This window comes from Streptomyces sp. NTD91 (genome assembly GCF_059510455.1).
The window spans coordinates 1-112673 of sequence record NZ_JCAJZW010000015.1 but is presented as its reverse complement, the minus strand read 5'-3'; the positions used below and the strand labels follow the sequence as shown (position 1 = coordinate 112673).

At 72.1% G+C, this 112673-nt stretch carries 103 protein-coding genes and 6 pseudogenes (1 of these 109 running past the window's edge); 56 read left to right on the top strand and 53 right to left on the bottom strand.

The features are described 5' to 3' along the window. From AC5WRT_RS17985 to AC5WRT_RS17970, 4 genes are all read right to left on the bottom strand, one after another. Window positions 1–243, bottom strand: partial view of an ABC transporter permease gene (locus tag AC5WRT_RS17985; protein ID WP_496094464.1) — the beginning only. Its footprint begins 588 nt before the window's first position; the window shows 243 of its 831 coding nt (coding positions 1–243); it begins with the start codon at window positions 241–243; its stop codon lies beyond the left edge, outside the window. Next, window positions 240–1025, bottom strand: coding sequence for an ABC transporter permease (locus AC5WRT_RS17980; protein ID WP_496094463.1), 786 nt, complete (start codon window positions 1023–1025; stop codon window positions 240–242). The genes AC5WRT_RS17985 and AC5WRT_RS17980 overlap by 4 nt, the downstream gene beginning before the upstream one ends. Beyond that, window positions 1022–1993 carry an ABC transporter substrate-binding protein gene (locus AC5WRT_RS17975; protein ID WP_496094462.1) on the bottom strand — a complete coding sequence of 324 codons (972 nt, stop codon included), beginning with the start codon at window positions 1991–1993 and terminating at the stop codon, window positions 1022–1024. Before AC5WRT_RS17975 ends, AC5WRT_RS17980 begins: the two co-directional genes overlap by 4 nt. Window positions 1994–2274: 281 nt before the next feature. After that, entirely contained in the window at window positions 2275–3282 is a 1008-nt protein-coding gene (locus AC5WRT_RS17970; protein WP_496094461.1) for a Ppx/GppA family phosphatase, read from the bottom strand. A 337-nt stretch (window positions 3283–3619) separates the two neighbouring features. On the opposite strand from AC5WRT_RS17970, the gene AC5WRT_RS17965 reads away from it, so the two are divergent. The 6 genes from AC5WRT_RS17965 to AC5WRT_RS17940 all read left to right on the top strand — a co-directional run bounded on the left by AC5WRT_RS17965 (window position 3620) and on the right by AC5WRT_RS17940 (window position 9193). Next, a complete protein-coding gene (locus AC5WRT_RS17965; protein WP_496094460.1) occupies window positions 3620–4792 on the top strand; it encodes an FAD-dependent oxidoreductase in 1173 nt (390 codons plus the stop codon). Further along, window positions 4789–5097 carry a hypothetical protein gene (locus AC5WRT_RS17960; protein WP_496100388.1) on the top strand — a complete coding sequence of 103 codons (309 nt, stop codon included), beginning with the start codon at window positions 4789–4791 and terminating at the stop codon, window positions 5095–5097. The genes AC5WRT_RS17965 and AC5WRT_RS17960 overlap by 4 nt, the downstream gene beginning before the upstream one ends. A gap of 136 nt (window positions 5098–5233) precedes the next feature. Continuing rightward, a complete protein-coding gene (locus AC5WRT_RS17955; RefSeq protein ID WP_496094511.1) occupies window positions 5234–5668 on the top strand; it encodes a hypothetical protein in 435 nt (144 codons plus the stop codon). Then, window positions 5614–6054 (top strand): Orn/Lys/Arg family decarboxylase, encoded by a 441-nt coding sequence (locus AC5WRT_RS17950; protein WP_496094459.1) that lies wholly within the window; start codon window positions 5614–5616, stop codon window positions 6052–6054. The genes AC5WRT_RS17955 and AC5WRT_RS17950 overlap by 55 nt, the downstream gene beginning before the upstream one ends. A gap of 479 nt (window positions 6055–6533) precedes the next feature. After that, complete coding sequence (locus AC5WRT_RS17945) at window positions 6534–8813, top strand: catalase (RefSeq protein ID WP_496100387.1); 2280 nt, start codon at window positions 6534–6536, stop codon at window positions 8811–8813. Window positions 8814–8953: 140 nt separating this feature from the next. Beyond that, window positions 8954–9193: a chaplin gene (locus AC5WRT_RS17940; RefSeq protein WP_496094457.1), complete on the top strand. Its 240-nt coding sequence runs from the start codon at window positions 8954–8956 to the stop codon at window positions 9191–9193. A gap of 59 nt (window positions 9194–9252) precedes the next feature. On the opposite strand, the gene AC5WRT_RS17935 is transcribed toward AC5WRT_RS17940, so the two are convergent. The 3 genes from AC5WRT_RS17935 to ku all read right to left on the bottom strand — a co-directional run bounded on the left by AC5WRT_RS17935 (window position 9253) and on the right by ku (window position 13027). Next, complete coding sequence (locus tag AC5WRT_RS17935; protein ID WP_496094456.1) at window positions 9253–10008, bottom strand: class I SAM-dependent methyltransferase; 756 nt, start codon at window positions 10006–10008, stop codon at window positions 9253–9255. A gap of 459 nt (window positions 10009–10467) precedes the next feature. After that, on the bottom strand, window positions 10468–11634 hold the full coding sequence (locus AC5WRT_RS17930) for an acyltransferase family protein (protein WP_496094455.1): 1167 nt from the start codon (window positions 11632–11634) through the stop codon (window positions 10468–10470). A gap of 400 nt (window positions 11635–12034) precedes the next feature. Further along, window positions 12035–13027, bottom strand: a complete 993-nt coding sequence (gene ku, locus AC5WRT_RS17925; protein ID WP_496094454.1) for a non-homologous end joining protein Ku — start codon at window positions 13025–13027, stop codon at window positions 12035–12037. A 725-nt stretch (window positions 13028–13752) separates the two neighbouring features. Here ku and AC5WRT_RS17920 point away from each other — a divergent pair. Continuing rightward, complete coding sequence (locus AC5WRT_RS17920; RefSeq protein ID WP_496094453.1) at window positions 13753–14190, top strand: Fur family transcriptional regulator; 438 nt, start codon at window positions 13753–13755, stop codon at window positions 14188–14190. A gap of 33 nt (window positions 14191–14223) precedes the next feature. Beyond that, window positions 14224–16455, top strand: coding sequence for a catalase/peroxidase HPI (katG, locus tag AC5WRT_RS17915; RefSeq protein ID WP_496100386.1), 2232 nt, complete (start codon window positions 14224–14226; stop codon window positions 16453–16455). 291 nt (window positions 16456–16746) lie between these two features. Here the strand turns inward: katG and AC5WRT_RS17910 are convergent, their stop codons facing one another. Both AC5WRT_RS17910 and AC5WRT_RS17905 read right to left on the bottom strand, forming a co-directional pair. Then, window positions 16747–17730 carry a zinc-dependent alcohol dehydrogenase family protein gene (locus tag AC5WRT_RS17910; protein ID WP_496094451.1) on the bottom strand — a complete coding sequence of 328 codons (984 nt, stop codon included), beginning with the start codon at window positions 17728–17730 and terminating at the stop codon, window positions 16747–16749. A 62-nt stretch (window positions 17731–17792) separates the two neighbouring features. Beyond that, window positions 17793–18365: a TetR/AcrR family transcriptional regulator gene (locus tag AC5WRT_RS17905; RefSeq protein WP_496094450.1), complete on the bottom strand. Its 573-nt coding sequence runs from the start codon at window positions 18363–18365 to the stop codon at window positions 17793–17795. A gap of 115 nt (window positions 18366–18480) precedes the next feature. On the opposite strand from AC5WRT_RS17905, the gene AC5WRT_RS17900 reads away from it, so the two are divergent. Beyond that, window positions 18481–18714 carry a hypothetical protein gene (locus tag AC5WRT_RS17900; RefSeq protein WP_496100385.1) on the top strand — a complete coding sequence of 78 codons (234 nt, stop codon included), beginning with the start codon at window positions 18481–18483 and terminating at the stop codon, window positions 18712–18714. Between the two features lie 484 nt (window positions 18715–19198). On the opposite strand, the gene sigJ is transcribed toward AC5WRT_RS17900, so the two are convergent. After that, the gene (gene sigJ, locus AC5WRT_RS17895; protein ID WP_496094448.1) at window positions 19199–20158 is read right to left on the bottom strand and encodes an RNA polymerase sigma factor SigJ; all 960 of its coding nucleotides are present in this window, start codon (window positions 20156–20158) and stop codon (window positions 19199–19201) included. Between the two features lie 168 nt (window positions 20159–20326). On the opposite strand from sigJ, the gene AC5WRT_RS17890 reads away from it, so the two are divergent. Continuing rightward, window positions 20327–21019, top strand: coding sequence for an NAD(P)-dependent oxidoreductase (locus tag AC5WRT_RS17890; protein WP_496100384.1), 693 nt, complete (start codon window positions 20327–20329; stop codon window positions 21017–21019). A gap of 10 nt (window positions 21020–21029) precedes the next feature. Here AC5WRT_RS17890 and AC5WRT_RS17885 read toward each other — a convergent pair whose 3' ends face one another. Further along, complete coding sequence (locus AC5WRT_RS17885) at window positions 21030–21419, bottom strand: VOC family protein (RefSeq protein ID WP_496094504.1); 390 nt, start codon at window positions 21417–21419, stop codon at window positions 21030–21032. A 657-nt stretch (window positions 21420–22076) separates the two neighbouring features. Here AC5WRT_RS17885 and AC5WRT_RS17880 point away from each other — a divergent pair. Next, entirely contained in the window at window positions 22077–22259 is a 183-nt protein-coding gene (locus AC5WRT_RS17880; protein ID WP_496094446.1) for a hypothetical protein, read from the top strand. Window positions 22260–22331: 72 nt separating this feature from the next. Then, window positions 22332–23222 (top strand): SDR family oxidoreductase, encoded by an 891-nt coding sequence (locus AC5WRT_RS17875; RefSeq protein ID WP_496100383.1) that lies wholly within the window; start codon window positions 22332–22334, stop codon window positions 23220–23222. A 2-nt stretch (window positions 23223–23224) separates the two neighbouring features. On the opposite strand, the gene AC5WRT_RS17870 is transcribed toward AC5WRT_RS17875, so the two are convergent. The 7 genes from AC5WRT_RS17870 to AC5WRT_RS17840 form a co-directional block, all read right to left on the bottom strand. Beyond that, window positions 23225–24778 carry a N,N-dimethylformamidase beta subunit family domain-containing protein gene (locus AC5WRT_RS17870; RefSeq protein ID WP_496100382.1) on the bottom strand — a complete coding sequence of 518 codons (1554 nt, stop codon included), beginning with the start codon at window positions 24776–24778 and terminating at the stop codon, window positions 23225–23227. A 176-nt stretch (window positions 24779–24954) separates the two neighbouring features. After that, a complete protein-coding gene (locus AC5WRT_RS17865; RefSeq protein ID WP_496100381.1) occupies window positions 24955–25953 on the bottom strand; it encodes a hypothetical protein in 999 nt (332 codons plus the stop codon). Window positions 25954–26176: 223 nt separating this feature from the next. Continuing rightward, window positions 26177–27991, bottom strand: coding sequence for a phospholipase C (locus AC5WRT_RS17860; protein WP_496094442.1), 1815 nt, complete (start codon window positions 27989–27991; stop codon window positions 26177–26179). Window positions 27992–28193: 202 nt separating this feature from the next. Beyond that, the gene (gene efeB, locus AC5WRT_RS17855) at window positions 28194–29426 is read right to left on the bottom strand and encodes an iron uptake transporter deferrochelatase/peroxidase subunit (protein WP_496100398.1); all 1233 of its coding nucleotides are present in this window, start codon (window positions 29424–29426) and stop codon (window positions 28194–28196) included. Window positions 29427–29458: 32 nt separating this feature from the next. Beyond that, window positions 29459–30667, bottom strand: a complete 1209-nt coding sequence (locus AC5WRT_RS17850) for an EfeM/EfeO family lipoprotein (protein ID WP_496094441.1) — start codon at window positions 30665–30667, stop codon at window positions 29459–29461. 216 nt (window positions 30668–30883) lie between these two features. Beyond that, window positions 30884–31654, bottom strand: a complete 771-nt coding sequence (locus AC5WRT_RS17845; protein ID WP_496094440.1) for a polysaccharide deacetylase family protein — start codon at window positions 31652–31654, stop codon at window positions 30884–30886. Between the two features lie 216 nt (window positions 31655–31870). Further along, on the bottom strand, window positions 31871–32662 hold the full coding sequence (locus tag AC5WRT_RS17840; RefSeq protein WP_496094439.1) for an SDR family NAD(P)-dependent oxidoreductase: 792 nt from the start codon (window positions 32660–32662) through the stop codon (window positions 31871–31873). A 96-nt stretch (window positions 32663–32758) separates the two neighbouring features. Here AC5WRT_RS17840 and AC5WRT_RS17835 point away from each other — a divergent pair, with 96 nt between their 5' ends. Then, window positions 32759–33370, top strand: a complete 612-nt coding sequence (locus AC5WRT_RS17835) for a TetR/AcrR family transcriptional regulator (RefSeq protein ID WP_496100380.1) — start codon at window positions 32759–32761, stop codon at window positions 33368–33370. A 125-nt stretch (window positions 33371–33495) separates the two neighbouring features. Here the strand turns inward: AC5WRT_RS17835 and AC5WRT_RS17830 are convergent, their stop codons facing one another. After that, on the bottom strand, window positions 33496–35562 hold the full coding sequence (locus AC5WRT_RS17830; RefSeq protein ID WP_496094437.1) for a SpoIIE family protein phosphatase: 2067 nt from the start codon (window positions 35560–35562) through the stop codon (window positions 33496–33498). Window positions 35563–35663: 101 nt separating this feature from the next. Between AC5WRT_RS17830 and AC5WRT_RS17825 the strand changes: the two are divergent. Together AC5WRT_RS17825 and AC5WRT_RS17820 are read left to right on the top strand one after the other, a co-directional pair. Continuing rightward, a pseudogene (locus tag AC5WRT_RS17825) lies at window positions 35664–36434 on the top strand (ATP-binding protein); the annotation flags it as partial. Window positions 36435–36521: 87 nt separating this feature from the next. Further along, window positions 36522–37328 carry a maleylpyruvate isomerase family mycothiol-dependent enzyme gene (locus tag AC5WRT_RS17820; RefSeq protein ID WP_496094436.1) on the top strand — a complete coding sequence of 269 codons (807 nt, stop codon included), beginning with the start codon at window positions 36522–36524 and terminating at the stop codon, window positions 37326–37328. Window positions 37329–37340: 12 nt separating this feature from the next. Here AC5WRT_RS17820 and AC5WRT_RS17815 read toward each other — a convergent pair whose 3' ends face one another. Further along, the gene (locus AC5WRT_RS17815) at window positions 37341–38435 is read right to left on the bottom strand and encodes a PP2C family protein-serine/threonine phosphatase (RefSeq protein ID WP_496094502.1); all 1095 of its coding nucleotides are present in this window, start codon (window positions 38433–38435) and stop codon (window positions 37341–37343) included. Window positions 38436–38640: 205 nt separating this feature from the next. Between AC5WRT_RS17815 and AC5WRT_RS17810 the strand changes: the two genes are divergently transcribed. After that, the gene (locus AC5WRT_RS17810; protein WP_496100379.1) at window positions 38641–39213 is read left to right on the top strand and encodes a hypothetical protein; all 573 of its coding nucleotides are present in this window, start codon (window positions 38641–38643) and stop codon (window positions 39211–39213) included. A gap of 56 nt (window positions 39214–39269) precedes the next feature. Here AC5WRT_RS17810 and AC5WRT_RS17805 read toward each other — a convergent pair whose 3' ends face one another. Next, entirely contained in the window at window positions 39270–42185 is a 2916-nt protein-coding gene (locus AC5WRT_RS17805; RefSeq protein ID WP_496100378.1) for a lectin, read from the bottom strand. A 268-nt stretch (window positions 42186–42453) separates the two neighbouring features. Here AC5WRT_RS17805 and AC5WRT_RS17800 point away from each other — a divergent pair, with 268 nt between their 5' ends. Both AC5WRT_RS17800 and AC5WRT_RS17795 read left to right on the top strand, forming a co-directional pair. Then, on the top strand, window positions 42454–42870 hold the full coding sequence (locus AC5WRT_RS17800; RefSeq protein WP_496094433.1) for an arabinofuranosidase catalytic domain-containing protein: 417 nt from the start codon (window positions 42454–42456) through the stop codon (window positions 42868–42870). Beyond that, a complete protein-coding gene (locus tag AC5WRT_RS17795; protein WP_496094432.1) occupies window positions 42789–43481 on the top strand; it encodes an arabinofuranosidase catalytic domain-containing protein in 693 nt (230 codons plus the stop codon). The genes AC5WRT_RS17800 and AC5WRT_RS17795 overlap by 82 nt, the downstream gene beginning before the upstream one ends. On the opposite strand, the gene AC5WRT_RS17790 is transcribed toward AC5WRT_RS17795, so the two are convergent. Together AC5WRT_RS17790 and AC5WRT_RS17785 are read right to left on the bottom strand one after the other, a co-directional pair. Further along, a complete protein-coding gene (locus AC5WRT_RS17790) occupies window positions 43391–45037 on the bottom strand; it encodes an APC family permease (protein WP_496094431.1) in 1647 nt (548 codons plus the stop codon). The genes AC5WRT_RS17795 and AC5WRT_RS17790 overlap by 91 nt on opposite strands. Before the next feature lie 142 nt (window positions 45038–45179). Beyond that, window positions 45180–46184 (bottom strand): trypsin-like serine peptidase, encoded by a 1005-nt coding sequence (locus AC5WRT_RS17785; protein ID WP_496094430.1) that lies wholly within the window; start codon window positions 46182–46184, stop codon window positions 45180–45182. Window positions 46185–46657: 473 nt separating this feature from the next. Here AC5WRT_RS17785 and AC5WRT_RS17780 point away from each other — a divergent pair, with 473 nt between their 5' ends. Then, the gene (locus tag AC5WRT_RS17780) at window positions 46658–46957 is read left to right on the top strand and encodes a hypothetical protein (RefSeq protein ID WP_496094429.1); all 300 of its coding nucleotides are present in this window, start codon (window positions 46658–46660) and stop codon (window positions 46955–46957) included. 488 nt (window positions 46958–47445) lie between these two features. Here AC5WRT_RS17780 and AC5WRT_RS17775 read toward each other — a convergent pair whose 3' ends face one another. The 3 genes from AC5WRT_RS17775 to AC5WRT_RS17765 form a co-directional block, all read right to left on the bottom strand. Next, window positions 47446–47577, bottom strand: coding sequence for a hypothetical protein (locus AC5WRT_RS17775; RefSeq protein WP_496094428.1), 132 nt, complete (start codon window positions 47575–47577; stop codon window positions 47446–47448). After that, window positions 47574–48404 (bottom strand): tetratricopeptide repeat protein, encoded by an 831-nt coding sequence (locus tag AC5WRT_RS17770; protein WP_496094427.1) that lies wholly within the window; start codon window positions 48402–48404, stop codon window positions 47574–47576. Before AC5WRT_RS17770 ends, AC5WRT_RS17775 begins: the two co-directional genes overlap by 4 nt. A gap of 80 nt (window positions 48405–48484) precedes the next feature. Beyond that, on the bottom strand, window positions 48485–49123 hold the full coding sequence (locus AC5WRT_RS17765; RefSeq protein ID WP_496100377.1) for a TetR/AcrR family transcriptional regulator: 639 nt from the start codon (window positions 49121–49123) through the stop codon (window positions 48485–48487). Window positions 49124–49283: 160 nt separating this feature from the next. Between AC5WRT_RS17765 and AC5WRT_RS17760 the strand changes: the two genes are divergently transcribed. Next, complete coding sequence (locus AC5WRT_RS17760; RefSeq protein WP_496100376.1) at window positions 49284–50312, top strand: aldo/keto reductase; 1029 nt, start codon at window positions 49284–49286, stop codon at window positions 50310–50312. 61 nt (window positions 50313–50373) lie between these two features. Continuing rightward, window positions 50374–50655, top strand: a pseudogene (locus AC5WRT_RS17755) (LLM class flavin-dependent oxidoreductase); the annotation flags it as partial. A 16-nt stretch (window positions 50656–50671) separates the two neighbouring features. Here the strand turns inward: AC5WRT_RS17755 and AC5WRT_RS17750 are convergent. From AC5WRT_RS17750 to AC5WRT_RS17720, 7 genes are all read right to left on the bottom strand, one after another. After that, entirely contained in the window at window positions 50672–51553 is an 882-nt protein-coding gene (locus tag AC5WRT_RS17750; RefSeq protein WP_496100375.1) for a DMT family transporter, read from the bottom strand. Window positions 51554–52006: 453 nt separating this feature from the next. Further along, on the bottom strand, window positions 52007–52288 hold the full coding sequence (locus AC5WRT_RS17745) for a hypothetical protein (protein ID WP_496094423.1): 282 nt from the start codon (window positions 52286–52288) through the stop codon (window positions 52007–52009). Between the two features lie 103 nt (window positions 52289–52391). Next, window positions 52392–52973 (bottom strand): maleylpyruvate isomerase N-terminal domain-containing protein, encoded by a 582-nt coding sequence (locus tag AC5WRT_RS17740; protein ID WP_496094501.1) that lies wholly within the window; start codon window positions 52971–52973, stop codon window positions 52392–52394. A gap of 323 nt (window positions 52974–53296) precedes the next feature. Further along, window positions 53297–54112, bottom strand: a complete 816-nt coding sequence (locus tag AC5WRT_RS17735; protein ID WP_496094422.1) for an ABC transporter permease — start codon at window positions 54110–54112, stop codon at window positions 53297–53299. A gap of 21 nt (window positions 54113–54133) precedes the next feature. After that, window positions 54134–55027 (bottom strand): ABC transporter permease, encoded by an 894-nt coding sequence (locus AC5WRT_RS17730; protein WP_496094421.1) that lies wholly within the window; start codon window positions 55025–55027, stop codon window positions 54134–54136. A 3-nt stretch (window positions 55028–55030) separates the two neighbouring features. After that, entirely contained in the window at window positions 55031–56227 is a 1197-nt protein-coding gene (locus tag AC5WRT_RS17725) for an ABC transporter substrate-binding protein (RefSeq protein WP_496094420.1), read from the bottom strand. 35 nt (window positions 56228–56262) lie between these two features. Continuing rightward, window positions 56263–57294, bottom strand: a complete 1032-nt coding sequence (locus AC5WRT_RS17720) for an ABC transporter ATP-binding protein (RefSeq protein ID WP_496094419.1) — start codon at window positions 57292–57294, stop codon at window positions 56263–56265. A 100-nt stretch (window positions 57295–57394) separates the two neighbouring features. Here AC5WRT_RS17720 and AC5WRT_RS17715 point away from each other — a divergent pair, with 100 nt between their 5' ends. Together AC5WRT_RS17715 and AC5WRT_RS17710 are read left to right on the top strand one after the other, a co-directional pair. Continuing rightward, the gene (locus AC5WRT_RS17715) at window positions 57395–58153 is read left to right on the top strand and encodes a FadR/GntR family transcriptional regulator (RefSeq protein ID WP_496094418.1); all 759 of its coding nucleotides are present in this window, start codon (window positions 57395–57397) and stop codon (window positions 58151–58153) included. 38 nt (window positions 58154–58191) lie between these two features. Next, entirely contained in the window at window positions 58192–58953 is a 762-nt protein-coding gene (locus tag AC5WRT_RS17710; protein WP_496094500.1) for a PDC sensor domain-containing protein, read from the top strand. Window positions 58954–59330: 377 nt separating this feature from the next. Here the strand turns inward: AC5WRT_RS17710 and AC5WRT_RS17705 are convergent, their stop codons facing one another. Both AC5WRT_RS17705 and AC5WRT_RS17700 read right to left on the bottom strand, forming a co-directional pair. Further along, window positions 59331–60119 carry a thioesterase family protein gene (locus AC5WRT_RS17705; RefSeq protein ID WP_496100374.1) on the bottom strand — a complete coding sequence of 263 codons (789 nt, stop codon included), beginning with the start codon at window positions 60117–60119 and terminating at the stop codon, window positions 59331–59333. A 191-nt stretch (window positions 60120–60310) separates the two neighbouring features. Further along, window positions 60311–60961 (bottom strand): FMN-dependent NADH-azoreductase, encoded by a 651-nt coding sequence (locus AC5WRT_RS17700; RefSeq protein ID WP_496094416.1) that lies wholly within the window; start codon window positions 60959–60961, stop codon window positions 60311–60313. A gap of 99 nt (window positions 60962–61060) precedes the next feature. Here AC5WRT_RS17700 and AC5WRT_RS17695 point away from each other — a divergent pair, with 99 nt between their 5' ends. Further along, on the top strand, window positions 61061–61453 hold the full coding sequence (locus AC5WRT_RS17695) for a winged helix-turn-helix transcriptional regulator (RefSeq protein WP_496094415.1): 393 nt from the start codon (window positions 61061–61063) through the stop codon (window positions 61451–61453). Window positions 61454–61945: 492 nt separating this feature from the next. Here AC5WRT_RS17695 and AC5WRT_RS17690 read toward each other — a convergent pair whose 3' ends face one another. Further along, complete coding sequence (locus AC5WRT_RS17690) at window positions 61946–63424, bottom strand: glutamate-cysteine ligase family protein (RefSeq protein WP_496094414.1); 1479 nt, start codon at window positions 63422–63424, stop codon at window positions 61946–61948. 182 nt (window positions 63425–63606) lie between these two features. Then, a complete protein-coding gene (locus AC5WRT_RS17685; protein WP_496094413.1) occupies window positions 63607–64404 on the bottom strand; it encodes an SAM-dependent methyltransferase in 798 nt (265 codons plus the stop codon). A gap of 983 nt (window positions 64405–65387) precedes the next feature. On the opposite strand from AC5WRT_RS17685, the gene AC5WRT_RS17680 reads away from it, so the two are divergent. Both AC5WRT_RS17680 and AC5WRT_RS17675 read left to right on the top strand, forming a co-directional pair. Next, window positions 65388–66377: a pyridoxal-phosphate dependent enzyme gene (locus tag AC5WRT_RS17680; RefSeq protein ID WP_496094412.1), complete on the top strand. Its 990-nt coding sequence runs from the start codon at window positions 65388–65390 to the stop codon at window positions 66375–66377. Window positions 66378–66558: 181 nt separating this feature from the next. Continuing rightward, window positions 66559–68010, top strand: a complete 1452-nt coding sequence (locus AC5WRT_RS17675) for a WGR domain-containing protein (RefSeq protein WP_496100373.1) — start codon at window positions 66559–66561, stop codon at window positions 68008–68010. 430 nt (window positions 68011–68440) lie between these two features. On the opposite strand, the gene AC5WRT_RS17670 is transcribed toward AC5WRT_RS17675, so the two are convergent. Together AC5WRT_RS17670 and AC5WRT_RS17665 are read right to left on the bottom strand one after the other, a co-directional pair. Further along, entirely contained in the window at window positions 68441–70021 is a 1581-nt protein-coding gene (locus AC5WRT_RS17670; RefSeq protein ID WP_496100372.1) for a glycerol-3-phosphate dehydrogenase/oxidase, read from the bottom strand. Continuing rightward, window positions 70018–70617, bottom strand: a complete 600-nt coding sequence (locus AC5WRT_RS17665) for a TetR/AcrR family transcriptional regulator (protein ID WP_496094409.1) — start codon at window positions 70615–70617, stop codon at window positions 70018–70020. The genes AC5WRT_RS17670 and AC5WRT_RS17665 overlap by 4 nt, the downstream gene beginning before the upstream one ends. Window positions 70618–70736: 119 nt before the next feature. On the opposite strand from AC5WRT_RS17665, the gene AC5WRT_RS17660 reads away from it, so the two are divergent. From AC5WRT_RS17660 to fdhD, 5 genes are all read left to right on the top strand, one after another. Then, entirely contained in the window at window positions 70737–72329 is a 1593-nt protein-coding gene (locus AC5WRT_RS17660) for an FAD-binding oxidoreductase (protein WP_496094408.1), read from the top strand. A 52-nt stretch (window positions 72330–72381) separates the two neighbouring features. Next, window positions 72382–73263 (top strand): diacylglycerol kinase family protein, encoded by an 882-nt coding sequence (locus AC5WRT_RS17655; RefSeq protein ID WP_496100371.1) that lies wholly within the window; start codon window positions 72382–72384, stop codon window positions 73261–73263. Window positions 73264–73392: 129 nt separating this feature from the next. Beyond that, the gene (locus tag AC5WRT_RS17650) at window positions 73393–73767 is read left to right on the top strand and encodes an NUDIX hydrolase (protein ID WP_496094406.1); all 375 of its coding nucleotides are present in this window, start codon (window positions 73393–73395) and stop codon (window positions 73765–73767) included. A 419-nt stretch (window positions 73768–74186) separates the two neighbouring features. Next, window positions 74187–76487 carry an FdhF/YdeP family oxidoreductase gene (locus AC5WRT_RS17645; protein WP_496094405.1) on the top strand — a complete coding sequence of 767 codons (2301 nt, stop codon included), beginning with the start codon at window positions 74187–74189 and terminating at the stop codon, window positions 76485–76487. 34 nt (window positions 76488–76521) lie between these two features. After that, window positions 76522–77358 carry a formate dehydrogenase accessory sulfurtransferase FdhD gene (gene fdhD / locus AC5WRT_RS17640; protein ID WP_496094404.1) on the top strand — a complete coding sequence of 279 codons (837 nt, stop codon included), beginning with the start codon at window positions 76522–76524 and terminating at the stop codon, window positions 77356–77358. A 13-nt stretch (window positions 77359–77371) separates the two neighbouring features. On the opposite strand, the gene AC5WRT_RS17635 is transcribed toward fdhD, so the two are convergent. Beyond that, window positions 77372–78298 (bottom strand): LysR family transcriptional regulator, encoded by a 927-nt coding sequence (locus AC5WRT_RS17635; RefSeq protein WP_496100370.1) that lies wholly within the window; start codon window positions 78296–78298, stop codon window positions 77372–77374. Window positions 78299–78499: 201 nt separating this feature from the next. On the opposite strand from AC5WRT_RS17635, the gene AC5WRT_RS17630 reads away from it, so the two are divergent. Beyond that, entirely contained in the window at window positions 78500–81004 is a 2505-nt protein-coding gene (locus tag AC5WRT_RS17630; RefSeq protein ID WP_496094402.1) for an ATP-dependent Clp protease ATP-binding subunit, read from the top strand. 11 nt (window positions 81005–81015) lie between these two features. Here the strand turns inward: AC5WRT_RS17630 and AC5WRT_RS17625 are convergent, their stop codons facing one another. Further along, window positions 81016–81492 (bottom strand): GreA/GreB family elongation factor, encoded by a 477-nt coding sequence (locus tag AC5WRT_RS17625; protein ID WP_496094401.1) that lies wholly within the window; start codon window positions 81490–81492, stop codon window positions 81016–81018. Between the two features lie 61 nt (window positions 81493–81553). On the opposite strand from AC5WRT_RS17625, the gene AC5WRT_RS17620 reads away from it, so the two are divergent. After that, a complete protein-coding gene (locus tag AC5WRT_RS17620) occupies window positions 81554–81763 on the top strand; it encodes a hypothetical protein (RefSeq protein ID WP_496094400.1) in 210 nt (69 codons plus the stop codon). Between the two features lie 270 nt (window positions 81764–82033). Here AC5WRT_RS17620 and AC5WRT_RS17615 read toward each other — a convergent pair whose 3' ends face one another. Then, a complete protein-coding gene (locus AC5WRT_RS17615) occupies window positions 82034–82639 on the bottom strand; it encodes a YdeI/OmpD-associated family protein (RefSeq protein ID WP_496094399.1) in 606 nt (201 codons plus the stop codon). A gap of 490 nt (window positions 82640–83129) precedes the next feature. Next, window positions 83130–83732, bottom strand: coding sequence for a TetR/AcrR family transcriptional regulator (locus AC5WRT_RS17610; protein ID WP_496100369.1), 603 nt, complete (start codon window positions 83730–83732; stop codon window positions 83130–83132). Between the two features lie 79 nt (window positions 83733–83811). Between AC5WRT_RS17610 and AC5WRT_RS17605 the strand changes: the two genes are divergently transcribed. Beyond that, window positions 83812–84654, top strand: a complete 843-nt coding sequence (locus AC5WRT_RS17605) for an NAD(P)H-binding protein (protein ID WP_496094397.1) — start codon at window positions 83812–83814, stop codon at window positions 84652–84654. A 330-nt stretch (window positions 84655–84984) separates the two neighbouring features. Here AC5WRT_RS17605 and AC5WRT_RS17600 read toward each other — a convergent pair whose 3' ends face one another. Continuing rightward, window positions 84985–85734 (bottom strand): SDR family oxidoreductase, encoded by a 750-nt coding sequence (locus tag AC5WRT_RS17600; protein ID WP_496094396.1) that lies wholly within the window; start codon window positions 85732–85734, stop codon window positions 84985–84987. Window positions 85735–85790: 56 nt separating this feature from the next. Here AC5WRT_RS17600 and AC5WRT_RS17595 point away from each other — a divergent pair, with 56 nt between their 5' ends. Next, window positions 85791–86252 carry a hypothetical protein gene (locus tag AC5WRT_RS17595; protein ID WP_496094395.1) on the top strand — a complete coding sequence of 154 codons (462 nt, stop codon included), beginning with the start codon at window positions 85791–85793 and terminating at the stop codon, window positions 86250–86252. On the opposite strand, the gene AC5WRT_RS17590 is transcribed toward AC5WRT_RS17595, so the two are convergent. Next, a complete protein-coding gene (locus AC5WRT_RS17590) occupies window positions 86212–86736 on the bottom strand; it encodes a GNAT family N-acetyltransferase (RefSeq protein ID WP_496094394.1) in 525 nt (174 codons plus the stop codon). The genes AC5WRT_RS17595 and AC5WRT_RS17590 overlap by 41 nt on opposite strands. 88 nt (window positions 86737–86824) lie before the next feature. Here AC5WRT_RS17590 and AC5WRT_RS17585 point away from each other — a divergent pair, with 88 nt between their 5' ends. Then, a complete protein-coding gene (locus tag AC5WRT_RS17585; RefSeq protein WP_496094393.1) occupies window positions 86825–87781 on the top strand; it encodes a hypothetical protein in 957 nt (318 codons plus the stop codon). 148 nt (window positions 87782–87929) lie between these two features. On the opposite strand, the gene AC5WRT_RS17580 is transcribed toward AC5WRT_RS17585, so the two are convergent. The 5 genes from AC5WRT_RS17580 to AC5WRT_RS17560 all read right to left on the bottom strand — a co-directional run bounded on the left by AC5WRT_RS17580 (window position 87930) and on the right by AC5WRT_RS17560 (window position 91427). Continuing rightward, window positions 87930–88610 (bottom strand): hypothetical protein, encoded by a 681-nt coding sequence (locus AC5WRT_RS17580; RefSeq protein WP_496094392.1) that lies wholly within the window; start codon window positions 88608–88610, stop codon window positions 87930–87932. Window positions 88611–89216: 606 nt separating this feature from the next. Beyond that, window positions 89217–89669, bottom strand: a complete 453-nt coding sequence (locus tag AC5WRT_RS17575) for a hypothetical protein (RefSeq protein WP_496094391.1) — start codon at window positions 89667–89669, stop codon at window positions 89217–89219. 497 nt (window positions 89670–90166) lie between these two features. Continuing rightward, window positions 90167–90565, bottom strand: a complete 399-nt coding sequence (locus tag AC5WRT_RS17570) for an ACT domain-containing protein (RefSeq protein ID WP_496094390.1) — start codon at window positions 90563–90565, stop codon at window positions 90167–90169. Continuing rightward, the gene (locus AC5WRT_RS17565) at window positions 90562–91182 is read right to left on the bottom strand and encodes an erythromycin esterase family protein (RefSeq protein ID WP_496094389.1); all 621 of its coding nucleotides are present in this window, start codon (window positions 91180–91182) and stop codon (window positions 90562–90564) included. Before AC5WRT_RS17565 ends, AC5WRT_RS17570 begins: the two co-directional genes overlap by 4 nt. Beyond that, window positions 91077–91427, bottom strand: a complete 351-nt coding sequence (locus AC5WRT_RS17560; protein ID WP_496100402.1) for a hypothetical protein — start codon at window positions 91425–91427, stop codon at window positions 91077–91079. The genes AC5WRT_RS17565 and AC5WRT_RS17560 overlap by 106 nt, the downstream gene beginning before the upstream one ends. Before the next feature lie 306 nt (window positions 91428–91733). Between AC5WRT_RS17560 and AC5WRT_RS17555 the strand changes: the two genes are divergently transcribed. After that, window positions 91734–92018: a DUF1540 domain-containing protein gene (locus AC5WRT_RS17555; RefSeq protein ID WP_496094388.1), complete on the top strand. Its 285-nt coding sequence runs from the start codon at window positions 91734–91736 to the stop codon at window positions 92016–92018. A gap of 201 nt (window positions 92019–92219) precedes the next feature. Further along, complete coding sequence (coaD, locus tag AC5WRT_RS17550; RefSeq protein ID WP_496094387.1) at window positions 92220–92732, top strand: pantetheine-phosphate adenylyltransferase; 513 nt, start codon at window positions 92220–92222, stop codon at window positions 92730–92732. Here the strand turns inward: coaD and AC5WRT_RS17545 are convergent. After that, window positions 92705–92833 (bottom strand): annotated as a pseudogene (locus AC5WRT_RS17545) (IS5/IS1182 family transposase); the annotation flags it as partial. The gene coaD and the pseudogene AC5WRT_RS17545 sit on opposite strands and share 28 nt — an antisense overlap. Before the next feature lie 4 nt (window positions 92834–92837). On the opposite strand from AC5WRT_RS17545, the pseudogene AC5WRT_RS17540 reads away from it, so the two are divergent. Beyond that, window positions 92838–92944: pseudogene (locus tag AC5WRT_RS17540) on the top strand (IS5/IS1182 family transposase); the annotation flags it as partial. A 240-nt stretch (window positions 92945–93184) separates the two neighbouring features. Here AC5WRT_RS17540 and AC5WRT_RS17535 read toward each other — a convergent pair. Next, window positions 93185–94108 carry an SDR family oxidoreductase gene (locus AC5WRT_RS17535; RefSeq protein ID WP_496094386.1) on the bottom strand — a complete coding sequence of 308 codons (924 nt, stop codon included), beginning with the start codon at window positions 94106–94108 and terminating at the stop codon, window positions 93185–93187. Window positions 94109–94191: 83 nt separating this feature from the next. Here AC5WRT_RS17535 and AC5WRT_RS17530 point away from each other — a divergent pair, with 83 nt between their 5' ends. The 16 genes and pseudogenes from AC5WRT_RS17530 to AC5WRT_RS17455 all read left to right on the top strand — a co-directional run bounded on the left by AC5WRT_RS17530 (window position 94192) and on the right by AC5WRT_RS17455 (window position 110265). Beyond that, window positions 94192–94758: a TetR/AcrR family transcriptional regulator gene (locus tag AC5WRT_RS17530; RefSeq protein ID WP_496094385.1), complete on the top strand. Its 567-nt coding sequence runs from the start codon at window positions 94192–94194 to the stop codon at window positions 94756–94758. 261 nt (window positions 94759–95019) lie between these two features. Then, the gene (locus tag AC5WRT_RS17525; protein ID WP_496100368.1) at window positions 95020–96678 is read left to right on the top strand and encodes a penicillin-binding transpeptidase domain-containing protein; all 1659 of its coding nucleotides are present in this window, start codon (window positions 95020–95022) and stop codon (window positions 96676–96678) included. A 186-nt stretch (window positions 96679–96864) separates the two neighbouring features. Continuing rightward, window positions 96865–97083: pseudogene (locus AC5WRT_RS17520) on the top strand (LLM class F420-dependent oxidoreductase); the annotation flags it as partial. Between the two features lie 208 nt (window positions 97084–97291). Further along, entirely contained in the window at window positions 97292–98746 is a 1455-nt protein-coding gene (argG, locus tag AC5WRT_RS17515) for an argininosuccinate synthase (protein WP_496094383.1), read from the top strand. A gap of 95 nt (window positions 98747–98841) precedes the next feature. Continuing rightward, a complete protein-coding gene (locus tag AC5WRT_RS17510; RefSeq protein WP_496094382.1) occupies window positions 98842–99798 on the top strand; it encodes a GlxA family transcriptional regulator in 957 nt (318 codons plus the stop codon). A gap of 115 nt (window positions 99799–99913) precedes the next feature. Next, window positions 99914–100912, top strand: a complete 999-nt coding sequence (gene gap / locus AC5WRT_RS17505) for a type I glyceraldehyde-3-phosphate dehydrogenase (protein WP_496094381.1) — start codon at window positions 99914–99916, stop codon at window positions 100910–100912. A gap of 127 nt (window positions 100913–101039) precedes the next feature. After that, window positions 101040–102115: pseudogene (locus AC5WRT_RS17500) on the top strand (fatty acid desaturase family protein). 124 nt (window positions 102116–102239) lie between these two features. After that, on the top strand, window positions 102240–102404 hold the full coding sequence (gene rpmG, locus AC5WRT_RS17495; RefSeq protein WP_496094380.1) for a 50S ribosomal protein L33: 165 nt from the start codon (window positions 102240–102242) through the stop codon (window positions 102402–102404). Window positions 102405–102469: 65 nt separating this feature from the next. Beyond that, window positions 102470–102592, top strand: a complete 123-nt coding sequence (locus AC5WRT_RS17490; protein WP_496094379.1) for a ribosomal protein bL36 — start codon at window positions 102470–102472, stop codon at window positions 102590–102592. A 173-nt stretch (window positions 102593–102765) separates the two neighbouring features. After that, window positions 102766–103713: a polysaccharide deacetylase family protein gene (locus tag AC5WRT_RS17485; RefSeq protein WP_496100367.1), complete on the top strand. Its 948-nt coding sequence runs from the start codon at window positions 102766–102768 to the stop codon at window positions 103711–103713. Window positions 103714–103827: 114 nt separating this feature from the next. Beyond that, a complete protein-coding gene (locus tag AC5WRT_RS17480; RefSeq protein WP_496100366.1) occupies window positions 103828–105279 on the top strand; it encodes a purine-cytosine permease family protein in 1452 nt (483 codons plus the stop codon). A 239-nt stretch (window positions 105280–105518) separates the two neighbouring features. Then, window positions 105519–106181: an acetate uptake transporter gene (locus AC5WRT_RS17475; protein WP_496094376.1), complete on the top strand. Its 663-nt coding sequence runs from the start codon at window positions 105519–105521 to the stop codon at window positions 106179–106181. Window positions 106182–106282: 101 nt separating this feature from the next. Next, window positions 106283–107020: a hypothetical protein gene (locus AC5WRT_RS17470; protein WP_496094375.1), complete on the top strand. Its 738-nt coding sequence runs from the start codon at window positions 106283–106285 to the stop codon at window positions 107018–107020. Window positions 107021–107219: 199 nt separating this feature from the next. Beyond that, window positions 107220–108209, top strand: coding sequence for an RNA polymerase sigma-70 factor (locus AC5WRT_RS17465; RefSeq protein ID WP_496100365.1), 990 nt, complete (start codon window positions 107220–107222; stop codon window positions 108207–108209). Further along, complete coding sequence (locus AC5WRT_RS17460; RefSeq protein ID WP_496094373.1) at window positions 108206–108787, top strand: NADPH-dependent FMN reductase; 582 nt, start codon at window positions 108206–108208, stop codon at window positions 108785–108787. Before AC5WRT_RS17465 ends, AC5WRT_RS17460 begins: the two co-directional genes overlap by 4 nt. A gap of 899 nt (window positions 108788–109686) precedes the next feature. Further along, window positions 109687–110265 carry a helix-turn-helix transcriptional regulator gene (locus AC5WRT_RS17455; RefSeq protein ID WP_445412319.1) on the top strand — a complete coding sequence of 193 codons (579 nt, stop codon included), beginning with the start codon at window positions 109687–109689 and terminating at the stop codon, window positions 110263–110265. A 251-nt stretch (window positions 110266–110516) separates the two neighbouring features. Here AC5WRT_RS17455 and AC5WRT_RS17450 read toward each other — a convergent pair whose 3' ends face one another. Next, window positions 110517–110810, bottom strand: a complete 294-nt coding sequence (locus tag AC5WRT_RS17450; RefSeq protein WP_496094372.1) for an Rv0250c family protein — start codon at window positions 110808–110810, stop codon at window positions 110517–110519. A 388-nt stretch (window positions 110811–111198) separates the two neighbouring features. Between AC5WRT_RS17450 and AC5WRT_RS17445 the strand changes: the two genes are divergently transcribed. After that, on the top strand, window positions 111199–112673 hold a 1475-nt coding region (locus AC5WRT_RS17445; RefSeq protein ID WP_496100364.1), incomplete at its 3' end, for a beta-ketoacyl synthase N-terminal-like domain-containing protein.

The following is a 112673-nucleotide window of genomic DNA, read 5'->3' as shown; positions in this document are numbered from 1 at the left end:
CAGGCTCGGCAGGATGGTGTCGACGGCGGCCGGGGTGAGGAACAGATGACCGGCGGGCCCGGAGAACCACAGGGCGCATGCGTGCCGGGCGATCCGCAGCGGCGGCGGGAAGTAGACGCTGCCCCGCGCCCGTGCGGCCAGTTCCCAGCAGGCCACGGCGCCGAGCAGCACCGCCCAGCGCAGCAGGAAGGGCACGGCGGTGGCGCGGGGCGGGCCGGAGGCTTCGCCCCGGGTCCGGGTCATGGGCGGCTCCGCTGTGGCCGGGGTTCCTGCGCCCAGGCGAACAACCGCCGTTCGGCGCCGACCAGTACGCCGTTGATCACCAGCCCGAGCGCGCCCGCCCACACCACCCCGGCCAGCACGTCCCGAGTGCCGTCCGTCTCCGTCTGGGCCTGGGCGATGAAGATGCCGAGACCCTGGCCGAAGCCGGAGAGGATCTCCGTCGCCACGGCCAGGATCAGGGCCACCGCGGCCGAGATCCGCACACCGGCGGCGATGAACGGGGCCGTGGCCGGCAACTCCACCCGCAGCAGCACCGCGAGCCGTCCGAACCCGAAGGCACGCAGGGTGTCCTTGGCCAGCGGATCGGTCTCACCGATGCCGTGGACGGTGTTGAACAGCACCGGCCACAGCGCGGCGTACGCGATGAGCGTCACCTCGGTGCGGGTGCCCGAGCCGAGCAGCAGCGACACCAGCGGGATCAGCGCCACGGACGGCAGGGGCCGCAGGAACTCGACCACCGCGCGCACGGCGGCCTCGACGACCGGCACCGCGCCCAGCAGCAGCCCGAGCGGCACGGCGATGGCACAGGCGAGGACGAGGCCCAGCGCCCATGCCCGCAGGGTCACCCCCACCGCGCCGAGGAACGCCGGGTCGCCGGCCAGCCGGGCGGCGCGGGCGACGACTTGGGAGGCGGGCGGCAGATAGCTCCGCCGTACGATCCCGGCCCGGGCGACCGCCTCGCAGACCCCGAACGCCCCCGCCGCGCCGAGCAGGCCCAGCAGCATCTCCTGACGCCGTGTCATGGCACCAGCAGAGGAGCCGGATCGATGTCCTTCGTCAGCAGCCCCTGAGCGCGCATCAGCCGGACGAGCCGGCGCAGGGCGGACGGGTCGGCGGACGCCGGGTAGGCGGGCAGATGGATCGACCTGGCCTGGTCGGCGGTCACCTTGGTGTACTTCGGCAGCTCGCCGCGGACCACCGCCGGATCGTCGGCGGCGAGCTCGGAGGCCGCCTCGACGGCGCGCCGGAAGCCCGCGGCGGCCTTCGGGTTCTTCTTCACGAAGTCGGCGGTGGTGACGTACCCGCTGGCGGGCAGGCCGCGCGCGGGACCCGACCCGCCGTCCAGCAGCACCCGTGCGCCCAGCTCGCCCTGGACGGCGGTGTCGAAGGGCTCGACCACGTGGGCCGCGTCCACCTGGCCCTTCTGCAGGGCCGGGCCCATCTGCGGGAAGAGTATCTGCCGGTAGACGGGTCGTCCGGCGTGCCGGGCGCCGAGGATCGCGTTCAGGGTCAGCGACTGGATGTTGTTCAGGACGGCGACCGCGACCTTCTTGCCCGCAAGGTCCGCGGGTGACTTCAGGGCGGAGTCCTTGGGTACCAGGACGTCCATCATGTGTGGGGCGATCCGGACGCCTTCGGCGAGGATGCGCAGGTCCAGGGTGCCCTTCTCGTACGCCTGGAAGTAGGTGACGTAGTTCGCGCTCGCGATCACGTTCACCTGGCCCCTGAGCAGCGCGGGCAACGCCTGGATGCTCTGCTGCACGGGCTGGATGCGTACGTCCAGGCCCTCCTTGGCGAACAGCCCGCGGTCCCGGGCCAGATAGAGGGCGGCGGAGTCGGTGAGCGGCAGCGCCGCGACGGTCAGTCGCGTGCGTCCGTCAGGCGAGTGCGAGGCGCCGCCGCTGTCGCAGCCCGCGAGGAGCAGCGCCGCGGCGACGACGAGGGCGGCCAGCCGCTTCGTTCCCGGTCGTGATCGGCGTAATGAAGGCATACGGGGATGACTACCCTGCATTTGTCATGATCGCTACAGACCGAGGGGTGATGTTCCCGGGGCTGCACCCGGCGGCCTCCTCGGACACGCGAACCGGGCGCCGGGCAAGGAGCTTCGGGGCCGGCGTGTGGCTCGGCGGGGCACGGGAATCGTGCGGCCCGGCGAGAATGGGTGCGCGGGTGGCGATGCGGTCGGTCCGCCCGCCCCGCCTCCCCAGCCCCACCGCCGACCCGCCGCAGACCGCAGAACCCGGACGGCGGACCGCCGCTGGTGACGCTGCGTCAGGCCCGTGGGCTCGCTATGCGGAGGGTCGTCGCTGCGGACGGCACCGCCGGGTCGGTGGCGTCGATGACGTCCGTCCACCAGTCCGCGCCGTCCTCGATGTAGCGCAGCAGCACGCCCTCGCGGATCGCCCACGGGCAGACCACGACCCCGCGCAGCCCCATGAGCTTCAGCGCGGTGTGTCCCACGACCGCCCCGGCCAGGCTCTGCTCCGCGCGCGGCGCGGAGATCCCCGGCAGCTGGGTGCGCTCGGCGGCGGGCAGCGCGGCGAGGGTGCGGACGGCCTCGCGCAGGTCCCGGCAGCGCATCTCCCGCCGTACGAACGGGCCGTGCCGCCCGGGCGCCGCCCCGCACAGGCGGCCCAGCTGCTGGAACGTACGGGAGGTGACGGCGGCGGTGCGCGGCCGCTCCCAGCGGATCCGCGAGGCCACGTCCCGCAGCTCGTGGCGGATGCGGCGGCGCAGCTCCTTCAGTTCCTCCCGTCCCGGGGGGTCCTGGGCGCCGAAGTACTCCTGGGTGAGCCGCCGCGCGCCGAGCGGCAGGGACGCGGCGAAGTCGGGCAACCGGCCCCGGCCGAAGGCCACCTCCAGCGAACCGCCGCCGATGTCGAGCACGGCGAGCGGGCCGGCGTGCCAGCCGAGCCAGCGCCGGGCGGCCAGGAACGTCAGCTCCGCCTCGGTCTCACCCGGCAGGGTGCACATGCGGATCCCCGTTCCGGCCGCCACCCGACGCAGCAGATCCTGCCGGTTCGGGGCCCCGCGCACCACGGCGGTGGCGAAGGCCATGGGGCCGGACGCATGCCAACGCCGGGCGGTGGCCGCCGCCGCGGCCACCGCCTTCACCAGTCCCTCGACCGCATCGTCGGCGATCGTGCCGTCCGGACCGACGTGTTCGGACAGGCGCAGCTTCCACTTGACGGTGTGCACCGGCAGCGGAACGCCACCCTCCACATCCGCGATCACCAGCCTCACCGTGTTCGACCCGGCATCCAGCACGCTCACCCGCATGGCCGGGAAGTACCCAATTCACCGGCGGTCACCCGTCACACAGGGGGGCGCGCCTGTACACGGCAGCCCTGAGGGAGGCCCCCATGGGAACGGTCTGCGGGGCAGTCGGTGCCGGACCGGCGGCGAGCGGCGCGCGGGCCGGGTCCGTTTCCCGGCGCTCCCGGGCACCACCGTGAGCGACGGTTCCTCCGTCCGGCACCCCCCTCGGTACGGGGCCGCGCCCTGTCCGGATCTCGGCGCCCGGCCCGCCCGCCGAGCCCGCCCCTGGCCTTAGATGAGCACGACCGGACGGACAGGGCCGGACGGGCACGGACGTGGGCGGCACGAGGAGTGGGACGTGAGCGGGACAGGTGCGACGAGGGTACTGGTGATCGGCGGCGGCATCGCGGGGACCGCGGCCGCGCTCGGGCTGCACAAGGCCGGACACGACGTCACCGTGTACGAGGCACACCCCGACTCCGGCGAGGACATCGGGGCGTTCCTGACCCTGGCGAGCAACGGCATGCGCGCCCTGGCCCAGCTCGACGCCACGGACGCCGTCACCGCCGTCGGTTTTCCGCTGACTTCGCTGCGACTGCTCGACAGCGACGGCACCGAGCTGACGCACGCGCCGCTCGGCGAGGTCACCGACCCCGACCTGCGCTACCGCTGTCTGCGCCGCGGCGAGCTGAACGCGGCTCTGCAGGGCGAGGCGGTCCGGCGCGGCATCCGGCTGCGCCACGGCGCCCGCCTGGTCGGCGTCACGGACGGCCCGCTCGGCGTCACCGCCCGGTTCGCCGACGGCGGCACCGCCCACGCGGACCTGCTGCTCGGCGCCGACGGGCTGAACTCCACGGTGCGCCGCAGCCTCACCGCCGGTGCCCGGCCCAGGTACGCGGGCCAGCGGATCTTCTACGGCTACTCGGGCGTCGCCGACGGCACCGGTGTGATCACCTTCGTCCGGGGCGCCGAGACCACCTTCGGGTACACGGCGTCTCCGGCCGGGCAGACGTACTGGTTCGCCCGCGTGAGCACGGAACCCCTGCCCGCCGGCGGCTCCGCGCGCCGCGCCGCGTGGCGTGAGGAACTGCTGCCGCTGCTGCGCAAGGACTGCGCACCCGCCGCGGACGTCGTCGCCGCCTCCCAGGGTGCCGTCATGGTCACCGACGCCACCGAGATGCCGCTCGGCGCACTGTGGCACAGGGGGCGCATCCTTCTCATCGGGGACGCCGCCCACGCGGCCTCCCCGGCCACCGGCCAGGGAGCCTCGATGGCCCTGGAGGACGCCGTGGTCCTCGCGAAGGCGCTGCGCGACCTGCCCGATGCCGAGGCCGCGTTCGCCGCGTACGAACGGCATCGCCGCCCCCGGGTGGAGCACAACATCACCGTCAGCGGCGGCCTCTCCCGCGGCACCCGGAACCCGGCCCGTCCCGCTCCCGCCGTGGCCCGTCCCGCGGAACCGGACGAGGCGCTCGTCCACCAACTGGCCTGGGAAAGCCCGCTGCCTGCGGCCCCGCCCGAGCAGCCGTGACACCGGGCGCCGACGCGGACGTACGCGCGAAGGTGCAAGAGGCGGTCGGCGCCGAGCACGCCTTCTTCTCGACCTGCGGCAGCTCTCTGTCCGTGAAGACCGCGATGCTCTCGGTCGCGGGTCCCGGGGAGAAGTTGCTGGTCTCCCACAATGCGCACAAGTCCGTCGTCGCGGCGGTGATCATCAACGGCCGATCTGGGTGCACCCGAAGTTCGACACCGAACGGCACCTGGCCCATCCGCCGGAGCCCGACGACGTCCGCGACCGGCTGCGCGAGCACCCCGACGCCAAGGGCATGCTGCTGATCACGCCCACCGACTGGGGCACCCGCGCCGACATCCGGGGGGTCGCCGACGCCTGTCACGCCCACGACGTACCGCTCATCGTGGACGAGGCCCGGGGGCCCATCTGCCCTTCCACCCGGACCTGCCCACCTGGGGCATGGACGCCGACGCCGATCTGGTCGTCACCAGTGTGCACGGCGGGGCCGTCGAGCAGAGCTCGGTCCTCCACCTGCAGCACGACCGGGTGGCACCCGAGGTGCTCAAACAGCGCGAGGACCTGCTCGGCACCACCAGCGCCTCCTCGCTGGTGTACGGCGCCCTGGACGGCTGGCGGCGGCAGATGGCCGAGCACGGCCACGAGCTGCTGGAGACGGCCGTCCACCGGGCCGAGCGGATCCGCGCCGAGCTGCGGGAGCTGCCGGGGCTGCGGATCATGGGCGGCGAGATCGTCGCGGAGGGGCCGGCGGCCGAGTTCGACCCCCTGAAGATCGTGATCGACGTCCGGGACCTCGGCCTCAGCGGCATGCAGGCGACCGAATGGCTGCGGGCGCACCGGCCGTCGACGTGGGCGGCTCGGACAGCTGCCGGCTGAACGGCTCCATCACCCACGCGGACGACGACGAGACCGAGAAGGTCCTCCTGGACGCCATGCGGTCCCTGGTGGAGGACGCCGCGTCGATCGAGCACCGGCCCGCCGTGCGGCTGCCCGAGCCCCGGACGCTCGAACTTCAGCAGGCGGTCCTGCCCCGTGAGGCGTTCTTCGGGCCCGCCGAGCAGGTGCCCGCCGCTCGGGCCGTGGGCCGGATCTCCGCCGAGATGATCAGCCCCTATCCACCCGGCGTGCCCGTGGTGGCACCGGGCGAGGTGATCACCGGGGACGTGCTGGACTTCCTGCGCAGCGGGGTGGAGCACGGCTTCCTCATCTCCGACGCGGCGGCCCCCTCGCTGAAGACCCTGCGCGTCACGGCCCGCCCGTGACGCGACACCGCCGGTGACCGGAGCCGCCCCTGTCCGGTCGCGCCCGTGACCGACTCCGCGGCCGTCCGTCTCGGACTGCGGCTGACCGGCGCAGCGCCTAGGGTGGCGGGTGTGGGCGGGCGTACGTCGCCTGCCCGGGTCAAGAAGCCGGCCCGCCGACGAAGACACCCTCGGCAGGGGGCACTTGGCCCTGCGCGACGGTCCCCGGGTCCGGACGGCACGTCCGGCGGGCCTTTCGTCCCGGCAAGTCGATGGGAGACGGCCCGACTTCACCCCGACCGGAAATCCGCCCGATTCCCGGTTTCGGACACCCCGGCCCGGGGACCTCGTTACGAGGGCCCGCGTCGACCTCTTTCAGATCCTTTCCTCCGGTGTGTTCGTGTTGTCGGCCGTATGCCCCGGGCGTGGCCACCGCGCGTCGGACGCCCCGCTTCGCCGGTGCCGGGCCCGCCCCCGTGACCAGCGAAGGAAGAGCAGCGATGAGCGAGAGCAACCCCCTGAAGCGAGCGGCGGACAAGGCGGTGGATGCCCTGCGCGGCGACGGCGCGGGTCCGCAGGACGGCATCCCCGGCAAGCCCGGACCCGAAACGCCGTCGGTCGCCGAGCCCACCGAACCCCATGAGCCGCTCCCGCCCAAGCCCGACCAGACCGGCCCGGAGACCGTCTCGCCCACCGGCCGGCCCACCGGCGCCGACCAGGCGTGGATGGCGCAGAGCGGCAGCCATCTGACCAACGCCCAGGGCACCCGGCTGTACGACACCGATCACTCCCTGAAGGCGGGGCCTCGCGGTCCGGTGCTGCTGCAGGACCACCACCTGCGCGAAAAGGTCATGCACTTCGACCACGAACGCATCCCCGAGCGCGTGGTCCACGCCCGGGGCGCCGGCGCTCACGGGGTGTTCCGCAGTTACGGCACGGCCGCGAACGTGACCAAGGCGGCCTTCCTCGCCGAGGGCGTGCAGACGCCGGTTTTCGTCCGCTTCTCCACCGTGCTCGGCTCCCGTGGCTCCTCCGACACCGTCCGGGACACCCGTGGCTTCGCGACGAAGTTCTACACCGGCGAGGGCGTCTTCGACCTCGTCGGCAACAACATCCCGGTCTTCTTCATCCAGGACGCGATCAAGTTCCCGGACGTCGTGCACGCCGCCAAACCGCACCCGGACCGGGAGATCCCGCAGGCCCAGAGTGCCCACGACACCTTCTGGGACTTCGTCACCCTGCACACCGAGGCCACGCACCACACCCTGTGGAACATGTCCGACCGGGGCATCCCTCGCTCGTACCGCACCATGGAGGGCTTCGGGATCCACACCTTCCGGCTGGTCGACGCCGACGGTGGGACCACCCTGGTGAAGTTCCACTGGAAACCGAAGCTGGGCGTGCACTCGCTGGTCTGGGAGGAGGCGCAGATCGTCAACGGCGTCGACCCGGACTTCCACCGGCGGGACCTCGCCGACGCGATCGAGGCGGGCGCTTACCCCGAGTGGGAGTTCGGCATCCAGACCTTCCCCGACACCCCCGACCAGACGTTCGAGGGCATCGACCTGCTGGACCCGACGAACATCGTCCCCGAGGAACTGGCCCCCGTGCAGCCCGTCGGACTGCTCACCCTCAACCGCAACCCGGCGAACTTCTTCGCCGAGACCGAGCAGGTCGCCTTCCACCCCGGCCACCTCGTCCCCGGCATCGACATCACCGACGACCCGCTGCTCGCCGGGCGCCTCTTCTCGTACCTGGACACCCAGATCACCCGGCTGGCCGGACCCAACTTCGCGCAGATCCCCATCAACCGGCCGCACGCACCTGTCAACGACATGACCCGCGACGGCTTCCACCAGGACGCCGTGCACCGGGGCGTGGCCCCCTACCGCCCCAACTCCCTCGACGGCGGCTGCCCGTTCACGGCCGGCGCCGCCGACGGCGCGTTCATCGAGGCGCCGGTGCGGGTGCCGGAGGCGACGAAGGTCCGCGAGGCGCCGGCATCGTTCGACGACCACTTCAGCCAGCCGCGCCGGTTCTGGCTCAGCATGAGCCCGGTGGAGCGCGAGCACATCATCGGCGCCTACACCTTCGAACTCGGCAAATGCTACGAACAGGCCATCAAGGAACGCGGGTTGCAGGTCCTGGCGAACATCGACCCGGAGCTGTGCGCGAGCGTCGCCACCGGACTCGGCCTGCCCGCCCCTGCCCCCACCGTGCCCCTCGCCGACGTCGAGCCCAGCCCCGCGCTGTCCCAGGTGGGCCGCACCTGGCCCACCGACGGCCGGATCATCGGCATCGTCACCGGCCCCGACGGCGACCTCGACGGCGTACAGGCGGCACGCCAGGAGGTGCTGGACGGCGGGATGGTCCCGCTCGTCGTCGCGCCGACGGGCGGCACCCTCGGCTCCGGCACGGACGCGCTCACCGTCCAGCGGACGTACGCCACGGCCCGGTCCGTGGAGTTCGACGCGGTGCTGGTGGCGGGCACCCCGGGGATCGGGGTCGACGCCCACGGCGCGCGTGACGCCAAGGCGGCCCTGCCCGGCGACGGGGACGGCACGCCCGACCCGCGGGTGGGGCTGCTGCTGGCGGAGGCGTACCGGCACGGCAAGGCCATCGGCGCCGCCAAGGGCGGAGAGGTCGCGCTGGAGGCGGCCGGCATCCCCCTCGACGCGCCCGGTGTGATCGCCGGCGACGGCGCCACCACGGTCCTCCAGCAGCTCACCCGGCTGCTCGGCTCGCACCGGGTCTGGGACCGCTTCCCCTCCACCGCCTGAGGGCCGCACAGGGCGAAGCACGCGAAGGGAGCGTCGAGCACGCCGTTCGGCGCAGGTCCCGAACGGCGTACTCGGAGAGGCGTACGGCGCGAGGCACGGCTGTGATGAAAGAGTCCCTCCGTCAACCAGTGAGGCAGATCATGCTTCTTCGCAGTTTCGCCACAACGGCCGTGCTCGCCGGGGTTCTTGCCGTGGGAGGCTCGGCGACCGCCTTCGCGGCCGACCCGAACCCGGTCGGTGTCGCCGACAACAGCCCCGGTTTCCTGTCGGGCAACGTCATCCAGGTGCCGGTCGACATCCCGGTCGCTGCGTGCGGTGACAGCATCGACCTCGTCGGGCTGCTCAACCCGGCCGTCGGCAACACCTGCACCAGCCGGTGACGCGGCGCACGCCGTCCGGGCGCCGGCTCCCGCACCACGGGAGCCGGCGCGCGACCGTGTCACCGGCAGCCCGGGCGGCGGAACAGGGCGGTCCAGAGGAAGTCCTGGCCGAACAGCGGGGAGTCCGCCGGCTCCGGCCGCATCGCGCGTGTTTCGACCTCCTGCAGCCCGCGGAAGATCCGGCGCAGTGACTCGGGGGTGTAGGCGAGGCCGCCGTGCGGGCCGGGATCGCGGTAGAAGGCCGCGTCGGAGAGTTCGGAGCCCATCCGGCCGGCGGCGAAGCAGGTCAGCGCGAAGTGCCCGCCGGGCGCCAGCACCCGCTCCAGCAGCGCGAGATGGCTGACGCGGCGGTGCGGTGGCAGATGGTGGAAGCAGCCGGAGTCGTAGACGAGGTCGTACGGGCCGCACAGCCGGGCGGCGCTCTCCGTGGCCGGGGCGAAGGCGTCGCCGCAGTGGAACCGCAGCGCGCCCGCAAAGTCCCCGGCCTCCCGCGCGCGTTCCTCGCCCCAGGCGATGGCGGTCGGGGAGAGATCGACGGCGTCCACCTCGAAACCCCGCGCGGCCAGGTGCAGGGCATTGCGGCCCGGGCCGCAGCCCAGGTCGAGGGCCCGCCCCGGCACGATCAGGCCGCGGTCCAGGTAGGACACCAGGTTCTCGTCCGGTTTCGCCGCGAAGAACGGCACCGCCCTGTCCCGGTCCGCGTAGAAGCCGTCCCACCACCGCGCCGCGCCCGGCGTCCAGCGGTCGGTCTCCGGTGCGAACAGTCCGTCCAGAAGCCGAAGCACGTCTTCCACCGTGCGGATGTGCCGGTCCATCCCGCCCCCTTTCCACCTGCGCAGAGCCTAGGGCCTTGTCCGACCGTTCCCGTCTGCCGTGCGACGCCCTGCACGCTCCCCCACTGCCTCAAGGGCGCGGGAGGTGCCGCCACTCGCCGCACCGGCCCCGGACCCAGGTACGTCCGGTACGAGGGCCTGGGGCCGGTATGCCGAGGGCACGCACCTGACGCCGCGCGGCGGCCCTTCGGGCAACGACGCGGATGGTCGGACGGGCCCTCCAGGGGCGGGGGCTGCGGAACGCCAGGCCGCGCTGCCGGGACCGAAGGCACCGGCGGGCCTGCGAACGGACGGGGAAGGGGAGTCGGCCCGGTTTCCCCTCCCCGGCCGGCCGGAAGGCCTCCGGGCGTCCGCAGACCGCCGGCCCGGGGCCCGGGGGATCGAGCCGAGGGCGGTTTTCCGACCGTTTTCCGGGCACGTCCGCCCGAGGCCGCGGACGGCTCACTCCCCGGCCGCGGCCGGGGCCTCCTGGCGGGCCTGCGCCTGGTCCGGGCTCGTCGCCGGGCGGCGGAGCGGGCGCAGCAACAGGCGCCTCGCCGGACGCTCCACCGCCTCGTACAGGAGCCACGACAGTCCCAGCGACACCGTGAACACGGTCGCGGTGACCGCGATCCCCGCAAGCGGCCCGAAGTGCGGCTTCGTCCCGAGCAGCGCCGTGGCGGACCGGATCACGAGCAGATGGACCATGTAGAAGGCGAACGACAACTCGCCGAGTCGCACCAGCCGCCGGCGCCGCCACAGCGAGGGCAGGCCGTGCAGGTCCGCCATGGCCGCGGCCGGGATGAGCAGCGTGAACCCGGCGATGGTGCACATGGTGGCGGAGTAGCCGGGAGCGGCCTCGGGGACGAGGAAGTAACCGATGATCGCCAGGGCGAGCGAGGCCTCAAGACCGGGCCCTCGCCACCGGCCGAGCAGCACCAGCCGCGCGCTGACCGCGCCGAGGACGAACTCGGGCAGCCGCGCCGCCGGGAACGAGTACAGCGCGTACGTCCACCAGTGATGCGCGTCCGCCCGGGCCAGCACCGGGATCGCCGCAACCGACAGAGCGCCGAGCACGACCGAACCGCGCGCCCCGAGCCGGCGCAGCAGCAGGAACAGCAGCGGGAAGGCGGCGTAGAAGAACGCCTCACAGGCGAGGGACCAGCTGACCGGGTTCAGTGTCTGCCACCAGGGGCGCCACCAGGAGTGCAGCAGCAGCGCGTTGGACAGCGCCTGCTTCGGCGTCGGCCTCGGCTGGTTCGCCAGCGTGTACGCCATGCCCAGCGCGAGGACCAGGGTGACCAGGTGCACAGGGTAGATGCGCGCGATGCGCCGTCTCCAGAAGGCGAGTGCGCGGTCGCGGGGCCGCGCCGACCAGGTCAGGACGAATCCGGACAGCACGAAGAAGAACGACACTCCGGTGGCGCCGGCGCCGAATCCCCAGGAGACGAGCCGGCCACCGGTGCCTCCGAAGTAGCCGAAGTTGTTCACGTGGAGTCCGAACACCAGCAACGCCGCCATCCACCGCAGTCCCGTCAGGGACGGCAGTGAGGGCCGGGCGGAGGCCGGTGGGTCGCCGGTACGGGTGGGCGGCGTCGTCCGGAGCGTCCGGGTCGTCGCCGTGGTCATCGAATCACCTGCCGCAGAGGGTTGGCGTGGGGCATGAAGGGGTACCTTGCCCGTTCACCCCTGTTCCATCACGCCACATGGCAAACATCACACTCGCTACCGAACGAGGGACCACCGCGTATGCCACGGACTGCCGGACCGGGTGCACCAAGACGAGTGACCCGCGCCCATCGCATTGATCACCCGTGTCCCGAAAACGTACGGGGCACGGCCTGGGCGGTCAGTCTCCCGATGCTTGCCGTCGGGTCGGCCCCGGACGGGTGGACGGAGTGCGGCGACGGGGACCGGTCCTACGGCCGGGGAGCGGGAACTGCAGTGCCGAGTGACCCAGTTGGACCCGGGGCTGATCGCGCGCGGAACAAGCGGCCCGCCCCCGGCCTGAGTACCGCCGCTTCGAAACTCAAGCCGCCTTCCCCGCAAGCGCCTTGACGAGCTGATCACGCGTCATCTTCGACCGGCCCGCCACGCCGGCCGCGCTCGCCCGCTTCTGCAGCTCCGTCTTCGACAGGGACGCCAGGTCCTCGGAGCCCTTCCGGTGGGTGGCTTCCTTCCTGCCGCCGGCCCGCTTCCTGTCGGCGGCCGCTTTCCCGTCACCGCCCTTGCGGCCCCGGGCCCGGCTCTGGTCGACGCTGCGGCTGAGCGCCTCCATGAGGTCGATGACGTTGGTCGCCTCCGGCGGCTCCGCTTCGCCGACGACCTCCTCGCCCTTCCGCTTCGCGGCGACGAGCTGCACGACGCGTTCCTCGTAGGTGTCGTGGTAGTCGCCGGGGTTCCACTCGACGGCGAGCGCGTCGATCAGCTGCTCGGCCGTCCGCAGCTCCTTGCTGTCGCTCTTCGGGCGCCGCTCCGGCAGGTCGGGCACCGCGGAGGCGGGGTCGCGCACCTCGTCGGCCCAGTGCAGGGTGTGCAGGACGAGGACGCCCGGCTGCGCCCGCAACGCGGTCAGGTACTCCTTGCCGCGCATGGTGAGCGTGGCGATCCCGGCCTTGTCCGCGCGGTCCAGCGCCGCCCGCATCAGCTCGTACACCTTCACGTACTCCTTGCCGCGCGGGCCGACGTAGTACGTGCGGTCGAAGTACACGGGCTCGACCTCGTGCAGGTCGACGAACCCTGCCAGCTCGATCACCTTCGACCGCCCGGGTGCGATCTCCTCCAGCTCCTCCGGCTCCACGACGACGTACTCGCCCTCGTCGACCTCGTAACCCTTGACGATCTTGTCCGGGGCGACCTCCTTGCCGGTGCGCTCGTTGACCCGCTTGTTGCGGATCCGGTCCGAACTGCCGCGCTGGAGCTGGTGGAAGTGCACGGTGTGGTCCTCGGTGGCGGTGTACAGCCCTACCGGCAGCGTGACCAGCCCGAAGGTCAGCACGCCGGTCCAGATCGGTCTCGCCATGACTCCTCGCCTCCCGTACCGAGGGTGGCTCCGGGATCCCGGGGGACCCTGAGGCGCTCGGTGCGCTCTGCTGCTTCAGTGGCCCGCTTCCCGTGTCCCCACCTCGCGCGGGATGTCCCACGAGACACCGCCGTTCAGTGCCTTGTGGGTGATGTCGATGCCGGTCTCGGCGCGGCCCGGTGGCGTGCAGGGGGCGAACCTTCCGGCACGGTGGGGCCGGCCCGGTCACGAGGCGCCGTCTTCCGGTGCGCCTGCCGTCCGCCCCCGACGTCGTCGACCGGCGGCGAGGGCCGCCGTCCGTGCCCGTCCCCGCGGACCGGCAGGCCCGATCTCCGTCCGCCACCGCCCAGGCGCACCCGTTCGAAGGACCGTCCGGCTTGCCGTACCGCTCTCGTTGGTCCTGGGACACATGATGCGGGCATGCCCCGGATCCACCGCCGGCCGGCCTCGCGATCGCCCGCCGAACCGCACCGCGTACCGCCCGCCGTGTCCCTGACCGAGGGGCCCGCGGGACCGGCCGGCCGCCGAACGGCCCGCACCGGGCCCGCCGGGAGGAGCCCGGCCGTGGCATCACCGGTCCGAGCCGCAGGAAGGCCGGCGAGCGGCCAGGTGCGGGGCCGGCGTCCTCGGGGTGGCGTGGAGGCGGACGGGGGCGGCGTGACACAGACAAAAATGCATCGTTCGTTTTCTTGAACCGCTCGTGTTTATGAGGGTAGGTTCGCCCCATGACCGCCTCCCCGACCCCGACCACCGCCGAGGAGCTCCGCGGTGCCGGCCTGCGCGTGACGGCAGCCCGCGTCGCGTTGCTGGAGACCGTCCGGGCGGGCGACCACCTCGGCGTCGAGGCGATCGCCTCCGGGGTCCGTGCCCGCGTGGGCCACATCTCCGTGCAAGCCGTCTACGAAGCCCTGCACGCCCTCACCGCGACGGGACTCCTCCGCCGTATCGAGCCGGCCGGTCACCCGGCCCGGTACGAGGGGCGTGTGGGCGACAACCACCACCACATCGTGTGCCGGTCCTGCGGGGCCGTCGCCGACGTCGACTGCGCGGTCGGCGACGCGCCCTGCCTGACCGCCTCCGACGACCGCGGCTTCGCCATCGACGAGGCCGAGGTCGTCTACTGGGGCCTGTGCCCCGACTGTTCCACCGGCCGCAGTTCCTGAGCACCGAGTTCCGCACAGTTCGGAAGGATTGCCATGACTGAGAACCACGACGCGATCGTCACAGACGCGAAGGCGGAGGGGGCGAGCGGCGGCTGCCCCGTCGCGCACGACCGGGCCCTGCACCCCACCCAGGGCGGTGGCAACCGCCAGTGGTGGCCGGAGCGGCTCAACCTGAAGATCCTTGCCAAGAACCCGCCCGTGACGAACCCGCTCGGTGAGGAGTTCGACTACGCCGAGGCCTTCCGGAGCCTCGACCTTCCGGCCCTGAAGCGGGACATCGCCGAGGCGCTCACCACCTCGCAGGACTGGTGGCCGGCCGACTTCGGCAACTACGGCCCGCTGATCATCCGGATGGCCTGGCACAGCGCCGGCACCTACCGCATCAGCGACGGCCGCGGCGGCGCCGGCGCCGGCCAGCAGCGCTTCGCCCCGCTGAACAGCTGGCCGGACAACGTCAACCTGGACAAGGCCCGCCGTCTGCTGTGGCCGGTGAAGAAGAAGTACGGCCAGAGGATCTCCTGGGCCGACCTGATGATCCTCGCGGGCAACGTGGCGCTTGAGTCGATGGGCTTCAAGACCTTCGGCTTCGGGGGCGGCCGCGAGGACGTCTGGGAGCCGGAGGAGGACGTCTACTGGGGCCCGGAGACCCAGTGGCTGGACGACAGGCGCTACACCGGCGACCGCGAGCTGGAGAACCCGCTCGGCGCCGTCCAGATGGGCCTCATCTACGTCAACCCCGAGGGTCCGAACGGCGACCCGGACCCGCTGGCCGCGGCCCGCGACATCCGCGAGACGTTCCGCCGTATGGCCATGAACGACGAGGAGACCGTCGCGCTGATCGCCGGCGGCCACACCTTCGGCAAGACCCACGGCGCCGGCCCCGCCGACGCTGTCGGCGCCGACCCCGAGGCCGCCGGCTTCGAGGAACAGGGCCTCGGCTGGAAGAGCACCTACGGCACCGGCAAGGGCGCGGACGCCATCGGCTCCGGCCTCGAGGTCACCTGGACGAACACGCCCACCCAGTGGAGCAACAATTTCTTCCGCATCCTGTTCGAATACGAGTGGGAGCTGACCGAGTCCCCGGCCGGCGCCAAGCAGTGGCGGCCGAAGGACGGCGCGGGTGAGGGAACCGTCCCGCACGCCCACGACTCCTCGAAGAAGATCGCCCCGGGCATGCTCACGACCGACCTGGCGCTGCGTTTCGACCCGATCTACGAGCCGATCTCCCGCCGCTTCTACGAGCACCCGGAGGAGTTCGCGGACGCGTTCGCCCGCGCCTGGTACAAGCTCACCCACCGTGACATGGGCCCGAAGCCGCTGTACCTCGGCCCCGAGGTCCCGCAGGAGACCCTGATCTGGCAGGACCCGCTGCCGGAGCGCGAGGGCGAGCTGATCGACGACGCGGACATCGCGGCCCTCAAGACCAAGCTGCTCGACTCGGGCCTCACCGTGTCCCAGCTAGTCTCCACCGCCTGGGCGTCCGCCTCCACCTTCCGCGGCAGCGACAAGCGCGGCGGCGCCAACGGCGCTCGCATCCGCCTCGCCCCGCAGAGCGGCTGGGAGGTCAACGAACCCGATCAGCTGGCGCAGGTGCTGCGTGCCCTGGAGGGCATCCAGCGGGACTTCGACACCTCCTCCGGCGCCAAGAAGGTTTCCCTGGCCGACCTGATCGTGCTCGGCGGTGTCGCCGCGGTCGAGAAGGCCGCCAAGGAGGCCGGCTTCGAGGTCGCGGTGCCCTTCACCCCGGGCCGTGTGGACGCCGACGAGGAGCACACCGACGCCGAGTCCTTCGATGCGCTGGAGCCGACCGCGGACGGCTTCCGCAACTACCTCGGCAAGGGCAACCGCCTGCAGGCCGAGTACCTGCTGGTCGACAAGGCGAACCTGCTGAGCCTGAGCGCTCCCGAGATGACGGTGCTCGTCGGTGGGCTGCGCGTCCTCGGTGCCAACCACCAGCAGTCGCAGCTCGGCGTCTTCACCAAGACGCCCGGTGTCCTCACCAACGACTTCTTCGTCAACCTGCTCGACATGGGCACCACGTGGAAGTCGACCTCCGAGGACAAGACCACCTTCGAGGGCCGTGACGCCGTCACGGGCGAGCTGAAGTGGGCCGGCAGCCGCGCCGACCTCGTCTTCGGCTCCAACTCCGAGCTGCGCGCCGTCGCAGAGGTGTACGCCGGCGACGACGCGAAGGAGAAGTTCGTGAAGGACTTCGTCGCCGCCTGGGACAAGGTCATGAACCTGGACCGGTTCGACCTGGTCTGAGCACGGCCGCAAGGGCGTCCGCCCCGACCCGCCCGGGTCGGGGCGGACGCCTTCGTCGTAACGGCGCAGGTCCGCAGGCGCGTCACGCCGTGGGTCAGTGACCGAACACCGCCGCACCGGTTCGGGTACGGGTCGTCCAGGTCGCCGGACGGGGCGCCCTTCGCGGGCACCGGCGTGCCGCCCGCGAGGAGCGGCGTGCCCGGCTTGTCTCTCGGCGCCGGTGCCTGCGCCGGCCGGCCCGCCGGCTGCGAGACGGGCGCGTTGCAGGACATGGCGTGAACGCCGCGCGGTTCAGCCGACGTCGATCACGACCTTGCCCTGCGCGGTGCCGCGCTCCACGGCCGCGTGGGCGTCGGCCACGTCGGCGAGGGTGAAGCGCCGCGGGTCGAGCAGGGGCTTGAGCGCCCCCGCCTCGGCGAGCGCGGCCGCCTCGCGCATGATCTCACCGTGGTGCTCCCGGCCGCGCCCGGTCAGCAGGGGCAGCAGGGTGAAGACGCCGGAGTAGGTCGCCCCCCGGAAGGAGAGTGGCGCGATGCTGTGGGTCCCCCAGCCCAGCGCGCTCACGACGTGACCGGTGTAGGTGCGCACCGCCGTGAAGGAGGCGTCGAGCACGGAACCGCCGACGGTGTCGAAGACGACGTCGAAGCCCTCGCCGCCGGTGTGCTCGGCGACGTACTCCGCCACGGGAGTGCCGGTGTGGTCGATCGGGACGGCTCCCAGGCCTTCGACGACCTTCAGGCGCGCAGGCGAGGCGGTGGCGAAGACCTCGGCGCCGCGGGCACGGGCGATCTGCACGGCGACCTGGCCGATGCCGCCGGCCCCGCCGTGGACGAGGACCTTCTGTCCCGCATGGACACCGGCCCGGTCGACCAGGCCCTCCCAGGCAGTGATGAAGACCAGGGGGAGGGCCGCGGCCTCGCGCATGGTGAGCGCGGCCGGCTTGCGGGCGATCAGGCGGGCGTCGACGGCCGCGTACTCGGCGAGCGAGCCCTGCACGTCGCCGACGCCACCGGTCATGCCGAAGACCTCGTCGCCTGGCACGAAGTCGTGGACGCCGGGTCCCACTTCCTCGACCACGCCTGCCAGATCCAGGCCGAGGACGGCCGGCAGGGTGCGCTCGGCGTGGGCTGCCTTACCGGCCCGGATCTTGGTGTCGAGAGGGTTGACGCCGCTGGCCTCGACCTTGACCATTACCTGGCCCGGGCCGGCGGTGGGCTTGTCGATCTCGCCGAGGACGAGCGGGGTGTCGAATTCCTCGAGAATCACTGCACGCATGACTGCGCCTCTTTTCCTGTTGTGCTGGGGGTGGGGTCGGCGCAGCAGTGCACCGGGTGCGCTCAGGTGTGGGCGGCGACGAGCAGGCGCGCCGCGGCCTTCGCCTCCTCCACGACGGTGCGGTCCTGGAGCAGGCGTCCCGAGGCCAGGGCGCCGTCGATCAGCAGTCCGATGTGCCGGGCGAGGGCGCCGGGGGCGTTTGCGCCGGCCCGCTCACTCAGCTCGGCCAGCCATGCCTGGCGGCGCTGCGTGTGCTGCACGGTGATGGCCCGGGCCTCCGAGTCGAGGTCCGCCTCGACCGCGGCACTGACGAACGGGCAGCCGAAGAAGCCGTGCCGGTCGAAGGCACCCGTGAGCGCGTCGAACAGTCCGACGAGCTGCTCGCGAGGGTCGTCCCCGCTCCGTGCGGCGGCGTCCTGCAGCTGTGCCGTCCAGGAGTCGTCCGTCCTGCGCAGGTACGCCGCGACGAGTTCCTCCTTCGTGCGGAAGTGCGCGTACAGCGTCGACTTGGCGACGCCCGACGCCGCGATCACCTGGTCGATGCCGACTCCGCGCAGCCCGTTCGCGTAGAGCAGCTCGGCCGCCGCCGTGAGGATCCTCTCCTCGGACCTCGTCTTCCTGATCCGCGTTGCCATTCACGCACCTCCTTAATCAAACATACTAGTCTGTCTGATTAAGAGCTCGGTTCGGGCCTGCCCGTTCCCGGACGAGGTCCAGGAGGAGGTCCTCGGCGCCGACCCCGACGCCCGCGTGACCGGCGTGACGGCGCCGACGGGGACGACGGAGAAGGCGCCGGGCAGGCCGCAGCGACCCGAGGCGCTCGCGCAGCAAGGCCAGCCCGGGCTCGTCGACGGCAGCGAAGCGGCGCAGGAAGTCGCTGCGGTCCCGGGCCGGCTCGGGAGGGAGGTCAAGCGCGCGCAGCAGCGTGCCGACGGCGTGGACAGCTCCGGTCATCGGGACGAGCAGCCGGCAGTCAGTGGGTGACATGGCGAGGTCCTCCCGTGGCGGTCGTGCGTGGTGGGGTACGCGAGGAGCCTGCCGCCACACAGGCGGTTCGGGCCGTCGACAGCTCGGTCCGCGGTCGGAACGCGTGCAAAAGGTCGTCGTGGTGAGCGGATCCGGCGTCCGGGTCCACAGCTGTGGCGGCCGGTGCTGCGGTTCTCATCCACACGGACAGTCGTCTTCGGCGGCAAGGCGGTGACGCCGTAGCCACCGGGCCGTTCGCGGGCGGGACACCGTTCCACCGGCGTCCCGCCCTTCGGACGACGACGGCAACGCGACGACAGGTCCTAGTAGAGCGTGTTTCGAAAGTGGCGTCGTCCGCCCGGAGGGCGGGGTCCGCGGCGTCTGGTGCGGTGCATCGCAAGGCGGAGGGTCGTCCTCGTACCGGGCGTACGTGGACGATCCGACAACGCGGCGAGGTGCCGTGCCAGGCGTCGCGGACCAGACGGGACTTTCGAAACACGCCCTAGACCTGCGGACGCGGCTCGTCCGGCTCCAGCGTCGCGAGCTTGTCCGGGTTCGTCACGAGGTAGACCTCGCTGACCCGCTCGCCGTCCGGGTCGAGGTCCATGACCATCACCGCGTGCGGCGAGCCGTCCTCGAACACCACCACCGCCGCGTCCCCGTTGACGTCCCGGTGCTGGAACTCCAGCCCCGCCGCCGAGCGCGCGGCGTAGCCGGTCAGCGCCCGCGCCACCTTCTCCCGGCCGCGGATCGGACGCGGCGCCGCCTGCGCCTTGCCGCCGCCGTCCGTCCACAGGGTCGCCTCCGGCGCCAGGATCTCCAGCAGTGCCCCGAGATCACCGCCGAGCGCCGCGGCCACGAACCGCTCCGTCGCCTGCCGCCGGACCCGGGGATGGGCCCGATAGCGGGGGCGCCGGGCCCGCACATGGGATCGCGCGCGGTGCGCCAACTGCCGTACGGCCGCCGGGCTGCGACCGAGGATGTCCGCGATCTCCGTGTGCGCGTAGCCGAACACCTCGTGCAGCACGAACACCGCCCGCTCCAGCGGCGTCAAGGTCTCCAGCACGACCAGCATCGCCAGGGACACCGACTCGGCGCGCACCGCGCCCTCGGATGCGTCCTCGCCCGATACCGGTCCGGGAGGTCCGTCCGTGAGCAGGGGCTCCGGCAGCCACGGCCCGACGTACGTCTCACGCCGCCGGGCGATCCGCGTCCGCCGCGCGAGCGCGTGCCGCACGGTGATCCGCACCAGATACGCCCGCGGATGCTCGATCTCCGCCGCCTGCCCCGCGTCCCCTGCGCTCGACCGCCCCGCCCAGGACAGCCAGGTCTCCTGCAGCACGTCCTCGGTGTCGGTGACGGAGCCCAGCATGTTGTACGCCACCGCGAACAGCAGTTCGCGGTGGTCGAGGAACGCCCGCGTGGCGGCGTCCGTCCCCGCCGGCGTCCGGTTGTCGGCCATGGCCTCTCCTCACGACGTCTCCCCATCCAGAGGGGCCGCAGCCCCGGAGTGTGACATCGGGGGCCGGTGTGTGCCGTATGTCTCATCCTGCGCCCGCGCTGTCACATCCGAAGCCGCCCCGGCCCTCTCGGTCCACGGCAGCAGCACCACGCAACGAAGGAGCAGCCCATGCGACTCGTCGTCTTCGGCGCCAACGGGCCGACCGGACGGCAGGTCACCGAGCAGGCGACCGCCGCCGGCCACACCGTCACGGCCGTGACCCGCCACCCCGACGCCTTCCCGCTCGCCGGCCCGCGGCTGCGGGTCGCGGCGGCCGACGTCCTCGACGGGGCGGCCGTCGACACAGCCGTGGCCGGTCACGACGCGGTGATCTCCACGCTCGGCGTCCCCTACGGCCGGGCCCCCGTCACCGTCTACTCGACGGGACTCACCCATATCGGCCGGGCCATGACCCGGCACGGCCTGCGGCGCCTGGTGTGCGTGACCTCCACCGTGCTGTTCGACGTGCCCGCACCCGGCGAGGGGTTCCTGTTCCGGAAGGTGATGGAGCCCTTCTTCGTCCGGATCGTCGGGCGCACGGTCTACGACGACATGCGCCGCATGGAGGAGATCGTGCGCACCGGCGGCCTCGACTGGACCGTCCTCAGGCCGGCCGGCCTCTTCGACGCGGACAAGGTCAGCGACTACCGGTTGCACCCCGGCCGGCTGCCCGGACGCTTCACCTCCCGGGCCGACCTCGCGCACGCGCTCGTGCGCGAGGCCGTCACCGAGGGGCATCCGCGCGCCTTCCTCGACGTGCGCACCACCGAGGGCACCCCGCGCATGGTGGACGTCATCCGGAAGGAGGGCTTCGGCAGGTGAGGCCCGTCGCCTACACGGGCCACCCGCCGTAGGGAACGGTGATCAGTTCCATGGCGTGGCCCACCGGATCCAGGAAGTAGACGCCGCGGCCGCCGTCGTTGTGGTTGATCGTGCCGGGCTGCTTCTGGTGCGGGTCGGCCCAGTGCGCCATTCCGCGCTCGACGATCTTCGCGTACGCGGCGTCGAACTCCTCCTCGGAGATCAGGAACGCGTAGTGCTGCGGGGTGATCCGGTCCTCGGGGATGCTGGCGAAGTCCAGGGTGACTCCGTTGCCGAGGGCGACCGCGACGAACGGGCCCCACTCCCCGGTGATCTCGAGGCCGAGCAACTCGCTGAGGAACTCGGCGGACTCGCGGTTGTCCCGGGCATGGACGATGGTGTGGTTCAGCTCGACGGACAAGGAATGCCTCCAGGGCATGTCCCGGCGCCTCCATGCCTCACCCGGCCGGTGACCGGCACGCGACGCCGTGAACGATCATAGGGACGGACGGAGCGACATGTCGACGAGTACCCCGTCCGCTCAGCCGGCCGTGTCCTCGTCCGCGGCACACGCCTTCCGGTCCGCGCCGCCGGGAAGGCCGGTGACCAGCCCGACGAGGCGGTGGCAACGGCTGCTGACGGCTTCCTGACGCACCGCCGGCGAGCGCCGTCGGACGCCTCGGTGCGCCTCGTGCCCGCCGGTGACCGGCAGCGGCACCGGGGGCTGCGCGAGTTGGCCGCCGGGTAGCCGCACCGTGCCGGGGCGACGCGGCCGGCGGCGGACTCACCTGTGGCGACCGCCGCGTGGCCGGCGCACCCCTCCAGCGCGGGCACCGGCGCCAGACCCGGCCGGTGTGCCGCGGCGCCCTTCGGCGTCCCGGCCGTCGCCGGCACGGCCCGGACGCCGAAGGGCGCGACGGGCCGGTACGAGCCGGGCACGAGCCGCGTTCGTCGAGGGCGCGGAGGGGTCCGGAAGGGCGGGTTTCCCCGTACCGCCAGTAATATGATCACCTTGCTTCGGGTGTACCAGTCAGTCAACTTGGTGTGTCTCAGGACGCGCCGTGCCCGGAGAGTGTCCATGTCCTCTGTCAATGACGCGCTGGACGACGCGCGCCTCGCCTACGAGCAGCACGTGCGGACGTGCCGCCAGTGCCATGCCGACGGCGCCGCCTGCGCCGTGGCCAAGCATCTCCTGCGGATCTACAACAACGCCCGCCGGAACCACATGCGGTCGGGAGGGCGGCACGCGGAGCCCAGCTGAAGGGGCTTTTCGGCCCGGGTGATCCGGGAACCCGGTCGCCGTCCCGTCCCCACCGAGACGCAGGAGGCCACCGTGACGGACCAGCACGGTGACCGGCCGAACCCGGTCACCCAGTACCCCCGACCCGAGTTCCCGTCCCAGGACCAGCCGCATCCGGGCTGGACCGGCCCGATGGACCCACCGCCCGACCACGGCGAGGACTCCTACCGTGGATCGGGCCGACTGGACGGCCGCAAGACCCTGATCACGGGCGCGGACTCCGGGATCGGACGGGCGGTGGCGCTGGCCTTCGCCCGTGAGGGTGCCGATGTGCTGTTCACCCACCTCGCCGAGGAGGAGGAAGAGGCCCGTGAGACGTCCCGGCTGGTGGAGGACGCCGGCGGCAAGGCGGTCGCCGTCCCGTGCGACATCCGCGAGGAGGCCAACTGCCGGGCGCTGATCGAGCGGGCGGTCGCCGAGTTCGGCCGCATCGACGTCCTCGTGAACAACGCCGCCTACCAGATGTCCCAGCCGGACGGCATCGAGGCGATCAGCACCGCGCAGTTCGACCGGGTCGTGCGGACGAACCTGTACGGCATGTTCTGGCTCACCAAGTTCGCGCTGCCGCACATCCCGGCCGGCGGCTGCGTCATCAACTCCACGTCCGTGCAGGCGTACAAGCCGAGTCCGCATCTGCTGGACTACGCGACGACCAAGGGCGCGATCGTCACCTTCACCCAGGGACTCGCGCAGATGCTCGCCGAGCGCGGCATCCGGGTCAACGCGGTGGCGCCGGGACCGGTGTGGACACCGCTGATCCCCTCCACCCTGCCGGACACGAAGGAGTTCGGCAGGCAGGCGCCGCTCGGCCGCCCGGCCCAGCCCGCCGAACTCGCCCCGGCCTACGTCTACCTGGCCTCCCCGCAGGCGAGCTACATCACCGCCGAGATCCTCAACGCGACCGGCGGCACCCCGCTGCCGTGACCTCAGGCGCCGTACACCGCACGGACGTCGGCGCGCGGCGGCGGGGCGTGCCGGGCCGCGGGACCCTCGGCGAACGTCCGCAGCAGGTTCTCCGTGGTGCGGGTGACGAAGGCGCGGGTACGGGTGTCCATGCCGTGGTCTCGCCCGAACATGCCCGTCCCGGCCACCAGCCCCTCCACCCAGCGCATGGTGCCGGTCGCGAACACCCCGGCGCCGCTCGCGGCCGTGTAGTACGCCGAGTCGCTGTGGCTGGCCCGCCCGCCGCAGACCAGCGGCGAGTGCGCGATGATCTCCAGCGGGCCGGGGGTCGGCGCGCCGGGCGTGACCCGGTCGTACTCCACACCGACCAGGTGCGCGAAGGCGTCGCCGGAGCGTGCCCCGGTGCCCTCGTACAGCCAGTGGTCGGCGGCCCGGACCACATAAGGGGCGTCGACCGGATAGCCCTCGTAGAGCACGCCGGTCAGGGACGACTCGGGATCCGGGGCCGGCGGCAGCCGGTAGTCGGTGGTGACCAGCGTCGGGTGCGCGTCGTAGCAGGGGTCGGCGCGGTAGTCCGTCTTGTAGCAGACCACCGTACGGTCGTCCGCGGTCTCACCGGCCTCCAGCCGGACCCGGCGGAAGCAGGTGTTCGCGCCGAGGAACGCGATGTTGGTACCGGCGTCCCGGGCGGCCGTCACCCGCGCCCGCTGCTCCGGTGTCCAGTACTCGTCGTGGCCCAGGCAGACGACGGCGTGCGCGCCGCGCAGCACCCCGGCGTCGCGGTGCAGGTCGATGCCTGTCGTGTAGGCCAGCGGGATGCCGAGGCGTTCGGCGAGCACCACCGGCGCCCACTCGTAGACCTGGAACTTCCCGGCGCCCTCGCCGTCGTAGGGGCGGTCGAAGCTCACCGCGAGGGAGCGGGTGGCGTACGCCCCGGACGCGCCGTTGTAGAGGCTGCTGCCGCCCCAGCGGTTGTACGCCTGCCAGGTGGCGGGCGCGTGCATCAGGACCGTACGGCCCCTGCCGTCGGTGGACCGGACGATCAGCGGAACGTACCGCTGGTGGCCGGTGTCCGCCTCCAGACGCAGCAGATAGGCGCCCTCCGGCCAGCCCGAGGTGTCCACCGGCACCGTCCTGGGCCAGTCGGCGCGCACGGTGCGGGTCGCGGGCAGGACACGTGGGGCCGGCTGGGCGCGGCCGGGTATGCGGCCGGACGTCCAGATCCGGCGGGCCTGTCTGCCTCCGTACCAGCCGACCCGGAACGCGGAGACCCGGAACGACGCGGCGGTGGTGGACACATGCAGCCCGAACCGCTCGCCCGGGGTCACGCTCACCCGGTCCGTGTACCCGGCCATCGCGTCCGGCGGGCCGGTGGAGGCCAGACGCCAATCGGCGGTGCCCGGAGCGTCTCGCTCGGTCTCGGGCCGGAGCCGTCCATCGGGTGCCGTCGTGGGACGGGGACGCGGTGGTGACGCCGTGCAGGCGGCGGCCGCGCCGAGACCGGCGCCCGCGCACAGGGTGAGGAAACACCGGCGGCCGAGGCCGTCCGGAGGCGTGGTGTCGTGTGCCGTGGCCACTTCACCTCCCGGGTCCGTGTCAGCCCCAGCGTCCCGGCGCCCGAGTGCCCCGCGCAACCCGCGCGGCGCGCCGGACGCCGGCCGACAGGCCGCGCCGCCAGGGCCGTCCGGGGCGGCCGGGGACTGAGCCGAACGGGTGATCCGGGTCGGGGACCGTCCGAGCCGGTCGCGCGCACTCAGGTGCGGAAGCCGACGTGCACGTGGTCGTGGTGGGTGGCGTCGCTGAAGAACTGACCGGCACCGCCGCCCGGCAACTGCACGGGCCCGCCCACGTTGTACGACCCCGCGGCCGCCGCGTCCCGCATGAACCGCTCGATCAGACCGCGTGGCGTCGCCGGGTCGACGACCGCGTGACCGTCGATCCGCCACACGTCGAAGGCACGGCCGCGGGGATGGTCGCTGGGCCTGCTGGTGCCGAACACGTCCAGCGGATGCCCGGAGCGGACGACGCTCACCTCGAGCCGGTACGTCCGCGCCAGCGCCAGCATCGCCTTTGCCACGCTGGTGTGCACCTGCCCGCTGCGCAGATCCGCCAGGGCGGCGGGCGGCAGCACGATCCGGTCGTCGGACAGCACGCTCCGGACGTCCGGCGCGAGCGACCGGGCGGCCGGTCCGGGACGCGCCGGGCGCAGGGCGTCGACCGTCCAGCCGGACCCCGACCGGGACAGCCGCACGTCGACCGTCGTCCCGCCGGCGCTCACCCTGCCGGCGCGCCGGATCCACTGCCGGCACACCACCAGCACGCTGGCCGACCGCGACAGGATCCCGCCGTACTGCGCGTCGACGACCTGCAGCGCCGCCTGGTCCGCCACCGGCAGCAGCGGCCCGGCGTGACCGACGAGTGCCGTCGACTGCCCCAGCGCGGCGACTCTCGCCCGTGCCGCCGCCGCTCCACCACGCCCCTCGGGCCAGGCGCCGATCGCCTCCACCACCTGCACGGCCCGCAGCTTCGCCGCCGGTTGCACCTCTGCGGAGGTGGGCCGCCACGGTGTGGTGCGGGGCAGAGCGGGGGAGGGCGACGGCGACCCCGTGGCGGTCGTGGCACTCCGGGACGGGCGCGCTGCCGGAGGCGTGCCCCCGGAACAGCCCGCCGCGCCGATGGCGACACCGGCAAGGGCCGCCAGGACGGCACGGCGGCCGGGCGGGGGAGCGGACGGCGCACGACTGCGAGTCATACGGCCCAGTGTCCGCCGTACGGCAGCGGGCCGGCGAGCGCCGGGGCGTCCGGTACGGCGGTGGCGGAGGCCTTCCGACCCGCAGCCGGAGTGGGTCCACGGCCGGACTGGAGTGACGGGAGCGGGGCCGCCGGCTGCACGGGTGTTCCGGCGGCCCGCGTCGACACGCGAACGCGCCCCCGGTCACGGACCGGGGGGCGTCGCTGGATGTGCTACGGCGCGATCACGCCTGCTGCTTGCGGCGCAGCGTCAGGTACGTGCCGGTCGCGCCGGCGGCCAGCAGGGCGCCCACGCCGAGGCCGACCGGAAGGGTCGGGAAGCCGGAGGCGTCGGTCGTAGCGGCCGTGTTCTGCATCGCCGGGCCCGGGGTGATGCTGGTGGAGACCGGGGCGATGTGCTGGATCGGGCCGATGTGCTTGACGGAGCCGTCGGCGTTCAGCAGCACCTGCCTGTCGTTCGGGTGCCGGAAGTCGAACATGCCCGCGAGGGAACCGGCGGTGGCGTCGAAGGAGTGGTCGCCGATACGGCCGGTCTTCCAGTTGTCCTCGATGAACCGGGTGATGGACGCCTGGTCCGTCAGGGTGTGGTCCACCTTGTTGACCTTGCTGTACGGCGAGACGACCAGCAGCGGCTGACGGGTGCCCGGGCCGCAGCGGTCGGCGTAACCACCGGCCGCCTTCGGGCCCTTCTGGCAGGCCGGGCTGTCGGTGGCCTTGCCGTTGGAGCCGAGGGAGGTGTCCGTCGAGCCGTTCTTCGGGGCGACGTAGGCGTGGTCGTACCAGCCGTCGGAGTCGTCGTAGGCCACCACGATCGCGGTGGACTTCCACTGCGGCGAGCTCTGGATCGCGTTGATCTGGTTCACCAGGAAGTGCTGCTCGTCGACCGGGTCGGAATAGCCGGCGTGGCCGTCCTGGTACGCACCGGCCTTGACGAAGCTGACGGCCGGCAGTTTGCCCGCCTTCAGCGCGGCGGAGAAGTCGGTCAGGTCGTAGTTGTGGTTGGCCTGACCGCCGTGGCCGATCTCCGAGACGCTCTTCGGCGCCAGGTGGTGCGGGTTCGCCGTCGACTTGTAGTAGGCGAACGGGTTGTGGTGCGGGCTGTAGTCGACCACGGACGCGCCGCCCACGTTGGTGTGCGCGGTGTCGCACTTGGCGTAGGAGCCGGACTTTCCGTCCCACGCGGTCGAGGGACGGAAGCCGCCCTGGAACCAGCCCCACGTCACCTTCTTGGCGTTGAGCAGGTCACCGATGTTCCTTCCCTGCATCGCCGCCAGCGCGTTGCTGCTGGTGTGGTCCTTGTCGGCGCAGTCGTCGTAGGCCGGGTCCGGGTCGTTGATGACCGTGCCCACGCCCTTGGCGTCGGGGGACTTCACCGTGTAGGTGTCCGGCGTCGAGGTCTGCTTGGGGTTCTCGGTGCCGGAGGACGGGTCCACGGAGATCACGCCGTGCGTGTTGCCGGAGACCAGGTTCAGTGCGCCCGGTGTGGAGGGACCGTAGTTCGAGCTGAAGGCGCGGTCGCTCAGCGCGTAGTGCTGGGCGTAGTTCCACAGCCCGGTGACGGTGTTGCCGTCGTAGTAGTCCATGACCAGGCCCGGCTCACCGAACAGACCGCCGCTGCACTTGTCGACCTCGGTGTTCTGCACGTACTGGTCGGCCTTGCCGCCGTCCGCCGCGTACTGCTCGGCACCGTAGTTGTGGTTCTGGTCGCAGGTCATCGCCTGGGACGGGGAAAGCCGCTTCGGCGCGTACTGGTTCGGGTTCTTCTTCAGCAGCCCGGCGTGCGCGAGGGTGTCGATGTCCTTCGGGGTGTTCCTCGACGCGGTGAACTTCGTGCCGTCGGTGTTGGCGGCCTTCGGGTACGTGGCGAAGTAGTGGTCGAAGGAGATGTTCTCGTCGAAGAGCACGACGACGTGCTTGATCGGTGTCGCGGTCGAGGAGTGCCCGCCCTGCGCCGCGGCCGGCGCCGCCGCCCAGCCGGGCGCGTTGCTGCCGAGCACGGTGAGCGCCGCGGCTCCCGCGAACGCTCCCAGGCTCCGCATTGCGCCTCGTCTTCCATTGCTGGCCATGGTGGTTACCCCTCCGGACTGAACGTCTGTGCGTCGTACGAGCAGGGATGCTGCGCCCGTTGCCGGGCGGGTCGGCGGAGCCATGATGGCGTGCGGGTGAACAGCGAGTCAGGGATACCAGGGCAAAACTTGACTGTGTGTTGACCCGTTCGGCGGCGGAGTTGTCCGGACAGGCTCAGGTGAACAGGCCGTGCCCGTACCAGTCCTGGCCGTCCCGCACGCCGGGCAGCGCGAAGAAGTAGCCCCCGCCGAACGGGCTGACGTAGTCCGTCAGCGGCTCGCCCTTCAGCCGGTGCTGCACGGTCTCGAACTGCCGCTCCACGTCCTGCTGGTAGCAGCAGAACAACAAGCCCATGTCGAGGTTGCCGTTGGCGTCCATGCCCCGGTCGTAGTTGTAGGCGCGGCGCAGCAGGCGCTGGTCGTCGGTGGCGGGAGTACGGGGGTTGGCGAGCCGCATGTGCGCGTCCAGCGGGATGACGTCACCCTTCGGATCGTCCGCGTACTTCGGCGTGTCGTGCTCGTGGTCACCGTCCAGCGGTGCCCCGGACTCCTTGGCCCGTCCGAAGATCCGCTCCTGCTCGCCGAGCGAGACCCGGTCCCAGAACTCCACCAGCATCCGGATCAGCCGCACGACCTGATAGCTGCCGCCGATCGCCCAGTCCGGCTCACCCATGCCCTTGCCCACCCACACCAGACTGTTCATCTCGCGGCCGCTGCCGGCGTCCGGGTTCGCGGTGCCGTCCTTGAACCCCAGAAGGTTGCGTGGGGTCCCGGACGGCCGGGGCGGGCTGGAGAAGCCGTCCATCCGCCACCGGACCTGTGCGGCGCCCCGGGTGTGCCGGGCGAAGTCGCGCAGCGCGTGCAGGGTGATGTCCGGTTCGTCCGCCTGCAGTTGGAGACTCAGGTCGCCGTGGCACCAGTCGGGCTTCAGGTCGTCGTCGGGGAACTCGGGCATCGCGGTCAGCCGCCGGGGCCTGAGCGCTGCCAGCCCGAACCGGTCGTCGAAGAGCGAGGCGCCCACGCCGACGGTGACGGCCAGCCGACCGGGCGGCAGCCGGCCGCCGAGGACGCCCGAGTCGGCGGGCGGACCGGTGATGCCCACCGGGGAGGGCGTCCCGCCCGAGGTGAGGAAGCGGGCCCGGTCGGTCAGCGTGCGCAGCAGGTCGGTGAGTTCGGCACGGCTCTCGGTGGTCGCGTCGAGCGAGAGGAACACGCAGGTGCGGCGGGGCGCGGCGATCGCGGAGGCCTGGTGGGTGCCGTGAAAGGGGGCGATGGCGGGGATGGCGCCCGCGGTGCCGGCGGAGGCGGCGGCGCTCGTGGCGAGACCCGCTCCCGCCAGCGCGGCGCCGCGCAGGAAGCCGCGCCGTGCCAGGCCGGTCCGCTCGAGGGCGCGCCGGCCCGTGTCGATGTCGCCCGTCGCCTCGGCTCGGCGGATGTCGCTCACACGGTCCTCCGCGGGTCGCACAGGGTCGCCACCGGCGCCAGCCGCTCCACCAGGTCGCCGAGCACGGCGTTCACGTCCTCCCGCTGTGCACGGGTGAGACGGTCCGGCGGGACCCAGGAACCTCCGTGGCCGAATGCGTCCAGGGTGTGCTGGGCGCGGTCCAACTCCTTGTGGAGCTCGGGCAGACCGGCGTACCGCGTCCGCAGCAGCGGCTCGATCCGCGACAGCACCTCGCGGGTGCCGTCCAGGTTGGCGCGGGCGGTGGCGAGGTTGCTGCCGCTGCCGTAGTCGGTGCGGCCGGTCAGCTCGAACTGCACGGTGTTCTCCAGGATCTCGTGTGCGCGCAGCCCCAGCTGGGCGGGGTCCATGCGGGTCTGCGACCAGTTGTCGCGCAGCCGGGTCACGGCCCGCACCAACGCCGTCGCCGGGGCGCGCAGACCGCCGGCCGGCTCACCGTGCCACAGCCCGTACTCGACGCGGTGGAACCCGGCGAAGTCCTTGTCGTGCACGCCACCGGGCAGGCCGGCGTCGGTGCCGTTGATCGCCGTGTCGGCGTCGCCGAAGGCGTCGTACGCCGCGCCCAGCCGCTCGTACTCCAGGTGCGCCGGCAGCCAGGCCGACCGGGCCGCGGCGAGATCGCCCCGGTCGATCGCGTCCCGGAGCCTCGTCGTCAGCCGGACGACCTCGTCGAGTCCGCCGCCGATCCACTTCTGGTAGGCGAGGGCGGGCGGAATCAGATCGTGCTCCGAGACCGGCGCGGCACCCGGTCCGCGCTGCCCGCCGGCGATGTGCACGGTGGGTCCGGTGACGGCGTCGGCGTCGTCCGGCACGCACTTGAAGGCGTACGCACCCTTGCCGAGCCGTACGGTCAACTGCCGTGTCGTGCCGGGGCCGAGGCCCTCCACCTCCCCGTACACCAGCCGACTGCCGGGGTCCTCCAGGTAGACCTCGGCGGCGCTGTCGGAGGTGTTGTGCAGGTCGAAGGTTCGCACCCCGGGCTCGGGCCGGCTCCAGCCGCGGCCGCAGCGGCTCTCCGACACGTCGATGACGACGTGCCCGGACGAGCGGCCGGCGGGCCGTCCGGGCCGTGTGCCGCCCAGCGGGAACGCCAGGAGCGTGCCCGCGAGGGCCACGGCGAGGACGACGAACACGGCGGGGGCCGTCCGGAGACGAACGGACCGCGTGCCGAGGCGAGGCAACGGCATGGCGAGCCTTTCCGGGACGACGTCGTACGCAGCGGCCTCATGGTAGGCATCCCTCCGGATCCGAACAGCCGTCCCAGGACTTCGATGGCCAAGAATTCGCCCGGGGTTCACCGGTCATTGGCCGGTTGCCGCTCCGCAGGCGTCGAGGACAAGCGGTGCGAAGACGGGTGTGCGGTGTGCCTCGCCTGGTTGAAGCCGCCTTGCCCGGCCGCCCGTTCAGCGCACCGGGAAACCGAACCCGTACCCCTGCTGCTTCAGCCACGGCAGGACGGCGCGCAGCGCGGCGACGGTCTGCGAGCGGTCGCCGCCCGCGTCGTGGAACAGGATCGTCGGCCCGTTGGCCAGCTCGCCCTTGACAGTGGCGACGATGGCGTCCGTGCCCGGCCGCTCGAAGTCCTTGGAGTCCACGTTCCAGCCCAGCGGCCGCATCCCGTGCGAGGCCGCCAGGTGCCGGCTGTACGGGGTGAACGCGCCGCCCGGTGCCCGGTAGTACATCGGCCGGACCCCACCGGACGCCTGGGTGATCTGTCGCTCGGCCTGAAGGATCTCCTGCGACTGGTAGGCGTCGGACTTCTTGTCCATCGTGGTGTCGTGCGACACCGTGTGGTCGCACAGCCGGTGCCCGGCCGCCACCACCTGCCGGACCAGCTCCGGATGCGCCGCGGCCTGCGGGCCGATCATGCAGAACGTCGCCTTCACGCCGTTCTCCCGCAGCACTTGGAGCACCTGCGGGGTCCACACCGGGTCCGGGCCGTCGTCGATGGTGATGTTGACCGCGTGCGCGCCGCCGTCCGAGGCGTGGACGATGTCGGCGGACACCGGTGCCGCCGTCGCCGCGTGCCGGGCCGGGGCACCAGGCCGGCCCGGGCCGCCGCCCGACTGGCCCGCCTGCGCCGTCCAGACCGAGGCGGCGACCGCCACCGCCGTGACCCCCACCGCCGCCGCGACCATACTGCCGTACCAGCCCCGCCCACTGTGCCGCGCCATGCCCCGCCCCGTTTCCGTGCCGTGTCCCTGTGCTGTTGTGCACCCCGTGTTCCGTGCACCTGTCAGGACGGCCGGAGTTGATCGTGGGATCCGCCTGTTACCGATCACGGACAATTCCGGGGCGCCTTTGCGACAGATGCCGTCGGGATCAACGGCGCGCGGGGACGGATGCGGACAGGCCGCGGGCCCCGGCCGGGCCACCGTCCCGCAGCGGCGTCAGCGGTTCTCCCGCTGCGCGGCCACGATCGTGTTCATCGTGGTCTCCACCCCCGCCAGCCGCTGCACGCGCTCGGCCAGCCCCGGGAACTGCGCCGCCACCCTGGTGAGGATTCGCAGCTCCGGCGGGGCCACGCTGAGCTCGGCGAGGTCGCGCTCGATCGCTCGCGTCACGCCCTTGCACACCTGCGCCGGTGAGACCGTGCGGACACCGGCGGGGGTCGACGAGCCCGTCTGCGCGAACATGCCCAGTTCGCGCACGAACCCGGGCTGGACGATCGAGACGCCGACACCCGTGCCGTGCAGATCCTGGCGGAAGGCCAGGGAGAAGCCGCGCAGCCCGAACTTCGCCGCGTTGTACAGGGCAGACGACTTGGTGGCGGCGATGCCGGACAGCGAGCCGACGAAGCAGATGTGTCCGTGCCCGGCGGCCACCATGGCCGGAGCGAGCAGCCGGGCGAGCAGGGCCGGAGCCCGCAGGTTCACCGCGAGGGCCCGGTCGATCTGCTCCGGCGTGTAGTCGAGCACGTCGCCGCTGGAGGGCAGGGCCGCGTTGGCGATCAGGATGTCCGTGCCGGCGGCCTCCTCGGCCAGTCGTCGTACGTCGTCCGGGTCGGCGAGATCGGCCGTGATCGCGCGGGCGCCGTAGCGCCGGGCGAGCGGTTCGAGCGCCTCGGACCGCCGGCCCGTGAGCACGAGACGGGCGCCACGAGCGGACAACTCGGCGGCGAGGGCGCCACCGATGCCGCCGGTGACACCGGTGAGCAGAACGGTCGACCCGGAAATGCGCACGACTGGCTCCCCTTCTTGTTCGTTCGAACGAACAGTACGGGGCGGTGGGCCGCCTGTCCACCGGCGTGAGCACCGGGTGATGGAAGAATGCACGTCATGCAGCACGCCGCCCCCTCCGCCCCGATGCGCCGACGCATCATCACCGCCGTCCTGCGGATCATCGACGAGGACGGGGTAGCCGCGGTCACGAACCGGCGGATCGCCAAGGAGGCGGGCGTGTCCCTCGGTTCGGTCACCTACCACTTCGAGACCCAGCACGACCTGCTGCGGGAGAGCCTGCTGCACTTCGTCCGCGAGGAGGCGCGGCACTTCACCGAACTCGCCGAGCAGTGCCGGACGGAGGGCCTGGCCGTCGAGGACGCGGCGTCCCTGGCCGGCCAGGTGGCCTGCGGCGCGGCGCTGGGCAGCGCGCATCTGGCGCCCTTCGAGCTGTACCTGCACGCCGGACGCGACGAGCGGCTGCGGGAGGCGGCGGCCGAGGCGTTCCGGGCCTACGACCTGCTCGCCACCCGCATCCTCACCGCGCTCGGCGTCCCGGACGCCGAGCGCCTGGCCGCCACGACGGTCGCCCTCGTGATGGGCCTGCAACTGCGGAGGCTGGCCACGGGCAGCCCCGCCGAGGACCTGGTCGACGCCCTTCTGCTGCTCGTGCGCGGGGCCGCCGACCGGCCCTCCGAGGCGGCCTCAGGGGAGCCGGCGGCACAGTAGGGCGGCGGGGCCCGGGCGGCTGCCCACCCGGGTGGTGCCAGGCGATCCCGGCGGCGTACTCGTCGTCGGCGCACCGCCGCTTGTACTCGCGGGGAAGGGGCGGGCCCGGCCGATCCCGGCGCGGCCTACAGGGCCCGCGCGACGAGCAGCGCCACGTCGTCGTGGTCGTCGGGGTGGCGCAGACCGTACAGCAGGACGTCGCAGGTCTCCTCCAACGGCCTGCGCGGCTCGTCGAGAAGGTCCAGCAGGGCGTTCAGCCGGTCGTCGATGGCGTGCTGACGGGTCTCCACGAGGCCGTCGGTGTAGAGGACGAGCACGTCGCCGGGGCGGAGTCCGACCTGCGTGGTCTCGAACCGGACGCCCCCGACGCCGAGCGGTGCCGCGGTCGGAAGTTCCAGGAGCCTCGGCGTGTCACCGGGTCGCGCGAGGGCCGGCGGCATGTGTCCCGCGTTGGCGACGCAGCACTGCCCGGTGGCGGGGTCGTACACGGCGTACAGGCAGGTGACGATGTAGTGCTCCAGGTCGCAGGTGATCCTGTCCAGGTGCTGGAGCACCGCGTCGGGGGCGAGGTCGAGATCGGCGTAGGCGCAGGTCGCGGTGCGCAGCCGGCCCATCGTGGCGGCCGCGTCGATGCCGTTGCCCATGACGTCGCCCACCACCAGTGCCGTCTTCTCCTGATCCAGCGGGATGACGTCGTACCAGTCCCCGCCGACCTCGCTCGTGGCCTGTGCGGGCTGGTAGCGGGAGGCGAGTTCCAGGCCCGTGTGGTGCGGGGGGTGGTCGGGCAGCAGGCTGCGCTGGAGGGTGAGTGCGGTGTTGCGGACGCTCTGGAACCAACGGGCGTTGTCGATGGCCACCGCGGCCCGGCCGGCCAGTTCGGTGGCGAGGACCACGTCGTCCTCGTCGAACGGCTGCGGGTTGCCGGTCCGCTTGAGGTCGAGCGCGCCGAGCACCTCACCGTGCGCGATCAGCGGCACCGCGAGGTAGGAGTGGACGCCGGCCTCGGCGAGCAGGGCGCCGGCCTCGGCGTCCCGGGCGATGCGCGGCAGATCGCGCGGCCCGACCCGCCGCAGCAGAACCGGACGCCCGGTGTGGACGCACAGCGTCACCAGCCGGTCGCCCTCGTAGCAGGCGATGTCGCCGGGAGGGTCGGCGGCGCGCAGGGCGACCGTGGGCTGGGCCGCCTTCAGGGCGAGGGCGCGGAAGATCTCCGGCCCGTTGTCCGGTCGGCGCATACGGCGGCAGGACAGGGCGGAGTCGAGGACGTCCACGGCGACCACGTCGGCCAGCGCCGGCACCGCGATCTCCGCCAGTTCTCGGGCGGTCTGCTCCACGTCCAGCGCGGTGCCGACCCGGGCGGAGGCGTCCGCGATGAGCGCCAGGCGCCGCCGAGCCCGGTCGGCCTCGGCGGCCGCGAGGTGCCGCTCGGTGACGTCGACGACCGATACCGCCGCGCCCAGCACCCGGCCGCCCGGGTCCTCCAGACGGTAGAAGGACAACGACCAGGCGTGCTCATGGCCGGGATCGGCCGGGGGGCGGCCCACATGGAACTGGTCCAGCAGCGGCGTACCCGTCGTGATCACCTGGCGCAGGGCCGCCTCGACGGTGTCGACGTCCGGGAAGGGCAGGGTCTCCCTCAGATGACGGCCGATGTGGTCCTCGGCGGGCAGGCCGTCGATCCGCTCCAGCGCCGGATTGACCAGGAGATACCGCAGGGCGGGATCGAGCAGGGCCAGGCCGATGGGGGACTGGTTGATCAGTCGCTCGCACAGGGCCAGGTCGGTCTCGACCCGCTGCAGCAGGGTGTGGTCGGCAGCGATCCCCAGGGCGTAGACCTCGCCGTGGTCGTCCAGCAGCCGCATGGTCCGGAACTCCGTCAGCCGGCTGCTGCCGTCCTTGTGCCGCACCGGGAACGCGCCGGCCCATCCCCGGCCGCTCTCCAGCACCTCGGCGAACAGGCTCATCACGGCCTGCAGATGCTCCGGGTGGACGAGCAGGGGTGCCGCGGGCTTGCCGAGGGCCTCCTGCGAGGAGTAACCGAAGAGTTCCTCGGCCTGCGGAGTCCAGAAGACGACACGGCCGCGGACGTCCAGGGCGACCGCGGCCACGCTCAGCACGTCCAGCAGCCCGGTCGGCCTGGGCAGCCCCTCGGCCTGCTCCTCGTCGCCGGTGTCGAAGGAGTCCACAGCCATGCCGGTTCTCACCTCCAGCGGGCGGCCGGGCGCGGGTGCTGACGACCGGTGCTTCCATGGTCCCTCCGTCGGCGGCCCGGCCCAACCTGAGCGACGCCGGACCCGCGCCCGCCCGGCCCGCGATGCGCCGGGCCGCGGTGCGCTCGGTCCGCCAGGGCAGCCCCGAGGCCGTCGTGCAGGTCGGCGAGCGGGTCGACTTCCTCCCACCGCCCGAGGACGCACGGCTGATCATTGACGGCGATCCGCTGCTCATCCCGGTCCTCGACCCCTCCGGCAAGCTGTGGACCGACCGGGAACCCGAGCGCGCGGAACGCATCCGCGCGTACGGCCTGCACTCGCTCATCGCCGTGCCGATGCGCGCCCGAACACCGCCTTCGGCCTCACCACGTTCGCCCGCTCGCTCAACCCCGCCTCCTTCGGACCCGACGACGTCCTGCTGGCCCGGGAACTGGTGGCCCGCGCGGCGGTGTGCGTGGACAACGCCCGCCGCGACCCCCGGGAGCACACGGCGGCGATCACCCTGCAGCGCAGCCTGCTGCCCCCCGCCCTGACCGGCGGCACCGCCCACCCGCCAGGTGCAGGACTGGGGTCTCGGCGACGAAGCGGCCATGACGACGGAACTCGTGGTGAGCGAACTCGTCACCAACGCCATCCGCTACGCCGACCTGCCCATACGGCTGCGGCTGCTGCGCGACGCCCGCCTCACCTGCGAGGTCTTCGACGGCAGCAGCACGGCCCCACGCCTCAGGCATGCCAGAAGCACGGACGAGGGAGGCCGCGGGCTCTTCCTGGTCTCCCAGCTCGCCCATCGGTGGGGCGTCCGGTACACCGGCGCCGGGAAGATCATCTGGGCCGAGCAGGAGATCCCCTGAGCCGCTGATTTGCCTTCGAGCGCACTCCAGGATCCACACTGGCCCCGACGAGATCCGTGCCGAGGACAGACAGGACGGCGGCAGCCCATGACAGCGACGAACGGGGCGGAGCATCCTCTGCCGTACGACACCTACCGCGAGGCCGTTGCCCGCGAGACCCTGCGTTTCGCCGAGGTGGCCGAGGGCGTCGACCCGGCCACCGCCGTTCCCTCCTGCCCCGGCTGGACGCTGGCCGACCTCACCCGGCACGTCGGAGCGTTGCAGCGCTGGTTCAGCACCCTCCTGACGGGTCTGGTGCAGGAGCCGCCCCGCCGCCGCGACGTGGAGCTGGGGCTCCCCGAGGACGAGCGGGACCAGCCCGGCTGGGTGGCGGCGGGGGTGCCCGCCGTGGCGGCCGTCCTGCGGGACACCGATCCCGAGGCACCGATGTGGGCATGGGGAGCGGACCGGCACGCCCGCTTCTGGGCCCGCCGGATGCTGTTCGAGACGCTGGTGCACCGGGTGGACGCGGAGCACGCCGTCGGGCTCACCTCCGCCGTCGACCCCGTGCTCGCCGCGGACGGCGTGGACGAGTTCCTCGTCAACCTGCCCTACGCGGGACTCTTCGCGCCCGGTGTGACCACGTTGCGCGGCGACGGTGAGACCGTCGGGTTCCGGTGCACGGACGGCGACGGCCGCCCAGGCGAGGAGTGGCGGGTGCGACTGGAGCCGGACGGCTTCCGCCTGGTGGACCGGGAGGCCGGGGAACTCGGGCCGGTCACGGCGTCGGTGCGCGGCCGGGCGGCGGACCTGCTGCTCCTCCTCTACGGCCGGCGGTCCTACCAGGAGCCCGCCTTCGAGGTCGCCGGTCGGACCGAGGTCCTCGACAACTGGTTCGCCCGCACCGCCTTCTGACCCGGGCCGTGCTCACGCGTCCGGCGACCCGGCAGGCGGCTCCTCGGGCAGCAGACAGACCGCGAGCGCCGCGGTGTCGTCCGCGAGGCCGCGGTCGCTGTGGGCCAGGAGGTCGTCGTGGATCCGGGCGAGCAGCTCTTTCGGTGGGAGGGGACCCCAGGAACGGAGACGGTCCAGCAGCGGGTAGAAGACGCCGGACGCGTCCCGGGTCTCCGTGACGCCGTCCGTGTAGAGCAGCAGCTGGTCGCCGGGCCGGAACGGGTAGGTGTCGACGTGGTACGGGTCCTCGACCAGCATGCCGAGATTCAGGGGAGGCGCCGGACGCCCGCCGTCCAGTTCCCGCACGTCCCCGGCCCGCAACCGGATCGGCGGCGGGTGACCGCAGTTGACGATGCGGACGAGGTGACCCTCGGCGGGGATCTCGGCGAACACCGCGGTGACGAACCGCTCGGCCGTCTCCGTCCCGCCGAGCCACATGGCTCGGCGGTTCATGCTCGTGTCCACCCGGTCGACCACGTCGAGCAGCCCGGGTTCGTCGTAGGCCACCTCGCGGAAGGCTCCGAGCAGCGCGGCGGCGGTCTCCACCGCGAGCAGTCCCTTGCCGCGGACGTCACCGATGAGCAGACGGACCCCGTAACGGGTGGGGACGGCCTCGTACAGATCGCCGCCGATACGGGCCTCGGCGGCGGCGGACAGGTACAGGCTCTCCAGACGGAGCCTGCCGATCCGGTGCGGCAGGGGGCGCAGCAGGACCCGTTGCGCGGTCTCGGCGACGTGCCGCACGTCGGCGAGCGTCCGCTCGCGCCGGATGCGGTGGGCGGCCAGGATCGTGCCGAGGACGCCGACCAGGGCCGTGCAGACGTAGGAGGCGACGTAGTGCCGGTCCCACAGATAGCCCACGGGCCGGCCCGCACAGCACGGCGTGCCGGCGAGCACCCCTTCCATGACGAGGGCGAACACCGCGGCGGCGGCGACGGCGACCGGACCGTGCGCGAACGCGGCCACCAGAGGTACGGCGATGAGCACGAAGCTCACCGGCCAGTCCACGGGCGTGAGCGGCTCCAGCAGCAGCACGGCCGCGACGTACAGCACCGGCAGCCAGCGCAGCCACGCGGGAGGCTCCGGCAACCCAGGTCGCGGGGCCGTGCTGCCGTCCTCCGGCGTGCGGCCGGTCCGTCCGTGCGTCACCCGACCAGCCTGGTGCGCCGGGCCCCCGTAACCCGCGGATTGCTCCACTCAACGGCATGTTCCGGCCGCGCCGCGCGGTGTTTCGGTGATTGCTGCCACGGCCGTTGATCGTCACTCTGGGCGGGTGATCCTGGTTCCTGGCCGGCTGTGGCAGCAGAGCCCGGTGCGCAGGGCGCTGGGCACCGGGCTGCCCGCCGGTGTCTTCTTCGCCGCCTTCGTGCTGGTGGAGTCCGGCTCGTGGTCGGGCGCCGCGGTCGTCTTCCTGATCCTGGGCCCGTTCCACGGCATCAGGACGGCGCGGCGCATGGGCCGGGCGTGGCCCGGGGCCGGGGACCTGGACCCCGCCGGCCGCGCTGCGGTGGTGCGCGCCACCCGGCGGGGCGAGGCCGTCGGCGAACCCGCACTGGCTCCCGCCGTCGTCGAGTACGCGGACGGTCTGCGCCGGGCCGCCGACGAGGAGCGGTTGCGCCGCCCACTGATTCTCGTCGTCGCCGTCCTCGCGCTCGCGCTCGCCGTGTACGACACCGTGACGGCACCGGCCGGCGTGCTCGTCGCCTCCTGGCTGGTGGTCGCCCTCCTGCTTGCCGACCTCGCCGGGTGGCCCCGCGCACGCGCGCGCCTGCTGACCCGGGCGGCCCGGGCGCGGGACCTGGCCCGCTCCCCGCGGAACGCGGACCGGCCGGGGCCGGGTACCTGACGCCCGCCGGCCCGGTGCCGTCGGAGGGGTCCGCGCCACCGAGCCGGCAAGGACGTTCACCTGTGCCGCGCCCGACCGGGCGTCCCGGCACCGAAGCCGATCGCGAAGACGTGCAGGCCTCCGGCCGCGACGTCGGACGGCAGGCGCACGTCGGCGACCGTCCTGCCCGGACTCAGGGCCACCGGTGCCGTGGCGAACACATACGCGGTGGTGGCGTCGGACGCGGTGCCCGCATGGTTGCGGTAGGGCATGGTCACCGCGACCGAGTTGCCGGGCAGCGGTGATGAGGCGCCCGCGCTCAGCGTCCAGTCGGACAGCCCGAGGGGGACCGACTGGGTGGTGCCGTCCGTGTAGGTGACGGTCGCGGTGCCGGACACCGGGCCGTTGTTGGCCGCCCCCAGGAAGGAGATGCTGCCGGAGCCGGACACCCGGACCGTCTGGCCGTTCGCCTCGTAGTTGTCCGGCGCGCCGGACGCCACGTCGGGCCAGGTGAACGTGACCCCGTTCGCGGTGACCTTCGAGCCCGGCGAGACCCCGGCGGCGGCCAGGGCGTGCGCCGAGTAGCTGAAGCCCGCGCCGTCGAAGTCGGCCGAGGCCGCGGCGGTGTCACCGGAGGTTCCCACGTCGGTGCGGCCGGGCGTGCCCGGGTAGGAGGGCGGCGCTGCCGAGGCGTCCGACGCCCACGCCGTGTCGGCAGTCGTGCCGAGCACATAGGTGAGGGTGCCGCCGCCGGTGAGGGCGCCGTCGGGCGCGTGTGCCGCGTTCCACGCCGTGCCGTTCCAGGTGGCCGACCGGACGTACGGAGCGTCGTCCGCCGCGCCGGTGCCGTTGATGGTGAGGGTGTGCCCGGACGGCAGGGTGATCACCGCCTGGGTGAAGAGTGGGCTTCCCAGGGCCAGGTCGGCGGTGCCCGGGGTCTGCGGGTACATGCCGAGGGCGGACCAGACGTACCACGAGCTCATCTCGCCCAGGTCGTCGTTGCCCGCGAGACCGGACGGGCCGTCGGTCCAGATCTGGTCCTGGACCTGCCGCACCACCTTCTGCGTCTGGTACGGGCGGCCGATGTAGTCGTATTCCCAGGGGATCTCGAGGCTGGGTTCGTTGCCGAGGTCCGTGTGTCCGCCGGCGCCGGTCAGCGACGACAGGTCCGTGTCCAGGTACGTGGCCAGGGCCGCGTCGCCGCCCATGGCGGTGGCCAGTCCGTGCACGTCGAACGGCACCATCGGCGTGTACTGCCAGGAGTCGCCCTCGACGAAGTTCTTGCCCGAGGTCGGCGAGAAACCGGCCGTCCAGGTGCCCGAGGCGTCACGGGGCTGGATGAATCCGCTGCCGAAATCGAACAGGTTCCGCCAGTCCTGCGCCCGGTCCACGAACCGGCGCTGATCGGCGGTGTGTCCGAGGGCACCGGCGAGGGCGGAGACCGCGAAGTCCGCCGAGTCGTACTCGAGAGTGGTGGAGGCCGGTCCGTAGAAGTTGCAGCAGCCGTACTTGCCGTTGCTGGGCAGCCGGCCCAGCTGCTCGAGACGGGCGAGCCCGGGACGGTTGCCGTTGGGGACGGTGGCCTCCGCGATCATGCCCTCGAGCGCGGCGGCGGTGTCGAAGTTCCGGGCCCCGAAGGCGTAGTAGTCGGCCAGGATCTCGTCCGCCGGGTCGCCGACCATGACGTACGTCTCCCCGTTGTTCTCCGACCACTTGGGGAACAGGCCGGTCTGCCGGTAGGCGTCGACCATCGACTGGGCGGTGTCCGAGGCGGTCCGTGGGGCGACGAGGGCTTCGAGCTGGGCCTGCGAGCGGTAGATGTCCCAGCCCGAATAGTTGGCGTAGGCGGCGCCGTGCCCCTTGTCCACGGTGTGGGCCTTGCCGTCGAAGCCGGGATAGCGGCGGTTGGTGTCGCTGATCACGTTCGGGTGCAGCAGCGCGTGGTAGAGCGCGGTGTAGAAGACGGTCCGCTGAGCGGCTGTCCCGCCGGCGATCCGCACCCGGCCCAGCAGGGACTTCCAGGAGCCGTACGCCGCGCCGCGCACCTTGGCCAGGTCCCAGCCGGGGTTCTCCGCCTGCCGGTTGCCCACGGCGTCCGCGGCCGACACATAGGAGATGCCGACCTTGGCCTGAACGGTCCGGTGGGTGGTGGTGTCGAACGTGACATAGCCGTCGGAGCCGCTCGTACGGGGCGCGAGGGCGTGCGGCCTACGGGGCACGGTGCCGTGCAGCGTCGGTTTGTTCGGCGCCTCGGGGGCGTTGGGGGAGGCGTTGCTCCTCGGGGTGGTGGGGGTCGCGGCGGCGAGCGCCGTACCGCTGTGACGGAACGGCCGGTCGAAGACCATGTCGTAGTAGACGGTGTAGGAGTTGCCCTCACCACAGAAATTGCCGCTGGTGACCTTGCCTGTGACCTCTTTGTCGTTCACCACGTCGAACTCGGCGGCGGTGTCCCCGTTCTCGCTGTCCGTGAGCTTGAGGACGAGGTTCGCCCGGCTGGTGGCGGGGAAGGTGAAGCGGGCCATGCCGCTGCGGGTCGTGGCGGTCAGTTCGGTCCTCACACCGTTGTCCAGCGTCACCGTGTAGGAGCCGGGCACGGCGGACTCGTGGCTGTGCGAGAAGCTGTCGGTGGCGCGCGTGTCGACCGCGCCCAGGGTCGGCAGGACCGGGATGTCGCCGGCGGCCCGGCAGCCGGGTCCGGCGATGTGGGTGAGACCGAACCCGGTGATGGTCGAGTCGGTGTACTCGTAGCCGCCGCCGTCCGGCCGGTGCGGGCTGGTGTCGGGGCTCCACTGGACCATCCCGAACGGGACGTCGGCCCCGGGGAAGTCGTCGGCCGCGTGCGAGGTCCCGATGAACGGATCGACGTAGGAGGCCGGATCGGCGACCGGCGCGAGCGGGACGGGGGCGGCAGGAGCGGGGGCGGAGGCGGCACCGACGAGCAGGGCGCCGGTGGCCAGCACGGACAGAAGGCGGAACGGCACCATCGTGACCATGTCCCTTCGACAACGTTGTCCCGAAGCTCGCCCCTACAGTCCCTGCTGTCAAGGACGCGCGGTGCAGAATCAGCCGTTTCGCCTGATGTGACGTCACATCGATGGAGAAATCGCCACGTTGCGCAAGAGCAAAGCTTTTCATAAGGTCGAAGCAACAAATCTTGACGGCGACCATCAGCGTGCGCACGTTCCCCAACGGCCGCTCACCGCTCCAAGTCGCCTGTCCGACAACGCACTTGCCCCCCACTGAGGAGCCGGCGGCACCCACGTGGGTTCCGCCTGCTGCTTCGACTACGGCAACGCCGAGGGCACACCGGCCGACACCGGCAACGGCCACATGGACGCGGCCAGCCTAGCGATCACGTACTGCTTCGCGCCGTGCACCGGTTCCGGGCCCTGGGTGGAGGCCGACCTGGAGAACGGCGTGTTCCAGGGGGACAACGGCTCCGACACCGCCAACCGGGGGGACAACAGCACCTTCGTCACGGCGGTACTGAAGAACAACGGCCAGACGCGGTACGCCCTCGAGGGCGGTGACGCGCAGTCGGGCGGCCCACCATCTGGCGGGACGGCGCTCTGCCCACCCGCGGTGGCTACCACCCCATGCAGCAGGAGGGCGGCCTCATCCTCGGCACCGGCGGCGACAACAGCAACTGGAACATGGGTACCTTCTTCGAGGGCGTGATGGTCGCCGGCTGCCCGACCGACGCCTCCGAGAACGCGGTCCAGGCGAACGTCGTCTCCGTCGGCTGCTCCGGCGAGACGAACGTTCCCGACGGCCCCCGGGGCCCCGTCACCGGACCCGGCGGCAGGTGCGTCGACGTGGCGGCCGACGACACCGGCGTCAACGGGGCGGCCGTACAGCTGTGGGACTGCCAGTCGTACGCCGAGGACCACCACTGGACGCCCGTCGCCGACGGCAGCCTGCGCACGCTGGGCCGGTGTCCGGACATCGACGGCGACGGGACGGCGAACGGCGCGCAGGTGGAGTTGTGGGACTGCAACGGTGTGGGCGGGCAGAAGTGGGTGCAGCGGAGCGACGGCTCGCTGCTGAACCCCCGGTCCGGTCGGTGCCCGACTCGCCCGGTGGGGCCGCGGTCAATGACACGCGGCAGCAGATCTGGGACTGCAACGGCTCGGCGGCCCAGAAGTTCCGGCTCGGCTGAGCGCGGACCGGTCGGACCGCCGTGCCGTCCCGGAGGAGCTCAGAGGACCTCCTCTTCCTCGGGGACCACCACCTTGTCGATCATCCCCTGGATCTGCTCGCTCGGCAGCGCCACCGCCATCGCCCAGTAGTAGATGACGAGGCTGAAGGCGGCGGTGACACCGATGTCCCACCACAGCGGGAACCAGGGGTGCTTGAGCGGCCCGAAGTCGCTGAGGTAGACGATGAGACCCATGCCCACCAGGTAGACCGGCAGCCACTGGGCGGCGCGCAGGTCGAGCTGGGGGGTGATGGGGTTCATCTTGAACACCCGGTTCGCCACCAGGATCACGTAGCCGATCAGGATGGCGACGCCGAGCTTCCAGTCGGTGGTCCAACCCGACCACAGGATCAGCAGGTTGGCGACGATGAAGGCGAGCGGCGACAGCCAGTTGCCGCCCGACAGCCGGTAGGGCCGGTGGGCGTCGGGCAGCCGGTTGCGGAACACCCCGAAGGACAGCGGGGCCCCGGCGTACATCAGCACGCTGGCGCTGGTGATCAGGCCGACGAGGGAACGCCAGCTGGGGAACGGCAGGAAGCAGATGCAACCGATCACGAACGCGGTGATCAGACCCACCCACGGAACGCCGCGCCGGTTGGTGTTCTCGAAGGCGGACGGCACGTAGCCGTTGCGGCTCAGGCCGTAGGAGACCCGGGAGGAACCGGTGATGTAGATCAGACCGGTGCCGGCCGGGGACACCACGGCGTCGAGATAGAGGACCGTGGCCAGCCAGCCCAGACTGATGAGCGTGGCGACTTGGGCGAACGGCCCGCTCAGCGTGGTGTACGCGGAGGTGGCCCAGTGGCTGCCGATCTGGGATGCGGGAAGCGCGGCGAGGAAGGCGACCTGCAGCAGGATGTAGATGAGGATGCCGAGGACGATCGACCCGATCACCGCCCGCGGGATGTCCCGCTTGGGGTTGGCGCTCTCGCCGGCGAGCTGGTCGGCCTGTTCGAAACCCAGCAGCGCGAAGATGATGCCGCTGGTGGACACGGCGGACAGGATGCCCTTGGCCCCGTACGGGTTGAAACCGTCGGCTGCGGTGAAGTTCGCGGCGTGGAACTGGGCGATGGCGAACACGAAGATCGTGAGCAGTGGGATGCCGACCTTCCACCAGGTCGCCGCGCTGTTGGTGCGGGCCAGCAGCCGGATGCTCAGGAAGTTGATGGCCGTGATGACGGCCATCAGCCCGACGGCCACGGCGATGCCGGGCAGGGTCAGGACGTGCTCACCGCTCTTGACCTTCTCCCAGCCGCTCGCCCAGGAGTAGTGCTGGCCGTAGGTGATCATCGCCAGCACCTCGATGGGTGCCACGGTGACCGCCTGCAGCCAGGAGAACCAGCCGAACGACGCGCCTGCCGCGCCGCCGAAGGCGTAGTGCGGGAAACGCGCCGTGCCGCCCGAGACCGGGTACATGCCGCCGAGTTCGGCGTGCACCAGTGCCAGGATCAGGATCGCGACGCCGCCGATGGCCCAGGAGATGATCGCCGCCGGTCCGGCGGCCGCCAGTGCGCCCTGTGCGCCGAAGAGCCACCCGGACCCGATGATCGAGCCCTCCGAGGCCCAGATCAGACCGACGAAGCCGATCTCCCGCCGCAGCCCGGGTCTGTGAGTCTTCCGACCGGGTTGTGCCTCTGACACGGCCATGGTCCACACCCCCCTCGTAGGGGACCCATCACCCTCGGTAGGTGATTTTCATCACTAATCGTGCCACGGTGACGCGGTCATGGCACTTGACGTGAAGACACCGTTTACCGACCTTTTGACACGGCCGCACGCGCCGGTCCGGTCAGCGTGGACTGAGGTGTGGTCCGGCCGGCGGGGCGCCGGTGACCGCCGCGCGGTACAGGTCACGGGTGGCTGTGCCGAAGTAGGCGCTGTACGACACCTGGGGGGTGTTGCCGCCGGTGTGGTAGCCGCCGATCACACCGACGACCGCCCATCCGCCGGGCCGGGGCAGGAGCATGGGACCGCCGCTGGTGCCGCCCACGAAGGCGTCGCAGGCGATACGGGGGAACGTGCCCGGGTCGGCCGGATCGTCACTCTCCCACCTGGTGGTCCAGCTCCAGCACTCCAGCGGCCGCTCCGATCCCGCCGGGTAGCCGATCATCCGCACCGGTGCGTGGTAGTAGCCGGTCCCGGTGAGCAACTGCACCCCTGAGCCGACCGCGTCCTCCAGGCGGGTGCCGTCCTGGTCGGGCTCGGTGACCGCGAACGCGAAGTCGTATGCGGCTCCCGCGTGTTCGCCCAGGTCGTAGTACTGCTGCGGGACGTAGACGCCGTTGGCGCGGACGGGGAAGATCCCGAACGGTTTGAGGCTGTCGTGGTACTGCGGGACGAAGGCCAGGTGCCGCCGGGGCGAGGTGCCCGCGTATCCCCTCAGGCAGTGCCCGGCGCTCAGCACCAGGTCATGACCGGGGCTGTGCACGACGGAGCCGCTGCACGTCCGGCCGGTACCCGTGGTGTCGGTCCAGAAGAACGTGCCGGCCTGGGGGATGCCGTCGAAGCTCCTGCTGGGCGGGACGTACTCGCCCGGGCGGGGGCCGTCCACCGTGGGGGACACGGTGGACTCCGTGGTCCCGGTCCCGGTCCCGGTGCCCTTGAGCACGTCGGCCGGCAGCGCGGCCTCCATGCGGGCCGGCGTCCAGTAGGCGTCGAGCCGGCCGGCGAGCGGGTTCGGGTCGGCCGGGTCGGCGTCGGCGGACGCCGATGCCCCTGTGGTGAGGCCGGCGCAGAGCAGAAGGGCTGCCGCGCGGAGGGCGGCGTAACGCGCGATCCTGGTCCTGGGCTCCATGCGTTCCCCTCAGAGCGGACGCAAGCGACGGCCCACCATAAGCCTGTGAGGGCGGGTGGCGCAGCGTCCAGGGGGGTGTGGGGGTACGGCGAGTCGGCCAACTCGCGGCGGTGCGCCCGGGCATGTCGGCCCGTCAGGCTGCCGCGGCCGGACGGCGGTGAGGACGGCACGGCGCCGGCGGCTGTGAGTCGCAGGCCGTGGGTCGCGATCCGTCGGCCCGCTGGAGCCCGGCCTCGGCTCTGAGCACCATGCGGTGCCCCCGGCCCTGCCTCGCCCATCCGATCAGGCTGTGCCGCGGCCGCCGATCGTCTCGGCCTCTCCGGCGCCACCGTGTCGACCTGGTGCCTACGCCGCCGCACCGCCGGACCGGGCCGCCTTCCGGGGCCGGTGTCCGAGGAGTGATGTGTGACCTGCCGGGTAGACGCCCGTACCTGCCAGGGAATCGCCAAGGGCTCCACCGGAAGGACAAGGCCATGAAGAAGCTGATACGGAACGTGGGCGCGGCCGGAGCCGCCGCCGCGATGGCCACGGGCGCGCTTCTCGCCGCCGGCGGTCCCGCGGTGGCGGCAGCTCCCGGGGGCACCGGACACGGCGCCGTGGGTGTCACGACGCACGCCGAGCGCACCGCGCACCGCCACCACGGCCTCGCGTGCATGGATCCGTGGGTCGCCGGGCAGCTGGCCTGGTTCAACCCCGCGGCCCGGCACCGGCTGGCCGTGTTCGACCCGTGGGTCAGGGACCAGTTGACGCGCTTCGCCGCTCCCTCGTGTTAGGGCCTGTCCGACCGTTCGCGTCGTTGCCCGAAGGGCGGCCGCCCGGCGTCAGGTGCGTGCTCTCGGCGTGCCGGCCCCAGGGCCCCGTACGGGACGCACTCGGTCTGGGGCCGGTGGGGCGAGTGGGGGCACCTCCCACGGCCTTGAGGCAGTGGGGGAGCGTGGATGGCGTCGCGCGGCAGACGGGAACGGCCAGTGCCCCAACCGGCGACGTCCGCCCCGTCGCGACGCCCGGCACGCACTCTCGCCGCACCGACCGAAAGCCCGAGTACGTCCAGTACGAGGGCTTCCGGCCGGCACGCCGGCAGCACGCACCGGGCGCCGCTCCTTGACGGGCGAACGGTGCCTGCGGGGCACCAGCTGGTCGCCGTGGCGCGCCGAGGCCCTCCTCGACGGCCCCGCGATCACTTCACGGACAGCGTGTGCGGGTGCTTCGCGGACGGCTCCGCCGTCAGCCGTCCGCTGCGGCCGCGCAGCCAGTGATCGAATCAGGCGCAGAAACGGGCCTCGGTGGTGCGTACCGCGGTGGCCGGGTCGATGATGCCGGCGTCGTCGGTCCGCTCGGAGGGCGTCCGGCCCTGCGCGACCGCCGCACCGTCCCACCCGCCGTGGATTCTCACCGGCCGTCGATGCGGTCGAGCAGTGCCCGCGCCTCGGCGGCCCGCTGATGGTCCGGCCCGAACACCGCCCGGCAGGCGTCGTGGGCGGCCGTGGCCCGGGCGCGGGCCTCGGCCTCGCGCCCGAGCCCCGACAGGGCGGTGGCGACGGCCAGTTCAACGGCACCGGTCTCTGGGCGGGACAGTTCCTCGGGCATCTCACCGCACACCGCCCCTGCGCGTTCCGCCTCGGCGAGCGCCTCCTCGTGGCGGCCCTGACCGTTGAGACTGCGGGCCAGGCCGAGCCGGAGCACCACGGCGAGTCTGCTCGGTGCGTGGTGGGCGGCGAGGGCCTCGCGGGCGAGCGCCTCGGCCTCCTCGTGACGGCCCTGCTTGTTGAGAGCGAAGACCAGTCCGTTGCGGGCGGCCCCCGCTACGAGCGGCATCTGCGCCCCTGTGCGGCGGTCGGCGATCCGGGCGACGGCCGCGCACTCCGCCTCGCATTCGGCATACCGGTCGAACGCGATCAGCGCCTGGGCGCGGTCCGAGCGGAGCTTGAGCGTCTGCCAGTGCTCGGCACCGAAGGTCCTGCCGAACACCGGCAGCAGTTCGTCGTACAGGGCGAGCGCGTCGGCATGGCGGCCCTGGGAGCCGAGGGCCATCGCGGCGATGCTCAGGGCCAGCGGCTCGTAGGGGTCCAGACGCAGCACGGACCGTGCCTCGGCCACGGCACGCGCCTCGGCCTCTGCCTCGGTATAGCGCCCCTCCTTGTAGAGCGTCATGGCCTGGACCAACGGAGAGGGCGCCGTCTGTCCCGTGCCTTTTCGGCCGCGCGGCCGGAAGATCTTCATGCCCGGAGCATACGGACGCCGCGTGCGGGGGCCTGAGCGGGTGGCGGGTCGACCGGGCGTCCGGTCTCGGCCCGCCTGCCTCAGCCGTCGGCGCGTTCCGCACTCAGTCCTGTGACCAGGAGCTTCACAAGCCGACGTGCGTCGTACCGGGGGTCGTTCTCCGCACCGATGCACAGGTTGCCGACGCCGCGCAGGAGTTCGTAGGCCTCCAGGCCGGAGCGGATCTCGCCGGCGGCGCCCGCGGCCTCGAGCAGTTCGGCGCAGACGGGCAGGAGCCGGTCCAGAAAGTAGGCGTGCAACGTGTCGAAGCCGGTGTTGTCGGCCTTCAGGGCGGCGGCCAGGCCGTGCTTGGTCACCAGGAAGTCGACGAACAGGTCGATCCACCGACCGAGGGCGGCACAGGGAGTGGGACCGGTCTTCAGCAGGTCGGGACCGGCCTCGGCCAGGCTCTCCACCTGGTGCCGGTAGACCGCGACGATGAGGTCCGCGCGCGTCGGGAAGTGGCGGTAGATCGTGCCCACCCCGACCCCGGCACGGGCCGCGATGTCACGCACCGGCGCTTCCACACCCGACGCGACGAAGGCCGCCGCGGCCGCGTCGAGCAGTGTCTCCTGGTTGCGCCGGGCATCGCTCCGCCTGGACCGCCGCACGCGCCCCGTCCCGCCGTCGCCGTCGTTCACAGCGCCGTTCCCTCCGCCGTCGTGCTGGTCCACCGCCATGCCTCCAATGCCGCGCTTGCTAAACGGAACAGTGTTCCGTATTGTCGTACCGGAACGTTGTTCCGCTTCACCATGGTGGCAGAGCGTCGGCCGGCGTCCAAGCCGGGCCACGCCTCATGCCCCGCTCTCCAGCCCCCATCCCCAGTGAGGAGGCGCGGTCATGCAGTACCGCACCTTGGGCCGCACCGGCGTGCAGGTCAGCTCTCTCGCGCTCGGCGCGATGAACTTCGGCAGGATCGGACGCACCACCCAGGACGAGGCCACCGCCCTCGTCGACGCCGCTCTCGAGGGTGGGATCAACCTCATCGACACCGCCGACATGTACGCGGACGGCGAGTCGGAGGAGATGGTCGGCAAGGCCGTCGCGGGCCGCCGCGACGACATCGTCCTGGCGACGAAGGCGGCCATGCCGATGGGCGGCGAGCGCAATCACCGGGGCGGCTCGCGCCGGTGGCTGGTCACCGCGCTGGAGGGCAGCCTGCGCCGCCTCGGTGTCGACCACGTCGACCTCTACCAGATCCACCGCTGGGACCCCGGCACCAACGACGAGGAGACCCTGTCCGCGCTGACCGACCTCCAACAAGCCGGAAAGATACGCTACTTCGGCTCCTCCACCTTCCCGGCGTACCGCATCGTCCAGGCGCAGTGGGCCGCCCGCGAGCACCATCTGGGCCGATACGTCACCGAACAGCCCAGCTACTCCGTCCTCCAGCGCGGGATCGAGAGCCATGTGCTGCCCGTGACCCAGGAGTACGGGCTCGGTGTGCTCGTGTGGAGCCCGCTGGCCTCGGGCTGGCTGTCCGGCGCGATCCGCGCGGGCCGGGACATCGCCACGCACCGCTCGGCGTTCCTGCCGGACCGCTTCGACCTCGCCGTCCCGGCCAACCGGACCAGGCTCGAAGCCGTCGAGCAACTCGCCGCCGTCGCCGACGAGGCCGGTCTGACGATGATCCAGCTCGCGCTCGGCTTCGTGACCGCGCACCCCGCGGTGACCAGCGCGCTCATCGGTCCCCGCACGGTGGACCACCTGCATTCCCAACTCGCCGCGGCGAAAACCGTGTTGACCGCCGACGTGCTCGACGCCATCGACGCGATCGTGGCCCCCGGCGTCGATCTGGCCCCCGACGAGAAGCACGACACCCCGCCCGCGCTGCTCGATCCGTCCCTACGACGCCGGCGCACGCCGTAGGGGCGGCGGAGCCCGCGTCCCATCGGTCGAACCACCTTCCGCACATCGAAAGGACCAGCTCATGCCGCACACGCCTCGGCCCCGGTTCGAAATCATGGCCGCCCCCTCGCAGGTCGGCTACCACGATGTGCTGCGCGTTTGGCACGAGGCGGACGCGATCCCGGAGATCGAGCACGCGTGCCTGTTCGACCACCTCCTGCCGATCGTCGGCGATCCGGACGGACCGGTCCACGAGGGCTGGACCCTGCTCGCCGCGCACACCCGGCGACTTAGCCTCGGCGTACTCGTGACCAGCAACCGGTTCCGGCCACCCGCCCTGCTGGCCAAGATCGCCACGATCGTCGTTCGCCCCGTACGGCTCACGTCGTGGCGTGTCGCTGTTCCGCCGCAACCGGCACCACGGTGATGTGCTGGACGGCCCGGCCGAGCACCAGTACGCCCAGGACGATCAGCAGGCCGCCGCATGCCTCCGGCACCAGCCACCAGCCGCCGCGGATCCGTTCCCCGAACAGGGTGATGCCGAGCGCCAGGCTGACCCCCGCGTCGCCGATCGTGAGCGCCGGCTGCGCGGCGGCAAGTGGACCGGCCTGGAGCGCGTTCTCCAGCAGGAGCACGGCGGTGACACCGGTGAGCGCGAAGGCGTACGTCTGCCAGGCACACAGGAACGCCGTGAAGCCGCGGTCGGCGAAGGTGCCGCTTGCCGACTTCAGCAGGGCCGCGGTCACCGCGTTGCCCGTGGCGGAGGCGGCCGCCAGCAGCGCGGCGCGCCGGTCCGGCGGGCCGCCCCGGCGGGACAGCAGCACGGCCGCGCCCATCCCGCCCAGACACAGACCGAGGGCCGGGATCCACCGGGTGAGCGGGGCATCATGGACGGCGCCGTGCGGGGCGGCGGCGATGAGCAGGACCGCGAGGCCCGCCACACAGCAGCCGACGCCCCACCAGCCCGAGCGGGGCAACCGCTTGTGCATCAGTGGGGCGGAGACGAGCAGAGCGAACGGCAGTTCCAGGACGAACAGCGGCTGGACCAGCGCGAGCGGGCCGTTGACCAGGGCCAGGCTCTGGAACAGCGCGGCGCAGATCACCCCGCACATGCCGATCATCCAGAAGGGCCGGCGCACCAGCTCCGCGAGCAGCCGGAGCCCGCCACGGCTGCTCGTGGACGCGGCCCTGCGCTGGAAGGCGGTACCCACGGCGTTGCTCGCCGCACCCGCGACGGCGAACACCGCGGCCAGTTCGATCATGACCGTCTCCTGCCTGCGGGGAAGCCTCCAGGAGGAGGTCCGGGGCTTCTCAGGCTACGGAAGGCGACGCCCACGCGCCGGGTACGGGACCGTGGGGGCGTGGCGACGGGCCGGATGCTGATCACGCCGTCGAACGGACGCGGGCGAGCCGGCGGTGCCGTGTCGTGAAGAAGGAGGCGTGCGGTCTCGGCCGGCCCCGGCACCCCGCCCCTTCAGCAGTGAGTGGGGCGCCGACGCGGGCCGGGCAGGTCAGCTCGGGGCCAGGTCGTCGGCGTAGACCGCGCCCTGGCCGTACCAGCCCCGGACGTACACCGTGAGCGTGCCGGAGGCCGGCCTTTTGCCTGTTCATGGGGGGCGACCGGCTGTCGGATCAAGGGCGTTGAAGGCAGGGTCCGGGGGTGATCGGGGCGTGACCTGGCCGCCCCCGGCCGGCTCCGCCCTGAGCGTGGCCGCTCAGGTGGCGCGGGTGCCGCCTCCTCGGCGGATCCGGCCCAGCAGGTCCCGGTGATAGGCGGCGAGTTGCCCGGCGGGCACGGACGCGGGACTGCCGGCGAGGGTGTACCAGGTGTCGCTGCCGGTGTACTGGATGGCGACGCGGACGCTGTGGCCGTCGGACAGCAGGATGGTCGCGACGGTCAGGTCGCCGGTGACGACGCCGACCTCGTCGGTCATCGCTCCGCCGGGGCCGGCGGTGACGCGGTCGACGTAACTGTTGATGCTCGGTGGGGTGCGCATGGGGCGCAGGGTCGCAAAAACCCGGGTGGCGGCCCCTGCACCGCGCAGGTGTCGTTCTTCCGTGTCCCCGTGTTGGGTGTGTCGAACGGCGTCCGGGCGGGGCTCAGCCGAAGAGCGGGAAGCGGTCCGCCGCCGCACCCAGCGACGCGCGTTCGGCGTCGGTGAGCGCCGCCCGGCCGGTGCCCACACGCGCGTAGTGCTCGTCGCTCCACTGCGGGAGCGCCGGCCGGCCGAGCAGACCGTCCAGGGTGGCGCGGACCGCGGCCAGCCCCTCGGGTGCCGGTCGTGGGGCGTGCGGGAGACGGACGGTCAGGTCCAGGTGGTGGACCGTCGCCTCCACCGCGAGGGTGGTCATCAGGTCCCCGGCCGTCAGTACGTGCCCCTGCGTGCGGACGTGCTGCGCGGGGTCGGCCGCCTCCGCCGCGTGCGCGGCCGCCGCCAGTGTCTCCAGGCACAGACCCTGGAGCTGACGGAAGTCCAGGAACATGCTCCCGTTCACCCGCACCCAGCGTCGGCCGTTCGCGGCCTTGGCGGTGTCCGGCCGCCAGTCCTGCCAGTAGGTCACCGCGTCCCGGCCCACGGGCTCCGGTGCGGGCGTGTGCAGGGCCACCAGAGCGCGCTGGGCGTCCGTCGCACAGTGGAAGACGAGATCGCGTACCGCCCAGCCGCTGCAGCCGGTCGGCAGCCACGACTCCTCGCCACCCAGACCGGCGACGGCAGCCGAGGCCGCCTAGGGCGTGTTTCGAAAGTCCCGTCTGGTCCGCGACGCCTGGCACGGCACCTCGCCGCGTTGTCGGGATCGTCCCCGTACGCCCGGTACGAGGACGACCCTCCGCCTTGCGATGCACCGCACCAGACGCCGCGGACCCCGCCCTCCGGGCGGACGACGCTACTTTCGAAACACGCCCTAGTACGCCGCGCGCACCGCCTGTGCCGGTCCGGCGGACATCTCCCTGCTCATGCCTCCCCCTGTGCTCGAACTCCCCTGCTTCGTGACCGTACAGGGTGTCACACCCGGCTCGAGGTCGCCGTGTCCGCGGACAGCCGCTGGGCGACGTAGATCGGGATCACCGACAGCAGGACCAGCACCGCGGCCACGACGTTCACCACCGGCGCCTGCTGGGGCCGTGTCATGTTGTCGAAGATCCAGATCGGAAGGGTCTCGATGCCGGGTCCGGCGGTGAACGTGGTGACCACGATCTCGTCGAAGGACAGGGCGAAGGCGAGCAGACCGCCGGCCAGCAGGGCGGAGCGGATCAGCGGGAAGGTGACGTCCGCGAACGCCCGGAAGGTGCTCGCGCCGAGATCCATGGCCGCCTCCTCGTACGAGGCCGCCGTACGGCGCAGCCGGGCCACCACGTTGTTGAAGACGATCACGATGCAGAAGGTGGCATGGCCGACGATCACCGTGAACAGCCCGAGCCCCACGCCGAGCGGCTCCAGCACCGTGCCGAAAGCGGAGTTGAGGGCGATGCCGGTGACGATGCCGGGCAGCGCGATCGGCAGGACCACCACGAACGACACCGTGGCACGACCGAAGAAGCGGTACCGGGCCACCGCGAACGCGATGAGCGTGCCGAGGACCAGCGCGATCGCGGTCGCCCCCAGCCCCGCCTCCACGGAGACCCACAGCGCCTGCCGGGCCCCGGCGTTGTGCCCGGCCACCGACCACCAGTGCCAGGTCAGCCCCGGCGGGGGCCAGCTCGCGCTGCGGTCGGGATTCAGCGAGTTGACGAGGACCAGGAGCAGCGGGACGTAGATCACCGCGAAACCGAGTCCGGCGCCGATGCGCAGGGCGACGCGCGCGGTGCGGCTGAGATGCATGGCGCTGTTCTCCTCCAGGTCCTACAGGCTGTTCAGGGCACCGGTGCGGCGGATCGCCAGCAGATACAGGACGATCACGACGACCGGCACCGTGCCCAGCGCGGCGGCCATGGGCAGGTTGAGCTCGATGTTGGAGTACACGAGATTGCCGATGAGCTGTGTCTTGCCGCCGACGATCTGCACGGTGATGTAGTCGCCGAGGCTCAGCGAGAACGTGAACACCGAGCCGGCCGCGACCGAGGGCAGCACCATCGGCAGCACCACCGAGCGGAAGGTCCGCCCGGCCCGCGCCCCGAGATCGGCCGAGGCGTCGAGCAGGTTCGCCGGCAACTGTTCGAGGGCCGTGTGGATCGGCAGGATCATGTACGGCAGCCACAGGTACGTCAGGGTGAGCACGGTGGCCGGCAGGCCGAAGCCGGGGCCGCTCAGCCCGAACGGCGCGAGCATCCAGTCGGCGAGCCCGCCCTCGGACAGAATCAGCCGCCAGGCGTACACCTTGACCAGGTAACTCGCCCACAGCGGGGTGAGGATGGCGACGACGAGCAGCGGACGCCACTTCGGCCGGGCCACCCGCGCGGTGTAGAGGGCGACCGGGAAGGCGATCACGGCGCACAGCACGGTCACCGCGAGCGCCACCCCCACACTGCGCAGGACCACCTGGCGGAAGACGGGAGTGGTGAACAGCTCGCGGAAGTTGTCCGTCGACCAGACCTTCACCACCTCGGAGGTGAAGGAGTTCGTGGTCCAGAACGCGGAGACGAACAGGACCGTCAGGGAGCCGAGGTAGAGCACGGCCAGCCAGAGCAGGGGGGCGGTGAGCAGCAGGGTCAGCCGCAGCCGGGGTCTGCGGTGCAGGCTTCCGGCGAGCCGCCGGACGGTTCCCCGGCCGGCGGCGGTCGTCACGTCGGTCGTCACGGCTCAGCCCTTGACCTCGGTCCAGGCCTGCACCCACTTGGCGTACGGCACGCACTTCACGTCCTTGCGGCCGTCCAGACACTGCTCGACGGGCGTTTTCCAGAAGGCGATCCGCTTCCAGTAGTTCTCGTCGGCCGCGTGGTAGACCGTGCAGAAGTTCTTGTCACTGGTCTCGTCGCAGGCCCTGGAGTTGGCGGGTGCCTCGCCGAAGTACTCGGCGACCTGGGCGTTCACCTTGGGCGAGACGATCCAGTTGAGCCACTTGTAGGCGCAGTTGGGGTGCTTGGCCTTGCTGTACACCATCCACGTGTCGGACCAGCCGGTCGAACCCTCCTTCGGCACCAGCGCCTTGACCTTGGCGCCCTCGGAGGCGGCCAGGTTGGCGATGACCTGCCAGGTGGTGCCGACCACCGAGTCGCCGCTCTTGAAAGCGGAGACCTCCTTCAGATAGTCGCTCCAGTACTCGCCGACGTTCTTGTTCTGCTGCTTGAGCAGCGCCACGGCCGCGTCGAACTGCTTCTGGTCGAGGGCGTACGGGTCCTTGATCTTCAACTCGGGTTTGGTGGCCTTGAGATAGAGGGCCGCGTCGGCGATGTAGATCGGCGAGTCGTAAGCGGTGACGTGCCCCTTGTACCGCGAGGCGTCGTCGAAGACGGCGGACCAGGAGGTGGGGGCGGGCTTGACCTTCTCGGTGTTGTACATCAGCAGGTTGGCGCCCCGGCCGTGCGGGATGCCGTACATCCGGCCCTTCACCGAGTTCCAGGCGCCGTTCTTGAGCCCGCCGAAGATGTCCTTGTAGTTGGGGACCAGGGAGGTGTTGACGGGCGCGGCGTCGCCGGAGGCGATCAGGCGCAGGGAGGCGTCGCCGGAGGCGGAGACGGCGTCGTACTCGCCGGTCTTCATCAGCTTGACCATCTCGTCCGAGCTGGCCGCGACCTTGGAGTGGACCTGGCAGCCGGTCTGCTTCTCGAAGGGGTGGACCCAGTCGGCCTTGGGGTCGTTGGACCCGTCCTCCACATAGCCGGCCCAGGCGATCAGATCGACCTGGCCCTCCGTCTTGCCGAGCTTGGTCGGGGCCCTGAGGTCGGGCGGGTTGAGCCCGGTGGCGGACGAGCTGCCCGATCCGGAGGAGTCACAGGCGGCGGCGAGCAGCAGTGCGGCGGCACAGGCCGCGACGCGCAGGGTACGAGTGGGACGCACGGCGTTCTCCAGGGGGCGTAGAGGCGGGGGAGAGGTCAGGAGGGCAGCCGGACGGCGTGCCGGTGGTGCCAGGTCAGGCGCACCCGGGTGCCGCGCAGCGCGGCGACGTCCTCGGAGGAGGTATCCAGGTTCTGCTGCAGCGCGGTGAGCCGGCCGCCGCCGTCGAGGTCGACCAGGAAGCGCGTCGCGTCGCCGAGGTACACCACTTCGGCCACGGTGCCGACGGCACCGGTGTGCTCCGGCTCGTCCGTCTCGGCGGAGTCCTTCAGGACACGGATCTTCTCCGGCCGGATGTTGTACGTGCCCGGGGTGCCGACGATCCGGTGGGCCGCCTCCCCGTCGAGCAGGTTCGAGGTGCCCACGAAGGAGGCGACGAAGGGGGTCGCGGGACGCTCGTACATCTCGGCGGGCGCGCCGACCTGGGCGATGCGGCCCTGGTCGAAGACGGCGATGCGGTCGCTCATCGTCAGGGCCTCCTCCTGGTCGTGGGTGACGAAGACGAAGGTGATGCCGACCTCCCGCTGGATCGCCTTCAGTTCGACCTGCATCTGCTGGCGCAGCTTCAGGTCGAGGGCCCCGAGGGGTTCGTCCAGCAGCAGCACCCGGGGCCGGCCGACGAGTGCGCGGGCGAGGGCGACGCGCTGGCGCTGTCCACCGGAGAGCTGGGACGGGCGCCGCTGGCCGTAACCCTCGAGGCGGACCTCGGCGAGGGCCTTGCGGGCACGCACGAGCCGTTCGGCCTTCGGCACCTTGCGGACCTTCAAGCCGTAGGCCACGTTCTGCTCGACCGTCATGTGCGGGAACAGGGCGTAGTCCTGGAACACCGTGTGCACGTCCCGCTCGAACGGGGCGAGGCCGGTGACCTCCTGGCCGGCGAGTTCTATCCGGCCCTCGTCCGGTGTCTCGAACCCGGCGACCAGCCGGAGGACCGTCGTCTTGCCCGACCCGGACGGGCCGAGCATGGAGAAGAACTCTCCGTCCCGGATCTCCAGGTCCACCCCGGCCACGGCGGTCGTCTCACCGAAGGACTTCCGCAGGTTCTGCAGCCGGACCGCAATTCCCTCCATGGGGGAACCTTTCTGGCGCGCTGTACGTTGACCGCTTGACCGTAAAAATATGAAGTCATAGTTCTAAGCTCAAGAGGCTTTCAGGGTAAAGCTTGAGTTAATGCGCGAGGTGGTGGCCGTGAGACAGTACGAGATCGGAGGCGGTGCCCGCCGGGCCGTCTTCAGCCCGGTGGACAACCGGGCCCGTGTGGACGCGGTCGTCCGCCGCATCGGCGACGCCATCGAACTGGGCCTCCTCGCCGACGGTGAGCAGCTGCCCGGCGAGACCGAGCTGGCCGGACAGCTCGGCGTCTCCACCGTCACCCTGCGCGAGGCGCTCATGGCCCTGCGGCAACAGGGCCTGGTCACGACCCGTCGGGGCCGCGGCGGCGGCAGCTTCGTCTCCCTGCCCGAAGTCCCCGCCGACGACCGGCTCAAGGCCCGGTTGTGCGGCTGGAGCACCGAGGAGCTGCGCGACCTCGGCGACCACTGGGCCGCCCTGTCCGGCGCCGCCGCACGGCTCGCCGCACAGCGTACCGAACCCGAGGATCTCCACCAACTCCACCGTACGATCAATGAGTTGGGCCGGGCCGAGGACGTGGCGGCACGCAGCCGGCTGTACGGCCGCTTCCATGTCGAACTCGCGGCGGCCGCCCAGTCCGCCCGGCTCACCCGCGAACAGGTCGGCCTGCAGAGCGAGATCGGCGCCCTGCTGTGCCTGGTCCTGGCCGACGACGCATATCGTGAAGAAGTTGCGGACTGTCACCGCTCCGTGATCTCCGCCGTGCAGGATGGGGCCCACGAAACGTCCGGCACGCTGGCCGAACGGTGCGTCAGGGAATCGACGGCGCGGCTCGTCGCCGTACGCCTCACCCTCTGACCGCGCCGCGTCGGGTGACCCGTCCGCTGGAGGACACCATGGGCTGGAGCCCCGGGCTCGCCACCCTCGACACGGACACGCGGATGTGGGTGGCCGCACAGGTCGGCGGTGCGCTCGAGGCCGTCTTCGAGACGGTCGCCGCCACCCGCGCCGAGACCGAGGCCCTGCTCGGCCGCGTGTCCGCCGAGGGCCGGCGGCCGGTCAGCGCCGACCTCGCCGCGCTCCGCCCCGGACTGCACGTGCACCTGAACCGCGAGGAACTCGTCTCCGGTGTCGGCTTCGTCACGGCGCCCGGCCTGCTGACCGACGTACCGGCCTGGCTGGAGTGGTGGCAGTCCGGCGCCGACGGCGACGTACGCCCGCTGCTCCTCGACCTCGATCCCGGCCAGTCGGCCTACTCCGACTACACGCACTGGGACTGGTTCGCGCTGCCCCGCGACACCGGGCGCCGGGCGGTGGCCGGACCGTACGTCGACTACCTCTGCTCCGACGAGTACAGCCTCACACTGTCCGAACCCGTGCTGAGCGAGGGCCGGTTCGCCGGAGTGGCCGCCGCGGACGTCTATCTGCGGCACTTCGAAACGGCGGTCCTCCCGCTCCTGCGGCGCCTGTCCCGTCCCGCCCATCTGGTCAACGCCCGGGGCCGGGTCGCCGCGTCCGCCGACCCCGCGCACCTGGCCGGCTCCCTCACCAAGGGCCCGGACTTCGGTGACCTGCTCAGCGCGGCCCGGCCGGGCACGTACGACGGCATGCACCTGGTGCCGTGCCGGGGCGTACCGCTGGTCCTCGTGCTGACCTGAGCGGGCGGTCCCAGGAGCGCGCCGCGACGAAGCGGCGGGAGCCGTCGATCTGCCGGCCCCGAAGACGTGAAGCCCCCGGTCCGGTCAGGGGAGACCGGTACGGGCGTCCGTACGGCTCGCCGGTCCGTGGACCGGCCCGCGGCCGGGACCCCGCCGAACTGGCCGCGCCGTTCACCTTCGTCGCCGGCACGGACGGCGTCCGGCGGCCGGCCCCGCGCCGGTCCGAGAACGTCGCCCGCATGAGCGGGGAGCCGGTGCGGGCACGGGGGAGATCAGCCGTCACGAGGACGACGGCCGCCGGACGGTGCGCGAGGTGAGCAACCGGTCGACGGACTGCTGCCCGGCTCCGCCTCGTGGCCGACGACGTGGAGAGGCGGTCACCGGCCGGGCAGCGGGCGCACCGTGAGGATCTGTTCGGCCTGGCCGACAGGGCCGTGGACGTCGTGCAGCACACTGCTGGTGAGGCCCTGGCCGGTGGGGCCGAAGGTGACCTTGGTGTCCAGGCCGACCCAGCGGCCCTCCGGCTGCCGGTGCAGGTGGATCGTCAGGTCGACGTTCGGGAACATCCACTCGGTGGGCGACCGGCGTACGGCGATGCCGTTGGCGGTGTCGACGAGGGCGACGTAGGAGGCGAGCGGGCTGCTCGGCTCGCCGGCGACGAGGTCGAGGTCGGTGGAGATCCAGACCGTGCCCCGTCCCGGCCGGCACGGGGTGACCGGACGTACGTCGACGGACGCGCAGTGACCACCGGGCCAGACGTCGCCCAGTGGGTGACCGGCGAGCCCGTCCGGTGGCGGGAGGCGCGCGTCGGCACCGTCGGCCGCGGCACCGGTGTCCACCGTGGTGAGCAGCCAGGCCCGGGCCCGTACCACCGGCCGGTCCGCGATGCGTACGACCGCTTCGAGCAGTTCGACGGTGCGGCCGGGCCGGATCGACTCCACCTGGACCTCGCACTCGTCCAGGGCGATCCGTCCGAGGATGTCGAAGCTGATCCTGGACAGCAGCAGTCCGCTCGGTGGGCGCTCGGCACGGTACTGGTCGATCGCGTGGACCACGAGGCCGCCGAGCGGGCTGAAGTGCATCTCGTCGGTGTCCCACGCGCCGCTCGCGTGCGGGGTGGGCTTGTAGCGAAGCCGGTCCGTGCGCTCGAAGTAGCTGGCGGCCAACGTGTGCGTCTCCTCACGGTGTGCGAGCGCGCGGGTGACGCGCAGGTCGTTGCACGGTACATCCGTAACGGCGGGCGGGGCACGGGCCGGTCTTCTGCGGGTGGCGGCGCCGAGGTGTGCGGGACGGTGCCCGGTGACGTGCCAGGGCCCGGGCGCCGCGGAAGGGCGGGGCCCGGGCCGGAGGGGTCCGGTCAGGCCGCGAGGCGCTCGGCGAGCTGCTTGGCCTTCACGGCGGCCTCCTCGAGGGCGCGGGCACGGGAGGCCTCGTACAGCGGGATCAGCTCGGCCATCGCCGGGTTGTGCGGGGCCATGGTCAGCTCCGGGACGATGAATTCGACGTCCAGACCGAGGCCGTCGGCGAGGGCAGCCTCGAGGTAGTTCTGTACGTACTCGTATCCCTCGCGCGGGGTGCCCGGCCCGTACGCGCCGCCCCGGCTGGCGACGACGGTCGCCGGGGTGCCCTTCGCCGACTGGTTCTCGCCCGCGGTGCGGCCGAGGAGGATCACGTTGTCCAGCCAGGCCTTGAGGGTCGAGGGGATCGAGAAGTTGTACATCGGGGCGCCGATCAGCACCGCGTCGGCCCGCTCCAGCTCCTCGATCAGCTTGACGCGCTCGGCGAAGGCCGCGGCCTGCTCCGGCGTGTGCGAGGCGGGGTCGGCGAAGCCGGCGGTGTGCGCGGCCGCGGTGATGTGCGGGACGGGCTGCGCCGCCAGATCGCGGTGGACGACCGTGCCCTCGGGGTGCTGCTCCAGCCAGTGCGTGCGGAAGGCCCCCGTCACGGCGCGCGAGGCCGAGGCCTCGGCCGGGAACACGGACGAGTCGATGTGCAGCAGGGTTGCCATGGAGACTCCCAGAAGTTGCTGAATTTTCATACACAACTATCTCTATCATAGCGGCTTACTTTTTTTCACCTCCCTACGGCGAGGCTGTACCCTGATCACATGACGGCGGACGTGACCCACGACAGCGCGGCGTGCAAGCAGGTGGACGACGGCATCACCCGTGTCTTCCAACTGCTCGGCAAGCGGTGGAGCGGGCCCATCGTGGCCGTCCTGGTGGAGCAGCCCGCACACTTCGCCGACCTGCGTCGCGCCGTCCCCGGCATCAGCGAGCGCATGCTGTCCGACCGGCTCGCGGAACTCGGCGCTGCCGGACTCGTGCTCCGCCAGGTCGACGAGGGCCCACCGCTGCGCGTGTCCTACCGGCTGACAGAGGCCGGGGCCGCCCTGGAGCCGGCGCTGCGGGAGCTGGCCGCTTGGGCGAAGGCCCACCTTCCGGGCGCGCCGCCCTGCCTCGGCGTGGAGCGGGAGCGGCCGGCCGGGTCCTCGGCGTAGTGCCGGGCCGTGGACGTCACCGTGCGCCGGGTGCGCACCTCGCGGACCGAGCGGGCCCGTGACAGCACCGCCGCCCGGGGGGACGCGGTGCCGGTGGCATCTTTCCGGGCTCAGGTCCGGCTGGAGGGCGCGCACGTCGTGGGTCCGCCGAGCGGCACGGCGTCGAGCCCCGGGAGGGGCGGGGGCCGGGCGGCGTCGCCCTGCGGGAACGGGACGGCCGCCTTCGGGTGTTCGCCCACGCCGCGCCGCCCTCCGGGCTGCCGCCCCGGCCGGCCGGTGGGTCCGCTGACGGCTCAACCACCGCTTCGGCGGGGAACGGCGGACCCCGTCGTACCGGTTCGACGCGCAACGTCGCCCACGGTCCGGCCGTGCGGGTCGACGAGTGCAGCCCGGTGCGCTGACGCGGGGGTGTCCGCGAGAGCGACGCACTCCTCGTGATCCCGCCGCGGCGACCGCGCGGTGCACCTGCCTGGCGGGCACGGCTGAGCCCGCTCAGTCCACCGGCCAGGTGTGAACCGGTGCGTTGAGGTGCATGTAGTCGATGTACGACTGGGTCATCCGCCGCAGGGACTCATGGCGGCCGGCGTGCGTGGTCGCGTCGAGGTGGTGGAACATCTCCTTCTGCCACACGGCGCCGTTGCGTGCCGACACACATCGCTGCTCGATGATGCCGAGCAGCGGCTCCCGCCACGCGTCGTCCATCCCGGAGTGCTCAAGGCCGCGGTGCGCGAGCGGCAGCAGCCTGCGCAGGACCAGTTCCGGCGCGGGCACCTCGCCCATTCCCGGCCAGTACAGCAGGGCGTCGATGCCGTGCCGGGCGGCGGTGTGCAGATTGTCCTCGGCGGCCGCGAACGACATCCGCGACCACACAGGCCGGTCCTCCTCCACCAGGGCCCGGGTGAGCCCGTAGTAGAAGGCGCCGTTGGCGAGGGTGTCGGCGACGGTCGGACCGGCGGGCAGCACCCGGTTCTCCACCCGGATGTGCGGGACGTCGTGCGAGACCGCGTACACCGGGCGGTTCCAGCGGTAGATCGTGCCGTTGTGCAGGGTCAGCTCCCCGAGTTCGGGGATGTCGCCGCTGTCCAGCGTCTCCACCGGGTCCTGCTCCTCGCACAGCGGAAGGAGGGCGGGGAAGTAGCGCAGGTTCTCCTCGAAGAGGTCGAAGACGCTGTTGATCCACCGCTCGCCGAACCACACCCGGGGCCGTACCCCCTGCACCTTGATCTCCTCCGGACGGGTGTCCGTGGCCTGTTCGAACAGCGGGATCCGGGTCTCGTGCCACAGCTCCTTGCCGAACAGGAACGGCGCGTTGGCGGCCAGCGCCACCTGGACCCCGGAGATGGCCTGCGCCGCGTTCCAGTAGGGGGCGAACTCCTCGGGTGACACCTGGAGATGGAACTGGGTGCTGGTGCACGCGGCCTCCGGTGTGATGGTGTCCGCGTAGGTGCGCAGCCGGTCCACGCCGTCCACCTCGATGCGCAGGTCCTCACCCCGGGCCGCGAAGATCTGGTCGTTGAGGAGCTGGTAGCGGGGGTTCTCCGACAGGTTCTCCTCGCCGATGTCCTCCTGGCGCAGGGTGGGCAGGATGCCGATCATGATCAATCGGGTGCCGATCGACCCGGCCCGCTCGTCGGCGTGGTTGAGCGCGGCGCGGATCTCCGACTCCCACGCGTCGGGGCCGCCCGCCGTCAGCCGTCTGGGCGGCACGTTGATCTCCAGGTTGAACCGGCCCAGTTCGGTGGACCAGGCGGGGTCGGAGATCGCCCTCAGCGCCTCGGCGTTGCGCATCGCCGGCTCGGCGTCCTCGCCGACGAGGTTCAGCTCGATCTCCAGACCGACCTGCGGCCGCTCGGACTCGAACCGTGACTCGCGCAGCATCTGCGCCAACGCGTCCAGGCACGCGTACATCTTGATCCGGTACCGGCGACGGTCCTCGCGGGTGAAGACGAGCGCCGGGACGTCGCGTCCCATGGGCCCTCCAGGATGACCCTCGTCACAGCCCTCTCCACCAGCGTCGCACCAACCCGTGACCCCCACCAGGCGCGGCCCGCACCGGCGAGGGCGCGCACCCCTCCGGCTCCGGAGCGGCCGGAGAGGGGCGCGGGCACGCGGCGGCGGGGCGCGGTACGCGGTCGCGCCGGCGGGATCCCGGATCAGGCCGGCTTGCGGCCCACTCCGCCGTAGAAGCCGATCTCCTCGGAGCCCGTCGGCGGCGTGGTGTCCGGGTGCCAGAACGGAACCTGCACCAGCCCCGGCTCGACCAGGTCGAATCCGTCGAAGAAGCGTTCGACCCGGTCGCGGGAGCGCAGGTTCATGGTGGCGGACGCGTTGTTGTAGACGGCCTCGGCCCGGCTGCGGTCGGCGAGGTCACCCGTCGCATGCGACAGCACCAGGAAGCTGCCGGGCGGGAGCGCGTCGCGCAGGGTGGCCACGATCCGCTCGGGCTCGTCCGCGTCGCGGAGGAAGTGGAGAACGGCGACGAGGAACAGGGCGACCGGCCGGCCGAAGTCGATGATCCTGCGGACCTCGGGATGATCGACGACGGACTGCGGATCGCGCAGGTCGGCCAGGACGATGCCGGTCGTGCCGGCCCGGTTGAGCAGCGCGTCGGCGTGTGCCTTGACGATCGGGTCGTTGTCGACGTAGGCCACGCGCACGTCCGGCACCAGCTCCTGGGCGACCTCGTGCACGTTCGGGGAGGTGGGCAGGCCGGTGCCGATGTCCAGGATCTGACGGACCCCGCTGTCGACGACGTACCGGACCGCACGCTGCAGAAAGGCGCGGTTGGCGCGCACGGAGATCCACACCTCCGGTGCCGCGGCGGCCAGTTGATCGGCCGCCACCTGGTCCACCTCGTAGTTGTCCTTGCCGCCCAGGAGGTAGTCGTAGATCCGTGCGGGATGGGGCTTGCTGGTGTCGATGTGCACGGCCTGGCCGCCGTCCTGAGTCACTCCGTACTCCTCTCCACGACCGTCACGGTCTCGGTCCCGCAGACGGTTGGCCAAAGCTTCCCATATCAACTACCTGGTCTGCTCCGGGAGTTCCGGGGCGGTACGGCGGTGACGGCGCTCGGCCGGGCGCTGGGGACCGGAGCGGGCCCGGCACCACGGGAGCCGGTCCTCTTCCCGGGCCGGGTGGGTCTCACCGGAACAGCCTGCCCCGACACGACCCGCGTCGCCCCGTCACCCGGCCGGACCGGCTCCGGTGGACTGCGCGTCGTCGGCGTCGGATGGTCGGAACAAGATCGGTGAGTCGATGTTTCGTCCGACCGGTCGCCGGGTCGTCCCTCCATGTCCGTGACGAGGCGGGCCGACGCGCCGGGGGCGGGGAACGGTGAATCCATGCGCTCGGGTCGTTCCCCGCCCTTCCCGATCCGCCGGACCGGGCTCGGTCTTCCACTCAGTGGGCGCCGGCTCCCGTGCCGCCACGAGCACCCCGGTGAGCGTCACGAGACCGCCGGCGGCGTCATCACCGCACGCTCTGGCCGATGTCCCGCTGTTGCGGCCGGACGTCCTGCCCGCCGGCCCGGGCGCCGCTGCGCCCGCGTCGACCACGAGAGGCCCTACGCCGACGTCGGCGACCGCCGTGGCGTCCGGGTGCCCGGGTGGCCCTGGTGCGGGTGGGCCCCCGGCCCCGGCGTCACGACACCGTCGTCGGCGCGACCAGGCGCCGTCACATCGAGGACGCGCTCGCCGCTCTCGGCCTCCGGCTCACCGAGGAGGAGATCGGGAAACTCGAGAAGAGCCGTACACGGCCGGGGGGACAGCGGCCACCGAGCAGGCCGCGCGTGCTCCCGGCCGCCCGCGCCATCCGCCTTTCCCTGGACAGACGGGCGCGGCTGTCCATAGAGTTCCTGTCCAGGATTGGAAAAACAGTCCAAGCCGAATCTGCGACGCTCGCTGCACGGAGCGCAGGAAGGGAAGAGGAGCCCGCCATGGCCGCCGCTCTGCCCGTAACGTTCGACGACGTCCGTGCGGCCGCCGCACGCCTCGAAGGAGTCGCCCACCGTACGCCGGTCGTCACCTCGCGCACCCTGAACGCGCTCGTCGGCGCCGAGGTGTTCGTCAAGTGCGAGAACCTCCAGCGCGTCGGCGCCTTCAAGTTCCGCGGCGCCTACAACGCGGCGGCCCAACTGCCCCCGGACCGGCTTGCCAAGGGCATCGCCGCCTACTCCTCCGGCAACCACGCCCAGGCGACTGCCCTGGCCGCCCGCGAACTCGGCACCAGCGCCGTCATCCTGATGCCCGAGGACGCCCCACGCCTCAAACGGGAGGCGACCGCCGGATACGGCGCCGAGATCGTGACCTACGACCGCTACACCGAGGACCGCACCACGCTCGGTACGGCACTGGCCGAGGCACGCGGCCTGGCCCTCGTCCCGCCCTACGACCACCCGCACGTCATCGCCGGACAGGGCACCGCGACGCTCGAACTCCTCGACGAGACCGGCCCGCTCGACGCCCTGGTCGTACCCGTCGGAGGCGGCGGCCTCATCGCCGGCAGCGCCACCGCGGCCAAGGCCCTGCACCCCGGCGTCAGAGTCATCGGTGTGGAGCCGGAGCAAGGCGACGACACCAAGCGCTCCCTGGAGCGCGGTGCCCGTGTCACCGTGCCCGTGCCCCGGACCATCGCCGACGGGCAGGCCCTGCCCACTCCCGGTGAGATCACCTTCGGGATCAACCGGCGCCTGGTCGACGCCATCGCCCTCGTCAGCGACGCGGAGATCGTCACCGCCATGCGCTTCGCCTTCGAACGACTGAAGATCGTCCTCGAACCCAGCGGCGCCACCGGGCTCGCCGCCCTCCTGGCCGGCCGTGTCGGCGACCTGCCGCTCCGCGTCGGCGCCTTGCCGCCCCGCGTCGGCATCATCGCCTCCGGAGGCAACATCGACGCCCGGAGGTTCGCCGAACTCGTCGGCGGATGAACGCAGTTGCGACGCAAGTCGCCGCATGACCCCCGCGGCGCGCAACCGCATGCGCCGCTCCCCGGCGTCACCGGGGAGCTGGAGCCGCCGGTCAGGGCCCGTTGTCAGTGGTCGCCTCTACGGTTCGATCAGTGAGGACCTGCTGGAACGGCCGCGGGTCCGTCCTGGGGAGGGGTCTGCCATGACCACGGCGTCCGCGGTGTCGACGACGTATCTGGAGCTGTCGCAGGAGGGCGGGGGCGCCCACAAGTTCTACGAAGTGACCGTCGACGGCACCGTCGTGACGGTGCGGTACGGCAGGATCGGCGCCGCAGGGCAGACCCAGACGACGACCTTCCCCTCCGCCGAGAAAGCCAGGGCGGCCGCCGCGAGGAAGGTGGGGGAGAAGGTCCGCAAGGGGTACGCCCCGGCGGTCCAGGGGCAGCGGGCGCCACGCCCGGTGACCCGGCGTCAGGTGACGTCGGCCCCGTCGACCGCGCGGGCCGTGGCGCCCGTGCTGTGGCGCTTCCGCACCGGCTCCGCCGCCTTCGGCATCCATGTCGACGACGAGCACTGCTGGGTGGGCAACCAGGCGGGTGACGTGTACACCCTCGGCCACGACGGCGCCGTCCTGGCCCGGTTCAGCCTGCCCGACGGCGTCAAGTGCCTGGTCGCCGACGACTTCTGGATCTACGCCGGCTGCGACGACGGCAAGGTCTACGACCTGTCCTCCAAGCTGCCGTTCGCCGCCTACGACATCGCCGCCGACGTCGACATCTTCTGGCTGGACATCCACGAGGGCATCCTGAACGTCTCGGACCGCGCGGGCCGGCTCACCGTCATCGACCACGAGGACGAACACCAGTGGGCCCGCCGTAGCCAGGGCGAGCACGCCTGGATGGTCCGCGCCGACGACCGGGCCGTCTACCACGGCCACCAGCGGGGCGTCACCGCCTACGCTCCCGACGGCAGCGGCGAGTTGTGGCACACCGCCACCAAGGGCGGTGTGCTGTTCGGCTGGCAGGAGGAGGACGCCGTCTACGCGGGCACCGGGCACCGCGTGGTCCAGCGGCTGTCGAAGGCGACGGGCGCCGTCGAGGCGACGTACGCCTGCGACAGTGCGGTGTACTCGTGCGCCACGTCCCCGGGCGGGAGGTTCGTGTTCGCGGGCGATGCCGCCTCCTCCGTCTACTGCTTCGACCAGGACGGCACGCGCCTGTGGAAACTCGGCACGGGCGGCGGCTCCGCGCTGTCGATGCAGTACCGCGACGAGCGGCTGTATCTGGTGACGACCGAGGGCTCGCTGCTGTGCGTCGACGCGAGCGAGACGGCCGTCGCGGCGGCCCAGCAGGGTACGCTGCCGGTGGCGCGGGACGTCAAGCTCGCCGCCGCCCTGCCGACCTACGCCCCCGGTACCGCCGTGGCCGCGGTGGCCACCGTCGCCTCGGCTCCCGCCGGAGCGGTGGTGGTCGAGTGCGTGCAGGAGGCCGGCCGGCTACGGGTGCATGTGGTGTCCGAGGGCTACGACACCTCCTGGAACGTCCAGTTCCCGCGCGCGATACGGCAGCCGGGCGCCCGCTACGTGGTGGATGCCCTGCACCCCGCGGCGGGCGGCTTCTATCGCGTCCGGGGCGACATCCGCCGTCTGCTGTGACGCTGCCGGTCTTCCCTGCCGGTCTTCGCCGCTGCTCTCTGCCGCTGCTCTCCGCCACCGGTCGGCTGCGCGGCACCCCGCTCCGCCCGCGGCCGTCCGGCACTCGGAGGTCCGCCGCCGCTCGCACCGCTCGGCACCGTGCGCGGCTCCGTCGATGCGTCCTCTGGCAGCACCCCCTCTGCTCCGCCGGCCGGCCGCCCCCGCCCGCTGGGTCAGCCGCGCGTCGCGCCGCCTCGCCTCGGCCGACCTCACCCGGATGCGGGTGAGCAGATCGGTCCGGGCCGGCGATCCCCGTCATCGGTGCGGGTGAGCAGGTCGGCCGGGCTCGGTGGCCCGTCTGCGCGGTCGGTCGCGTGCGGGTGCCTTGCCTCTCGTCGTCTCCACCGGCCGGCCCCCACGGGTCGGCGCTGCCCCGCTCGGGTGCGTCACGTCAGCGCCACGCGGCCGCCTCCGCCAGCACCTCCCGCGCCACGGGGAGCGCCTCGACGCGGTCCTGCGGAACCAGGCCGATACGGGTCCGGCGGTCCAGGAGGTCCGACTCGTCCAGGGCGCCCTCGTGCCGGACGGCCCACAGCAGTTCGGCACGCGTCACCGGATGGCCGGGGAGCACCGGTTCGGCCAGGGTCGGATCCTCGGCAGCGAGCGCGTGGACGGCCTCGGCCTCGGTGCCGAGGCGACCCACCAGGCGCCGGGGCGCGGACAGGGTCCGCAGCCGGGCGGGGGCCGCCGCGCCGACCAGCGGCAGGTCGGCGGTGGGGGAGGGCGCGGCTGGAAGACCCCGGGCGGCGGTCGCGGCGTCCACGGCGTCCTGTGCCATCCGCCGGTAGGTGGTGAGCTTGCCGCCGACGATCGTCGTGACGGCGTCGGGGGACGTCAGCACCGCATGCCGGCGGGAGATGTCGGAGGTGCGGGCGGACGCCCCGTCGGGGCCGTCGTGGCCGGAGGTGTCCAGCAGGGGGCGCAGTCCGGCGAAGGCGCCGACGACCTCCTCCCGGGCCACCGGCGTGTCCAGGACCGAGCCGAGCACGTCCAGCAGGAATCCGATGTCGCTCTCGGGCACGTCAGGGACGTCCGGGATCCCGCCCTCGACAGGCTCGTCGGTGAGGCCGACGTACACCCGGCCGTCGCCCTGGGGCAGGACCAGGACGAATCGGTTGGTCTCCCCGGGGATGGGGATGTGCAGGCCGGCCGGCAGGGTGCCGAGTCGTTCCGAGCGCAGGACCAGATGGGTGCCGCGGGAGGGCCGGATCCTGATGCCCTCGACGAGGTCACCGGCCCACACTCCGGCGGCGTTGATGACCGCGCGGGCCCTGACCTCGCCCTCCTCACCGGTGAGTTCGTCCCGGATCCGGGCGCCGGTGCCGGTCAGATCCAGCACCCTGACCCGGGTCAGCACCCGCGCACCCCGCGCGGCGGCCGTCCGGGCCAGGGCGGTGACCAGGCGGGCGTCGTCGGTCACCTTGCCGTCCCAGGACAGCAGTCCGCCGCGCAGCCCGGCCGCGCGCACCGAGGGCGCGAGGTGCCGGGCCTCCGTCGCCGACAGCCGGCGCGGCGCGGGCAGGACATGACGGGGGGTACGGGCGGCCAGCCGCAGCATGTCCCCGGCCCGGAAACCGGTCCACGCGAGCGAGGCCTGCCCCCGGGACACCAGCGGGGTGAGCGGCAGGACGAACGGCTGGGCGGCGACGAGATGCGGAGCGGTCCGGGTCATCAGCACGCCGCGCTCGACGGCGCTCTCGTGCGCGACGTCGAACTGCGCGGAGGCCAGATAGCGCAGCCCGCCGTGGATGAGCTTCGAGCTCCAGCGGGAGGTGCCGAAGGCGAGGTCGTGGGCGTCCACCGCGACGACGTCCAGGCCGCGGGCCGCCGCGTCCAGCGCGACGCCGGCTCCGGTGGCGCCGAGCCCGACGACCAGGACGTCGGTCACCCTGCCGTCGGCGGCCTCGGCCAGTTCCCGGCCGCGGCGGTGTGCGCTGAGGGACGAGCCGGCGTCGGCCCTGGTGTGGCTCATGGCGTGAGGGTCCTCTCCAGAAGGGTCCGCAACTCGCCGAGGAAGGCGGCGGAGTCGAGCTCCGGATCGTCCTCGTCGGTCATCGTGCGCAGGGACAGGGCGAAGGACTGCACGGTCAACAGCAGCGCACGGGCCTGCCGTGGGACATGCCCGGGGCGCACGGAGCCGTCCGCGTGGCCGTCGCGCAGCCCGTCGGCCAGCAGCCCCAGCAGCGCCTCCTGGCTCGCTCCACGCCGGTCGAGCACATAGGGCAGCAGCAGCTCCGGGTCGACGTCGACGATCTTGCGGAACAGCGGGTGCGCCCGGAAGGCCTCGACGCCCGCCACCAGTCCGTCCACGATCCGGGTGCGGGTGTCCGTGCCGGCCGTGGGCTCGGGGATCGCCCGGGTGGCCACGTCGATCCACTCACGGGTCATCAGATCGCCGACCAGGGTCCGCAGATCCGGCCAGCGCCGGTACAGGGTCATCCGTGAGACGCCGGCGCGGCGGGCCACGTCGGCGAGGGTGGTGCGGCGGACCCCGACGGCCAGCACACAGTCGCGCACCGCGTCGAGCACGTGATCGTTGTCCGAGCCGTTGTGACGAATAGGCGTCATGTGTCACAGTGTAACGCCCCGGGACAGGGCGGAGCGGACAGCCGTCGCCCCGGACCGGCCGTCGGCCGTCGCGCCAACCGAGTACACCGAGCACACCGACCTGTGAGGACGACCGTTCAATGGACATGCTGTGGAACGGCTGGGGCGACCCGGCCAAGGCGGCACCCCTGCCCGACTCGGTGACCGGACTGCTGCGCGACCTGCTCGGTGTCAAACCCCGCAGCACCCCCGCCCTCTCCCTCGAGGACATCGACCTGCCCGCGCCCACGGCCGGGCCCGCCGCGCTCGCGGCGCTCGCCGAAGCCGTGGGCGGCGAGGACCACGTCCGCACCGGCACCGAGAGCCGCGTCCGCCACACCCGCGGCAAGTCCACCCCCGACCTGCTGCGCATCCGCGCCGGGGACCTCTCCGACGTCCCGCAGGCCGTGGTCCTCCCCGGCTCCCACGACGAGGTCCTCGCCGTCCTGCGCGCCTGTGCGGCGCACGGCCTCGCCGTCGTCCCCTTCGGCGGCGGCACCTCCGTCGTCGGCGGACTCGCCCCGCAGCGCACCGGGTTCGTCGCCCTGGACCTGCACCGCATGAACGGCCTGCTCGACCTGGATCCCGTCTCACGCACCGCCGTACTCCAGCCCGGTCTGCGCGCCCCCGACGCCGAAGCACTCCTCGCCGAACGCGGCTACACCCTCGGCCACTTCCCGCAGTCCTTCGAGTGGGCCACCATCGGCGGCTTCGCCGCCGCCCGCTCCAGCGGCCAGGCGTCCGCCGGATACGGCCGCTTCGACGAGATGGTCCTCGCCCTGACCCTCGCCGCCCCCGAGGGCACCATCGAGACCGGCCGCGCCCCGCGCTCCGCCGCAGGCCCCGATCTGCGTCAGCTCATCCTCGGCTCCGAGGGCGCCTTCGGCGTCATCACCTCCGTCACCGTACGGATCCGTCCGCTGCCGCAGGTGCGGATCTACGAGGGCTGGCGGTTCGCCTCCTTCGAGGAGGGCACCGCCGCGCTGCGCAGGCTCGCCCAGGACGGGCCCCGGCCGACCGTGCTGAGGCTGTCCGACGAGACCGAGACCCTCATCGGCCTGGCCCAGCCCGACGCCATCGGCGGCGACGCGGGCCGGAGCGCGGCCGGGTGCCTCGCGATCATCGGCTACGAGGGCACGGCCGAGGACACCGCACAGCGCCGGGAGCAGGCGGCCGCCGTCCTCACCGACTGCGGCGGCACCCTCCTCGGCGCCGAGCCGGGCGAACGCTGGGCCCACGGCCGTTACGGGGCGCCGTACCTGCGCGACGCCCTGCTCGACGTCGGCGCCTTCGCGGAAACCCTCGAGACCGCCGCCTTCTGGTCCCGTGTCCCCGAGCTGTACACGGCCGTACGCACGGCCCTCACCGACACCCTCACCGAGGCCGGCACCCCACCCCTGGTGATGTGTCACATCTCCCACGTGTACGAGAACGGCGCCTCGCTGTACTTCACGGTCGTCAGCGCCCAGGGCGAGGACCCGGTCGCCCACTGGACGCCCGCCAAGCGCGCGGCCAACGAGGCCGTACTGGCGGCCGGCGGCACCATCTCCCACCATCATGGAGTCGGCACCGACCATCGCGACTGGTACGTCCGCGAGGCCGGGCCGCTCGGCATCGCCGCCCTGCGCGCCGTCAAGCGCCGCCTGGACCCCGAGGGCCTGCTGAACCCCGGCGTCCTGCTGCCCACCTCCTGACCCCGATCCGCCGTCCGACCCCAATCGATCCGCCTGCTTCGGAGGCACACCGATGCGACAGTTCACCGCCGTCGTCAACCCCACCGCGGGCGGCTCCACCGGGGCGGCGACCCTGCTGCACCTGGCCCGGCTGCTGCGCGAGGCCGGAGCCGAGCTGGAGACGGAATACAGTCACAGCCTCGCGCACGCCCAGGACATCGCCCGCCGTGCCGGCGAGCGCGGCCGGATCGTGCTGGCCGTCGGCGGCGACGGCATCGCCGGCGGCATCGGCGGCGCGCTCAGCGGCACCGGAACCGTCCTCGGCCTCGTGCCCGCCGGCCGCGGCAACGACTTCGCCCGCGCCCTGAAGCTGCCCGCCGACCCCACCGCACTCGCCGGCATCCTGCTGCACGCCGAGCCCCGGCCCGTCGACACCATAGAGGTGGAGTCGGCCCACCATTCGCGCGCCGTGGTCCTGGGCAGCGTCTACGCCGGCGTGGACGCGGTGGCCAACCGGCACGCCAACCACGCCCGGCTGCTGCGCGGCTCCGCCTCCTACTACGCGGGCGGCCTGCGCGCCGTCACCACCTGGCGGGCGGCCGACTACCGCCTCTCCGTCGACGGCGAGGAACACGCTCACCGCGGCTACACCGTCGTCGCCGCCAACTCCCCCTACTACGGCTCCGGCCGGCTCATCGCCCCCGACGCCCGGGTCGACGACGGCCTGCTGGACGTGGTGATGATCCGCGAGGCGCCGCGCCGGCTGTTCTTCGCTCTCATGAACGAACTGAAGACCGGCGGCCACGTGCACCGCCCCGAGGTGCGCGTGCTGCGCGGCAGGGAACTGCGCATCGAGGCGAACAGAGCCGTCCCCTACGGCGCCGACGGCGAGGTCGACGCGGCCCTGCCGGTCACGGTGCGGGTAAGACCCGGGGACCTGCCGGTGCTGTACTGACCGCCTCCCCGAGCCGGCGCACCGAGACGCCCCGAACCCCGGCACGTGACACGGCGTCGGTGCGGGACCGGCCGGCCGTGGGTAGGGGAGGGGAACCGGCCGAGTGCGCCGGGGGAGGGGTTGGTCGACATGACGCTCGAAACCGCCGAGGACGTGGTGCAGGCGGTCGTGCTGTACGACGGACGGCTGCTGCTCGTGGAGGACGGTGGCTGGGCACTGCCGTCCGGCACGCCCGAACCCGCCGAGTCGGCCGAGGCCACCGCGGCGCGCGTCGTCTACGAACTCACCGGTTATCTCGTCGACGGTACTGAGGCGCTGAGCCCGGACGACGGGGCACCGGCGGGCGGAGCGTCGGCGGTGGTGTGCCAGTTGCTCAGCGAGACCCCGTCGGACGGGGCGAGCCTCGCGCCGGAGCGGGTGCGCTGGGTGCCGATATCCGAGACCGTCGACGTGGCACTCCCGGCGGTCGTGCGCGAGTACCTTCAAGGACACACGCCCGTGTGAGGGTGGCCCGTCGGCGGTCCGCCGCAGGGCGCGCCGCCGGCGGCAGGTCGGTGAGCGCGACGAGCGGTTCGGCCGCGCCGGCCCGGCGGATCGGTGAGCGTGCGGGGGAACCGCGGGCAGCAGCTACTGCCCGGCGCAGGAGCGGGCGACGGCAGGGGGCCGCTCCCAGGCACACGCGGCCCGGAGCGGGCCGCGCCCGGTGGGGTGCCGTGTCACGGGCCGTCCGGGACGCGGTCATGCGGGTCGTCGTCGAACTGGGGTCCGGCGAGAGTCGAAAGGGCCGTGTCCGTTCGCCGGCGGGCGGGGCCCGACTGATAGCCGGCGCTTATCACCTCATCGAAAAGACCGCTTTGACGTGCGCTTGGCGAGGGGCGGATGCTGCCCCGCAGTGGCCATGGCAGAAAGAGGCGCACCGGAACATGAGCGGTATCGAGGACCCCGACGACGACCTGACGGTCACCCCGCCCAAGCGTTGGGCGACCGGTGTCCCGGCGGTAAGGCATGCGCTGGAGTACTCGCTCGGCCGGACGACCGTACGACGGACCGCGCTGACCCTGCTCAACATCAACCAGGCCGAGGGATTCGACTGCCCGGGATGCGCCTGGCCCGAGCCGGCACCGGGCAAGCGGCACCGCAACGAATACTGCGAGAACGGCGCCAAGCACATCAGCGACGAAGCCACCACGCGACGCGTGACCGCCGCGTTCTTCCGCCGGCACTCGATCGCCGAACTGGGCGCGAAGTCGGACTACTGGCTCAACCAGCAGGGCCGGCTGACCGAGCCCATGATCAAGCGACCCGGCGCCGAGCACTACGAACCCGTCGGCTGGGACGAGGCGCTCGACGTGCTCGCCGGAGAACTCCGCCGCCTCGACTCCCCGGACGAGGCCCTCTTCTACACCTCCGGCCGGCTGAACAACGAGGCCGCCTTCCTGCTGCAGCTCTTCGCCCGCGCCTACGGCACCAACAACCTGCCGGACTGCTCCAACATGTGCCATGAGTCCAGCGGTTCGGCGCTGACGGAGACGCTGGGCATCGGCAAGGGCAGCGTCTCGCTCGACGACATCCACACCGCCGACCTGGTCTTCGTCGTCGGGCAGAACCCGGGCACCAACCATCCGCGCATGCTCACCGCGCTGGAGGAGACCAAGCGCAACGGCGGCAGGGTCATCGCCGTGAACCCGCTGCCGGAGGCCGGGCTCATCCGCTTCAAGCACCCACAGAAGGCCCGCGGAGTGCTCGGCCGGGGCACCGCGATGGCCGACCAGTTCCTGCAGATCCGCCCCGGCGGCGACCTCGCCCTCTTCCAGGCCCTCAACCGGCTGCTGCTGGAGGCCGAGGACGAGCGCCCCGGCACCGTGCTCGGCCACGCCTTCATCACCGCCCACACCACCGGGTTCACCGACTTCGCCGACCACGCCCGCAAGGTCCCCTGGGAGGACGTCCTCGCCGCGACCGGGCTGCCCCGCGAGGAGATCGAACGTGTCCACCACCGGGTGCTGGAGAGCAGGAGGATCATCGTGTGCTGGGCCATGGGCCTCACCCAGCACAAGCACGGCGTCCCCACCATCCGCGAAGTCGTCAACTTCCTGCTGCTGCGCGGCAACATCGGCCGACCGGGCGCCGGCGTGTGCCCGGTGCGCGGCCACAGCAACGTCCAGGGCGACCGCACCATGGGCATCTGGGAGCGCATGCCCCAGACGTTCCTCGACGCCCTGGGCCGCGAGTTCGGCTTCATCCCGCCCGCGCGGCACGGACTGGACTCGGTCGACGGCATCCGGGCCATGCGCGACGGCACGGCGAAGGTGTTCCTCGGCGTCGCCGGCAACTTCGTCCGGGCCACCCCGGACAGCCATGTCACCGAGCGGGCGATGCGGCGGTGCCGGCTCACCGCGCACATCTCCACCAAGCTCAACCGCTCTCACGCGGTCTGCGGTGACATCGCCCTCATCCTGCCCACCCTCGGCCGCAGCGACCGCGACGTCCAGGCGTCCGGCGAGCAGTTCATCACCGTCGAGGACTCCATGAGCGAGGTGCACGCCTCCCGCGGACGCCTGGAGCCGGCCTCTGAGCACCTGCTCAGCGAGGTCGCCGTCATCAGCCGGCTGGCACGCCGAACCCTCGGCGGCACACCGGACATCCCCTGGGAGGAGTTCGAGGCGGACTACGGCACCGTCCGCGACCGCATCTCCCGCGTCGTAGCGGGCTTCGAGGACTTCAACGCCCGGGTGTCCAGGCCCGGCGGCTTCCGGTTGCCCAACCCGGTCAACCGGCGTGTCTTCCGCACCCCGAGCGGCAAGGCCGTGTTCACCGTCAACGAGTTCACGATGCCGCACATCCCCGAAGGCCATCTGCTGCTGCAGACACTGCGCTCCCACGACCAGTGGAACACCGTCCCGTACGCGATGGACGACCGCTACCGCGGCATCCACAACGCCCGCCGGGTCGTGCTCGTCAACCCCGACGACCTGGCCGCCCTCGGGTTCGCCGACCGCGACCGGGTGGACCTGGTCGCCGTCTGGCACGACGGCCTGGAGCGCCGGGCGGAGGACTTCCGCGTCGTCGCGTACCCCGCGAGCCGCGGCTCGGCTGCCTCCTACTACCCCGAGACCAACGTCCTGGTACCGCTGGACAGCGTCGCCGACATCAGCAACACCCCAACGTCCAAAGGTGTGTTGATCCGTCTGGAGCCCGCGCGGGCCGTCGGTCGTGAAGGTTGAGACACCGGAACATGCGACCAAGAGGAGTGGGACCATGGGACGCGTGACGGTGCGTCGGCGAGTGCTGCGGATCCGTGACGGAGTCCCCTCGGCCCGGCCGGACACCCTGGCCGCCGAGGAACCGATGGAGATACGGGTCGGCGGGCGCCCCCTCACCGTGACCATGCGCACCCCGGGCGACGACTTCGACCTCGCGGCCGGCTTCCTCGCGGGCGAGGGCGTCGTCCACAGCGCCGGCGACATCAGCGCGATCCGCTACTGCGCCGGCGCCACGGCGGACGGCGGCAACACCTACAACGTGGTGGACGTCGCCCTGGCACCCGGCGTGGCCCCGCCCACCGCGTCACTGGAGCGGAACTTCTACACCACCTCCTCCTGCGGTGTGTGCGGCAGGGCCGGCCTGGACGCGGTGCGTACGGCGTCCAGGTGGTCCGTGGCCGAGGACCCGCTGGACGTGGGCCCGCAACTGCTTGCCTCCCTGCCCGAGCGGCTCCGCGCGGCCCAGAAGGTCTTCGACAGCACCGGGGGCCTGCACGCGGCCGGCCTCTTCACGGCCGACGGCCGGCTGGTGTGCCTGCGGGAGGACGTGGGACGGCACAACGCCGTGGACAAGGTCGTCGGCCACGCCCTGCGGTCGGGTCTGCTGCCGCTGCGCGGCACCCTGCTGATGGTCAGCGGGCGTGCCTCGTTCGAGCTGGTGCAGAAGGCCGTGCTCGCCGGGATCCCGCTGCTGGCGGCCGTCTCGGCCCCGTCCTCACTGGCCGTGGACCTGGCCGCCGAGAGCGGGCTGACCCTGGTCGGCTTCCTGCGGGGCACATCGATGAACGTGTACGCCGGCGAGGAGCGGCTGCAGCTCCGGTCGGTGGGCTGACGCCCCGCGCCCGCTACCGCCCCGGATCGCCGGGGACTCCCTCCAGCGCCGAGGCCACGTCGGTGGTGCGGGCGATGTCCGTCAGCGCCCTGGCCATCACCGACCCCGGCTCTCGGGCGGCGATCACCAGACCCACGGGCACCGAAGCGTCGGGCTCGACCAGCGGCACGGCGCGCATGCCGTGCGGGACACCGAACACATGCAGCCACGCGTGCGGGACGACGGCCGCCCACCGCCCCGTGCGCACATGGGCGAACAGGGCCGCCACGGAGTCGGTCTCCAGCCGGGGCGAGGGCTGGGTCCCGGCCTGCGCGAAGAACTCGTCGAGGACCCGGCGGCCCTGCATCGCCGGGGTCAGCATGCACAGCGGCAGCCGTGACGCCTCCGCCCATGTGGCCGTCGTACGCCGGGCCAGACCGTCTGCGGCCGTGAGCAGCAGGACGTACCGCTCCTGGTACAGCGGCACCGTCCGGAAGCCCTCCGCCACGTCCTCGCGCAGATAGGTGACTCCGGCGTCGAGCTCGAAGTTCTGCAGCTGCCGCAGGATGTCCACGGACTGCATGTCCGCCGTGACCTCCACCGTGACCAGCGGATGTGCGGCGCAGAAAGGACTGGTCAGCTGGGCCACGGCACCGGACGCCGTCGGCACCGTACCGATCCGCATCCTGCCGCTCAGGCCGCTGCGCAGGACGTCGACCTCGTCCTTGAGGGCGTCACGGTCGGCGAGGATCCGCTGCGCCCATACGACGATGCGCTCCCCCTCCGGGGTGAGGCCCTCGAACTTGCGGCCGCGCCGCACGAGCGGCACGTCGAGCTCCTCCTCCAGCTTGCGCAGCGCCTCCGACAGGGCGGGCTGGGAGACGTAGCAGGCCTGGGCGGCACGCGCGAAGTGCCGCTCCCGGGAGAGGGCGACGAGGTATTCCAGCTGACGAAAGAGCACGGCACGGGTCTACCCGACGGCATCCCGCGACGCCAGTGCCGAACCGTCCCGCACGTCCGCGTCCCGCCGTACCACGGCGTCATCGCGGAGGCGACTCGTGCCCTGCGTTTGCGGTGCCGTGCGCGTCGGGTTTCAGTGAGTACGGACCCCGCAACAGCGATTCCCGCGGATCACCGGCTGCCCCCGCGCCCAGGAGCTGTCATGTCGATGTCGTTCGGTGCACCGTTCGGTTCGTCGGATCCCTTCAGCGAGCTGTTCAGCCGGTTCTTCGGCATGTCGCCGGCGTCGTCGCCTCCCGCGGTGCAGCGGGTGCCCATCGGCCGGTTGCTGACGGAGTCCTCGCAGGAACTGCTCAATCTGGCCGCACGGCGGGCCGTCGAGGACGGCACGTCCGACCTGGACACGGAACACCTGCTGTGGGCGGCCGCCAAGGTCGAACCCTCCCGGCGGCTGCTCTCACGGGTGGGCGTCGACCCCGACGCGCTCGCGGACGAGATCGCCGAGATCCTTCCCCGGGAGTCCGGCGAGCCGTCCTCGCAACCGGGCCTGACGCCCGCGGCCAAGCGCACCCTCCAGGCCGCGTTCGCCCGGTCGCAGGCGGCCGGTGTGTCGTACATCGGGCCCGAGCACATCCTCGGCGCCCTGCTCGGAGACAGTGACACGGGCGCCGCCAAGCTGCTGCGCGCCGAGGGCCGCGACACACAGAAGCTGTCGGACCTGACCGAGCAGGCCTACCGCGGCAACGTGCTTCCCGCCGAACGGAGCAAGACGCCGGCGACGACGCTGGACGAGTACGGCCAGGATCTGACGGAGCAGGCCAGGGCGGGAAAGCTGGACCCGGTGGTGGGGCGGGCCGAGGAGATCGAGCAGACCGTCGAGATCCTCTCCCGGCGGTCGAAGAACAACCCGGTGCTGATCGGCGAGCCGGGCGTCGGCAAGACGGCGATCGTGGAGGGCCTGGCACAGCGGATCGTGGCCGAGGAGGTGCCCGACACCCTCAAGGACAAGAGGGTCGTGGCGCTGGACCTGTCCGGCATGGTCGCGGGGGCGCAGTACCGGGGGCAGTTCGAGGAGCGGCTGAAGAAGGTCATCGAGGACGTCCGGGCGGCCCAGGGCAGGATCATCCTGTTCATCGACGAACTGCACACCGTGGTCGGCGCCGGGGCGACGGGGGAGGGGGCGATGGATGCGGGCAACATGCTCAAGCCCGCCCTCGCCCGCGGTGAAGTCCACGTCGTGGGCGCCACCACGATCGACGAGTACCGCAAGTACGTGGAGAAGGACGCGGCGCTGGAGCGGAGGTTCCAGCCGGTGATGGTGCCGGAGCCGACGGTGGAGGAGACGGTGCAGATCCTGGAGGGTCTGCGGGACTCCTACGAGGCGCACCACCAGGTCCGTTTCGACGATGCCGCATTGGTGGCGGCGGCGGAGCTCTCCGACCGCTACATCACGGACCGTTTCCTGCCCGACAAGGCCATCGACGTGCTGGACCAGGCCGGTGCCCGGGTGCGGCTGCGCGGCGCGGGCCGGTCCACGGAGGTGGTCAGCCGCGAGGACCGGATCGCGAAACTCCGCCGCGAACTCGAACAGGCCGTCTGCGTCGAGGACTTCGAGAAGGCGTCGGAGCTGAAGCGGCAGATCTCCGCGACGGAGGGCGAACTCGCGGGGATCGAGGAACGCCGTGAGGGAGTGGTGTCGGTGACGGCCGCGGACATCGCCGACGTCGTCTCGCGCCGTACCAGGATCCCGGTCTCCCAGCTCACCGCGAGCGAGAAGGAGAAGCTGCTCAGGCTCGAGGAGGAGATGCACGCCCGGATCGTCGGCCAGGACGAGGCCGTCACCGCCGTCTGCCAGGCGGTACGGCGCAACCGGGCCGGCATGGGCGATCCGAACCGGCCGGTGGGCTCCTTCCTCTTCCTCGGCCCCACCGGCGTCGGCAAGACCGAACTCGCCAAGACCCTGGCGGCGTTGCTGTTCGGGGAGGAGGACCGGATGATCCGGTTCGACATGAGCGAGTTCCAGGAGAAGCACACCGTCGCCCGGCTCGTCGGCGCCCCTCCCGGATACGTCGGGTACGAGGAAGCAGGCCAGCTCACGGAGAAGGTGCGCCGCCGGCCCTACAGCGTGGTGCTGTTCGACGAGGTGGAAAAGGCGCATCCGGATGTCTTCAACACCCTGCTGCAGATCCTCGACGACGGCCGGCTCACCGATGCGCAGGGGCGCACGGTCGACTTCCGGCACTGCGTCATCATCATGACGTCCAACATCGGCGCGCACCGGATCCTGGACCACAAGGGTGACGTGTCACAGCTGAAGGACGTGTTGACGGAGGACCTGCGGACCAGGTTCCTGCCGGAGTTCCTCAACCGGATCGACGACATCATCATCTTCCACGCTCTGAGCGAGGAGGACCTCGGGAAGATCGTGGACCATCTGCTCGACCAGAGCAAGCGTCGCGTCCACGCCCAAGGGATGCGGCTGGAGGTGACCGAGGCGGCGAAGAAGCTGCTCATCGCCCACGGCCACCAGCCGGAGTTCGGGGCCCGGCCGCTGCGTCGCACGATCCAGGCGGAACTGGACAACCGGATCGCCACGCTGCTGCTCAGTGGCGAGGCCGACTCCGGCGACACCATCGTCGCCGACGTCGAACACGACGCACTGCACTGCAGGATCCGCAAGAACGGCGGCTCCGGTGAGGGGGGCTGACCCCTCGCCGTTCATCCGTCCTCGCCGTGCTCCCCGATCGCCACCACGACCGCGCTCGACGGGCCGTCCGGTGTGTCGAAGCGGACCGAGTCACCGGGGCGGTGTCCGAGCAGCGCGCGGCCGAGCGGGCTGCCGGAGGTGACCAGGGTCTGGTCCACCGCCTCGGCGATCTCTCCGATCTGGAGCGTCTCCACCGAGCCGTCCGGGAAGCGGACGGTGACCGTGCTGCCCACGCCGACCACGTCCGTGGGGGCGGGCCCGGCCACGTCCGCCTGGCGCAGCCGGTCGGTGATGGCATCGATACGGCGGTCCAGGCGGTCCAGCTGAGTGGCGCGCTGCAACTGCTCGGCCTGGTCCGCCTGGTCGCCCACGTCCGTCCGGTCCCGCAGGGTTCCGGCGACGAGCCGACGCTCGTCGCGCAGGTCGGCCAGCTCTTGCTCCAGCGCGCGGCGGGCGGCGGCACTGATCGGCTGCGGGTCACCGGTCATTCCGGCTCCTCTGATCCAGGGGAGGAATCTTGATGAAACGGGCGTTCTTCGCATCGTATCAATGGGGGTCCGAGGTCGTGCTTCCCGGCGCCCGCGGTCGGGTGGAGGCTGCGGTGGAGGTTCCTTGCATCCGGATATACGGTGTTTTCAGGTGTCCCCCGCACTCCTCTCCCTGTCCGTCCAGGAGGTTCCCATGTCCTCGAAGCGACGCCGGAAGAAGAAGTCGCGGCGCAACCACGCCGCCAATCACGGGAAACGACCCCAGTCCTGAGCGCCCCGGCCCACCGCGGCGGGCACGAGACCGAGCTGCTCGTACCGGTGCAGGGGGTGCGGGCAACGTCCGCTGAGTGCCGCGACCTCCCCGACGGACCTCCCCGACGGCGCAGCAGGCGGCCAGGGCCGGGGAGTCCACGGGGTGTTGTCGGGCACCCTCGCCCGGGACACCGCCGGGACGTTGAAGCGCACGTGAGGCGAGTGCAGTTCCGCTTGCGCGGCGTCAGCGACACGACCGTCCGAGCGAGTCCCGGGAGCCGTCGCGCGGTCAGGGGTACAGCTTCTGCCGCGCGGCGAGCATGGCGACGAACTTCTCGATGCGTGCCGTACGGGTCTGCGACCTCTTGGCGTCCTGGATCCGGTAGAGGATCGCGTACCGGTTGCGGCTGTCCAGGGTGGCGAAGAAGTCCTGCGCCTGCGGCGCGGCCTCAAGCGCCGCCCGCAGGTCGTCGGGAACCGACGCCGTGCTCTGCGCCTCGTACGCCGCCTCCCAGCGGCCGTCCGCCCTGGCCTTGTCCACTTCGCGCCGGCCGGCGGGCCGCATTCGGCCCTGCTCCATGAGTTCGATGGCCTTCTGCCGGTTGATCCGCGACCACTTGCTGCCCGGCCGGCGCGGGGTGAAGCGCTGCAGCCAGTGCCGCTCGTCCAGCTTCTTCTTCTGCCCGTCGATCCAGCCGAAACACAGCGCCGACTCCAGCGCGCCCGCGTAGTCGACACCGTCGACCCCGGAGTCCTTCTTCGGGATCTTCAGCCAGACACCGCGCACGTCGGCGTGGTGCTCCTCGAGCCACTTCTCCCACGCCTCCCGCGTGGGGAAGGCGAGGACCGGGCCGGCCCCGCCCGCTGCTCCGTCCACCCGCGCGTCCCCTGGCATGCGCCATATCAAAACCCAGCCGCGACGCGCGGTCAACCAGGAGCTCGCATGCTGTGGGAGGTGGCGTTTCGGTCCGCCGGCTCCGGCTTGCCGAACAGGGCCGCGCGGCTCGCCGGGAGCCGGCTGATGACCTGGTTCACCGTGGGCCTCCGTATCGAGGGGTTCCATCGGCGGGTCGCCGAGCGGATCGCCAGGCAGGCCGCGCACGGCCCCGTGGGACGCCCGGCCGCTCCCGAGCGCGGTCGCCGACCGTGTCGGCGGAAGGCGACGATCGTCGATCTCCCCAGGACTGACCCGCTCCGCCGGCACCCTCGCGACGGCCTCCGTGACCACGGCCGCCTCTGCCTGCCTGTCGTCCTCAAAGCGTTCGCGCACACGGGGAGGAACTCGTCGCACCTCGTCGTCACGCCACCTTCGTGTCGGGCCTCCCGCTCCCGCTGCCCGGCCCGCCCGGCCAACGCACAGGCCATGGCGAGAGGGGACGGTCGGGTCAGTGGTGCGTGTCGGCCGTCCCGAGGGAGTCGAGCCAGCGCAGCAGGCGGGCTCCTTCGCGGGTCATGACGTCCGGGTCGCGCAGGGCGTTGGCCAGGAGTGACATGCCCTGGTAGGCGCAGACCAGGGTGAGGGCCAGATCGTCCGGGCCCGGGGTGCCCAGCTCGCGGAACTGGTGTCCGGCCCACTCCAGCAGGCGCCGGATCGCCGCCCCTGCCTCCGCGTCGAGGACACCGTCGGCGCGCTTGTCGAGTTCGACGGCCAGGGTGCCGGTGGGACAGCCGTGGCGTGCGGCGACGGCGCGCTGGTCGACCCAGGCTTCGACCAGTGCCTTCAGACGGTCGCGCGGATCGGCCAACTGCTCGAGGCGGCCGGTGAGTTCGTCCAGGCGGGCGCTGTGCTCGGACAGCGCCGCCCGGACCAGCTCGTCCTTGGTCTTGAAGTAGTAGTAGACGTTCCCGACCGGGACGCCGGCCTCGCGCGCGATGTCGGCGAGGGTGGTGCGCTCGACCCCCTGCTCGTGCAGAACCCGCGCCGCAGCGGCCGTGAGCCGCCGGCGCTTCTGGGACGCCTGGACGCGCCGATCAACTGAGTTGGTCACCCGACTGACTATAGACGGCAGAGGGTGAGAGCATGCTACGATCTATTTAGTCAGTCAACTGACTTATTTAGGGGGTACGATGATCACGGTGACGGGCGCCACGGGCAACATCGGGCGGACACTGGTGGAATTGCTGGCCGGGGCGGGAGAGGAGGTCGTGGCGGTGTCCCGGCAGGCGCGGACCGTCGCCGTCCCGGCCGGTGTCCGGTGGGCTCGGGCCGACGTCGGGAACGCCACGAGCCTGCGGCCCGTCCTCGACGGCGCCCGCGCGTTGTTCCTCGTGCTGGGCGGCGCACTCAACCACCGGGGCCAGAGCCCGAGCGCCCTGCTGGACGCGGCGGCACAGGCCGGGGTCGAGCGGATCGTCCTCGTGTCCTCGCAGGTCAGCGCCACTCGCCCCGATGCGCCTTCGCACGCCCGGCTGCGGGAGTTCGAGGCCGCCGTGCGCGCCTGCGGACGGGACTTCACGATCCTGCGCCCCTCCGCGTTCGCCTCGAACGCCCTCGCCTGGGCAGAGACGGTCCGCACCGAGCGCACGGTCTTCGCGCCGTTCGGCGACGTGGCGCTGCCCGTCGTCGACCCGGCGGACATCGCCGCAGTCGCCGCGACCGCCCTGCGCGAGGACGGCCACGCCGGCCGTGTGTACGAGCTGACCGGCCCCGAGCCGATCAGCCCGCGCCGGCAGGCCGCGGCCATCTCCGAGGCCCTGGGCGAGGACGTGACCTTCGTGGAACTGTCCCGCGCCGACGCCCAGGCCCGCATGGCCGAGTTCATGCCCGAGCAGGTGGCCGCGGGCACGCTGGACGTCCTGGGCGTCCCGCTCCCGGCCGAACAGCGGATCAGCCCCGACGTGGAGACCGTCCTGCGCCGCCCGGCCGGCCCCTTCGCCGACTGGGTCGCCCGCACCCTCCCGGCGTTCTAGGGCCTGCCCGACCCTGTGCGTCGTTGCCCGAAGGGCGGCCGCGCGGCGTCAGGTGCGTGCTCTCGGTGTGCCGTCCCCAGGCCCTCGCACGGGACGTACTCGGGTCCGGGGCCGGTGCGGCGCGTGGGGGCACCTCCCACGCCCTTGAGGCAGGGGGGAGCGTGCATGGCGTCGTCATGAGCGAGTGCACCTGGGGGCGCCCGTCCGGACGGGCGGACCCGTGCGGGCCCGGACAGCGCCGGCTGTCCGCCCGGGGGCCGATCCGCGCGCCGGGCCGCGGGGGACCGGGAAACGGACGACGGCGGTGCTCGCCGATCCGACACCGCCCACTCATGCCGCGTACCCGCCGTCCACCGCGACTTCGGCGCCCGTCACATACACCGCCTCGGGTCCCGCCAGATAGGCCACCGCGGATGCCACCTCCTCGGCCGTGCCGAAGCGGCCGAGGGCGGTCATGGCCGCCTGGGCGTCCGCGAACGGACCGTCCGCGGGGTTCATGTCGGTGTCGGTCGGGCCCGGATGCACGACGTTGGCCGTGATCCCGCGTCCGCCCAACTCGCGGGCCAGCGCTTTCGTCAGCCCGACGACGGCCGACTTGCTCATCGCGTACAGGGTGCTGCCGGGACCCGGCGTGTGATGGGTCGCACAACTGCCGATGGTGACGATCCGGCCGCCCGACGCCATGAGCGCGGCAGCGGCCTGGGCGGCCAGGAACATGCCGCGGATGTTCACCGCGATCAGCCGGTCCACGTCGGCGAGCGACAGGCTCTCCAACGGCCGCATCAGCCCGACGGCCGCGTTGTTCACCAGGACGTCCAGGCCGCCGAGCGCCTCGGCCGCACGGCCCACCGCGCCCGCCGCGTCCTCCGCCTCCCCGGCGTCGGCGCGCAGGGCCACCGCCCGCCGTCCCAGGGCCCCGACGGCCCGCACCACGTCCTCCGCCGCCTCCTTCCCGTGCACGAACGTCACCGCCACATCCGCGCCTTCCCGCGCCAGGCGCAGTGCCGTCGCCGCGCCGATGCCCCTGCTGCCGCCGGTGACCAGAGCCTTCTTGCCGTCAAGCGTTGCCTGTGAAGTCATGCCTCCATCTCACCGGCGAGACGTGAGGAACACTGGCGGCGAACGGACCTCGACCTGTGGGGGGCGAACGTGGACCGCCCTGTGCGGCCGCCCGGGCGTTGGCGGCCAACGCCACCCCGGCCCGTTTCCCGCGGTCCCTCGCCCCCGACTCGATCATCTGGGCCGGAGCCCTGTTCCGGACCGGCGCCCTCGCCCTGGCGGCAACGACCCGTCCGGCGCTCCTTCTGTCCGTGCTGCTGGCCGGGATCGGCGAAGGGCCGCTGACCGCGCTGTTCGCGGTACGCCACCGTGAGGCGCCGGGCGCTCTGCGCGGCCAGATCTTCACCACCGGCGCCGGGCTGAAGATCACCGCCTACGTCGCGGGCGCCGGGCTCGCAGGCCCGCTCGCCACCCGGTCACTCCCGGGCGCCCTCGTCACGGCGGCGGGAGTGGCCGCCTTCGCGGCGTTCGGCTTCTTCGCCGTACCCGAACCCGGCATCACTCCCGATCGGCGACCGGCGCACCGGCAACGGCCCTGAAGTCCGCGAGAGAGCGGACGTACGACAGGCCGGGCCGACCGGACAGCGTCGTCTCGCCGACGATCCTGAACCCCGAGCGCGCCAGCACGGCCCGCGAGGCCGCGTTGTCGAGCGTGGTCGCGGCACGCAGCACCGTCAACCCGTAGCTGCGGGCGGCAAGGACGCAGATCTCCCGCACGGCCCACGCGGCAAGTCCGCGGCCCGTGAAGCGCTCTGCGATCCGGTACCCGAGGTCCGCGCCGCCGTCCATGACGTCCACGAGATTGACGCGCCCCAGCACCTCGCCCTCGGCGCCGACCAGCACATGGAAGGAGCAGACCCCGGCCTCCTGCTCGGCGAGCAGGGCGCGGAGCCGCTCGTCGAAGCGGGCGAAGTAGTCATCGCCCCGGTCGGGGACGGACGCCGCGAAATAGGCCCTGTTCTCCTTCTCGAAGGCGAGCAGCGCGGGAGCGTGAGCCGGGCGGAGCAGTTGTATCTCGGGCATGGAGGGAATATAGGCAAGTTGTACGTGTAAACCATAACGATCTCGGCCCAGCCCTTGTGCGCGCGTCGATTCCCCTTAGCCTCCGGGCATGGCATTTCTCTCCAGCCGCCGCAGAAGGGCACGCCTCGCCCCGGAGCTCGACGACCAGGATCTGGGCAAGCTGCTGAAGTCCCTTGTGGCGACCACCAGGACCGGTACCATCGCGACCACCGACCTGTGCGTGGCGCAGATGACCCGCCTCCTGGAACAGGATCCGGGCGACTGGGACCGCCGGACGCATCGCATGGACGTCCTGTCCTCATACCTCGTCGGATCACATCTGGCGCGGTCCTGGGCCACGCGTGAGCCCCGCAACGTGGACGCGCTCGTCCTGCAGGCCTGGACCCGGGTCGCCCAGGCCCGCGCCCAGGGGCGTCTCGAGGACCCCGCAGGCACCGTCGAGATGTGTCTGCGCGCTGCCGAACTCGCCCCGGAGGACCCCACTCCCTGGGTGGCCCTCCTCGCCGTGGTGCGTCTGGAACGCCGCCAGCAGGCCCACGTCTTCGCGGTGTGGAACGAGGTGCTCACACGTGATCGCTGGAACCGCGAAGCCTATCTGAACATGCTGTCGTACCTCAGCCCGCAGGAGGCGGGCTCGCGCATCCAGGTGCTGGAGTTCGTGGACACCCTGCGCGCCCGCATGCCCGCCAACGCGCCCTGTGCGGCGACCGAACTCACGGCGCAGGTGCACCAGTACCACGCCATCCTCGACCGTGGTGGAGTGGAGGCACTGGTCGCGCGGAACCACTGGTCACAGATCACCGCAGAGCAGGCCCTCGACCGGGCCGCGCAGACCTGGAGCCGGCCGGGGTTCCTCCGTCATGCCAAGGCGCTTGCCGATCTCAACCTCCTCGCCTACGCCTTGGTGGCCGCGGACCGGCGCGCCCAGGCGCGTTCCGTGTTCGAGGCGATCGGTGGCGTGGTCACGGCGTGGCCGTGGCGGGCCGGTGGTGATCCGGTGACCGAGTTCGACACGACGCGCCAGAAGGCCACGGCCGGGGTGTGAGTTGCCCGTGTTCTGGTGCCTCGTCGATTCCTCTCGTCGATTCCCCGTGTCATCCATGTGATGCGAAGGGAGTAGGGGCCAACGGGATCGCCCCGCCCGGAACCCCGTCACACACGGCGCTGCGGGACGGGGCGATGCGGCCCTCGGCTCATTCGGCGGCGTCGGACGGGGACTTCTCCGCGCTCTGCGGCGTCGGCTCGGACGCGTTGGCGACGGTGTAGAAGACGGACGAACCCTGCTTGGTGCGCTGGGCGTTGTTGCGTGCCACGAGGTTCTCCAGCGTGGTGCGGATGACCTTGGTCTGGATCTCCCGGTCCGGGTGGGCCCTGCCCAGCGCCTCGGCGACCTCCGCGGCCGAGCGGGGCTCCTGCTGTCCGGCGAGATGGCGCCGGACGAGTTCGATGAGGGTGGGCAAAGCCGTCTGACCTGCCGCCTTGTTCGCCGCGGACTTCTTCGTCGGGGACTTCTTCGGCGAGGTCTTCGTCGCCGCGGTCTTCGTGGCGAGCTGCTTCTTGTGCCCGGTCGGCTCCGGGGCCGCCTTCTTCGGCGCGCGGCTCGGACCGGGCGCGGTGGTGGACTTCTTGCGCGGGGCCGGTACCACGGCGCCCTCGGCCGGAGCGGTCCTACTCACCGCGGCCGCGACACCGAGGGCCTGCCGCATGTTCACCAGGATGGTCTGGTCGTGCTGCAGCGCGGCCAACTGCTCCTGCAACGCCTGGATTTCGGCGGTGATGCGTTCCTGTTCCTTGATGTTGCTCTCGAGGTCGTTGGTGACCTGGCTGACGTACTGCGAGGTCAACTCGGTGACAGGTGCGGTGGGCTCAGGCATCTGTGGCTCCAATCGTGACTCGGGTGCGCTCCGGTGCCTGCGGTTGTGGCGAGCGTGGAGCGGGAGTTGTCCTGCGGGTCCCCCGACACATGGATGATACGGATGGTCCGGCGGGTTTCCACTGAGTGAATCCCGTGCGCGGCGCGAAGGTGTACCGTTCGTCCTGCGCGGTCGTTCCCCTGTGGTGTCCGTCCCGTGTGTCATGCGCGAGCGCGAACGGTACACGACGCGGGCGCCGGCCACGGGAAAGCCCTGACGGGATCCCTCATCCCGTACGAGTGTGCGGAACCTGTGTGCCATGTCTCCGCGGACGGCGACCGGTTGCCGTGGACGGGTTGGGCGACCCGGCGACTACAGGTGCGGAACCGGGTTCTCACGCAGCCAGTTCAGAACCTGCTGCGCGTGCTCGTTCGGTGGGAAGACCGGGTAGAAGACATGCTCGACGACACCGGCGCGAAGGACGAGTGTGAGGCGCTTGAACAGCCGGATCCCCTCGACCTCGAACGTGGGCAGACCGCGGTTGGGCGGACGACGTCGAGGGCCCGGCGCTGCGCTCCGTCGACGCAGAGCCGCACCGCCGGCGGCGACGGGCCCGAACCAGTGCCGTCACGGAGTGTCCTCCCGCGGGGAGGCGGCCGAGTCCAGGATGTGTGTGCGAAGTCCGTCCATGTCGAGGGCCGTGGTTTTCGGGACCGTCTCGTTCCATGCCCGGGCTGCCCGGTCCAGCGCGTCGGTGAAAGTCGCGCGCAGTCGGCGGCGGAACATCAGCAGACCGACCGCGGCCACGGGGCGGACCACCGAGCGGCCCCGGAGCGACAGGACGAGGCGTATCTCCCAGCGGCCCTCGCCACGCGGACGGGGCACCGCCCGTAGCCTCACCGTGGCGAAGCGGTGGTCCAGGCGCGCCTCGAACGGCACGCAGGAGAAGCGCCGGCCCGCGGATGCCTTCCACCACGCCCGCAGGTCGACACGGGCCTCGCCGCGTGCCTGGCGGAGGGCCGGCCAACGACCGGCGGTCCGCAACGTTCCGCGCAGTTCGGCGCCGGCCGGGTGTCCCACGCCGTGGAGCGTGCCCTCCACGGTGACCGTGTCCCCGTCCCCGAGGACGTGTTCCAGTCGGGCCGCCGGGTCGCTCCCCGACCGCCGTACGACGACCCGCAGTTGTTCCGGTGGCTCGGGCCCCCGTCCTCGGACTCGGACTCATGGACAGCGCCGGGCGCGAGATGCTCGCCCTTCACCAGCCGCACGCCGAGCACGGGCCGCCCGTCGGGCAGCAGCACCCGTCCGTCCTCCGAGCGGCTGCCGCTCACCACGTCGTGGACCATGGCGAGGGCCTGCTCGAAGCAGGTGCGGGCCACGGACTCGACGCTCACCGAGTGGCTCATGCGACTCATCTCCCCACGATGGCGCCGCACCGCGTGTACGGGTAGAGGTACGACGCGGTGCCGGGCGTCGAGTACACGCCGCGGCGGCGCCCGCTCGGGGCGTGGGGCGCGCCCGGGGCCGTGGCTCCCCTCCTCCCGCCCCCGAGGGGCCCCGCGCCACCCTCGGCAGGCTCAGGGAGAACCCTGGGCCAGTCGCCGCAGGACGTCCACGGCGCGCTCGGCGTCCTCGTGGGGCACGAAGAGGTGGTCGTGGTGGAAGCCGGCGACGACGTTGCAGCTCAGGCCGGCGTCGGCAAGGGCGCGGGACACCGCGGCGGTCAGCCCCACCGCGCCCAGCGCGGAGTGCACCCGCAGGGTGATCCACCCGGCCACGTAGTCGTACGCCATGCCCGCCGCGTCCGCCTCCGCCTGCGGCACGACCAGGGTCAGCCCCTCCTGTTCGGCCACCGTCACCACCGGGGTGACACCGGACGGCACGCCGCCCTCGGCCATGGTGAAGACATAGCGGCCCGGATTCAGTTCGGGGCGCATGTCGCGGAGCAGTGTCTGCAGATCAGTCTCGCCGGTCACGGACCCACACTATGGTCCGCACGGCCGCTCGCGCGGGAGGCGGGCGATGAGGGTTCGCCGATATGCAGGACCGCGTCCACCGCATCGAGTGTCGCCCGGTCGAGCGGGAAGCAGGCCTGCTCGGGACGCGTGTCCGTCCGGGTGCGGGCGGCCGGGAGACCGCTGGCCCCGTCCAGGGCCCAGGTGGTGATACGGCTCTGGAGCAGGCCCTCGTACGTGCCCGGGGCGGGGTACCGGAGCCCGAGGACCTCGCCGCGGCCCAGGCTGCCGGCGACGCAGACGTACCGCTCGCCCAGGAGGACACCCACGATGGCGCCGGCACCGGACCACTCGATGGCCGGGTCTCCCCGACCCCAGATGCTCGGGTTCCGCTTCAGGTGGTGGTTGTGCGCGAAGACCAGGGGCGCTCCACGCTCTTCCTCGGCACTGCGGATCTCCAGGAGGTTCTGGGCCATGAGCGCGTCCTGGGTGGCTCGCCCCCGGCCGGGACCCGGCGACCGGATACCGCGTCTTACGCGCCGACGACGTCCGCGACGCAGAACTCTGTCAGGGATGCCGGCCTTCGGCAGGTCGGTTCGTCTGAACGCGGTGAGGACCGCCGTGACCGCTTCCGCCAACTGCTCGGCGGCGACGGACGGAACACGTCCGGGAAGAAGTCCAGGCCGACGTGGTCCAGGCTCTGCCGGAAGCGGTCGTCGGCCAGGGCGCCGAGCTCGGACCAGGAGGTGTCGGCCGGATCGAAGGTCGGCACGGCATCGAAGCCGATCGCCGGACTGTGGCCCATGGCCCGGGCCTCCTGCTTGGCCGCGACAACCCCCTGGACGAGCGCGCGCGGCCGTCCGCACCGGTGGGTCGCACGCACGCGGCAGTTGCTCGACTCCCGGGGGCCAGGGCGGGTGCGTTTACGGGAACCAGGCGCCGGGACCGGTCCACCACCACCTCCTGTACTTCTCGGCATGTCCCTTGGCCGTTGTCCGTCCGTGACACCGAGCCCTCCTCAGGCTGAGCGATGCTCCCGAGGCCGCCGGGGAGTGCCACGTTCGGGCGAGGTCCGCTGGCCACCGCCGGCGCAGGAGGGCACGCTCGATACGGCGAGGGCGCGCCGAAGCCGCACACCTGGTGCCGTCGTCGACGAGCCGGATTCCGATCGATTCTGGAGGATGTCCTCATGGACATGCCGATCGTGAACGAATGCGCGGTCCAAGACTGCGCCTACAACCGGGATCGCGCCTGCCACGCCCTGGCCATCACCGTGGGCGACGTCCGGCACGCGCACTGCGACACCTTCTTCACCGCCCCGTCGAAGGGCGGAGACCCGTCCGCCACCGGCCACGTCGGCGCCTGCAAGATGGCCGACTGCCGGCACAACGTCGACTTCGAATGCCACGCTCCGGGCATCGCTGTGGGCTATCACCAGACCGATGTCGACTGCCTGACCTACGCACCCGCCTGAGACCTGCAGGCCGTGTCACCCGGTACCGCTGATCCGCGCAGCATCCGGGACCACCGGACGGGAGCGTGTCCCACGTGCCCGTGGTCCATGTCCGACGTTGCGGTTGCCCCGTCCCGCCAGACGTTCCCCCTGTCACGCTTGGCGGTTCGGCTGCCCTGACACATCACCACCGGGGGCAGCCGCTTGTTACTCTTTCCGAACATGCGAGCGCTCTTCCCGGGATCCTTCGACCCGGTCACTCAAGGGCACCAGGACGTACTCCGGCGCGCTTCCCTCCTGTTCGACGAGGTCGTCGTGTGCGTGATGGTCAATCCGAACAAGACCGGCCGCTTCCCCATCACGGAACGGCTGGACCGGCTCCGTGCGACAGCGACTGACTTGAGCAACGTCACGGTCGACTCCCACACCGGCCTGCTGGTCGACTACTGCCACCGAGTCGGAATCGACGTCGTCGTCCGCGGAGTCCGCGGGGTTCGCGACCTGGACCACGAAATGCCGATGGCCCGCATGAACCACGAACTGGCCGGAGTCGAAACGCTCTTCATCGCCGCCGACCCCGCCCTGGCCCACATCTCCTCCACCCTCGTCACCGCGACGAGTCAACAGGACCGTGTCCCCGATGATGATGTGAGTGAACTTCTTGCAGCGGGTGGGATCGTCAGCGAGGGTTCCTCGGACGTGTCCCGCGTGGTGAGCCGGACGAGCCGTTCGTAGCAGCAGAGGGCTGCGGCGGGGCCGAGGAAGGCCGGGTAGTCGCGGGGATGACGTTCGTGGCGCCGGTTGAGTCGGCGGTAGCCGGTCAGCCAGGACATATCCTGGTTCGGGATGCCGAAGTCGACGGCCCATCGGCGTTTCCTGATCTGGTCGAGGGCCGGAGTCCGGGCCGGCTCCACGAGGAGATCCTGCACCGGTTCGACGACGCCGGTCGGTGATCGAACCGCTCCGGAACAGCCCAACTCCCCGTCCCCCGCCCCGTACCGGGACCAGCGACGGCTCACCACACGGGCCGCGGTCCCGGTCCGGAAGAGCGACCGGTATCCGTCGGCGTGCGCGCCTCACCCGGCGCCTGTGCCGTCGGGCACCCGTAGCTCCTGCCAGGGGTGCCCAGGCGCTCCTGCCGCAGGGCGCCCGGCTCCTGCCGTGAGCCCCCGCCGGCGGAGTCCTCGTCAGGCGCCGTCGGCCGGGGGCCGGAAGTAGTGCCCCTTCTCGAGGTCCTCGAGGAGACCCGGGTGGGTCGGCTTCCAGTCCAGCAGGTCGCGGGTCAGCGTGCTCGACGCCGGGGAGTCGAGGCCGAGGAAGCCGGCCAGCCAGCCGAAGTGCTCGGCGGCGCTCTCCGGTGCGACGGAGACCACCGGCACATCGAGGTGCCGGCCGATCACCTCGGCGACATCACGGATCGCGACGCCCTCCTCCGCGACGCCGTGCAGCACGGAGCCGGCCGGGGCCCGCTCGACGGCCAGGCGGAACAGATGCGCGGCGTCGCGGCGGTGGACGGCGGGCCAGCAGTTGGCGCCGTCGCCGACGTAGCCGGAGACGCCTGCGGCGCGGGCGGTGGCGACCAGCGCCGCCATGAACCCCTTGTCCCCCTCGCCGTGGCAGGTCGGGGAGAGGCGGACCACGCAGGAACGGACACCGCGTTCGGCGAACTCGAGCACCTCCTGCGCCGTCGTGGCGCGGATCGAGAGGGGTGAGCCGTCGACCGTGGGCCTGTCCCGCTCGGTCGCCGCCCGCCCGAGCGCGAGGCCGGTCACACCGGAGGCCAGGACGAAGGGCCGGCCGCTGCCGGCGAGCGCGGCGCCGAAGACGTCGACCGCGCGGCGGTCGGTCTCGGCGGCACCCCTGAAGTCGCCGCTGAAGGCGATGTCGTGCTTGAAGGCGAGATGAATCACCCCGTCCGACGCGGCGGCCGTGTCCCGCAGCAGGTCGAGATCGTCGACGGTACCGCGGACGGGCTCCGCGCCCGCCGCGACGAGCGCGGCCGCGGAGGCCTCGGAGCGGGCGAGCCCGACGACCTGGTGGCCCGCGTCGACGAGTTCGGGTACGAGGGCGGATCCGATCCAGCCGGAGGCGCCGGTGACGAAGATGCGCATGGATGACCCCAGACATTGATGTCAGTGACTGACATAGACGTTACACCCGATGTCAGTCCCTGTCATCACGGTAGGATCGCCGCATGGGTAGATGGCAGCCGGACGCGCGCGGACGCCTGGGGAGAGCCGCACTGGAGCTGTACGCGGAGCACGGGTACGAGCAGACCACCGTGGCGGAGATCGCCAAGCGGGCCGGGCTCACGGAGCGGACCTTCTTCCGGCACTACGCCGACAAACGGGAGGTGCTCTTCGGCGGCGCAGCCGATCTGGAGGCGCTGACCGTGCGGACGGTCGCCGAGGCTCCGGAGTCCGCGGCGCCGCTCGACGCGTTGGCGGCCGGACTCGACGCCGTCGCCGAGGTGTTCGCCGACCGGCGTGAGGACGCGCGCCGACGGCAGTCCGTGATCACGGCGAACGCGGAACTCCAGGAGCGCGAGCTGATCAAACTCGCGTCGATGGCGTCCGCGCTCGCCGACACCCTGCGCGGCCGCGGCGTTGCCGAGCCGGCCGCGAGCCTGGCCGCCGAGGCGGGGGTCGCCGTCTTCAAGGTGGCGTTCGAACGGTGGATCGCGCCGGCCGAGGAGCGCTCGCTGCGGCAGCTGATGCGGGAGTCGCTGACCGAACTGAAGGCGGTGGCCTCGGGGGCGTGAAGCCGCGGTCGGCACGGGAACCGGAGTGCAGCGCGGTTCGACTCGTCGTCCACGGTCAATGGTCGGGTCGCGTCCATGCGGCTCGGGTGTGTCCGAGGGGGTCTCCTGGGGCGCGCTTCTGTGATCCCGACGACCGTCGGCCCCTGGCACCTCCGATGTGTGCCGCTGCCGTACGGGCCCCGGCGGCCGTACTTGACGTTCCGGTAACGATCCACCGAACATCGGCACGCGCTTTCATGGAACGTACATACGATCCTGCGCATGAACAGAGCTGTGAAGATCGGCCTGGCCGGTACCTGCACCGCGCTGCTCGCCCTCGGGGGGATCGGTACCTACAACATCGTGCACAGCCTGTCCTCGGGCTCTGCGGATGGCGGAGACTCCCAGGACGCGCGCGCCTTCGATTCGTCCGCCGTGTCGGCCACGCCCCCGTCGGACGCCGAGGCGGTGAAGCGGGCCCGCGCGTTCCTGGACAGCTGGTCCCGGCAGCGTCTGGACGGCGCGGCGGGCGACACCGACGCAACGGGCACCGCCTCGCAGGCGTTGCGGGCCTACGCCGACGGGCTGCATCTGAAAAAGCTGTCGTTCGGTCACATCGTGTCCGTGGGACCGTCGTCGGTGACGCCGGGCGCCGCCAAGGTGACCTTCGACGTGACCGCCCAGGTCGCGGGCGGCACCTGGACCTACCCCAGCGCGGTGGCCGTGCTGAAGAGCACGAACGGCACCTCGGCGGTCCACTGGAACAACTCGGTGCTCTATCCGGGCCTGGGTGACGACCAGTCGCTGACCGCGGGGACGCTGCCGTCCGACGCCACCCCCGCGAAGGTCGTCGCGAGCGACGGCAGAACCGACCTGTCCGGCTTCGCCTCACTGCGGGACATCGCGGCCACGGTCGGCAAGAACGCCGAGCCCGAGGGCGGCAAGCCCGGCACGGGCGTGGCCGTGGTCGACGCCGGCGGAGCGGGTGTGAAGACGCTGAAGGTCTTCGTCAAGGGCCGCCCGGCGGTGGTCAGGACGACCATCGACGCCGGTCTCCAGGCGGTGGCCGAGCGTGCGGTGAAGGATGCTCATCTGCAGCAGAAGCCCGCCGGGACCGTCGCGCTCGACTGGCGCAACGGCCACGTCCTCGCCATCGCGCACTCGGGCGACGACGGCGACATCGCCGTCAACGGCATCAAGTCGCCGGGCTCCACGATGAAGATCATCACGTCGGCGGCGCTCTTCGACAAGGCCGGGCTCACCCCGAGCAGTCCGGCTCCCTGCACCGACTCGCTGATGGCCAACAGCCAGTTGTTCCACAACGACTCCGGTGTGCGGGCCAACCCCGGTTCCTCCCTCGCCCAGGCGTTCACGGTGTCGTGCAACACCTCCTTCATCAAGGACGGTTTCCACTACCTCGTGCACGACGGCGACGCCTCCGCCCTGCACGACGAGGCCGTGAACGTCTTCGGCCTGGGCAGCTGGTCCATCGGCGGCGGGGTCGCCACCACCGACCCGAGCATCCCGCCGGACGTCCGGGGCGGCGACCAGGCGGCCCAGTTCATCGGTCAGGGCAAGGTCACCGCCACGCCCCTGTTCATGGCGTCCGTGGCGGCCACCGTCCGGGGCGTCGGGTTCAAGCAGCCGATCATCGTGCCGGGGCAGCACCAGGAGAGGGCGTCCCGGCCCCTCTCCGCCCGCACGGCCGGGTATCTGCAGTCGATGATGCGCAGCGTCGCCGCGAGCGGAACGGCGGCGCCACGACTGGGCGGTCTGACGGGTGTCGGCGCGAAGACCGGCACCGCGGAGGAGGGCGACCACACCAACGGCTGGCTCACCGCCTACGACTCGCGCATCTCGGTCGCGGCGCTCGTCGAGGGCGGCAGCTCGGGCGTGGACTCCGCGGGTTACGTCGTACGACGGCTGCTGACCGGCAGCTGATCCGGGGCCTCGGCGATCGCCCCGGGGGCCGTGTCGCCGGCGGGGACCGTTCGTCCCGCCGGCCGTCCGCCCGTCCGGTGACCACGGCGGGGGCGAAGCCGTCGTAGCCCTTGGAGCCGACCGTCTCGAGGGTCGCGGCGTCGACCGCAGGTGCCCGGCGATGAGTTCGCCGGAGCGGTGGACGCCTACGAGAGGATCCCCTCCCGTCGGCGCGGAATCGGTTGGCCGGCGCCACCCGGGCCGCGGACGTCGCCGTCATCGGGGGACGAGGAGACCGTCGCCGCCGAGGTGCGCCGCTACCGCGAGGCCGGGGCGACGGGGGCGGGGTTCACGGCGACCGACCCGGGCGGTGACGCGGACCGGCGCCGTACCTGGAGACTGCTCGGCGAGCCGGCGGCCGCCTGAGCCGCCCCTCCACCGGCGCGGGGGCGGCGGGCTTCGTCGGGCGCGCTCTTGCGCGGCCCCCCGATCGCGCGGGTGGCGTCCTTCTGCCGGGTGGGGGAGGGGCGGACGCTGAGCGGAAGCCGGACCGAGACCGCCCTGCAACAGCGCGGCACACCCGGATGCCGGTCCGGGCTATGCATGGACATGCGTAATGATGCATACTCTTCCTATGTCCAAGGTCCTCACTTCCCTTCCGGTCGGCGAGCGCGTCGGTATCGCCTTCTCCGGCGGCCTCGACACCTCGGTCGCCGTCGCGTGGATGCGCGACAAGGGCGCCGTCCCGTGCACCTACACCGCCGACATCGGCCAGTACGACGAGCCCGACATCGCCTCGGTGCCCGGCCGTGCGAAGACCTACGGCGCCGAGGTCGCGCGCCTGGTCGACTGCCGTGCCGCCCTCGTCGAGGAGGGCCTGGCCGCACTGACGTGCGGCGCGTTCCACATCCGCTCCGGCGGCCGGGCGTACTTCAACACCACGCCGCTGGGCCGCGCCGTCACCGGCACGCTCCTCGTGCGGGCGATGCTCGAGGACGACGTCCAGATCTGGGGCGACGGCTCGACCTTCAAGGGCAACGACATCGAGCGGTTCTACCGCTACGGCCTGCTCGCCAACCCGAACCTGCGGATCTACAAGCCCTGGCTGGACGCGAACTTCGTGACCGAGCTGGGCGGCCGCAGGGAGATGTCGGAGTGGCTGGTCGCCCACGACCTGCCCTACCGCGACAGCACGGAGAAGGCCTACTCCACCGACGCCAACATCTGGGGCGCCACCCACGAGGCCAAGACCCTGGAGCACCTGGACACCGGCATCGAGACCGTGGAGCCGATCATGGGCGTCCGGTTCTGGGACCCCGAGGTCGAGATCGCCGTCGAGGACGTGACGGTCGGCTTCGAGCAGGGCCGCCCGGTGACGATCAACGGCAAGGAGTTCGCCTCCGCCGTCGACCTGGTGATGGAGGCCAACGCCGTCGGCGGCCGCCACGGCCTCGGCATGTCCGACCAGATCGAGAACCGGATCATCGAGGCGAAGAGCCGCGGCATCTACGAGGCGCCCGGCATGGCGCTGCTGCACGCGGCCTACGAGCGTCTGGTCAACGCGATCCACAACGAGGACACCCTGGCCCAGTACCACAACGAGGGACGGCGCCTGGGCCGCCTCATGTACGAGGGCCGCTGGCTGGACCCGCAGGCGCTGATGATCCGCGAGTCACTGCAGCGCTGGGTCGGCGCGGCCGTCACCGGCGAGGTGACCCTGCGGCTGCGGCGCGGCGAGGACTACTCGATCCTCGACACCACGGGCCCGGCGTTCAGCTACCACCCGGACAAGCTGTCCATGGAGCGCACCGAGGACTCGGCCTTCGGCCCAGTGGACCGTATCGGCCAGCTCACCATGCGCAACCTCGACATCGCCGACTCCCGTGCGAAGCTCGAGCAGTACGTCGGCCTCGGCCTGATCGGCACCGGCAGCCCCACCATCGGGGCCTCTCAGGCGGCCGCGACCGGGCTGATCGGCACCATGCCGGAGCTGCCGGAGGGCGGCGCCGAGGCCATCGCCTCCCGCGGCGAGGTCTCCGAGGAGGACGCCGCGCTGGACCGCGCCGCGATGGAGTCCGGCACGGACTGACCCGCCGAGCGGCTGTTCACCCTTGGGCAGCGGGCCCCGCCGGTTCACCACCGGCGGGGCCCGTCGTCGTACGGCCCTCTCGTACGCTGTGGCACATGCCGTCCCCCCGATTGCGACGCGTCGCCGTCCTGGTGCTCGAAGGCGCCAAGCCGCTCGACGTCGGCATCCCGGCGCAAGTGTTCACGACGCGGCCGAGCATGCCGTACGAGGTGCGGGTGTGCGGGGCGGCGCCCGGGCTCGTGACGGGCGGCGACGGGCTGTCGTACCACGTCGCCCACGGCCTCGACGCGCTCGCCTGGGCGGACATCGTCTTCATTCCCGGCTACCGGTTCCCGGACCGCGAGGACCCGCCGGCACTCGTCGTGGATGCGCTGCTCGCCGCCCACGCGCGGGGCACCCGGCTCGCCGCCATCTCGACCGGAGCGTTCGCGCTCGCGGCCACGGGCCTGCTCGACGGCAGACGCGCGACGACCCACTGGCACTACTCCCGGGCCCTCGCCGCGAAGCATCCGCTGATCCGGGTCGACGAGGACGTACTCTTCGTCGACGAGGGCAGCGTGCTGACCTCGGCCGGCGCCGCCTCCGGCATCGATCTGTGCCTGCACATCCTGCGCGGGGACCTCGGCGTCGCCGTGTCCAACCACGCGGCGCGGCGCCTGGTCGCCGCGCCCTATCGCAGCGGCGGTCAGGCCCAGTACGTGCCGCGCCGCGTGGCCGAGCCGCTCGGCGAACGGTTCGCGGCCACCCGCGAATGGGCGCTGCGCCACCTCGGCGAGCCGCTCAATCTCGCCGTGCTCGCCCGGCACGCGGCCGTCTCGCCGCGCACGCTCTCCCGGCGCTTCGTCGAGGACACGGGGTACACCCCGATGCAGTGGGTGATGCGCGCCCGCATCGACCTGGCCCGGGAACTGCTCGAGCGCTCCGAGCGCGGCATCGAGCAGATCGCCGCCGACGTCGGACTCGGCACCGGCACGAATCTGCGGACCCACTTCCAGCGGATCCTCGGCACCACCCCGAGCGAATACCGGCGCACCTTCACCCAGGGCGAGTGACCCTGGCGCGATCCTTGCGAACCATGGCGCTCTCGACATGGTCACGCGCGGGCACGGCGCGCGATGCTGGGGGCGAGCCGAAGGAACCGTGGCATCCGAAGGGACGACACCGCTCATGACTCGCATCGCCATCAATGGATTCGGTCGCATCGGACGCAACGTCCTGCGCGCACTGCTCGAACGCGGCAGCGCCCTGGAGGTCGTCGCCGTGAACGACCTCACCGAACCCGCCACCCTGGCACGGCTGCTCGCCTTCGACACCACGGCCGGCCGGCTCGGCCGTCCCGTGACCGCCGACGGGAACGCCCTCGTCGTCGACGGTCGCCGTATCACCGTCCTCGCCGAGCGCGAGCCGGGCCGACTGCCCTGGGCCGAACTCGGCGTGGACATCGTCCTCGAGGCGACCGGCCGCTTCACCTCGGCCAAGGCCGCCCGCGCGCACCTCGACGCGGGTGCGCGGAAGGTGCTCGTGAGCGCGCCGTCCGACGGAGCCGACGTCACGCTGGCGTACGGGGTCAACACCGACGCGTACGACCCCGAGCTGCACACCATCGTCTCCAACGCCTCCTGCACGACCAACGCGCTCGCACCGCTGGCCGCCGTGCTGGACGAACTCGCCGGCATCGAGCACGGGTTCATGACGACGGTGCACGCCTATACCCAGGAACAGAACCTCCAGGACGGTCCGCACCGCGACGCCCGGCGCGCCCGCGCCGCCGCCGTCAACATCGTGCCGACCACGACCGGCGCGGCGAAGGCCATCGGTCTCGTGCTGCCGAACCTCGACGGCAAGCTGTCCGGCGACTCGATCCGCGTGCCGGTCCCCGTCGGCTCGATCGTGGAACTCAACACGACCGTCGCGCGCGACGTGACCCGCGACGACGTCCTGGCCGCCTACCGCACCGCGGCACAGGGCCCGCTCGTCGGCATCCTGGAGTACTCGCAGGACCCGCTCGTGTCGTCCGACATCACCGGCAACCCGGCCTCCTCGATCTTCGACTCGGCCCTCACCCGTGTCGACGGCCGGCACATCAAGGTGGTCGCCTGGTACGACAACGAGTGGGGCTTCTCCAACCGCGTGATCGACACCCTCGAGCTCCTTTCCCGGCGCTGACCCGGAAGACGCGGCTCAACAGCCTGCGGTGGTGGCAACACCCTGCACCGCCGTAGGGAAAGCCCCCCGTCGCATCCGGTGACTGACCGGCTGTTGCGGCCGAACGGGCGCGCCGAGACTCGACGGCATGGCCCTTTCCACTCATGCCTCGGTCACCGCCGAGGCGACGGCCGCCCGTTCCCGTACGTCCGGCTCCGCGGCCGGCAGCGACTTCGCCCGGCTGTCCCGGCGTGTCGCCGAGGCGGGACCGACGAAGCGGCGCCCCGGCTACTACACGGCACGGCTCGCTCTGGTGAGCGCGCTGTTCGCGGCCGGCTGGGGCGGCTTCCTCGCCCTCGGCGACACCTGGTGGCAGCTGGCGGTGGCCGCCTTCCTCGCCTTCGTCTTCGGCCAGGTCGCCCTGGTCGCCCATGACTTGGCGCACCGCCAGGTGTTCCGGCGGGGCCGGCCGAGCGAGACGTGGGGCCGGCTCTTCGGCAACCTCGGGATCGGCATGAGCTACGGCTGGTGGCAGAACAAGCACACCCGCCACCACGCGAACCCCAACCACGAGGAACTCGATCCGGACGTCGCCCCGGACATCCTGGTGTGGTCCAACGCCCAGGCCCGCCGAAGCCGTGGCCTCGCCCGGCTCATCGGGGGCCACCAGGCCTGGCCGTTCTTCCCGCTGCTCACGCTGGAGGGCTTCAACCTGCACGTCGCGAGCCTGCGGGCGCTGCGCTCGCCGTCCATGAGGCACCGGGCCCTGGAAGCCGGCCTGCTTCTCCTGCACCTCGCTGCCTACGTGTCCGCGCTGTTCCTGGTGCTCTCGCCCGGCAAGGCGGTCGCGTTCCTCGTCGTGCACCAGTGCCTCTTCGGTGTCTACCTCGGCTGCACCTTCGCCCCGAACCACAAGGGCACGCCCATGTTCACCGGGGACGAACGGCCAGACTTCTTGCGCCGTCAGGTCCTCACCTCCCGCAACGTACGCGGCGGCCGGCTCACCGATGTCCTGCTCGGCGGCCTCAACCACCAGATCGAGCACCACCTCTTCCCGGGCATGCCCACCCCCATCTGCGCCGGGCCCGGGTCATCGTCCGCGCCTACTGCGCTGAGATCGGCGTGCCGTACCACGAGACCGGACTGATCCAGTCCTACCGGGAGGCGCTGACGCACATGCACCGGGTGGGAGAACCGATCAGGCGGCAGCGCCGGGCCTCCTGACGACGGCCCCGGGGATGCTGTCACCAGCACCGGCGCCCCTGGGAATGCCTGAGCGGCCGGCGGCGTTGGGTCCATCGCTGACATGCTCGGGCCAATTCCGGGATGTCGGTGAAGGGAGATTCTCATGGCACGCAGCACCGTGCGTCCCGTCGTCAGGCTGAAGTCGACGGCCGGGACCGGCGTCACCTACGTGACGCGCAAGAACCGTCTGAACGACCCCGACCGGCTCGTCCTGCGCAAGTACGACCCGGTCGCCGGCCGGCACGTCGCGTTCCGCGAGGAACGCTGAACCACACGGTCGGCCCGGCCCGTGGCCGACCGCCGTGTGCCTTCGAGTACGAGGAGAACCCAGCCATGAAGGCGCGCGCGTCCCTGCGCTCGCTGAAGTCCGAGCCCGGCGCCCAGGTGGTGCGCCGCCGCGGTGCGGTCTTCGTCGTGAACAAGGAGAACCGGCGCTTCACGCTACGCCAGGGCTGACCGAGGGCCCGCGAGGGCTGACGACGACCGGTACCGAGAAGACATGGACCCGGTCCCGCGCCCGCGGGACCGGGTCCATCCATCTCCGGGTCGGTGATCCGCGACCTGATTCTGGAGGATCTCTTACCCCGGTCTTCACGATCGTGCCTGGTCCGCTGCGTACGGTGGCCGTCGTGGGTGGCCGTCGGCAGCGGGCGGCCCTGGATCGGGTGGGGGACCGGATGACGGTTGGTCGGCGTGCGGTACTGGCCGCCGTGGCGGGAGGACTCCTCACGGGTTGCGCCGGCCCGAGGAACGGCGGCGGTGCCGCCACCGCCCCCTCCGGTTCGCCGGCGACAGGCGGCGGCACGGCGACCCCGCCCACCGTCGGCGCCACACCCCCCGCCACGACCGCCGCCGCCCGGCCTCCCGTCACCCGCGCCGAGGTCGTGGCCCGCTACGGGCACCGTGTGCCGCACACCTGGGGCTTCGACGGCCCCGGCGTGGTGCACTCGTTGCCGCACCCGACGCGCGACATCGCACTGACCTTCGACGCGTGCGGCGGGCCCGGCGGCAGCGGCTACGACCAGGCGCTGATCGACTTCCTCCGGGCACGGCGCGTTCCGGCGACGCTGTTCATCAACTCCCGCTGGATCGGCGCCAACCCGGCGACGTTCCACCGGCTGGCCGCCGACCCGCTCTTCGAGATCGCCAACCACGGCACCCGGCACCGCCCGCTGTCGGTCACCGGTCGCTCCGCGTACGGCATTCCCGGCACCCGCGGCGCCGGCGAGGTCTACGACGAGATCGCCGGGAACCGTGCCGAGCTGACCCGGTTGCTGGGCGCACCCCCGCGCTTCTTCCGGTCCGGTACCGCCTACTGCGACGACGTCGCGGCCCGTATCGTCACCGACCTCGGGGAGCGGTTCGTCAGCTTCTCGGTCAACGGCGACGGCGGCGCCACCTTCACCCACGAGCAGGTCCGCACCACCGTCGCCGCCGCGCCGGGCGGGTCCGTCGTCCTGTGCCACATGAACCACCCCGAGGGTGGCACCGCCCGGGGCATCGCAGCCGCCGTACCGCTCCTGCTGTCCGCGGGCCACCGCTTCGTCCGCCTCTCGGACGCCCTGCACCGGCCCTGAGACGCGCCTCGTACGGCACATTCCGGCCCGGGTACTCATGTCACACCCCTCGTCACCACGGCCCCCACGGATCACAATGTGTCCCAGAGACGCACGGGTCGCCCGGGAGGCATCATGAGCACATCAGCCGAGCCGAGGGTGTCCGGCCTCGAGGTCCGGTCGATCGACTACGTCCCCCTCGACGAACGGCACGGCAAGCTCTGGCACCTGGGTCCGCTGTGGTTCATGTCCAACGCGCAGATCGCCACCCTGGCCGTGGGTCTGATCAGCATCACCGAGGGCGGCAACCTCATATGGTCCCTGCTGGCCATCGTCGCCGGCACCGTCATCGGCACCTTCTTCATGGCCTTCCACTCGGCGCAGGGACCCCAGCTGGGCCTTCCGCAGATGATCCAGTCGCGGCCCCAGTTCGGTTACGTCGGCGCCCTGCTGGTGTGGCTCTTCGCGTACGTGCAGTACGCGGGGTTCAACGTCTTCAACAGCATCCTCGCCGCCGACTCCCTGCACACCACCCTGCACGGCAGCGTCAAGCTGTGGGTGGTGGTGGTCACCGTGGTGGCGCTGGTCGTGGCGCTGGTCGGCTACGACATCATCCACAGGGCCGAGCGGGTTCTCACGTACACCTTCCTGGTCGTCTTCGGCGTCTTCACCGTGGGCGTCCTCGTCACCCTGCACTATCCGGCGGGCTCCTTCGACCTCGGGGCCTTCAAGTGGACGCCGTTCCTCGCCCAGTTCGGCGTGGTCGCCGGCTACCAGATCAGCTGGGCCATCTATGTCTCCGACTACTCCCGCTACCTCCCGCCGGACGTGACGGTCCGCAAGACCTTCTACTGGACGTACTTCGGCTCCGCCCTCGGCGGCATCTGGCTGATGATCCTCGGCACGCTGCTCGCCGCCTGGGCCGGCAAGGACTTCGACACCATCAAGTCGATCAACGCCGCCGGTGACAAGGTGTTCGACGGCTTCGGCGCGATCGTGCTGCTCTTCGCCTCCCTGGGCCTGGTGTCCGTCACCGCGCTGAACATGTACGGCGGTTCGCTGACCCTCATCAGCGCCATCGACTCGTTCAAGCGGGTGCGCCCGACCCTGGGCGTGCGCCTGCTGACCATCGGTCTGACCGCGGCGCTCTCCCTGGTCGGCGCACTGGCCGCGACCGCCAACTTCCTGCAGAACTTCAACAACTTCCTCCTGCTGGTGCTCTATCTGTTCATTCCGTGGACCGCGGTGAACCTCATGGACTACTACGTCGTGCGCCGCGGACACTACGCGATCGCGGAGATCTTCAACCCGCGCGGCATCTACGGCCGTTGGGGCTGGCACGGGATCATCGCCTACCTGGTCGGCTTCGCCGCCGTGATCCCCTTCTTCTCCGTCGGCACCCTGTACGTCGGTCCCGCCGCCGAGGCACTGGGCGGAGCCGACATCTCTCTGTTCATCGGCCTCCCGGTCGCCGCGCTGCTGTACTGGTGGCTGACCCGCTCGATCGACGTCGTGGCCGAGACCCGCATCGCCCAGGCCGAGGCGGAAGCGCTGGAGCAGGCGGCACAAGAGCACCGCGAGCCCTGAACCCGGAGGGCGGGGCCCCCAGGCCGCTGCCGCCCCTGGGTCCCGCCGCCACCCCAGGGCGATGGGGCGGGGTGCTGCGTCGTGGCCGGCCGAACCACTCACATATAAACCGGACAAACGGGTACTTTCCCTAAGGTGCAGGTCGCGCCTGACCGCCGTCGACCCGCCTCGGGGTTCCGACCAGCACGTTCATGAGGTGCCGGGTGCTGGTCTCTGCTCTGGTCGAAGGGATGCCGGTCATGAACGAGGACACGAGGAGCCTCCACCCGCAGCGGCCACCCGCGGCGAGCCCGCAGTCGGCGGCATGGGGTGACCCGGCCCCGCTGGGCCTGGCCGGCTTGGCCCTGACCACGTTGATGCTGTCGATCACCAGTACCCACCTGCTGAAGGAGGCCGGCGCCATCGTGCCGGTGCTGGGGCTGGCCGCGTTCTACGGCGGTCTCGCTCAGTTCGTCGCAGGTTTGTTCGAATTTCGGCGGGGCAATACCTTCGGTGCCACCGCGTTCTGCTCGTACGGCGCCTTCTGGCTGTCGTACTGGTGGATCGCACCGCGCCTGGTGCTGGCCGGCAACACGCACAACGCCCTCGGTCTGTTCCTGCTGGGGTGGGCGATCTTCACGGCCTTCATGGCCGTTGCCGCGCTGAGGGTCAGCCTCGCCGTGCTGGCGGTGCTGGTGCTGCTCATGCTCACCTACCTCTTCCTGGCCATCGGTGCCTTCCAGACCGGCCCGCCGCCGCACGTCATGACTCAGGTGGGCGGCTGGTTCGGCATTCTCACGGGACTCGCCGCCTGGTACGCGGCGGCGGCGACCGTCATCAACGAGTCGCACGGCCGCACCCTCCTCCCCGTCGGCCCGCGCCGGCCCGGCGCGGCCCCGCCGCCGGGCGAGCGGCTCGCCTGAGTCCCGTTCAGCTGACCGCTGCCCCGGCTCCGGGGCCGCATGAGTGCGTCGCCGAAGGCCCGGCCCTCACCGGCATGCACCCGGCCTGGACAATCCTCGTCATGAACGACGACATGGACGACGCCCGGAGCCGGCTGGCCAGGATCCAACGGTTGCTGGAGAGCGGCGAGCGCGAACTGGTCCCGGCATGGCGCCGGGCGACCCGCGGCGAGCCGCGCTGGACGGTGACGGTGGTGATCCTCGCGGCCGTCGCCCTGCAGCTGATGCTGCCGAACCGGCTCATCCTGCTCCGCACGGTCTGGGCGCTGCCCGCGCTGGAGTTGGTGCTGCTGGCCGGACTGATCGCGGCCAATCCCCGGCGTGTGGAGCCCCGCACCCGGCTGCTGCGGTACCTGGGCCTGATCCTCGCCGGTGTCATCAGTGTGGCCAACGGCTGGTCGGCGGTCCGGCTCGTGGGGGAACTGGTCAGCGGCGAAGGGGGAGGCGGCGCGGTTCCGCTCCTGCTCACCGGGGGCATCATCTGGGTGACGAACGTGATCGTGTTCGCCCTGTGGTACTGGGAGTGGGACCGGGGCGGCCCCATGGCCCGGGTCCAGGGACGGTACCAGTTCCCCGACTTCCTCTTCGTGCAGATGCAGAGCCCGGAGCTGGCCCCGCCGGACTGGGAACCGGCCTTCCTGGACTATCTCTACCTCTCCTTCACCAACGCCACCGCCTTCAGCCCGACCGACGTCATGCCGCTCTCCCGCTGGTCGAAGATGCTGATGATGCTGCAGTCCTCGGTGTCCCTGGTGACGGTGGTCCTCGTGGTCGCCCGTGCGGTCAACATCCTGAAGTGAGATCTGCCGGGGCCGCCGTCGACGAGTACCGGCGCTCACCTCGCGGAAGCCGGCACCGGCCGGTGGGGCTCGCCCGCGCATGTCACAGATGGCCGTGCTGTTTCGTCTGAGATCTCGAAGAGCGACTCGGACGCAGAGAGGTGATGGTCATGCGGGTGTTCGCGCCGGGCAAGCCCGAGCCGGGGCAGGAGAGGCCCACGTGAGCCGCGTCGAGGAGTTCGAGGAACTGCGGCCCCTGCTGTTCTCCATCGCCTACCGCGTCCTCGGCAGCGTGACCGAGGCAGAGGACGCGGTCCAGGAGACCTGGCTGCGCTACGACCTCTCGCCCAGCCGCCCGGCCTCGACCAGGGCGTTCCTCTCGGCCACGGTCACCCGGATCTCCATCGACGTGCTGCGCTCCGCCCGGGTCCGGCGCGAGGAGTACGTCGGGCCGTGGTTCCCGGAACCGCTGCTCACGGACCCGTACGAGGACCCCGAGCACGCGGCGGAACTGGCCGACTCGCTGTCGATGGCGTCCCTGCTCCTGCTGGAGCGGCTCAGCCCCCTCGAACGGGCGGTCTTCGTCCTGCGGGAGGTGTTCGCCTTCGGCTTCCCCGAGATAGCCTCGGCCGTGGGCCGCTCCGAGGCGGCCTGCCGCCAGCTCGCCGTACGCGCGCGCCACCACATGGACGCCGGCAGGCCCCGCTTCGAGGCCGACCACAGGGAACGCGAGGAACTCGCCGGACGGTTCTTCGCCGCCCTGAGGGAGGGCAACGTCGAGGGCCTGCGCCAACTGCTCGCCGCCGACGTCCAGATGGTCGCCGACAGCGGCGGCAAGGCGCCCCGGTGGGCCGGAGGCATCCACGGCGTCGACCAGTTGTGCCGGATGCTCGACACCCTCCTCGTGCCGTTCCTCGTCATCGGCGGGGTGGTGGAACCCCGCGAGGTCAACGGCCGGCCCGGCGCGGTCCTGCGCGACCGTGACGGCAAGGTCGTCAACATCTGGATTCTCGACATCCTCGGCGGGCGGATCCAGGCGATCCGCACGGTCAGCAATCCCGACAAGCTCGGCCACCTGGGTCCCGTCGCCGACGCCTGGGCGCTGCTGCGCGAGGCACAGCGCGCCCGGGAGGACGCGGCAGGGCCGGAAGCAGGCCTGACCGCCATCCAGGCGTTCGTACCGGAACCGGAACAGGAGAACCGGACATGATCAGGACCGGTATCGTCATCGGCAGTACCCGCCCCGGCCGGAAAGGCGACCGGGTGGCAAGGTGGGTGAGGGACGTCGCGGCCCAACACGCGGGAGACACGGCGGAGTTCGACGTGGTCGACGTGAAGGACTACGCGCTGCCGCTGCTCGACGAGGCCGTGCCGGCGCGCGTCGCGCCGGGCGGGCGCCCGCACACCCGGCGCTGGGCCGAGCGGATCGGCTCGTACGACGCCTTCATCGTCGTCACTCCCGAATACAACACCGCGCCGCCCGCCTCCCTGACGAACGCCATCGACTACCTCTACGAGGAGTGGGGCGGCAAGCCCGTCGGCTACGTCGGCTACGGCGTCTTCGGCGCCGTCGTGGCCGTACAGAAGCTACGGGCTCAGGCGGGCGCGCTGCGCATGGCGGACATCGCACCCCAGGTGGCGCTGTCACTGAGGGAGGACTTCGTGGACCTCGCCGACTTCCGTCCGCGAGGGCCGCGAGTGTCCGAGGTGCAGGGCCTCGTCGACGAACTGCTGGCGTGGGCCCGGGCGCTGGCCCCGCTCCGGAAGCCGTCCACCGCGACGGCCTGACGTGCCTGTCCGCACCGGCTCGCGCCGGCCTGCCTCGGTGACGCCGGGACGGACCGGCGCGAGCGCGATGCGGCGCGGTACGGGGCGGGCCCCCTGGAAATGCCGTGCCGTGGTCCGGTTCGGATCGAGTGCGCAAAGGTCGGCGCCGAGTTCTCCGCGAAATGAGTTCTTGCGGCGGCGGGCCCCTTCTCCGGTAAACATGTCGGTGTTTCCGGGAGGGGCCGCAACGGGTACGGGATGGGAGAGGGATTTCGGTAGCAAATCCTGTGGGGGCGCTCCGGAGCCGGCCTGCGGAGCGGTTGAGTTACCCTGGATCTGCATGATCAAACCAGACGGCCTCCATCGTTACCTCGCCGTGATGCGAGTCGGGCGTGAACTGCGTGCCGTTCGGTCGTCCGTAGAGGACGTACGGGCTCCGGTTGACGGATCCCCGCTCTTCGTCGCAGGTCGCGGCCGTGTCGAGGTTCCAACGCCCGCGCGGGACACAGCGCTGTCATGTTCGCGCCGCGGGCTCGTCATGCGACGGTGCGGTCCCCAACCGGTGCGCGCGTGACCGTACCGAACCCCGGCGCCGAACCCACGCTACGCGTGATGACCGAACCCGCCCGCCCCAGACACCGCAGTGTTTTCCGGCCGGCCCGGACCTGCGTTGACTCCCCGGACGCGCCCCACCTAATGTCGCCGGCATCGACGCAGATAAACGAATGGAACGGACGTGCCGTGGCGGCCTCTTCCATCTCGTCCCTGCTTCGCATTCCGAGTACGTGTGACGTCCAGGAGGCGATATTTCCATGCTCCCGCACGCCGACAGGTCGACAAAGGTCAGTGGTCATCCGGAATTCCCGCGCAGCGCCCGCCGAGGAGACCGACGGCAGGCCGCTCCACACCATGTCACCTGCATGGCGAGCCTCGACCCCGGGCTCAGGATAGAGGCGGCCAACGCCGACTTCTTCCGGCACGTCGCACGGCCGTCCACTGAGGTCTGCGGACGCAGCATCTACGACGTCCTGCACCCCAGCGCCCGTACCGTGCTCTCCCAGCACTTCTCCCACCTGTCGACCGGCCACGGCAGCCGCTTCGTCGAGCGGGTGGTCGCGATGCGCGGGCACGACCGGGTGTTCTCCGCGGAGATCACCGGCATCGCCGTCAAGGGCGAGGGGGACGACCTCTCCGGCGTCGTCGTGCTGATGAGCCCGGACGACGAGCCCACCGAGGCCGCGGAGCGGCCCGCCAAGCCCACGCCGATCCTCACCGCTCTGGACGCCCGCATCCTGGAGGGCGTCGCCACCGGCGCCTCGACCGTGCAGCTGGCCTCGCGTCTCTACCTCAGCCGGCAGGGCGTCGAGTACCACGTCGGTCTGATGCTCCGCCGGTTCAAGGCTCCCAACCGTGCCGCACTGGTCTCCCGCGCCTACTCCATGGGCGTGCTCACAGTCGGCAGCTGGCCGCCCCGCGCTGTGCCCGACTTCGTGAAGTGACCCTCGGGAAGTGACCTCGTGAGGTGACTTCGCGAGGTGACGCCGCCGCCACGGCCCTCGGACGCCGGCTTCCCCGCACCCCCGGGAAGCCGGCGTCCGTCGTTGCGCTCGCGCCCGGGGGAACGGCGTGCGACACATCACCACCGGGGGCGGCACATCACCGGGCGCGGCGCATCACCGCCCAGGGGCGTGGGAGACGCGACGGCGTACGACCCGTGCCCACGCACGTCCCGTCGGCGCGGTACGCCGAGTCAGCGCCGATGCCCCCCGATGCCCTCGTCGTCGGCGTCCGGCCACGGTGCGTGCAGGTGCGGCGAGTCGTGCACCGGAACCGGGACCATCTCCCGCACCACCCCCTGCGCACCGCGCACAGCCGTCACCGGAAGCCCCGCACCCGGCAGGTCCTCCATGTCCACCTGGAAGCGGTCCAGGTCGTTCATCAGCCTGCGGATGTAAGGGGAGTCACCGCCGGCCGACCGCAGCGACTCGACACTGCCGCGCAACCTCACCAGGGCGTCACGCACCTCCACCAGCTGAGCGCTCATCTGCATTCCCTCCGTCTCCGGGGCCGGACAGGCGCCCGCACGCACGCCGGGCCGGCACCGCCCCTGGCGGGCGGCACTGCCTCATTGAGAAGGACCGGCACCGGCGAGCGCAACACCCGCCACCGCTCGGCCCACCATGTCTGGGCGTTTCCCGAAACCGCCGGTCACAGCGTCGAGTTCCTGCCCTGTCCGACGCCCGGGGAATCTAGGGGCCGCCCTAGTGGGTGCGCGCCTAGCGTGGGTAGCCCGACGGCCCGGGAACCCCAGCCCTGCCCCGACCGGCCGGAGCGGGCCGTCGACCACGCCGCGCGCCGAACGCATGCCGTCAGCACGCGCTGCCCGACGTCCGCGGGCCCACAGGGCTGGGCCGACAAGTTGGTGGAGTGGAATGAGCGAGTCAGAACGCACACGGTACGGGCTCAACGCCGCGCCCCAGCGTGCCATCGCCGTCATCGGCCTGGCCTGCCGTCTGCCCGGCGCCCCGGACGCCGACGCCCTGTGGCGTCTGCTGCGCTCCGGCGACAGCGCCGTACGCCCCACCCCCGCCGACCGGCTGCGGCTCGCCGGCGCCGCCGAGGGCACACCCGGCGACGACGCACCCCGCTGGGGCGGCTACCTCGACGACGTCACCGGCTTCGACGCCGGCTTCTTCGGCATCTCGCCCCGCGAGGCCGACACCATGGACCCGCAGCAGCGCCTGGTGCTCGAACTCGCCTGGGAGGCACTGGAAGACGCCCGCGTCGTCCCCGCACGCCTCGGCGCCACCAGCACCGGCGTCTTCATCGGCGCCGCCCACGACGACTACGCGACGCTCGCCCACGGACTCGACCCGGACAGCGTCACCCACCAATCCTTCACCGGCACCCACCGCGCCCTCATTGCGAACCGGATCTCCCACCTGCTCGGCCTGCGCGGCCCCAGCATCACCCTCGACTCCGCCCAGTCCTCCTCCCTCGTCGCCCTCCACCTCGCCTGCGAGAGCCTGCGCAGCGGTGACAGCGAGATCGCCCTCGCCGGCGGCGTCAACCTCCAACTCGCCCCGCAGAGCAGCCTCTTCCCTCACCGCTTCGGCGCGCTCTCCCCCGACGGCCGCTGCTACACCTTCGACGCCCGCGCCAACGGCTACGTCCGAGGCGAGGGCGGCGGACTCGTCGTCCTGAAGCCGCTGGACCGCGCCCTCGCCGACGGCGACCCGATCCGCGCCGTCATCCGCGGCAGCGCCCTCAACAACGACGGCGGCGGCACCACCCTCACCGCCCCCGATGCCGCAGCCCAGCAAGATGTCGTCCGCCGCGCCCTGCGCAACGCCGGAGCCGCTCCCGACGACATCCAGTACGTCGAACTCCACGGCACGGGAACCCCGGTAGGCGACCCCGTGGAGGCGGCGGCCCTCGGCGCCGTCCTCGGCGCCGGCCGAGCTGCCGGCGCACCGCCGCTGCACGTCGGCTCCGTGAAGACCAACATCGGCCACCTGGAAGGCGCGGCGGGCATCGCCGGCCTGCTCAAGACGATCCTCGCGCTCCAGCACCGCGAACTCCCGCCCAGTCTCAACTACGAGACCGCCCACCCCGACATCCCTCTCGACACCCTGCGCCTGCGCGTCCAGACCGCCCTCGGCCCCTGGCCCCGGCCCGACACCTCCCTCATGGCCGGTGTCTCCTCCTTCGGCATGGGCGGGACGAACGCGCATGTGGTGCTGGAGGAGGCGCCGCCGGGCGTCTTGGAGCCGGAGGAGCGAGGGGAGCAGCCGGATCCCGTGTTCGCGGCCGGTGGTGTGGTGCCGTGGGTGGTGTCGGGTCGCGGTCGGGAGGGTCTGGCCGGGCAGGCGGGCCGACTGGCTTCCTTCGCCGGGGCGGTGGAGGA

Excerpts from the sequence above, each read along its gene's own strand:
- AC5WRT_RS17980 (WP_496094463.1), bottom strand. The coding sequence starts at position 1,025 with ATGACACGGCGTCAGGAGATGCTGCTGGGCCTGCTCGGCGCGGCGGGG.
- AC5WRT_RS17975 (WP_496094462.1), bottom strand. The coding sequence starts at position 1,993 with ATGCCTTCATTACGCCGATCACGACCGGGAACGAAGCGGCTGGCCGCC.
- AC5WRT_RS17970 (WP_496094461.1), bottom strand. The coding sequence starts at position 3,282 with ATGCGGGTGAGCGTGCTGGATGCCGGGTCGAACACGGTGAGGCTGGTG.
- AC5WRT_RS17955 (WP_496094511.1), top strand. The coding sequence starts at position 5,234 with ATGGACGCCGACGCCGATCTGGTCGTCACCAGTGTGCACGGCGGGGCC.
- AC5WRT_RS17950 (WP_496094459.1), top strand. The coding sequence starts at position 5,614 with ATGGCTGCGGGCGCACCGGCCGTCGACGTGGGCGGCTCGGACAGCTGC.
- AC5WRT_RS17945 (WP_496100387.1), top strand. The coding sequence starts at position 6,534 with ATGAGCGAGAGCAACCCCCTGAAGCGAGCGGCGGACAAGGCGGTGGAT.
- AC5WRT_RS17940 (WP_496094457.1), top strand. The coding sequence starts at position 8,954 with ATGCTTCTTCGCAGTTTCGCCACAACGGCCGTGCTCGCCGGGGTTCTT.
- AC5WRT_RS17935 (WP_496094456.1), bottom strand. The coding sequence starts at position 10,008 with ATGGACCGGCACATCCGCACGGTGGAAGACGTGCTTCGGCTTCTGGAC.
- AC5WRT_RS17930 (WP_496094455.1), bottom strand. The coding sequence starts at position 11,634 with ATGACCACGGCGACGACCCGGACGCTCCGGACGACGCCGCCCACCCGT.
- ku (WP_496094454.1), bottom strand. The coding sequence starts at position 13,027 with ATGGCGAGACCGATCTGGACCGGCGTGCTGACCTTCGGGCTGGTCACG.
- AC5WRT_RS17920 (WP_496094453.1), top strand. The coding sequence starts at position 13,753 with ATGACCGCCTCCCCGACCCCGACCACCGCCGAGGAGCTCCGCGGTGCC.
- katG (WP_496100386.1), top strand. The coding sequence starts at position 14,224 with ATGACTGAGAACCACGACGCGATCGTCACAGACGCGAAGGCGGAGGGG.
- AC5WRT_RS17910 (WP_496094451.1), bottom strand. The coding sequence starts at position 17,730 with ATGCGTGCAGTGATTCTCGAGGAATTCGACACCCCGCTCGTCCTCGGC.
- AC5WRT_RS17905 (WP_496094450.1), bottom strand. The coding sequence starts at position 18,365 with ATGGCAACGCGGATCAGGAAGACGAGGTCCGAGGAGAGGATCCTCACG.
- sigJ (WP_496094448.1), bottom strand. The coding sequence starts at position 20,158 with ATGGCCGACAACCGGACGCCGGCGGGGACGGACGCCGCCACGCGGGCG.
- AC5WRT_RS17890 (WP_496100384.1), top strand. The coding sequence starts at position 20,327 with ATGCGACTCGTCGTCTTCGGCGCCAACGGGCCGACCGGACGGCAGGTC.
- AC5WRT_RS17880 (WP_496094446.1), top strand. The coding sequence starts at position 22,077 with ATGTCCTCTGTCAATGACGCGCTGGACGACGCGCGCCTCGCCTACGAG.
- AC5WRT_RS17865 (WP_496100381.1), bottom strand. The coding sequence starts at position 25,953 with ATGACTCGCAGTCGTGCGCCGTCCGCTCCCCCGCCCGGCCGCCGTGCC.
- AC5WRT_RS17860 (WP_496094442.1), bottom strand. The coding sequence starts at position 27,991 with ATGCGGAGCCTGGGAGCGTTCGCGGGAGCCGCGGCGCTCACCGTGCTC.
- AC5WRT_RS17850 (WP_496094441.1), bottom strand. The coding sequence starts at position 30,667 with ATGCCGTTGCCTCGCCTCGGCACGCGGTCCGTTCGTCTCCGGACGGCC.
- AC5WRT_RS17845 (WP_496094440.1), bottom strand. The coding sequence starts at position 31,654 with ATGGCGCGGCACAGTGGGCGGGGCTGGTACGGCAGTATGGTCGCGGCG.
- AC5WRT_RS17835 (WP_496100380.1), top strand. The coding sequence starts at position 32,759 with ATGCAGCACGCCGCCCCCTCCGCCCCGATGCGCCGACGCATCATCACC.
- AC5WRT_RS17830 (WP_496094437.1), bottom strand. The coding sequence starts at position 35,562 with ATGGCTGTGGACTCCTTCGACACCGGCGACGAGGAGCAGGCCGAGGGG.
- AC5WRT_RS17820 (WP_496094436.1), top strand. The coding sequence starts at position 36,522 with ATGACAGCGACGAACGGGGCGGAGCATCCTCTGCCGTACGACACCTAC.
- AC5WRT_RS17805 (WP_496100378.1), bottom strand. The coding sequence starts at position 42,185 with ATGGTCACGATGGTGCCGTTCCGCCTTCTGTCCGTGCTGGCCACCGGC.
- AC5WRT_RS17795 (WP_496094432.1), top strand. The coding sequence starts at position 42,789 with ATGCAGCAGGAGGGCGGCCTCATCCTCGGCACCGGCGGCGACAACAGC.
- AC5WRT_RS17790 (WP_496094431.1), bottom strand. The coding sequence starts at position 45,037 with ATGGCCGTGTCAGAGGCACAACCCGGTCGGAAGACTCACAGACCCGGG.
- AC5WRT_RS17785 (WP_496094430.1), bottom strand. The coding sequence starts at position 46,184 with ATGGAGCCCAGGACCAGGATCGCGCGTTACGCCGCCCTCCGCGCGGCA.
- AC5WRT_RS17780 (WP_496094429.1), top strand. The coding sequence starts at position 46,658 with ATGAAGAAGCTGATACGGAACGTGGGCGCGGCCGGAGCCGCCGCCGCG.
- AC5WRT_RS17770 (WP_496094427.1), bottom strand. The coding sequence starts at position 48,404 with ATGAAGATCTTCCGGCCGCGCGGCCGAAAAGGCACGGGACAGACGGCG.
- AC5WRT_RS17765 (WP_496100377.1), bottom strand. The coding sequence starts at position 49,123 with ATGGCGGTGGACCAGCACGACGGCGGAGGGAACGGCGCTGTGAACGAC.
- AC5WRT_RS17760 (WP_496100376.1), top strand. The coding sequence starts at position 49,284 with ATGCAGTACCGCACCTTGGGCCGCACCGGCGTGCAGGTCAGCTCTCTC.
- AC5WRT_RS17750 (WP_496100375.1), bottom strand. The coding sequence starts at position 51,553 with ATGATCGAACTGGCCGCGGTGTTCGCCGTCGCGGGTGCGGCGAGCAAC.
- AC5WRT_RS17745 (WP_496094423.1), bottom strand. The coding sequence starts at position 52,288 with ATGCGCACCCCACCGAGCATCAACAGTTACGTCGACCGCGTCACCGCC.
- AC5WRT_RS17735 (WP_496094422.1), bottom strand. The coding sequence starts at position 54,112 with ATGCATCTCAGCCGCACCGCGCGCGTCGCCCTGCGCATCGGCGCCGGA.
- AC5WRT_RS17720 (WP_496094419.1), bottom strand. The coding sequence starts at position 57,294 with ATGGAGGGAATTGCGGTCCGGCTGCAGAACCTGCGGAAGTCCTTCGGT.
- AC5WRT_RS17715 (WP_496094418.1), top strand. The coding sequence starts at position 57,395 with ATGCGCGAGGTGGTGGCCGTGAGACAGTACGAGATCGGAGGCGGTGCC.
- AC5WRT_RS17710 (WP_496094500.1), top strand. The coding sequence starts at position 58,192 with ATGGGCTGGAGCCCCGGGCTCGCCACCCTCGACACGGACACGCGGATG.
- AC5WRT_RS17700 (WP_496094416.1), bottom strand. The coding sequence starts at position 60,961 with ATGGCAACCCTGCTGCACATCGACTCGTCCGTGTTCCCGGCCGAGGCC.
- AC5WRT_RS17695 (WP_496094415.1), top strand. The coding sequence starts at position 61,061 with ATGACGGCGGACGTGACCCACGACAGCGCGGCGTGCAAGCAGGTGGAC.
- AC5WRT_RS17690 (WP_496094414.1), bottom strand. The coding sequence starts at position 63,424 with ATGGGACGCGACGTCCCGGCGCTCGTCTTCACCCGCGAGGACCGTCGC.
- AC5WRT_RS17680 (WP_496094412.1), top strand. The coding sequence starts at position 65,388 with ATGGCCGCCGCTCTGCCCGTAACGTTCGACGACGTCCGTGCGGCCGCC.
- AC5WRT_RS17675 (WP_496100373.1), top strand. The coding sequence starts at position 66,559 with ATGACCACGGCGTCCGCGGTGTCGACGACGTATCTGGAGCTGTCGCAG.
- AC5WRT_RS17670 (WP_496100372.1), bottom strand. The coding sequence starts at position 70,021 with ATGAGCCACACCAGGGCCGACGCCGGCTCGTCCCTCAGCGCACACCGC.
- AC5WRT_RS17665 (WP_496094409.1), bottom strand. The coding sequence starts at position 70,617 with ATGACGCCTATTCGTCACAACGGCTCGGACAACGATCACGTGCTCGAC.
- AC5WRT_RS17660 (WP_496094408.1), top strand. The coding sequence starts at position 70,737 with ATGGACATGCTGTGGAACGGCTGGGGCGACCCGGCCAAGGCGGCACCC.
- AC5WRT_RS17655 (WP_496100371.1), top strand. The coding sequence starts at position 72,382 with ATGCGACAGTTCACCGCCGTCGTCAACCCCACCGCGGGCGGCTCCACC.
- AC5WRT_RS17650 (WP_496094406.1), top strand. The coding sequence starts at position 73,393 with ATGACGCTCGAAACCGCCGAGGACGTGGTGCAGGCGGTCGTGCTGTAC.
- AC5WRT_RS17645 (WP_496094405.1), top strand. The coding sequence starts at position 74,187 with ATGAGCGGTATCGAGGACCCCGACGACGACCTGACGGTCACCCCGCCC.
- fdhD (WP_496094404.1), top strand. The coding sequence starts at position 76,522 with ATGGGACGCGTGACGGTGCGTCGGCGAGTGCTGCGGATCCGTGACGGA.
- AC5WRT_RS17630 (WP_496094402.1), top strand. The coding sequence starts at position 78,500 with ATGTCGATGTCGTTCGGTGCACCGTTCGGTTCGTCGGATCCCTTCAGC.
- AC5WRT_RS17625 (WP_496094401.1), bottom strand. The coding sequence starts at position 81,492 with ATGACCGGTGACCCGCAGCCGATCAGTGCCGCCGCCCGCCGCGCGCTG.
- AC5WRT_RS17620 (WP_496094400.1), top strand. The coding sequence starts at position 81,554 with ATGGGGGTCCGAGGTCGTGCTTCCCGGCGCCCGCGGTCGGGTGGAGGC.
- AC5WRT_RS17615 (WP_496094399.1), bottom strand. The coding sequence starts at position 82,639 with ATGCCAGGGGACGCGCGGGTGGACGGAGCAGCGGGCGGGGCCGGCCCG.
- AC5WRT_RS17605 (WP_496094397.1), top strand. The coding sequence starts at position 83,812 with ATGATCACGGTGACGGGCGCCACGGGCAACATCGGGCGGACACTGGTG.
- AC5WRT_RS17600 (WP_496094396.1), bottom strand. The coding sequence starts at position 85,734 with ATGACTTCACAGGCAACGCTTGACGGCAAGAAGGCTCTGGTCACCGGC.
- AC5WRT_RS17590 (WP_496094394.1), bottom strand. The coding sequence starts at position 86,736 with ATGCCCGAGATACAACTGCTCCGCCCGGCTCACGCTCCCGCGCTGCTC.
- AC5WRT_RS17585 (WP_496094393.1), top strand. The coding sequence starts at position 86,825 with ATGGCATTTCTCTCCAGCCGCCGCAGAAGGGCACGCCTCGCCCCGGAG.
- AC5WRT_RS17580 (WP_496094392.1), bottom strand. The coding sequence starts at position 88,610 with ATGCCTGAGCCCACCGCACCTGTCACCGAGTTGACCTCGCAGTACGTC.
- AC5WRT_RS17555 (WP_496094388.1), top strand. The coding sequence starts at position 91,734 with ATGGACATGCCGATCGTGAACGAATGCGCGGTCCAAGACTGCGCCTAC.
- coaD (WP_496094387.1), top strand. The coding sequence starts at position 92,220 with ATGCGAGCGCTCTTCCCGGGATCCTTCGACCCGGTCACTCAAGGGCAC.
- AC5WRT_RS17535 (WP_496094386.1), bottom strand. The coding sequence starts at position 94,108 with ATGCGCATCTTCGTCACCGGCGCCTCCGGCTGGATCGGATCCGCCCTC.
- AC5WRT_RS17530 (WP_496094385.1), top strand. The coding sequence starts at position 94,192 with ATGGGTAGATGGCAGCCGGACGCGCGCGGACGCCTGGGGAGAGCCGCA.
- AC5WRT_RS17525 (WP_496100368.1), top strand. The coding sequence starts at position 95,020 with ATGAACAGAGCTGTGAAGATCGGCCTGGCCGGTACCTGCACCGCGCTG.
- argG (WP_496094383.1), top strand. The coding sequence starts at position 97,292 with ATGTCCAAGGTCCTCACTTCCCTTCCGGTCGGCGAGCGCGTCGGTATC.
- AC5WRT_RS17510 (WP_496094382.1), top strand. The coding sequence starts at position 98,842 with ATGCCGTCCCCCCGATTGCGACGCGTCGCCGTCCTGGTGCTCGAAGGC.
- gap (WP_496094381.1), top strand. The coding sequence starts at position 99,914 with ATGACTCGCATCGCCATCAATGGATTCGGTCGCATCGGACGCAACGTC.
- rpmG (WP_496094380.1), top strand. The coding sequence starts at position 102,240 with ATGGCACGCAGCACCGTGCGTCCCGTCGTCAGGCTGAAGTCGACGGCC.
- AC5WRT_RS17490 (WP_496094379.1), top strand. The coding sequence starts at position 102,470 with ATGAAGGCGCGCGCGTCCCTGCGCTCGCTGAAGTCCGAGCCCGGCGCC.
- AC5WRT_RS17480 (WP_496100366.1), top strand. The coding sequence starts at position 103,828 with ATGAGCACATCAGCCGAGCCGAGGGTGTCCGGCCTCGAGGTCCGGTCG.
- AC5WRT_RS17475 (WP_496094376.1), top strand. The coding sequence starts at position 105,519 with ATGAACGAGGACACGAGGAGCCTCCACCCGCAGCGGCCACCCGCGGCG.
- AC5WRT_RS17470 (WP_496094375.1), top strand. The coding sequence starts at position 106,283 with ATGAACGACGACATGGACGACGCCCGGAGCCGGCTGGCCAGGATCCAA.
- AC5WRT_RS17460 (WP_496094373.1), top strand. The coding sequence starts at position 108,206 with ATGATCAGGACCGGTATCGTCATCGGCAGTACCCGCCCCGGCCGGAAA.
- AC5WRT_RS17455 (WP_445412319.1), top strand. The coding sequence starts at position 109,687 with ATGGCGAGCCTCGACCCCGGGCTCAGGATAGAGGCGGCCAACGCCGAC.
- AC5WRT_RS17450 (WP_496094372.1), bottom strand. The coding sequence starts at position 110,810 with ATGAGCGCTCAGCTGGTGGAGGTGCGTGACGCCCTGGTGAGGTTGCGC.